This is a genomic window from Marinimicrobium sp. ARAG 43.8, from assembly GCF_050113635.1.
Lineage (GTDB): Bacteria > Pseudomonadota > Gammaproteobacteria > Pseudomonadales > Cellvibrionaceae > Marinimicrobium.
In genome coordinates this window covers 1-115,343 of record NZ_JBNJLT010000007.1, presented here as the reverse complement: position 1 = coordinate 115,343, position 115,343 = coordinate 1, and the positions used below count along the sequence as shown (strand labels likewise).

Annotated in this window: 103 protein-coding genes (1 of these 103 running past the window's edge); 29 read left to right on the top strand and 74 right to left on the bottom strand. The window is 56.7% G+C overall.

Annotated elements, in window-relative coordinates; genetic code table 11:
* On the bottom strand, nt 1-2,645 hold the 5' portion of the coding sequence (gene purL, locus ACQCLF_RS13715; protein WP_426988227.1) for a phosphoribosylformylglycinamidine synthase. It extends 1,222 nt beyond the left edge of the window; 2,645 of the gene's 3,867 nt are visible here — the first part of the coding sequence; the start codon lies at nt 2,643-2,645; the stop codon falls past the left edge of the window.
* 327 nt (nt 2,646-2,972) lie between these two features.
* Between purL and mltF the strand changes: the two genes are divergently transcribed.
* Together mltF and ACQCLF_RS13705 are read left to right on the top strand one after the other, a co-directional pair.
* Entirely contained in the window at nt 2,973-4,460 is a 1,488-nt protein-coding gene (gene mltF, locus ACQCLF_RS13710; protein WP_426988225.1) for a membrane-bound lytic murein transglycosylase MltF, read from the top strand.
* 27 nt (nt 4,461-4,487) lie between these two features.
* A complete protein-coding gene (locus ACQCLF_RS13705) occupies nt 4,488-5,120 on the top strand; it encodes an IMPACT family protein (RefSeq protein ID WP_426988223.1) in 633 nt (210 codons plus the stop codon).
* A gap of 16 nt (nt 5,121-5,136) precedes the next feature.
* Here the strand turns inward: ACQCLF_RS13705 and traF are convergent, their stop codons facing one another.
* The 3 genes from traF to ACQCLF_RS13690 form a co-directional block, all read right to left on the bottom strand.
* Nucleotides 5,137-6,579 (bottom strand): conjugal transfer protein TraF, encoded by a 1,443-nt coding sequence (gene traF, locus ACQCLF_RS13700; protein ID WP_426988221.1) that lies wholly within the window; start codon nt 6,577-6,579, stop codon nt 5,137-5,139.
* Between the two features lie 103 nt (nt 6,580-6,682).
* The gene (locus ACQCLF_RS13695) at nt 6,683-7,153 is read right to left on the bottom strand and encodes a DUF6491 family protein (RefSeq protein ID WP_426988219.1); all 471 of its coding nucleotides are present in this window, start codon (nt 7,151-7,153) and stop codon (nt 6,683-6,685) included.
* Between the two features lie 73 nt (nt 7,154-7,226).
* The gene (locus ACQCLF_RS13690) at nt 7,227-8,303 is read right to left on the bottom strand and encodes an SGNH/GDSL hydrolase family protein (protein WP_426988217.1); all 1,077 of its coding nucleotides are present in this window, start codon (nt 8,301-8,303) and stop codon (nt 7,227-7,229) included.
* A 416-nt stretch (nt 8,304-8,719) separates the two neighbouring features.
* On the opposite strand from ACQCLF_RS13690, the gene ACQCLF_RS13685 reads away from it, so the two are divergent.
* Nucleotides 8,720-10,801 carry a TonB-dependent receptor plug domain-containing protein gene (locus tag ACQCLF_RS13685; protein WP_426988215.1) on the top strand — a complete coding sequence of 694 codons (2,082 nt, stop codon included), beginning with the start codon at nt 8,720-8,722 and terminating at the stop codon, nt 10,799-10,801.
* A 270-nt stretch (nt 10,802-11,071) separates the two neighbouring features.
* On the opposite strand, the gene ACQCLF_RS13680 is transcribed toward ACQCLF_RS13685, so the two are convergent.
* From ACQCLF_RS13680 to pdxH, 10 genes are all read right to left on the bottom strand, one after another.
* The gene (locus tag ACQCLF_RS13680; RefSeq protein ID WP_426988213.1) at nt 11,072-11,431 is read right to left on the bottom strand and encodes a hypothetical protein; all 360 of its coding nucleotides are present in this window, start codon (nt 11,429-11,431) and stop codon (nt 11,072-11,074) included.
* 89 nt (nt 11,432-11,520) lie between these two features.
* A complete protein-coding gene (locus tag ACQCLF_RS13675; RefSeq protein WP_426988211.1) occupies nt 11,521-11,916 on the bottom strand; it encodes a hypothetical protein in 396 nt (131 codons plus the stop codon).
* A gap of 95 nt (nt 11,917-12,011) precedes the next feature.
* Nucleotides 12,012-12,695 carry a DUF4760 domain-containing protein gene (locus ACQCLF_RS13670; RefSeq protein WP_426988209.1) on the bottom strand — a complete coding sequence of 228 codons (684 nt, stop codon included), beginning with the start codon at nt 12,693-12,695 and terminating at the stop codon, nt 12,012-12,014.
* A gap of 90 nt (nt 12,696-12,785) precedes the next feature.
* Nucleotides 12,786-13,118, bottom strand: a complete 333-nt coding sequence (locus ACQCLF_RS13665; protein ID WP_426988207.1) for a hypothetical protein — start codon at nt 13,116-13,118, stop codon at nt 12,786-12,788.
* A gap of 86 nt (nt 13,119-13,204) precedes the next feature.
* The gene (locus ACQCLF_RS13660) at nt 13,205-13,831 is read right to left on the bottom strand and encodes an FMN-binding negative transcriptional regulator (protein ID WP_426988205.1); all 627 of its coding nucleotides are present in this window, start codon (nt 13,829-13,831) and stop codon (nt 13,205-13,207) included.
* Nucleotides 13,832-14,184: 353 nt separating this feature from the next.
* Entirely contained in the window at nt 14,185-15,375 is a 1,191-nt protein-coding gene (locus tag ACQCLF_RS13655; protein WP_426988365.1) for an NAD(P)/FAD-dependent oxidoreductase, read from the bottom strand.
* Nucleotides 15,371-15,892: a tRNA adenosine(34) deaminase TadA gene (tadA, locus tag ACQCLF_RS13650; RefSeq protein ID WP_426988203.1), complete on the bottom strand. Its 522-nt coding sequence runs from the start codon at nt 15,890-15,892 to the stop codon at nt 15,371-15,373. Before tadA ends, ACQCLF_RS13655 begins: the two co-directional genes overlap by 5 nt.
* The gene (locus ACQCLF_RS13645; RefSeq protein ID WP_426988201.1) at nt 15,889-16,158 is read right to left on the bottom strand and encodes a DUF1653 domain-containing protein; all 270 of its coding nucleotides are present in this window, start codon (nt 16,156-16,158) and stop codon (nt 15,889-15,891) included. The genes tadA and ACQCLF_RS13645 overlap by 4 nt, the downstream gene beginning before the upstream one ends.
* A gap of 73 nt (nt 16,159-16,231) precedes the next feature.
* A complete protein-coding gene (locus ACQCLF_RS13640) occupies nt 16,232-17,221 on the bottom strand; it encodes an NAD(P)H-quinone oxidoreductase (RefSeq protein WP_426988199.1) in 990 nt (329 codons plus the stop codon).
* A gap of 2 nt (nt 17,222-17,223) precedes the next feature.
* Entirely contained in the window at nt 17,224-17,862 is a 639-nt protein-coding gene (gene pdxH, locus ACQCLF_RS13635) for a pyridoxamine 5'-phosphate oxidase (RefSeq protein ID WP_426988363.1), read from the bottom strand.
* 92 nt (nt 17,863-17,954) lie between these two features.
* On the opposite strand from pdxH, the gene mobA reads away from it, so the two are divergent.
* The 3 genes from mobA (at nt 17,955) to ACQCLF_RS13620 (ending at nt 19,883) form a co-directional block, all read left to right on the top strand.
* On the top strand, nt 17,955-18,599 hold the full coding sequence (gene mobA / locus ACQCLF_RS13630; protein WP_426988197.1) for a molybdenum cofactor guanylyltransferase MobA: 645 nt from the start codon (nt 17,955-17,957) through the stop codon (nt 18,597-18,599).
* Nucleotides 18,600-18,687: 88 nt separating this feature from the next.
* On the top strand, nt 18,688-19,449 hold the full coding sequence (locus ACQCLF_RS13625; RefSeq protein WP_426988195.1) for a universal stress protein: 762 nt from the start codon (nt 18,688-18,690) through the stop codon (nt 19,447-19,449).
* A gap of 26 nt (nt 19,450-19,475) precedes the next feature.
* Nucleotides 19,476-19,883, top strand: a complete 408-nt coding sequence (locus ACQCLF_RS13620) for a VanZ family protein (RefSeq protein ID WP_426988194.1) — start codon at nt 19,476-19,478, stop codon at nt 19,881-19,883.
* Here the strand turns inward: ACQCLF_RS13620 and ACQCLF_RS13615 are convergent.
* The 6 genes from ACQCLF_RS13615 to ACQCLF_RS13590 all read right to left on the bottom strand — a co-directional run bounded on the left by ACQCLF_RS13615 (nt 19,848) and on the right by ACQCLF_RS13590 (nt 30,008).
* Nucleotides 19,848-20,780 (bottom strand): alpha/beta fold hydrolase, encoded by a 933-nt coding sequence (locus ACQCLF_RS13615; protein ID WP_426988361.1) that lies wholly within the window; start codon nt 20,778-20,780, stop codon nt 19,848-19,850. The genes ACQCLF_RS13620 and ACQCLF_RS13615 overlap by 36 nt on opposite strands.
* Before the next feature lie 145 nt (nt 20,781-20,925).
* Nucleotides 20,926-22,845, bottom strand: a complete 1,920-nt coding sequence (aceF, locus tag ACQCLF_RS13610) for a pyruvate dehydrogenase complex dihydrolipoyllysine-residue acetyltransferase (protein WP_426988192.1) — start codon at nt 22,843-22,845, stop codon at nt 20,926-20,928.
* A 68-nt stretch (nt 22,846-22,913) separates the two neighbouring features.
* Nucleotides 22,914-25,562 carry a pyruvate dehydrogenase (acetyl-transferring), homodimeric type gene (gene aceE, locus ACQCLF_RS13605; protein ID WP_426988190.1) on the bottom strand — a complete coding sequence of 883 codons (2,649 nt, stop codon included), beginning with the start codon at nt 25,560-25,562 and terminating at the stop codon, nt 22,914-22,916.
* Nucleotides 25,563-25,754: 192 nt separating this feature from the next.
* Complete coding sequence (locus ACQCLF_RS13600) at nt 25,755-28,613, bottom strand: insulinase family protein (RefSeq protein ID WP_426988188.1); 2,859 nt, start codon at nt 28,611-28,613, stop codon at nt 25,755-25,757.
* Nucleotides 28,613-29,719 (bottom strand): AI-2E family transporter, encoded by a 1,107-nt coding sequence (locus tag ACQCLF_RS13595; protein WP_426988186.1) that lies wholly within the window; start codon nt 29,717-29,719, stop codon nt 28,613-28,615. Before ACQCLF_RS13595 ends, ACQCLF_RS13600 begins: the two co-directional genes overlap by 1 nt.
* A gap of 37 nt (nt 29,720-29,756) precedes the next feature.
* Nucleotides 29,757-30,008, bottom strand: coding sequence for a sulfurtransferase TusA family protein (locus tag ACQCLF_RS13590; protein ID WP_426988184.1), 252 nt, complete (start codon nt 30,006-30,008; stop codon nt 29,757-29,759).
* Nucleotides 30,009-30,223: 215 nt separating this feature from the next.
* On the opposite strand from ACQCLF_RS13590, the gene ACQCLF_RS13585 reads away from it, so the two are divergent.
* The gene (locus ACQCLF_RS13585) at nt 30,224-31,729 is read left to right on the top strand and encodes a M48 family metalloprotease (RefSeq protein WP_426988182.1); all 1,506 of its coding nucleotides are present in this window, start codon (nt 30,224-30,226) and stop codon (nt 31,727-31,729) included.
* Between the two features lie 8 nt (nt 31,730-31,737).
* On the opposite strand, the gene ACQCLF_RS13580 is transcribed toward ACQCLF_RS13585, so the two are convergent.
* From ACQCLF_RS13580 to ACQCLF_RS13565, 4 genes are all read right to left on the bottom strand, one after another.
* Nucleotides 31,738-34,950 (bottom strand): sensor domain-containing protein, encoded by a 3,213-nt coding sequence (locus tag ACQCLF_RS13580; RefSeq protein ID WP_426988180.1) that lies wholly within the window; start codon nt 34,948-34,950, stop codon nt 31,738-31,740.
* Between the two features lie 293 nt (nt 34,951-35,243).
* A complete protein-coding gene (locus ACQCLF_RS13575) occupies nt 35,244-35,459 on the bottom strand; it encodes a SlyX family protein (protein WP_426988178.1) in 216 nt (71 codons plus the stop codon).
* Nucleotides 35,456-36,634, bottom strand: coding sequence for a serine hydrolase domain-containing protein (locus ACQCLF_RS13570; protein ID WP_426988176.1), 1,179 nt, complete (start codon nt 36,632-36,634; stop codon nt 35,456-35,458). The genes ACQCLF_RS13575 and ACQCLF_RS13570 overlap by 4 nt, the downstream gene beginning before the upstream one ends.
* Complete coding sequence (locus tag ACQCLF_RS13565; RefSeq protein ID WP_426988174.1) at nt 36,627-37,034, bottom strand: c-type cytochrome; 408 nt, start codon at nt 37,032-37,034, stop codon at nt 36,627-36,629. Before ACQCLF_RS13565 ends, ACQCLF_RS13570 begins: the two co-directional genes overlap by 8 nt.
* A 200-nt stretch (nt 37,035-37,234) precedes the next feature.
* Here ACQCLF_RS13565 and yciH point away from each other — a divergent pair, with 200 nt between their 5' ends.
* The 3 genes from yciH to ACQCLF_RS13550 all read left to right on the top strand — a co-directional run bounded on the left by yciH (nt 37,235) and on the right by ACQCLF_RS13550 (nt 39,879).
* Nucleotides 37,235-37,561 carry a stress response translation initiation inhibitor YciH gene (gene yciH / locus ACQCLF_RS13560; protein WP_426988172.1) on the top strand — a complete coding sequence of 109 codons (327 nt, stop codon included), beginning with the start codon at nt 37,235-37,237 and terminating at the stop codon, nt 37,559-37,561.
* A gap of 146 nt (nt 37,562-37,707) precedes the next feature.
* A complete protein-coding gene (locus tag ACQCLF_RS13555) occupies nt 37,708-38,247 on the top strand; it encodes an energy transducer TonB (protein ID WP_426988170.1) in 540 nt (179 codons plus the stop codon).
* A gap of 186 nt (nt 38,248-38,433) precedes the next feature.
* Nucleotides 38,434-39,879: a catalase gene (locus ACQCLF_RS13550; RefSeq protein WP_426988168.1), complete on the top strand. Its 1,446-nt coding sequence runs from the start codon at nt 38,434-38,436 to the stop codon at nt 39,877-39,879.
* Nucleotides 39,880-39,979: 100 nt separating this feature from the next.
* Here ACQCLF_RS13550 and ACQCLF_RS13545 read toward each other — a convergent pair whose 3' ends face one another.
* The 17 genes from ACQCLF_RS13545 to rpsB all read right to left on the bottom strand — a co-directional run bounded on the left by ACQCLF_RS13545 (nt 39,980) and on the right by rpsB (nt 59,561).
* Nucleotides 39,980-40,930 (bottom strand): acetyl-CoA carboxylase carboxyltransferase subunit alpha, encoded by a 951-nt coding sequence (locus ACQCLF_RS13545; RefSeq protein ID WP_426988166.1) that lies wholly within the window; start codon nt 40,928-40,930, stop codon nt 39,980-39,982.
* Nucleotides 40,931-41,080: 150 nt separating this feature from the next.
* Nucleotides 41,081-44,581, bottom strand: a complete 3,501-nt coding sequence (gene dnaE / locus ACQCLF_RS13540; protein ID WP_426988359.1) for a DNA polymerase III subunit alpha — start codon at nt 44,579-44,581, stop codon at nt 41,081-41,083.
* 50 nt (nt 44,582-44,631) lie between these two features.
* Nucleotides 44,632-45,249, bottom strand: coding sequence for a ribonuclease HII (rnhB, locus tag ACQCLF_RS13535; protein ID WP_426988164.1), 618 nt, complete (start codon nt 45,247-45,249; stop codon nt 44,632-44,634).
* The gene (gene lpxB, locus ACQCLF_RS13530) at nt 45,246-46,415 is read right to left on the bottom strand and encodes a lipid-A-disaccharide synthase (protein WP_426988162.1); all 1,170 of its coding nucleotides are present in this window, start codon (nt 46,413-46,415) and stop codon (nt 45,246-45,248) included. The genes rnhB and lpxB overlap by 4 nt, the downstream gene beginning before the upstream one ends.
* 8 nt (nt 46,416-46,423) lie before the next feature.
* Nucleotides 46,424-47,206 (bottom strand): acyl-ACP--UDP-N-acetylglucosamine O-acyltransferase, encoded by a 783-nt coding sequence (lpxA, locus tag ACQCLF_RS13525; protein WP_426988160.1) that lies wholly within the window; start codon nt 47,204-47,206, stop codon nt 46,424-46,426.
* Between the two features lie 72 nt (nt 47,207-47,278).
* Entirely contained in the window at nt 47,279-47,716 is a 438-nt protein-coding gene (gene fabZ / locus ACQCLF_RS13520; RefSeq protein ID WP_426988158.1) for a 3-hydroxyacyl-ACP dehydratase FabZ, read from the bottom strand.
* Between the two features lie 85 nt (nt 47,717-47,801).
* Nucleotides 47,802-48,821 carry a UDP-3-O-(3-hydroxymyristoyl)glucosamine N-acyltransferase gene (gene lpxD / locus ACQCLF_RS13515; RefSeq protein ID WP_426988156.1) on the bottom strand — a complete coding sequence of 340 codons (1,020 nt, stop codon included), beginning with the start codon at nt 48,819-48,821 and terminating at the stop codon, nt 47,802-47,804.
* A 13-nt stretch (nt 48,822-48,834) separates the two neighbouring features.
* Nucleotides 48,835-49,350, bottom strand: a complete 516-nt coding sequence (locus tag ACQCLF_RS13510) for an OmpH family outer membrane protein (RefSeq protein ID WP_426988154.1) — start codon at nt 49,348-49,350, stop codon at nt 48,835-48,837.
* Nucleotides 49,351-49,477: 127 nt separating this feature from the next.
* Nucleotides 49,478-52,156 carry an outer membrane protein assembly factor BamA gene (gene bamA, locus ACQCLF_RS13505; protein ID WP_426988357.1) on the bottom strand — a complete coding sequence of 893 codons (2,679 nt, stop codon included), beginning with the start codon at nt 52,154-52,156 and terminating at the stop codon, nt 49,478-49,480.
* A gap of 55 nt (nt 52,157-52,211) precedes the next feature.
* The gene (gene rseP / locus ACQCLF_RS13500; RefSeq protein ID WP_426988152.1) at nt 52,212-53,564 is read right to left on the bottom strand and encodes a sigma E protease regulator RseP; all 1,353 of its coding nucleotides are present in this window, start codon (nt 53,562-53,564) and stop codon (nt 52,212-52,214) included.
* Between the two features lie 10 nt (nt 53,565-53,574).
* Nucleotides 53,575-54,798 carry a 1-deoxy-D-xylulose-5-phosphate reductoisomerase gene (ispC, locus tag ACQCLF_RS13495; RefSeq protein ID WP_426988150.1) on the bottom strand — a complete coding sequence of 408 codons (1,224 nt, stop codon included), beginning with the start codon at nt 54,796-54,798 and terminating at the stop codon, nt 53,575-53,577.
* A 13-nt stretch (nt 54,799-54,811) separates the two neighbouring features.
* Nucleotides 54,812-55,678: a phosphatidate cytidylyltransferase gene (locus tag ACQCLF_RS13490; RefSeq protein WP_426988148.1), complete on the bottom strand. Its 867-nt coding sequence runs from the start codon at nt 55,676-55,678 to the stop codon at nt 54,812-54,814.
* Complete coding sequence (gene uppS / locus ACQCLF_RS13485; RefSeq protein ID WP_426988146.1) at nt 55,671-56,411, bottom strand: polyprenyl diphosphate synthase; 741 nt, start codon at nt 56,409-56,411, stop codon at nt 55,671-55,673. Before uppS ends, ACQCLF_RS13490 begins: the two co-directional genes overlap by 8 nt.
* Before the next feature lie 61 nt (nt 56,412-56,472).
* Nucleotides 56,473-57,030 (bottom strand): ribosome recycling factor, encoded by a 558-nt coding sequence (gene frr, locus ACQCLF_RS13480; RefSeq protein WP_426988144.1) that lies wholly within the window; start codon nt 57,028-57,030, stop codon nt 56,473-56,475.
* Nucleotides 57,020-57,763 carry a UMP kinase gene (gene pyrH / locus ACQCLF_RS13475; protein WP_426988142.1) on the bottom strand — a complete coding sequence of 248 codons (744 nt, stop codon included), beginning with the start codon at nt 57,761-57,763 and terminating at the stop codon, nt 57,020-57,022. The genes frr and pyrH overlap by 11 nt, the downstream gene beginning before the upstream one ends.
* An 87-nt stretch (nt 57,764-57,850) precedes the next feature.
* Nucleotides 57,851-58,723: a translation elongation factor Ts gene (gene tsf, locus ACQCLF_RS13470; protein ID WP_426988140.1), complete on the bottom strand. Its 873-nt coding sequence runs from the start codon at nt 58,721-58,723 to the stop codon at nt 57,851-57,853.
* 94 nt (nt 58,724-58,817) lie between these two features.
* The gene (rpsB, locus tag ACQCLF_RS13465; protein ID WP_426988138.1) at nt 58,818-59,561 is read right to left on the bottom strand and encodes a 30S ribosomal protein S2; all 744 of its coding nucleotides are present in this window, start codon (nt 59,559-59,561) and stop codon (nt 58,818-58,820) included.
* A gap of 312 nt (nt 59,562-59,873) precedes the next feature.
* On the opposite strand from rpsB, the gene map reads away from it, so the two are divergent.
* The 7 genes from map to ACQCLF_RS13430 all read left to right on the top strand — a co-directional run bounded on the left by map (nt 59,874) and on the right by ACQCLF_RS13430 (nt 69,437).
* Complete coding sequence (gene map, locus ACQCLF_RS13460) at nt 59,874-60,644, top strand: type I methionyl aminopeptidase (protein ID WP_426988136.1); 771 nt, start codon at nt 59,874-59,876, stop codon at nt 60,642-60,644.
* A 2-nt stretch (nt 60,645-60,646) separates the two neighbouring features.
* Entirely contained in the window at nt 60,647-63,355 is a 2,709-nt protein-coding gene (locus tag ACQCLF_RS13455) for a [protein-PII] uridylyltransferase (RefSeq protein ID WP_426988134.1), read from the top strand.
* Between the two features lie 62 nt (nt 63,356-63,417).
* Nucleotides 63,418-64,617, top strand: a complete 1,200-nt coding sequence (gene dapC / locus ACQCLF_RS13450) for a succinyldiaminopimelate transaminase (protein ID WP_426988132.1) — start codon at nt 63,418-63,420, stop codon at nt 64,615-64,617.
* 19 nt (nt 64,618-64,636) lie between these two features.
* Nucleotides 64,637-65,308 carry an endonuclease III gene (gene nth, locus ACQCLF_RS13445; RefSeq protein ID WP_426988130.1) on the top strand — a complete coding sequence of 224 codons (672 nt, stop codon included), beginning with the start codon at nt 64,637-64,639 and terminating at the stop codon, nt 65,306-65,308.
* Nucleotides 65,309-65,434: 126 nt separating this feature from the next.
* Nucleotides 65,435-66,493: a lysylphosphatidylglycerol synthase transmembrane domain-containing protein gene (locus tag ACQCLF_RS13440; RefSeq protein ID WP_426988128.1), complete on the top strand. Its 1,059-nt coding sequence runs from the start codon at nt 65,435-65,437 to the stop codon at nt 66,491-66,493.
* Nucleotides 66,490-68,754: a glycosyltransferase gene (locus ACQCLF_RS13435; RefSeq protein WP_426988126.1), complete on the top strand. Its 2,265-nt coding sequence runs from the start codon at nt 66,490-66,492 to the stop codon at nt 68,752-68,754. The genes ACQCLF_RS13440 and ACQCLF_RS13435 overlap by 4 nt, the downstream gene beginning before the upstream one ends.
* Before the next feature lie 161 nt (nt 68,755-68,915).
* Entirely contained in the window at nt 68,916-69,437 is a 522-nt protein-coding gene (locus ACQCLF_RS13430) for a hypothetical protein (protein WP_426988124.1), read from the top strand.
* Here the strand turns inward: ACQCLF_RS13430 and ACQCLF_RS13425 are convergent.
* From ACQCLF_RS13425 to ACQCLF_RS13395, 7 genes are all read right to left on the bottom strand, one after another.
* A complete protein-coding gene (locus ACQCLF_RS13425; RefSeq protein WP_426988122.1) occupies nt 69,427-69,783 on the bottom strand; it encodes a hypothetical protein in 357 nt (118 codons plus the stop codon). The genes ACQCLF_RS13430 and ACQCLF_RS13425 overlap by 11 nt on opposite strands.
* Nucleotides 69,784-69,819: 36 nt before the next feature.
* Entirely contained in the window at nt 69,820-70,767 is a 948-nt protein-coding gene (locus ACQCLF_RS13420; protein WP_426988120.1) for a rhodanese-related sulfurtransferase, read from the bottom strand.
* Nucleotides 70,768-70,882: 115 nt separating this feature from the next.
* Nucleotides 70,883-71,194: a BolA/IbaG family iron-sulfur metabolism protein gene (locus ACQCLF_RS13415; RefSeq protein WP_426988118.1), complete on the bottom strand. Its 312-nt coding sequence runs from the start codon at nt 71,192-71,194 to the stop codon at nt 70,883-70,885.
* A 144-nt stretch (nt 71,195-71,338) separates the two neighbouring features.
* On the bottom strand, nt 71,339-71,887 hold the full coding sequence (locus ACQCLF_RS13410) for a hypothetical protein (protein WP_426988116.1): 549 nt from the start codon (nt 71,885-71,887) through the stop codon (nt 71,339-71,341).
* Nucleotides 71,884-72,615, bottom strand: coding sequence for an OmpA family protein (locus ACQCLF_RS13405; protein ID WP_426988114.1), 732 nt, complete (start codon nt 72,613-72,615; stop codon nt 71,884-71,886). Before ACQCLF_RS13405 ends, ACQCLF_RS13410 begins: the two co-directional genes overlap by 4 nt.
* Nucleotides 72,563-73,879 carry a hypothetical protein gene (locus ACQCLF_RS13400; protein ID WP_426988112.1) on the bottom strand — a complete coding sequence of 439 codons (1,317 nt, stop codon included), beginning with the start codon at nt 73,877-73,879 and terminating at the stop codon, nt 72,563-72,565. The genes ACQCLF_RS13405 and ACQCLF_RS13400 overlap by 53 nt, the downstream gene beginning before the upstream one ends.
* Before the next feature lie 87 nt (nt 73,880-73,966).
* Complete coding sequence (locus tag ACQCLF_RS13395) at nt 73,967-74,344, bottom strand: diacylglycerol kinase (RefSeq protein WP_426988110.1); 378 nt, start codon at nt 74,342-74,344, stop codon at nt 73,967-73,969.
* Between the two features lie 150 nt (nt 74,345-74,494).
* On the opposite strand from ACQCLF_RS13395, the gene ACQCLF_RS13390 reads away from it, so the two are divergent.
* Together ACQCLF_RS13390 and ACQCLF_RS13385 are read left to right on the top strand one after the other, a co-directional pair.
* Nucleotides 74,495-75,037 (top strand): phosphatase PAP2 family protein, encoded by a 543-nt coding sequence (locus ACQCLF_RS13390; RefSeq protein WP_426988108.1) that lies wholly within the window; start codon nt 74,495-74,497, stop codon nt 75,035-75,037.
* A complete protein-coding gene (locus ACQCLF_RS13385; protein WP_426988106.1) occupies nt 75,034-76,125 on the top strand; it encodes an MJ1255/VC2487 family glycosyltransferase in 1,092 nt (363 codons plus the stop codon). Before ACQCLF_RS13390 ends, ACQCLF_RS13385 begins: the two co-directional genes overlap by 4 nt.
* An 8-nt stretch (nt 76,126-76,133) precedes the next feature.
* Here ACQCLF_RS13385 and arfB read toward each other — a convergent pair whose 3' ends face one another.
* The 5 genes from arfB to rpoE form a co-directional block, all read right to left on the bottom strand.
* Complete coding sequence (gene arfB, locus ACQCLF_RS13380; protein ID WP_426988104.1) at nt 76,134-76,547, bottom strand: alternative ribosome rescue aminoacyl-tRNA hydrolase ArfB; 414 nt, start codon at nt 76,545-76,547, stop codon at nt 76,134-76,136.
* Nucleotides 76,548-76,554: 7 nt separating this feature from the next.
* On the bottom strand, nt 76,555-77,016 hold the full coding sequence (locus ACQCLF_RS13375; protein ID WP_426988102.1) for a SoxR reducing system RseC family protein: 462 nt from the start codon (nt 77,014-77,016) through the stop codon (nt 76,555-76,557).
* Nucleotides 77,013-77,957, bottom strand: a complete 945-nt coding sequence (locus ACQCLF_RS13370) for a MucB/RseB C-terminal domain-containing protein (protein ID WP_426988100.1) — start codon at nt 77,955-77,957, stop codon at nt 77,013-77,015. The genes ACQCLF_RS13375 and ACQCLF_RS13370 overlap by 4 nt, the downstream gene beginning before the upstream one ends.
* 6 nt (nt 77,958-77,963) lie before the next feature.
* The gene (locus tag ACQCLF_RS13365; protein WP_426988098.1) at nt 77,964-78,635 is read right to left on the bottom strand and encodes a sigma-E factor negative regulatory protein; all 672 of its coding nucleotides are present in this window, start codon (nt 78,633-78,635) and stop codon (nt 77,964-77,966) included.
* A gap of 173 nt (nt 78,636-78,808) precedes the next feature.
* Nucleotides 78,809-79,399 carry an RNA polymerase sigma factor RpoE gene (gene rpoE / locus ACQCLF_RS13360; protein WP_426988096.1) on the bottom strand — a complete coding sequence of 197 codons (591 nt, stop codon included), beginning with the start codon at nt 79,397-79,399 and terminating at the stop codon, nt 78,809-78,811.
* Nucleotides 79,400-79,711: 312 nt separating this feature from the next.
* Between rpoE and nadB the strand changes: the two genes are divergently transcribed.
* Complete coding sequence (gene nadB, locus ACQCLF_RS13355; RefSeq protein ID WP_426988094.1) at nt 79,712-81,331, top strand: L-aspartate oxidase; 1,620 nt, start codon at nt 79,712-79,714, stop codon at nt 81,329-81,331.
* Between the two features lie 19 nt (nt 81,332-81,350).
* Here nadB and ACQCLF_RS13350 read toward each other — a convergent pair whose 3' ends face one another.
* Both ACQCLF_RS13350 and ACQCLF_RS13345 read right to left on the bottom strand, forming a co-directional pair.
* Nucleotides 81,351-81,833 carry a protein YgfX gene (locus tag ACQCLF_RS13350; protein ID WP_426988092.1) on the bottom strand — a complete coding sequence of 161 codons (483 nt, stop codon included), beginning with the start codon at nt 81,831-81,833 and terminating at the stop codon, nt 81,351-81,353.
* Nucleotides 81,799-82,047, bottom strand: a complete 249-nt coding sequence (locus ACQCLF_RS13345; RefSeq protein WP_426988090.1) for a succinate dehydrogenase assembly factor 2 — start codon at nt 82,045-82,047, stop codon at nt 81,799-81,801. Before ACQCLF_RS13345 ends, ACQCLF_RS13350 begins: the two co-directional genes overlap by 35 nt.
* Nucleotides 82,048-82,248: 201 nt before the next feature.
* On the opposite strand from ACQCLF_RS13345, the gene ACQCLF_RS13340 reads away from it, so the two are divergent.
* Both ACQCLF_RS13340 and ACQCLF_RS13335 read left to right on the top strand, forming a co-directional pair.
* Entirely contained in the window at nt 82,249-83,220 is a 972-nt protein-coding gene (locus ACQCLF_RS13340; protein WP_426988088.1) for a YgfZ/GcvT domain-containing protein, read from the top strand.
* A 58-nt stretch (nt 83,221-83,278) separates the two neighbouring features.
* Nucleotides 83,279-84,115: an HDOD domain-containing protein gene (locus tag ACQCLF_RS13335; protein ID WP_426988086.1), complete on the top strand. Its 837-nt coding sequence runs from the start codon at nt 83,279-83,281 to the stop codon at nt 84,113-84,115.
* Nucleotides 84,116-84,155: 40 nt separating this feature from the next.
* Here the strand turns inward: ACQCLF_RS13335 and ACQCLF_RS13330 are convergent, their stop codons facing one another.
* A complete protein-coding gene (locus tag ACQCLF_RS13330) occupies nt 84,156-85,430 on the bottom strand; it encodes a YihY family inner membrane protein (RefSeq protein WP_426988084.1) in 1,275 nt (424 codons plus the stop codon).
* A gap of 84 nt (nt 85,431-85,514) precedes the next feature.
* On the opposite strand from ACQCLF_RS13330, the gene arsC reads away from it, so the two are divergent.
* From arsC to sppA, 4 genes are read left to right on the top strand one after another with little or no spacing between them, the layout of a single operon-like run.
* The gene (arsC, locus tag ACQCLF_RS13325; protein ID WP_426988082.1) at nt 85,515-85,859 is read left to right on the top strand and encodes an arsenate reductase (glutaredoxin); all 345 of its coding nucleotides are present in this window, start codon (nt 85,515-85,517) and stop codon (nt 85,857-85,859) included.
* Nucleotides 85,860-85,882: 23 nt separating this feature from the next.
* A complete protein-coding gene (wrbA, locus tag ACQCLF_RS13320) occupies nt 85,883-86,503 on the top strand; it encodes an NAD(P)H:quinone oxidoreductase (protein ID WP_426988080.1) in 621 nt (206 codons plus the stop codon).
* Nucleotides 86,487-86,930 carry a DUF2069 domain-containing protein gene (locus ACQCLF_RS13315; RefSeq protein WP_426988078.1) on the top strand — a complete coding sequence of 148 codons (444 nt, stop codon included), beginning with the start codon at nt 86,487-86,489 and terminating at the stop codon, nt 86,928-86,930. The genes wrbA and ACQCLF_RS13315 overlap by 17 nt, the downstream gene beginning before the upstream one ends.
* Entirely contained in the window at nt 86,927-88,807 is a 1,881-nt protein-coding gene (gene sppA, locus ACQCLF_RS13310) for a signal peptide peptidase SppA (RefSeq protein ID WP_426988077.1), read from the top strand. Before ACQCLF_RS13315 ends, sppA begins: the two co-directional genes overlap by 4 nt.
* Before the next feature lie 10 nt (nt 88,808-88,817).
* On the opposite strand, the gene ACQCLF_RS13305 is transcribed toward sppA, so the two are convergent.
* The 7 genes from ACQCLF_RS13305 to ACQCLF_RS13275 form a co-directional block, all read right to left on the bottom strand.
* Entirely contained in the window at nt 88,818-89,528 is a 711-nt protein-coding gene (locus ACQCLF_RS13305; protein ID WP_426988075.1) for a UbiA family prenyltransferase, read from the bottom strand.
* Between the two features lie 23 nt (nt 89,529-89,551).
* Complete coding sequence (locus ACQCLF_RS13300) at nt 89,552-90,916, bottom strand: alkaline phosphatase family protein (protein WP_426988073.1); 1,365 nt, start codon at nt 90,914-90,916, stop codon at nt 89,552-89,554.
* Nucleotides 90,917-91,097: 181 nt separating this feature from the next.
* On the bottom strand, nt 91,098-92,231 hold the full coding sequence (eboE, locus tag ACQCLF_RS13295) for a metabolite traffic protein EboE (protein ID WP_426988071.1): 1,134 nt from the start codon (nt 92,229-92,231) through the stop codon (nt 91,098-91,100).
* Nucleotides 92,219-93,364 (bottom strand): 3-dehydroquinate synthase, encoded by a 1,146-nt coding sequence (locus ACQCLF_RS13290; RefSeq protein WP_426988069.1) that lies wholly within the window; start codon nt 93,362-93,364, stop codon nt 92,219-92,221. The genes eboE and ACQCLF_RS13290 overlap by 13 nt, the downstream gene beginning before the upstream one ends.
* A gap of 24 nt (nt 93,365-93,388) precedes the next feature.
* Nucleotides 93,389-94,285 (bottom strand): TatD family hydrolase, encoded by an 897-nt coding sequence (locus ACQCLF_RS13285; protein WP_426988067.1) that lies wholly within the window; start codon nt 94,283-94,285, stop codon nt 93,389-93,391.
* Between the two features lie 32 nt (nt 94,286-94,317).
* On the bottom strand, nt 94,318-95,211 hold the full coding sequence (locus ACQCLF_RS13280) for an EboA domain-containing protein (RefSeq protein WP_426988065.1): 894 nt from the start codon (nt 95,209-95,211) through the stop codon (nt 94,318-94,320).
* A 153-nt stretch (nt 95,212-95,364) separates the two neighbouring features.
* Nucleotides 95,365-95,910: a hypothetical protein gene (locus tag ACQCLF_RS13275; RefSeq protein ID WP_426988063.1), complete on the bottom strand. Its 546-nt coding sequence runs from the start codon at nt 95,908-95,910 to the stop codon at nt 95,365-95,367.
* Nucleotides 95,911-96,107: 197 nt separating this feature from the next.
* On the opposite strand from ACQCLF_RS13275, the gene ACQCLF_RS13270 reads away from it, so the two are divergent.
* The gene (locus ACQCLF_RS13270) at nt 96,108-96,536 is read left to right on the top strand and encodes an FKBP-type peptidyl-prolyl cis-trans isomerase (RefSeq protein WP_426988061.1); all 429 of its coding nucleotides are present in this window, start codon (nt 96,108-96,110) and stop codon (nt 96,534-96,536) included.
* Nucleotides 96,537-96,598: 62 nt separating this feature from the next.
* On the opposite strand, the gene ACQCLF_RS13265 is transcribed toward ACQCLF_RS13270, so the two are convergent.
* Nucleotides 96,599-98,041: a glycoside hydrolase family 28 protein gene (locus ACQCLF_RS13265; RefSeq protein ID WP_426988059.1), complete on the bottom strand. Its 1,443-nt coding sequence runs from the start codon at nt 98,039-98,041 to the stop codon at nt 96,599-96,601.
* Between the two features lie 259 nt (nt 98,042-98,300).
* On the opposite strand from ACQCLF_RS13265, the gene ACQCLF_RS13260 reads away from it, so the two are divergent.
* On the top strand, nt 98,301-99,215 hold the full coding sequence (locus ACQCLF_RS13260) for a pirin family protein (RefSeq protein ID WP_426988057.1): 915 nt from the start codon (nt 98,301-98,303) through the stop codon (nt 99,213-99,215).
* Nucleotides 99,216-99,277: 62 nt separating this feature from the next.
* Here the strand turns inward: ACQCLF_RS13260 and ACQCLF_RS13255 are convergent, their stop codons facing one another.
* The 10 genes from ACQCLF_RS13255 to ACQCLF_RS13210 all read right to left on the bottom strand — a co-directional run bounded on the left by ACQCLF_RS13255 (nt 99,278) and on the right by ACQCLF_RS13210 (nt 112,720).
* Nucleotides 99,278-99,886, bottom strand: a complete 609-nt coding sequence (locus ACQCLF_RS13255) for a biliverdin-producing heme oxygenase (RefSeq protein ID WP_426988055.1) — start codon at nt 99,884-99,886, stop codon at nt 99,278-99,280.
* A gap of 132 nt (nt 99,887-100,018) precedes the next feature.
* Entirely contained in the window at nt 100,019-100,879 is an 861-nt protein-coding gene (locus tag ACQCLF_RS13250) for a heme ABC transporter ATP-binding protein (protein ID WP_426988053.1), read from the bottom strand.
* A gap of 4 nt (nt 100,880-100,883) precedes the next feature.
* Nucleotides 100,884-101,954: a FecCD family ABC transporter permease gene (locus ACQCLF_RS13245; protein WP_426988051.1), complete on the bottom strand. Its 1,071-nt coding sequence runs from the start codon at nt 101,952-101,954 to the stop codon at nt 100,884-100,886.
* A complete protein-coding gene (locus ACQCLF_RS13240) occupies nt 101,944-102,810 on the bottom strand; it encodes a heme/hemin ABC transporter substrate-binding protein (protein WP_426988050.1) in 867 nt (288 codons plus the stop codon). The genes ACQCLF_RS13245 and ACQCLF_RS13240 overlap by 11 nt, the downstream gene beginning before the upstream one ends.
* Before the next feature lie 137 nt (nt 102,811-102,947).
* Entirely contained in the window at nt 102,948-104,426 is a 1,479-nt protein-coding gene (locus tag ACQCLF_RS13235; RefSeq protein ID WP_426988048.1) for a surface lipoprotein assembly modifier, read from the bottom strand.
* Nucleotides 104,427-104,546: 120 nt separating this feature from the next.
* The gene (locus tag ACQCLF_RS13230) at nt 104,547-105,329 is read right to left on the bottom strand and encodes a Slam-dependent surface lipoprotein (protein WP_426988046.1); all 783 of its coding nucleotides are present in this window, start codon (nt 105,327-105,329) and stop codon (nt 104,547-104,549) included.
* A 134-nt stretch (nt 105,330-105,463) separates the two neighbouring features.
* Nucleotides 105,464-108,013 carry a PKD domain-containing protein gene (locus ACQCLF_RS13225; protein ID WP_426988044.1) on the bottom strand — a complete coding sequence of 850 codons (2,550 nt, stop codon included), beginning with the start codon at nt 108,011-108,013 and terminating at the stop codon, nt 105,464-105,466.
* 232 nt (nt 108,014-108,245) lie between these two features.
* Nucleotides 108,246-111,029, bottom strand: coding sequence for a TonB-dependent receptor domain-containing protein (locus ACQCLF_RS13220; RefSeq protein ID WP_426988042.1), 2,784 nt, complete (start codon nt 111,027-111,029; stop codon nt 108,246-108,248).
* Between the two features lie 67 nt (nt 111,030-111,096).
* Nucleotides 111,097-112,089 carry a FecR family protein gene (locus ACQCLF_RS13215; RefSeq protein WP_426988040.1) on the bottom strand — a complete coding sequence of 331 codons (993 nt, stop codon included), beginning with the start codon at nt 112,087-112,089 and terminating at the stop codon, nt 111,097-111,099.
* 127 nt (nt 112,090-112,216) lie between these two features.
* Nucleotides 112,217-112,720, bottom strand: a complete 504-nt coding sequence (locus tag ACQCLF_RS13210; protein WP_426988038.1) for a sigma-70 family RNA polymerase sigma factor — start codon at nt 112,718-112,720, stop codon at nt 112,217-112,219.
* Nucleotides 112,721-112,964: 244 nt separating this feature from the next.
* On the opposite strand from ACQCLF_RS13210, the gene ACQCLF_RS13205 reads away from it, so the two are divergent.
* Nucleotides 112,965-115,118, top strand: a complete 2,154-nt coding sequence (locus tag ACQCLF_RS13205; RefSeq protein WP_426988036.1) for a TonB-dependent siderophore receptor — start codon at nt 112,965-112,967, stop codon at nt 115,116-115,118.
* Nucleotides 115,119-115,343 lie beyond the last annotated feature (225 nt).

Here is a 115,343-nt window from a genome sequence, read left to right as displayed (position 1 = left end):
CGGTCGTGGTAAGCCAGCAGCTGCGACTGGGCCAGCGTCGACTGAACCGCATTGAAAAACCCTTTGAGCTGCTCGGCGTTGTCCAGATCGGGAACCTTATCCCCCATCTGATTGTAGACTTGCGCCAGAATCGAGCCGCCCAGGCGGTTCTGACCATTGCCCAGGTCCAACAGGATCAGATCGTTCGCACCTTGATCCACACGCAGCTGAGGCGTCACGGTCAGCCGGACATCCTGCACCGGGGAGAACGCGGAAATCACCAGCGATAACGGCGCCGTCACCGCTTTTTCCTGCCCCTCCTCCTGCCACGCCGTGCGCATGGACATTGAGTCTTTACCCACGGGAATGGTCAGGCCCAGGGCCGGGCAAAGCTCCATACCCACGGTTTCCACCGTGCGGTACAGCTTTTCTTCTTCACCCCGGTGACCCGCCGCGCACATCCAGTTGGCGGAGAGCTTGATATCGGACAGTTTATCGATACGCGTGGCCGCGATGTTGGTGATGGCCTCGGCAATGGCCAGACGACCAGATGCCGGTGCATCCAGCAGAGCCAGCGGCGTGCGCTCGCCCATGCTCATGGCCTCACCCTTGTAGCTGTCATAGCTGACCGTGGTGACGGCACAATCGGCCACGGGCACCTGCCAGGGGCCGACCATTTGATCCCGGGCCACCATGCCGGTCACCGAGCGGTCACCAATCGTGATGAGAAAGCTCTTGCTGGCCACCGCCGGGTGTTTCAGTACGCGCTCGGCCGCATCGTTGATGTCCAGATCGGCGGTGGCAAAATCCTGTGTGGCCGCCTGATAGCGATCCGCACTGCGGTGCATTTTTGGCGGCTTGCCAAAGAGCACGGACATCGGCAGATCGACCGGCTTGGCATCGAAGTGGGTGTCATTAACCAACAAATGCTGCTCGCTGGTGGCTTCCCCCACTACCGCGTAAGGTGCCCGCTCGCGCTGACACATCGCCTCAAAACGAGCGAGATTTTCGGGCTGAATCGCCAGCACATAGCGCTCCTGGGATTCGTTACACCAAATCGCCAGAGGGCTCATTCCCGGCTCATCGTTCGGCACCTTGCGCAGATCGAAACGACCGCCGCAGCCACCGTCCTTCACCAATTCCGGGAAGGCGTTGGAGAGACCGCCAGCGCCAACGTCGTGAATAAACGCAATGGGATTGTCCGTGCCCATTTGCCAGCAGCGGTCAATGACTTCCTGACAACGCCGTTCGATCTCCGGGTTTTGCCGCTGCACCGAGGCAAAATCCAGATCTTCCGAGGAGCTTCCGGAATCCATAGAGGAGGCCGCACCGCCGCCAAGCCCGATCAACATGGCCGGGCCGCCTAATACAACCAGTTTGGCACCGGCATTGAACGGTGGCTTGTCCACATGCTCGGTTTTGATATTGCCGTACCCCCCGGCGAGCATGATCGGCTTGTGATAGCCGCGCCGCTCCCCGTCGAAGTCGTCTTCAAAGGTGCGGAAGTAGCCGCAAATGTTCGGACGACCGAATTCATTGTTGAACGCCGCGCCCCCGATCGGCCCTTCCAGCATGATATCCAGCGGGCTGGCGATCCGGCCCGGGCGACCGTAGCTTTGCTCCCACGGCTGCTCGAAATCCGGAATCTGCAGGTTCGATACTGTGAAGCCACTCAGCCCCACTTTCGGCTTGGAGCCGCGGCCCACAGCGCCCTCGTCGCGAATTTCTCCACCGGCCCCCGTGCCCGCGCCCGGAAACGGAGCGATGGCTGTCGGGTGATTGTGGGTTTCGACCTTCATCAGCAGGTTAATCGCTTCCTGATGAAAGCTGTACGTCTGGGTTTCCGCATCGGGATAGAAGCGGCCAGCCTCCGGGCCTTCCACAACCGCAGCGTTGTCCGCGTAGGCCGACAGGACCTGCTCTCCCCCCTGCTGATACGTGTTCTTGATCATTTTGAACAGCGTCATCGGCTGATCTTCACCGTCCAGCGTCCAGGAGGCGTTGAAAATCTTGTGTCGGCAATGCTCGGAGTTTGCCTGGGCAAACATCATCAGCTCCACATCTACCGGGTTGCGCCCCAACCCCTGGAAGCTTTCCACCAGGTAATCAATTTCATCGTCGGCCAACGCCAGCCCGAGATCGCGATTCGCCGCCACCAGCGCTTCGCGTCCTCCGTTCAGCAAATCCACCTCGCCTTGCGGCGCCGGCTGCTGCTTTTGAAATAATTGTTCGGCCTGCTCCGGCTCATCCAACACCGTTTCTACCATGCGGTCGTGCAACTGCTCAGCGATGGCGCGGTGATCCTTTTCGCCAATATCACCGTTTATGTAAAACGCGGTGCCACGCTCGATACGCAACACCTGTGTGAGACCGCAGTTCCGGGCGATATCCGTCGCCTTGGACGCCCAGGGCGAAATGGTGCCAGGGCGAGGCACGACCAGAAACAGACGCCCTTCATGACTGGCACGGGTTTCTGGTGTGGGGCCATAGGTGAGTAGCTGTTCAAGAGTGGCCTGTTGCTCCCCGGAGAGCGGGCTTGCCAGATCGGCGAAATGCACGTATTCGGCGCTCAGGCCAGTAACAGCGGGCACCTGGCTTTGCAGGGCCGACAGAAGTTTTTCAGAGCGAAAGAGGGAAAGTGCGGGAGCGCCGCGCAGTATCAGCATGTCGATCAGGACCTCAGCGGTTCAGAGGGGGATTCAAGAGCGCGCAATTGTACTTGAATTCATGCCCAAAGGCAGCCGTTGGCGGGCACAGTTCTCGTTAAACGCTGATCGCGACGTTAAACGCGGCTGTGCCGGGATTTTGACGCAAAAGTCGACAAATCAGCATTTTTCGATTAAACTTTGTGCAAATTTGACAGGGCTTTACCGACAGTTTCCCTACAAAGCAACCTAGCAGTTCACAGCCACAAGCTATAGAATTGCGCAAATTTTGCACGGGCCAGATAGGATCTGGCACCCAATCCGTCACCATCGGAGGAGCGACCGTCAATGGATGTCCGCAAAACACTGCGCCCCATTTGGGCCGCGACACGACATGCAGTGAACCTGGCGATCATTGGCACCTGTGGCCTGTTGGTGGGCAGCAAACTGCCCACCACGCTGGAACGGGTTTACGCCCTTGGCGAGTTGCGCGTGGTGTCCCGCAACGGCCCCACGACCTACTACGAAGGCCCCTACGGCAAAACCGGTTTTGAATACCTGCTTCTGCAACAGTTTGCCAATGATTTGGGCGTGAAGCTGGTGCTGGAGGAAGAAGAAAACATTGAGCAAATGCTCGACAAAGTTCGTCGGGGCCGTACCCACTTTGCCGCGGCCGGGCTAAGCATTACCGAGCGCCGCCGCCAAAAGGTGCGCTTCAACCGTCCTTACATGACCATTCGTCCGCAGGTACTCTATAACAGTCGACAGCCCATGCCCAGAAGCATGGCGGACCTGGAGGGGAAGGACATACTGGTCATCGCCAATTCCTCCCACGCCGAACGCCTTAAATCCATCCAGGCCCATTATCCTGGACTGCGCTGGCACGAAGAAGCCAATCTGGAAATGATCGATTTGCTGGAGAAGGTGCACAGCGGTGAGGTGGATTATGCCATTGTCGACTCCAACGCCTATGATCTGAACCGGCACACCTTCCCGCGTGCCCGTGCGGCCTTTGATCTGGGGGCACCGCGTGAGCTGGCCTGGGCCTTCCCCAAAAGCCGGGATGAAACGCTGTACCGGGCCGCCCAACGTTATCTGAATCGCGCCGATCAGGATGGCACGCTAGCGGCCATTACCGAGCGCATCTACGACCATATTGACGAGGTCACCACCGGCGGCGCCCTGCTCTTCTCCTACCGTCTGGAAAAGCGCCTGCCTCAGTGGCAGAGTTTGCTGCAAAAAGCGGCCGACGAGTTTGAACTTGATTGGCAGCTACTGGCCGCCATTAGTTATCAGGAGAGCCACTGGAATCCGGATGCCCGTTCCAGCACGGGTGTGCGCGGCCTGATGATGCTGACATTGGCCGCCGCCAGCGATATGGGCATCGATAACCGGATTGATCCTGAGCAAAGTATTTACGGCGGCGCCAAGTATTACCGCAACCTCTATGACCGTTTGCCAGAACGTATTCAGGGCGAAGACCGCACCTGGCTGGCTCTGGCCGCGTACAACGTGGGCATGGGGCACCTGGAAGACGCCCGAAAGATTACCGAATCACTAGGGGGCAATCCAGACCTCTGGGAGGACGTGCGCGAACACTTGCCCTTGTTGGCCAAGCGTTCGTATTACAAGTACACCCGCTACGGCTACGCTCGCGGCTGGGAGCCGGTCACGTATGTGCGCAATATCCGCAACTTCTACAGCATTATTGCCTGGCATCAACAAAAAGAGGAGCAGCGTCGCGTCGCCGCTCAGGCATCCGAACCTGAGAGCCACGCGCTGAATACCCGAGCCAGCCATCAACGCCTGCTGACTGTGCCCCTCTCCGTCTTGTAGCCATGCCGCTCATTCTGTAAAAGCGACATGACAAGCTCTGAAACTACAACCCCGTACCGGGTGCTCGCCACGCCCTGCCAGTTTACGCTGGAAGAAAAGCGCAGCCTGTTTCACGCCTATCTGTATCCGGTTCAAACCCGGGAAGACGCGCTGAAGCGAGTCGAGCATCTGCGATCCTCACAGCCCGGCGCGTCTCACTACTGCTGGGCTTATATACTCGGCCCTGCCGATCAGCCGCGCAACCAGGCGTTCAGTGACGATGGAGAACCTTCCGGCACCGCCGGAAAGCCCATGTTGCACGTGCTGACTCAACGCGGTGCGGGTGATTGCGTGGCGATCATCGTGCGGATATTTGGAGGCGTCAAACTCGGTGCAGGCGGTTTAGTCAGGGCCTACGGCAGCGCGGTCTCCCAGGCGCTGGATCACGCCCAGTGGCGCGAGGTCACCCCGGTTCGTGAAGTCACCTTAGGGGTGGAGTTCGCGGATGAAGAGCGGGTGCGACATTGCCTGGAACAGGTCGAGGCGGTCATCCTGGAGGTGGAGTACGGCCAGCGAGTTCAACTCAGCGTCGCAACACCGCAAAATGCTCTCGCCACATTGAAAGAGCGCGTTCAGCATCTGACTCGCGGGCGGTTTGAGTGGCAAACGAAAAAGCCCTGACACGCTCGGCAGGCACTCAGAATGCCAACCCGGCTTGCAGCCCCAGACCCCATTCATCACCATTGGTGCTCCGGGCCACCCCGAGATCAACATGACCGTGATGCCCACCAATCCCCAGGCCCACCGAGGGCAACGTTTCCCCATCCACCGCGTTATACCGCAATCCAGCCCGTAAGGCGGTGTTGCGCCATAAAAACCACTCTGTGCCCAGGCTGACGTATTGCTTGTCAGGATCAAAACCCAGTGGTTCGTTACTGGTGAGGTCCATATCAAGACTGATGCGCACCGGGTCCGTGCGAAACCCCAGGCCCAGCCGTGCCACAGGCCGCTGTTTGATTTCTTCTCCGCGGACCGTATGGAAAGTACGCGGCACCACGTTACGCACGACCACGCCCCACTGCCAGGGCCCGGTCAGATTATGCATCACACCAATGTCGGCGTTGGCCCCCTTGGTCGTGCGGCGCACGGCCGCATCGCGATACGCTTCCAGGTCAAACGCCTCAACCCTTTGTTCAAAATGAATCGTAGTAAAGTCTACCTGCTTCAACGTCACGCCAAGCTGCACCGCCCCTCCCCCATGAAGCTCGAAGCGGCGGGCCACACTGACAGCCTGCTCTTCCACATCCGCTCCCTGCGTTTCAATCGTGGAGTAAAACTCTGTGGGCAAAGGTTCGCGGAGATAGTCCTCAAAATTTCGTCCCTCCAGGTTGCCACTGAGCGCGTCATCGTAGACGGCCGAAAAATCCATATATTCATCCAACAGCAACGCACGTCCCCAGAAGCGCCTCAACTGCGCCAACCAATCACTGGGGTCCACTGATTCACGGCTATCGGCCATTTGCTCCAGCACGAATGCCTCATCCAAAAAGTCAGCAAAACTCTCTACGGTATCAACCACTCGATCAATATTCTGATTATCTCTCTCGGCAACGCGGACAACACTTCCAAGAACCAAAAAACGACGGTGATATCCGCCCAGCGCCCACCGCCCGGACGAGTACCCGAATGATAAGCCATAAGAAGCGCTGGCCCTCAGAGGCCGGTCAGACAGACTGTTAATATCCGCTTGCACCTGCCGCACCCGTTCAACGGCGGTTCTCAGATCATCGGTCGTCGTGTAATCAATGGTTTCAAGATCAAGCCCTTCAGTGATCAATGCCTCGAGGTCCACATCCTCGTAGCGATCCGCGAAATCTTCCGCCGAGTCCAGGAAATTGTCGCGGTCAAGTAACCGTGCGCCGGCATAAGCGTGAACGTGAAAACGGGAAAACCGCTCAGGACGAGCATTGGCCAGTAAAGCGGGGTTAAACAAGCTGGCGTTATGAGCCCTGGCCGTCACCACTCCAGTGCCGGCCATCGCCATGGAGCGGGCATCAAACGATAGAAAGGAAATCGCATGTACCGGCATCACTACGCCCAACAGCGTTAAGCAGGCACCGCGAAGAAACAGGCGAATCATACCACCTCCATGAAAACCACCGCCGCCATCAACCAAGTGCTGTCATTCGATTAAGAAAACGCAAACCGCTGATTGGTGCGCTGGATTGTCCGTGTTCAATGTATCAATTCTGTTCGGCCGTTTCTTCCAACCGCTCCCGGTCCTGATGATACGCTTTGAGCGCCTGTTCGTGCGCCGCAAACGCCTCTTCTCGCGAATTAAACTCAAAAATCTGCCGAATGGTGCAGTGATCGCCGCCCGTATAAAGGCGATGCTGGCCCCCGCCGCACACTTCGTTGAAACGCTGCTCAAAGAGCGCCGCCGGTGAGACACCCAGCGCGTTGCAGCCCGGCAGCACTGTGGCCAGGTAGTAATGACGACGACCGTCAATGGAAATAACATCACGATCAAGCACACCGTAGCCACGAATGTCACTGTGCCGAATGCACGCTCTACCATTCTGTTCGCTGGTTTCCTGTAAAACGCTGTAGAAAGAGGGCCCTTCCTGAGTCGCGCAGCCCGCCAACGTGACCAGTGCCGCCATCAACGCTGTGCTTCGAGCGCGGGTGACGACCGGTGTAATCAAGATTCTCATACCACCTCCAGAGTTTCACTTTGCTCATCCTTGGAGCCTAGACGGTTTACGCCTAAAGCGCCAGCCATCGCTCTCACCAGCCCAGATCCTGCTGTAACCGCCGACTGAGTTTCTCTCCCATCCGCTGATGAGTATTTGTGTTGGGGTGATAGTCACAACCATAGCCGTCCGCCGCCTCAATGCCTCCTAAATCCAGAAAGTGTGTGCGATCACCCGTCAGTGAACGCAGCACGTTCACTTGGGCAGTGCGCGCTTCCCCGGCCATCATCGGACTGGCAATGAGGTACAGCGGAACGTCCGAATAATCCTTGCGAACCCGCTCAATCAGCCGCTTCATACCGGCGCGATAACCGGGCGCCTCGCCCGTCCAATAATCATTGGTTCCGAGCGTTATCACAATCACATCCGCTGGGTACGACGCAGGATTCCAAACCGGCGTCTCATCCAGCGCAACGACACGCGGATAACGGTCCGTCAAGGTCGGCTGCTCCGGCGCTTGCTCCCCGTAAGAGCGCCAGACGCCAATACCGGACCACGCAATTGCCTGGAAATCGGCATTGAGCGACGAGGCCGCCACAGCGGCATACGTGAGCAGCGGCGAGCTGGTTTGCTGCGAATACGGACAAGCCTCTGATTCTCCCTCTACACCGTAACCCGCCGTAATGGAATCGCCCAACACCAGCAGGTGCCGGTCTTGGCCCTCAGGAGCCAGAAGCAGGCGGCCATCGGTGATCGGGTCGGACACCAGCGTCGTGCGTCCTTCAAAGGATTCGCCCAGGCGGGTCAAGCGAACACGATGCGTGGCCTTGGGCAGACCATCCGCTAACGTATAGCGTTTACGGCCCGGCTCTACCCATAGCTCCGTTCCCACCTGATCGTCCACATTTACCTGAAAACGCACGCGTTGCTCGCTACGTATGTCAAGCGCCAAACGTGTGCCGCTAAAACGCATATCGATAGCCGAAGCCGGCCAGCTGAATACCGCCTCGCCCGGTTCAGATTGGTCAAAGCGTCCGATCAGGCGCACCCGTTCGCCGGTAAATTCTGTGGTTTCGACGCTTTGCGAGGGACTGGTGTCAGAGGAAGCGACACCACACGACACCAGTAACACAGTCAGCATTGGCGCGACGATGTATTGTAGCCGAGTCATTATTGGATTCATTGAATTCACCTTGTAAAACAGCACGCTCAAAGCGACGTCCCGCCAGACGACACAGAAATAGTTTGTTTGAAGCCATTTATTTAAACACCGCTAACCGCAGCGTTTGGGCAAACCAGATTTGACAACAACTCGGTTTAAATATCAATTTTGTTATGTTATAACGTAATACTTAAGATACTAATCATCAGCGGGAAAATTATATGGCGTGTCGACGGGCGGGAAACAAAGCTGTTCTTCAAATATCGTTAACCACTATCATTTCGCTAATGGCAAGCTATGCCGCTTCACAGGAGGACGTACCACCAACCTCCGATGAGACGGAGCCATCATCAGCGTCCCACAAGGTTGAGAGCATCCTGATAACGGGCTCAGGGGCGGGCCGGGACTCCGGCTCTATCGTTCTTGTGCAGACGTTGTCGGGAGATGAACTGGCGCACCGACGCCAAGGAACGATCGGAGAGACACTGGGAGGCCTTCCCGGCATCCATATGGACAATTTTGGCGGAGGCGTTTCCAGGCCGGTGATTCGTGGACAAACCATGCCGCGAATTGAAATTCTCTCGGATGGCGCCGCACTGTTCGACGCCTCCTCAGTGTCCCCTGACCACGCGGTGACCACTGATCCACTGCTGCTCGACGCCATTGAAGTGGTGCGCGGACCCATAGCGACTATTTACGGTGGCAATGCGATGAATGGCGCCGTCAATCTCATCGACGGCAAGATACCAAAAGCCTTGCCTGACGATGGATTGAGTGGCGCCGCTGAACTTCGCTATGGCACTGGTGACCAGGAAAAGTCATTGGCGGCGAGGTCGACAGTCGGTCTTGGTCAGTTTGCTTTTCACGCAGAAGGGTCCACTCGGGATGCGGGCAATTACAACGTACCGGGCGGATTCGGAAGCGGTGAGCTGGCCGATTCGTTCTCGGAAAGTTCATCCTACAGCCTCGGTACATCCTGGATTACGGACAAGGGTTATATCGGTACGGCCTACACGCGAATGGACAGCGAATATGGGCTTCCCGGTCATAGCCACCTGAACGGCGTTTGCCACACACACGGTCTCGACCTGCATTGCGAAGCGCACGGTGGGTTCGACGACCCGTTCGGCTCGCCCGACAGCCACACCGCCTATATCAAGCTGCACAGTGATCGTTTCGATGTTCGCGGCGACTACGACGATCTGCTACCGGGCATTTCCCACCTCCGTTTACGCGGATCCTACACGGACTATGCCCATGACGAAATTGACGGCGAGCTGCTGTTCACGCGCTACACCAACGAAGTCTGGGACGGACGGCTGGAGCTGACTCACAAGCCTCTCTGGGGCTTCACCGGCACCTTCGGTGTGCACTACACCGACGGGACGTTCAACGGCATTAATGTCGACGATCTGCATGTGCCGTTTCCCGACAACGCTTATGGTTGGGATGGTGTTCCTGATTACCTGACCGAGAATATGGGCGTCTTCCTGAGCGAACGCCGCTCTTTCGGGCCGGTCGATCTTGAACTGGCCGCCCGTAAGGATTGGCGAGAAATCGACGTCACTCCACCTCCCTTCCGGATCACGCTCTCCGACGAATCGGGTGATCGTTTTTATAGCGATTTCTACGGTCCCAATTGGCGCCAGGCGCTCGAAAGCGAATACACCGACAGTTTTCTCGAGAGAAACCCCGGTGCGAAACACCACCCGTTCTCGGCATCGTTGGGAGCCACCTGGAATGTCATGGGCGGTTACGCCGCCGCGTTATCGTTCGGCTATACCGAACGTGCGCCCAACGTCCGCGAACTCTACGCTCGTGGGAATAATCTCGCGACCAATAGCTACGAACTCGGACTTGCCGCCAGCAATCCGTTTCTCGAAGAAGAAGGTCTATCAGCCGATGATGTTCTGGAAACCAAAGAGTCGATCAACCTGACGTTCCGCAAGACCGGAGGCCCACTTGAATTCGAAGTCGGCTTCTTCTACCAGGATGTCGACGATTATGTTTTCGCGCGATTGATTGAGACCGAAACCGAAACGGGTGTCCCGCACCACTTCCTGGCTTACACGGCCGCCGATGCGCGCTTCGCCGGTATTGACGGGCAGGTAAGCTACCAATTCACACCCACCTCGCGCGTGACAGTGTTCGGCGATTATATCGACACCACACTAAAAAACGAAAACGACAACTTGCCGCGCATCCCACCGGAACGTCTTGGCGTGCGCTATGAAAGGAGCTGGGGGCCGCTCTCTGCGGATCTTGAATACTACCGTACCTTTGATCAGGACCGTGTCGCCTCGTATGAAACCGAGACAGCGGGGTATAATATGGTCAATGCCACGCTTTCCTATGCCATCAAACGGACGGAAAGGCCAGATCTCGAGTTTTATGCCCGAGGAACCAATCTCACCAATGAGTTGGCCTTCGCGCATACCTCTTTTGTTAAAGACCAATCACCACTTCGCGCCCGAAACCTGGTGCTAGGTATTCGAACAGCATTCTGAGCCTCTTTGTGGTAACGGCGCTCGGCCAAGCTAAAAAGCTTGGCCAGCGCTGTCTCCAACAGGGTTGCTACCCTTCAATGATCCCCCAAAAGCCAGAAGCAATGTCCTAGCCACATCCTGTATCTTCACTTCCTATAAGTGACTCAATTCAATAGCAATGCGATCATATTACCAATGAGCTTAACGCTCGGCCACGCAAGCGCCATCAATATTATTCACCCTCGGAGCTGTACTATGCTTAGCTACTTCTGTCGCGGTTCAAAGTTGACACTAGGTTTTCTTGCTGTCTTGGTGCCGGTATTGAAGCATTTTGAAGCATAAAAGACCTACAAAAAGAAAAATCCCCCCTGAAAGAAGGGAGTAGCTCATTAAAATTGCCGAAAACCATGCAGCTGAAAACAGTGCGCCAACTATTAATAAGCTTTGCAGCTCTTTGTAGTACCCGAATAGCGCGGCTAAACAAGATCCCAAAAGCATAGGCACCGACACCGCCAATGCTATAAATGCGACATAAAACTGCCAGCTAGATACGGGGCTCAAGATAAAACCGAGAGTGAACGTTATTTCAACCCCAAGCAAGGCGGCGGAAAGATAAAAAAGCGTTTTATAAAATGGCTCAAGTTCGAACATAGATGAAGTTCCAACGCCCCCAAAAGCAGGGGCATATTTTTGCGTTTTGAACGCAGCGAAACAAAAATATGTCCCGCTGCCTTGGATTGTTAGAAAATCCCTATTATCCACTTTCCCAGCCGGTAAACATCAAAAAACAGATACGAAATAAAAGCAACTATGACGATAGATGCCACCAAAGACAGCCAGTCAATTTCCTTCACCCTCTCCAAAAGCGTTTTCTTTGGTAGCGAATCCCCGTCAGCCGCAAGCGAACACATAGGTTCGTCTTTTCTTCCGTACCTATCGATTTCTTCATAGGTTGGACGATGAATTAGGTTGTCTAATCGTTCATTCTCCAATTTTAGCTTGTGAAGCTCTAAAATTAGCTTTCGGTTCTCCAAATTCGCTTTTCTAACGTTTTTCAGCTGAAGATAAAAAGCAACCACTCCCGTAATGGGCGCGGACAATGAGACAATTATTAGCCATATAAGCTCGACGGTCATTGCTACCTTCTAACGCCCTAATTTTCCGCACAGCAAGCGTTTTGAGGCCTGTTTTTCAAAGGCCGATGCTTGCTGTGTCGGTCAACATTGGTTTGTTAGTACCCATCTACCATCCTTTCGGATTTTCTGGGGTAAGGGTTTTTTATTTCAGCGTTTTCCAGTATTCGCCTCTCAAACGCCACATACGCTCCGACACTCTCTGATATGGGAAGCCCTTTAAGATTGGAGTAGACGGTATTCATGTGTTTTGTGTATACAATAAACGGCCAGACTCTTGCCCAAAAATGAACTCCGAATTGGCTCCCAAGATGTTCATTAACGATTTTGCTCGAGAAGTAGCCATTAGCAATATTGATTGATATGATTTCGAAATACGACGCCAAAGCTGAAAGCGAACCCCTCTCGTCGTCAGACAACGACTGGATCAGCGAGTCAAGCTTTTCTATCTCTAGGCGCATATCAGTTCGACTCAATCTTTTCTTGATGATATGACTACTTCCTTCTACTAATTTCCTTTCAGCAGAGGAAATGTGCTTTAGCTTCTCCCCAGCAAGTGGGTATTCCTTCGTAACAAACTCCACCGTTCTATTTTCTTTGCTTAAGCCTTGGGCGCTTTCAATATTCATGACCGCTACCCGAATTGCAATGAGAGCTGATGTCAAGATCGCCAGCGGCCCTAAGAAATGATTGTAGGGCTCGCCGCACCTCCAGGTTGCCCCAACAGCAGCTACCAGCAATAAACCTGTAACGAAAAGCCCTATATTAATAATCAACTTCATCAGCTGAATCACTCGAGAGTACTAACTACTAGCACAGCGGCGCGCGTTAGCGCGTACAGGGAGCCGAAGGCTGCGTAGTGCTGCGCCTAGTTATGAGTGGAAGGGGAGATCACCGAAGCCCCAGATCAATGTTCCGAGGATAATGGTAATGTGAGCAAAGCTCCTCCACCATTTCTTTTGCTTTGTTAAAAGTGTAGCGCTCCCGACTTCTATCAAGCCTACGGGGCCACCTTCTTCGTAATCGGTGTCTTTCTGACCTTTGGTTGAAATATTATATTCGAGCGCAGCGGCGCAAAGGGTGAGAACAGCGCCTGCCCTACCGAACAAAGCAATGTTATCGGTAAAACCCAGGAAGTCAGTAACCAGTGCCCCAATAGCAGCAACCCAAGCGGCGATAACAATATAGAACGACGTTTTCAACATTTCCTTCTCTCTTCATAACGCTGGGCTTTGCGACGGTTTTGGAGGAGGTCTCAGCGACGGAAAAACCGTCCGACAACAGAGCCTGGTTAGCTGATGAACTTAGCCATGGCACGGTTGTTTTCTCCTTCTCCAGCCTCAAGACCGACTTTGACACCGGCTCGATTTTTTTCTGGTTGGTTCTGACTAACCTTCAGCTTACCGGCCAAAGTTTCAATTTTTATCTCTACACCAACGATAGCCTTCACCAAACGTTCAGTGAACTCCATTGGCGCGTCATCCACAGACCAAGGATTGCTCATACTCGACTCATGTTGGTCTGTTAGTCGATGGAGATGATGTTTCAGCCAGGTCGAATCCTCGATAATCCGAGCACTCCCTTCTACATGGACAGCCAAGTAATTCCATGTTGGAACAACCCGGCCAGTTTCTGCCTTGGTTTCATACCACGAAGGTGAAACGTAGGCATCTGGCCCCTTAAAAACCGCCAGAACCCGAGCCCCATGCTGCAAACGCTGCCAGACCGGATTGCTTCGAGCCAGATGGCACTGAAGCTGCCCAAGAGTCCCGTCTTCCTCGAAACTCAGATGAAAGGGGACATGGTTCGCTTCAATTCCACCATCATCCGCCACTATTAGCAGACCAAAGCCGTAGTCACGAATATATTGCTGAAGCTTGCCTATGTCGTCTTCCTTGAAGTGGCTCGGCACGTACATTCTGTGGAACTCCTTAGTAGAGGGCTCGCCCAGCTAACAGCTGTATATCGAGCAGGCACGCTTTTTCGCCGAGGGAAAAGATTGGATAACGGAGTTAAGGTATTGAAATTCAAACATTTTTCGACGACTCTCCATTTCACCCTGAGTGTAAAAGCGTGCGCTACCTTGAGTTAAAGTGTGCCCTATTTTTTCCGGGATTTAAATATATGATATGGACTGGCTATTTTTTGACCAAAACGACGGAAGCGCTCCAAGGCACTTCCACAAAACGAAAATTAAAATTCCATTTAAAAACAATGGCATAGAGAACCTAAAGAAGCAGATTGTTTTCTGTTTTAATTATTTCGGTTCAGCTACACATACTGTCCGGCACAATGACCACTCGCCCAGGCCCACTGGAAGTTATATCCGCCCAGCCACCCGGTCACATCCAGCACTTCACCGATAAAATATAAACCGGAAACCGTTTTGGCCTCAAAGGTTTTGGAGGAAATGGCATCGGTGTCTACACCGCCCCGCGTCACTTCGGCGGTGCGATAACCCTCGGTTCCCGGCGGCACCAGTTGCCAGCGATGAAAGCCCTCACACAAGGCCTGAAAATCGCTACGGCTCAGTTCCGGTAGGCTTTTTTGTCGTACGGCTTCCGGGAACAGGGGCAACTGCAGCCAGGCTTCTACAAACCGTTTGGGCAGGTGGTTCGCGAGTCGGTTCTTCAACGACGTCTTTTGGCCATCGTTCCGCCACTGTTCAAGCCACTCATCCAGCGCGTGTCCCGGCAAGAAATCAATACTGACCGCGCCGCCTTTTTGCCAGTAGTTGGAAATTTGCAAAATGGCCGGGCCACTAAGCCCACGGTGCGTAAACAGTAGGGACTCGGCAAAGGTTTGCTGGTCGACGGATACACTGACCGGCAACGAAACCCCGGACAGGGCTTTGGCCAGCTCCAGCCATTGCCCACGCAAGGTAAACGGCACCAATGCGGCGTCACGTTCGGTGATGGAAAGTCCGAACTGCTCAGCCACTTCGTAGCCAAAGCCTGTCGCACCCATGGTAGGAATCGACAAGCCACCCGTGGCAATGACCAGCGATTCGCATTGAAAACCGCCGTCGGTGGTGTGCACGTCAAAACCCGAGTCTGACTTTTCAATACGCTCAATGGAACAGCGCGTACGAATGTCCACCTGAGCCTGCCGACACTCGGATAAGAGGATATCCAGAATATCCCGGGATTTATGATCGCAAAACAATTGCCCCAGTGTTTTCTCGTGATACTCGAGTTGATGACGATGCACCAGCTCCAGAAAATCGTAGGGTGTGTAGCGACGTAGCGCCGAGATGCAAAAGTGCGGGTTCCGGGAGATGAAGTTTTCGGGACCGACAAAATAGTTGGTGAAGTTACAACGCCCACCACCGGACATCAGAATTTTTTTGCCTACCTTGTTCGCATGATCCAGCACGCAAACACGGCGTCCGCGCTGGCCAGCGGTGGCGGCGCACATTAGCCCGGCGGCGCCGCCACCGATGACCACACAATCCGTCTCAATCATCCAGCACTCCAGCCTGCTTGCGCGCTTTGGCCTGTGCACGACGCTCCCGAAAAAAGGTGGTCAGTTGTCGCTGGCATTCATCCGCCAACACGCCACCCTCCCAGGCCAGCGTGTGGTTGTAATACGGCGTCTGCGCCAGCTGATTCTGACTTTCCACCACCCCGGCTTTGGGCTCAGTGGTACCGTAAACCAGACGCTCCACGCGGGCGTGAATCATCGCACCCACGCACATGGTGCAAGGTTCAAGCGTCACGTACAACGTGGTACCCGGCAAGCGATAGTTCGCTCCGGAACGAGCGGCATTGCGCAGCGCTACAACTTCGGCATGGGCCGTGGGGTCGTGGGAGGAAATAGGCTGGTTAAACCCTTCTCCCAGCACCACACCGTCACGAACCAGCACAGCGCCCACGGGCACTTCACCCAGCAGCGTGGCCTCTTCGGCGAGCGTCAACGCGCGGCGCATCCATGTTTCATCGTCCGGGGAGACAGCCTGATCATTCTGAATACGATTCACTGCCCCGCCCACAGATTATCCTTCTCCATCGGCTCGATGTAGGCAAACCGGGCCACCGTTTCCCCCGCGACACTCACCGTGCTGGTAAACATGGCCATCGGTCGCACCCATAAGCTGAAGTCACCATAGAGACAACGGTACACCACCATGCGCTCTCCGGTTTCACTGTGCGTGGCCACGCCGAGGACTTGATAATCCTTACCTTTGTAATGGCGATAACGGCCGGGTTTGAGTGCATCCGTTGCACCGTCTGATGCGGGTTTCATAGGTGAATCTCCAGCGCGGGGCGAAAATGGGGTTGGGTCGTGAGAAGGCACCGCGGCAACTCACGAACGGGCCTCAGGGCAACAGCAGTATTTTACCAATCAACTGGTTGGATTCCATTAATTCGTGGGCCTGTGGTGCCTCCACTAAGGAAAACCGGTGATTAATCAGCGGGCGGATTCGTCCCAGTGCAATAAGCGGCCAGACCCGCTGCTCGAGTTCACGCGCTATCGCGGCCTTTGTGTCGGCACTCTGCGCCCGCAGCGTCGAACCTGTCAGGGTTAAACGCTTGAGCAGCAAAGGGGTAAAATCCACCTTCGCTTCGCTGCTTTGCAGATACGCGATATTGACAATGCGCCCCTCCGGGGCTGCCGCTTTTAGATTGCGCTGAATATAATCTCCACCCACCATATCCAGAATAACGTCCGCTCCGCGGCCGTCCGTAAACGCCTTGACCTCTTCAACAAACTCTTCATCGCGATAATGAATGGCTCTATCGGCGCCAAGCTTACGGCACGCGTCGCACTTTTCCCGACTGCCGGCAGTCACTATCACCGTGTGATCCAGTGCTTTGGCCAGTTGAATAGCGGTGGTACCAATACCGCTGGCACCACCGTGAACCAGCAGGGTTTCCCCGGGCTGCAGGCGCGCCCGTTGCCACAGGTTATGCCATACGGTGAACAGCGTCTCAGGCAACGCCGCCGCATCCACCAGGTCCATACCTTTTGGCACGGGCAGGCACTGCCGCGCGGGGGCGACGACATGATCGGCGTAACCGCCGCCGTTGACGAGCGCACAGATCTCATCCCCCTGTCGCCACCGTTCGACGTTCTCCCCGACATGTACCACCGTGCCTGACACCTCGAGGCCCAGCACGGGTGAAGCATCGTCCGGCGGCGGGTAGAGCCCACGGCGCTGTAACACATCCGGCCGATTGACACCGCAGGCCGCCACCCGTATCAGGACCTCATCAGGCCCCGGAGCGGGTTTAGCGGCTTCACATAACATCATCACTTTCGGACCGCCCGGTCCCTCGCAATGAATAAAACGCATGTTGGAATCCATCGTCACGGCTCCAATCGGTCGATGGACCAATTGCCATCGTTTAGCCGGTTGTATTCAAAACGGTCGTGCAGCCGATGCGCCCCGCCCTGCCAAAACTCAACCTGATGCGGCTCGATGCGATAGCCACCCCAGAACGCCGGGAGTGGAATGTCCTCGCCGCTAAAACGTTGTTCTACCTCCCGGTATTGCGCCATTAGCGCATCGCGCGACTCAATGGGTCGGCTCTGATGAGAGGCCCAGGCCGCCAGTTGACTCTCTCTGGGACGACGATGGAAATAATGGGCGGATTCCTCGTCCGTCAAGCGCTTCACCGTGCCACAGACATCCACTTGACGTTCAAGCACGTGCCACGGAAAGTGCAGGCTGACGCGGGCGTTAGTGGCCAGCTCCCGCGCCTTGCGACTGCCGTAGTTGGTGTAAAACACAAACCCTTTCTCATCCATCCCTTTCAACAACACGATACGTTGCGACGGCTGGCCGTCGGGCGTCGCTGTAGCGAGTACCATGGCGGTGGGATCGGGGATTTGCGCTTCAACTGCCTGCGCCATCCAGACTTCAAACTGTTCGATCGGGGTGGCACTGAGATCTTCCAGGTTCAAACCTCCGCGCAGATACTCTCGGCGCAGACTTTGCAAATCCAGAGACATGATAAAACTCCCACGTTATCGGCGCTTACCGCGTACAGTAATGATACGTATACTACTGGTAAAAGTGCATGGCGTTAACCTTAAACATGACAGACTCCCCTACCATTATTGGTTTGGTACTTGCCGGTGGCCGGGCACGACGCCTCGACGGGATCGACAAATGCCTGATAACGTTTGGCGGTGCATCCCTGTTGGAGCACATCCATCGATGTGCCCTGCCCCAGGTCGAGACGTTATGGCTGAACGCCAATGGCGACCCGGAGCGCTTCGCACATTTCGCACATACAGGTCTGGCAGGTCTGGAAATCGTTCCCGATCAGTTTCCGAACTACCCAGGTCCATTGGCCGGCGTGCACGCCGGACTGCAGCACATGGCCCAGACACGGCCCGAGGCGCAATGGCTCGCCAGCTTTGCCGGCGATACCCCCTGGTTTCCCGACACACTGGTGGCGACATTGTACGCCGCTGTACGCGAGACCAAAGCGCCGGTGGCCTTTGCGTGTGACGCAGAGGGCGGCCACCCGACATTCGCGCTTTGGCACCGCTCCCTGGCATCTCGCATTGAGAAGACATTGGCCAGCGCACAGCACCCCAGACTGAGCGACTGGATCGTGCAGCACGGAGGGCTGGGTATTCCCGTCGCCGCCAGCCCGGGGGATTTCTTCAACATTAACTCGCCGGACGATCTTCAGCGTGCGAAAGAATTGATGACTCATCCAGACGAGGGTTAATCCGACATCGCCAAGGCTGTGTTTCAAAGCGACAGCATACCGGGTTACCATACGCCATTGGTCGACACCGCTTCCCGGAGAGCCCCCCATGCATGACAAGGTTATTGCCTGCGTTGACGAGTCCCCGTACGCCGACGCTGTGTGCGATTATGCGAGCTGGGCCGCCAAGAGGCTGGGCGCTCCCATCAGCGTATTACACAGCGACGCTCACTCAGGCAGCGAAGCGACCGACCACACCCGGCAACAAAGCGTTCAGGACGCTCAACAGCGTTTGGAAAGCCAGGGGTTTCAGGCCGACGTCATTCCCCACGAAGGTGAACTGGAAACCGCTGTGGCTGCACTGGAAACCGACATCCGATTGCTGGTGATGGGCAAACGCGGTTCGGCCTCCGCCAGTGAGCACGGTCACACGGGTAAGCATCTGGAAAAGACGATCCGCGCTGTGCATCGACCGGTTCTCGTGACCACACAGCAATTTACCGCCCCCAGTGCCGTTATGATCGCTTTCGATGGGGGCCTCTCCGCGTGCAAAGCAGTGGATTTGATCGCCCGCAGTCCGTTGCTTCAGGGGCTGCCCATTCACGTGGTCACGGTCGACGCCGATGTCGATGGAACGCGGACCCCGCTTGCCCAGGCCCGGGATCAGTTATGTGAGGCCGGTTTTGAAACCTATTCCACTATTCTGGCCGGGGAACCGGAGGACGTGCTGGATAGCTATCGGCTCACCCATAACATCGACTTAATGGTAATGGGCGCTTTCGGTCAGTCTCCGTTGCGGCACAGCCTGCTGGGCAGCACGACCTCCGCGGTATTACGCAACACCCATATCTCCACTCTGGTTTTTCGATAACGGTTCGATAACGGAAGTTTTTACGTATGACGCCGACATTCACTCTATGGTGGCGCCATCTGTGCCGCTGGCAGTTCGTTGTGTTGTTGTTGATTTACACGTATTTAGGCCTCACCACCAGCAGCGGCCCTCACATCCCGCAGTACAATGACAAGGTGATGCATTTCATCGGCTACGCCGTGGCCGGGCTGTCCATCACGTTCGCGCTGCCTTCCCAACACGGGTGGCAGCGCCTGATGTGGCTCGTGGTATTTTCCACGGCCATTGAGGTGGGCCAGCACTTTAACCCTCCCCGGATGTTCAGCCTCGGCGACATAGCGGCCAACCTGGCCGGGGCGCTGCTGGGATTAGCCCTGATGGGGGCGCTGCGTCGCTGGCTGCCTCACTTGAGCCACTGTTTAATCAACGGCTCGGCGCCCGAACGTACTGAGTAAAAAATCGGCGACCGCATCCGCTGCGGGTTGCAACCAGGGGTCAAACAACCAAAACGTATGCGGCGTGTGATCAAATCGTTGTACGTCATAGGGGATGCCCAGCGGTTTCATTCGGGCAATCATTTCATCCCGCCCCACACTGAAACGCTCTCTTGCACTGTTCAGAAAGAAGATCGGCGGCATCCCTTCATGCACATAAAAAATGGGAGATCCCTTATGCCAGCGCTCACGCTGCTCCGCATAGCGACCACCAAACCAGGCACCCGCCGAGGAAGGGTTTTTACGGGGGGCGTCCTCGTATTTTCGTGCCTCTTCTGAGGTAAAATCCGACAGCCCGTCGATATTGACGATTGCCTGAACATCGCTGGATATCTCACTATTCGTCTGTTGTGGATCAAAATACGCCTGACCCGCTGTAACGCCCGTCAGGCTGGCTATCTGCCCTCCTGCTGAGGCGCCACCCACCGCAATCTGCTCCGGGTCCACGCCGTAATGGGCGGCATTTTTTCTTAACCAGCGAATGGCTGCTTTGGTGTCGTGGATGGCGGCGGGAAATGGTGCTTCTGGAGCAAGACGGTAGCTGATCGTCGCGGCGACGACGCCCCGCTCCGCCAGCGCTATCGCCAGCGGTGTCAGGTTCTCCCGGTAGCCCGCGCGCCAGCCTCCACCATGCACCAGCACAATCGCAGGGTGCAAACCGTTATCGCGGACCGGACGGTACAAATCCAGTTGCAGAGCTCTGCGGCCATACTGCACGTACTTGAGATTGCGTTCGGCCAACACACCTTCCGGCACGGCGCGGCTGGCTATTTCGATGAAGGGGAATTCTTGGACTTCTTTGCGGTAGGTATTTTCCGCTGTGTAGGTATTTTCATACGCAACCGGGGGCTCCGTCATCAAAGGCTGAGAACACCCCGCTACGGCCAAACAAATAATTAATATCCCGTTACGCATAGACTCTCTCATATAATTTTAAGCAGCAACAAAAAGACCGGCAAATGCCGGTCTTTTTGTGGAACACGAGATTACGCCGAAAACCTTATCAGAGCAGTAGACGACGCACATCGGCAAGCACACCGGCCAGATAGGTAAAGAAGCGGCCTGCATCCGCACCGTTAATGGCACGATGATCGTAGGACAGTGAAATCGGCAGCATATTACGCGGCACGAATTCACTACCATTCCACACCGGCTTCATCTGAGCGCGAGACACACCGAGAATACCTACTTCAGGTGAGTTCACAATCGGAGTGAAGCCGCTACCACCCATGGCACCAAGGCTGGAAATCGTAAAGCAACCGCCCTGCATTTCCGCCGCGGTCAACTTGCCGTCGCGCGCTTTTTTGGCAATGGCTGTCACTTCGTCCGCCAGTTCCCACAAACCCTTCTGGTCCACGTCACGGATAACAGGAACTACCAGGCCGTTCGGAGTATCCACTGCCATACCGATATGGAAGTATTTTTTCTGAACGATCTGTTCACCATCGTGATGCAGAGACACATTAAAGCTGGGCTCCGCCTGCAGCGCCGCAGCAGCGGCTTTAATCAGGAAGGGCAGCGGCGTCAACTTGGTGCCACGTTTTTCCGCCTCGACTTTCAGGCCTTTGCGGAACGCTTCCAGCTCGGTGATATCAATATCGTCCCACTGGGTTACATGGGGCACATTCAGCCAGTTGCGGGTCATGTTGTCCGCAGTCAGCTTTTTGATTTTGCTCATTTTGACGGTTTCAATCTCGCCAAACTTGCTGAAATCAATCGGCGGTACGCGGGGAATAGCTCCGCCACCCGCTACAGCTCCACCGGACGACTGAGCGGTCGTCACAATATTTTTCACATAGCTGCGCACATCGTCTTTGGTAAGGCGACCTCGAGGCCCCGAACCCTTGACCTTGGCCAGATCCACACCGAGTTGACGACCCAGCTTACGTACCGCAGGACCGGCGTACACATCACCGCTGTTGATCACTTGCTCGTTAGCAGCCGTTGCTGTGGCCGGAGAACCTGAAGCCGTCTGAGGTGCGGCGGATTCTGTTTTGGCAGGCGCTGCGGCACTGGCTGATTCAGACTTGGACTCCGACGCAGCGGGTGCCCCTGCAGTTTCCATGACGCCAATTTTGTCGCCCTGCGAAACTTTATCGCCTTCTTTCACCGCAATGCTGACCACCTTGCCCGACACCGGAGCCGGAATTTCCATGGACGCCTTGTCAGTTTCCAGCACGATCAGAGTATCACCTTCGTTGATCTCATCACCGGCTTTGACGCTCACTTCGATCACTTCCACACCTTCGGCACCACCGATATCCGGCACCGGAATATCCTGCTCACCACCGCCTTGCGAGGCAGGGGCTTGCTGGGGCTGGGTGCTGGATTCCGATGGGCTCGGGGCGCTTTCATCATCACTGGTTTGCATTTTGCCGATCAGGTCACCTTCAGACACTTTATCGCCTTCTTTTAACGCGATATTGCTGATGGTGCCGCTAAACGGTGACGGAATTTCCATGGACGCCTTGTCGGTTTCAAGCACAATCAACGTATCGCCTTCGCTCACTTCATCGCCAGCTTTGACGTTGATTTCGATCACTTCCACGCCTTCTGAACCGCCGATATCCGGTACCGGGATATCGCGTTCGGCGCTGCCTTGACTCGTGGTCTTGGCGGCGCTGTCCTGCGCTGGCGACGCTTGCTTGGGCGCGTCCTCCTTAGGGCTCTCGGAACTGGCTTCACCGTCGAGTTCCAGTTCCACAATCGCGGAACCTTCGGACACCTTATCGCCTTCCTTCACCAGGATGGAAGCAATCTTGCCCGCTTTCGGGCAGGGAATGTCCATGGACGCCTTATCGGTTTCCAGGACCAGCAGGGTATCTTCAGCCGAGACGGTGTCCCCCACCGACACACTGATTTCAATGACTTCAACATCTTCGGAGCCGCCGATATCGGGGACTTTGATGGTTTCTGTGGCCACAGTAACTCCTCACTCAGATTCTTGGTGTTCGACCCAGGGCTCCAGGGATCACCCGGAGCCCGAGCGCGTTAAACGGTCTGGGGGTCGGCCTTGTCCGGGTCAATGCCAAACTGTTTGATGGCTTTGCTGACCACATCGGCTTTCACTTTGCCCTGGTCCGCCAGGGACTTGAGCGCGGCAATCACCACAAAGTGGCGGTCCACCTCGAAGAAATGGCGCAGCTTTTGACGGCTGTCACTGCGACCAAACCCGTCTGTACCCAGCACGGTGTAATCAGCCGGAATGTACGGACGCAGTTGTTCAGCGTAGTTTTTCATATAGTCGGTAGCAATAATGACCGGACCGTCCTGGCCTTCCAACTGTTCGGTAACATACGCTTTACGCGGTGTCTCGGTCGGGTGCAGCAAATTCCAGCGAGCGGCGCTCTGACCGTCGCGGGTCAGTTCGTTGACGCTGGGCACACTCCACACATCGGCTTCGACACTGAAGTCCTTACGCAGGATTTCGGCCGCGGCACGCACTTCATTCAGGATGGTGCCAGAGCCCAGCAACTGCACGCGGTTTTTCTTCTTGCTGGTGCCTTTTTCCAGCAGGTAGATCCCTTTGATGATGCCCTCTTCGGCCCCTTTCGGCATGTCCGGGTGCTCGTAGTTTTCATTCATCAGGGTGATATAGTAGTAGCAGTTTTCCTTGTCCTGATACATGCGCTTCAGGCCATGCTGCACGACCACCGCCACTTCATAGGAGAAGGTCGGGTCGTAAGTGCGGCAGTTCGGGATGGTATTGGCCAGAATATGGCTGTGACCGTCCTGGTGCTGCAGACCTTCGCCGTTCAGCGTGGTGCGACCGGCGGTACCACCGAGCAGGAAGCCGCGCGCCTGGGCATCGCCTGCCAGCCAGGCCAGATCGCCAATACGCTGGAAGCCGAACATCGAGTAGTAGATGTAGAACGGCAACAGCGGTTGCTGGTGATTGCTGTACGAAGTAGCGGCGGCGATCCACGAGGACATGGAGCCAGCTTCGTTAATCCCTTCTTCGAGGATCTGACCTTTTTGATCCTCTTTGTAATACATGATCTGGCCAGCGTCTTGCGGCGTGTATTTCTGCCCTTCTGCCGAGTAGATACCGATCTGGCGGAACATGCCTTCCATACCGAACGTACGCGCTTCATCAGGCACGATGGGCACGACTTTATCGCCCACTTTTTTGTCCTTGATCAGCGTGTTCAACACCCGGACAAACGCCATGGTAGTGGAGATTTCGCGACCATTGGTGCCTTCCAATTGCTTGGCGAAGGCGTCCAGCGCTGGAATTTCCAACGCTTCGAAATCGGACTTGCGCGACGGCAGGTAACCGTTCAGTTCCTTGCGACGCTCCTGGAGATACTGCATCTCGGGGCTGTCGTCGGCGGGACGGTAGTAGGGGATTTTTTCGAGATCTTTGTCTTCAATGGGAATATTGAAGCGGTCGCGGAAGGTCTTGAGGGCTTCGATATCGAGTTTCTTCACTTGGTGCGCGTTGTTCACTGCCTCACCCGTGGGGCCCATGCCATAACCTTTCACGGTTTGTGCCAGAATCACGGTGGGCTGCCCTTTGGTATTCACGGCATTGTGATAGGCGTTGTACACCTTGTGCGAATCATGCCCGCCGCGAGCCAGGTGCAGAATTTCATCGTCGGTCATGTCTTTGACCAGCTCGAGCAATTCCGGATATTTGCCGAAGAAATGCTCGCGCGTGTAAGCGCCGCCGTTGGCTTTGAAGTTTTGCATTTCGCCATCGAGCACTTCGTCCATGCGCTTCTGCAACAAACCGGTGGTGTCTTTCTCCAGCAGTTTGTCCCACTGACCGCCCCAGAGGACTTTGAGGACGTTCCAGCCGGCGCCGCGGAATACACCTTCAAGCTCTTGTACGATTTTGCCATTACCCCGCACTGGGCCATCCAGGCGCTGCAGGTTACAGTTAATGACGAAAATCAGGTTGTCGAGCTTCTCCCGACCCGCGAGGGAAATCGCCCCCAGGCTTTCCGGCTCATCACACTCACCGTCGCCCAGGAACGCCCAGATTTTGCGATCACCTTTCTCGATCAGCTCGCGCTGATCCAGGTAGCGCATTACGTGCGCCTGATAGATGGCACCAATCGGGCCAAGACCCATAGACACGGTGGGGAACTGCCAATAGTCCGGCATCAACCAGGGGTGTGGGTAGGAAGACAACCCTTTGCCGTCCACTTCACGGCGGAAATTGTTGAGTTGATCTTCCGTCAAGCGCCCTTCTACAAAAGAGCGCGCGTACATACCCGGCGAACTGTGACCCTGGAAGTACACCAGATCGCCAGGACCGTTTTCGTTGCCGCGGAAAAAGTGATTAAACCCGACTTCATACAGCGTAGCGGCTGAGGAGAAGGAGGCAATATGGCCACCGAGCTCATCGGCGTTTTTGTTCGCACGAACCACCATGGCAATGGCGTTCCAGCGGATAATCGAACGGATATTGCGCTCGATCTTGGCATCGCCAGGGCTCGGCACTTCCTTGGCAACCGGAATTGTGTTGCGGTAAGGGGTGGTGATCGCCGAGGGCTGATCAATACCGTGGTCAACCGCATTCTCTGACAGTTGCTTCAGAAGGAATGCAGCGCGCTCTCTGCCAGCGTGACGAACAACTGACTCAAGGGCATCCAGCCATTCTCTGGTTTCGAGGGCATCGATATCTTCTTGCATTAAATTCTCCTCAGCCGTGCACGCATTGGCACATCTAATCGTTGCATTCAATCAATAGGAAATTGAAAACAGGTGTCTCTGCACCGCCATAGAGCCCTTGTGTGGGATGTTATATAGGGTTATGGCCAGTATCGGTAGAGCCGAAAAATCAGCGAATTCTTACATATTCACGCCTTTTTTGCCAGCCCGGGCTCAAGGGTAAACCAGGAGCTCCAACGCTTTGTGGTAGGAGGAAATATCCTCCGCACGTCGCGCCTCCGGGGCGTCTTCGCCCCGATCAGTGACCAGCCATAGCCTGCGAGAGGTGTCGCCGAATACCTTTTGATAATAGGCGAGCACCGACGCTTCCGTGACTTGCTCCACAGCTTGAGCCAGCCGTTCGCGCCGATCAAAACTCAGATCATCCATTACCAGGCTCTCCCAGTAACGGGCTGACTGCTGATACAGCGTCTTGGCGGGCTCTCTCAATTCCCTGATTAACGCCTCTTTCTGGGAGGCCAGTCCATCCTTAAGGTGTTGATCGCCCTCATCCAGGAACGCTGACATCTCACGCCACAAGCGGTCGCTGTCCGCCGATGGGGATTGTACCACCAGGGCCGTCCCCTCTTGATCCTTCAGCGGCAGCGCAAACAGAGTGGCTATATACCCCAACTGCTTACGAGTGCGCAACTCGTGAAAGAAAGCTGGGCTCAGCAGACGACGCACCACCTGCATGTGCGCCACATCCTCCAGCTGGCCCGTCAGGCCCTGAACATAGAGCATGGTCACGCTGTCCTGATGGTCGAGCGGGCGTTCGTAAACCCAGGGTTTGCCGTCCTCGTGTTTCAGGCGATACACCTGTGCCGGAGGCATTTTCTGACGGGTAATGTCACCCAGGAGCTGATGTTCAAGGTAAGCCGACAAGCGCACCGCTTCCTGTCGATAGAGATTGCCGTAAAGCAGCACATCCAGCTGCGCATCCTTCAGCAGACCGTCGGCAAATTCGTGCAGCGCCTTGAGATCGGTCCCTTCCAGGGCCGACAACTTATCCCGGCCCAGCCAGTAGGGGGAAAAGTGCAGACGCGGAATATTACGGGCAATGACGCCGTATGGCGTATCCAACTCTTCGTTGCGCCACTGACGTTCCAGCGTGCGCTTGAGATCATCGAACCGGTCCTGCTCGAACCGGCCTTTGCGCAGGACTTCCACGATGCGGGTTAACAGTAGATTCTGGCGACTGCTGTACCCGAAAATTTCAATATCCAGACCACGGGTATTGGGCTGCAACGAGAAGTCCAGGCCAGCGATCTGAGCCGGATAGGCAAACTCATTGAGCTGATCCCGCACCAGCGCCGACAACAGCTCCGCCCGCGCCGCTCCCGCCGCACTGGCCGCTACCGCAGGCAGTTTGAGCCGCAGGCGCATACTGGTTTTGGGCACGTTAAACTGGCGATCCCACTGGAACCAGACGTGAATACGCTCTTTGTTGATAACGGCTTCCGGTCGCTCGCCGCCATGATCCCGACGACTCCCTGGTCCCGGCAACAGCGGGGCTTCTTTCACCGCGAGGCGAGTGGGGATGAAATCGTTGGGCTTGGGGAGCACGAGTCGTCTCTGGATGCGCGGCTTGATATCGGGCACGGCGGCGGGCTGCTCAACCACTTTATAGGGAGCGTTATAATACGGAGAAAGCTGGTCGCCCTCGACATTGGGCGCCACCAGGCTGACCAGCACGTTATCGGAGCTCAGATAACCGAGGTAACGCTTGATGCGCCGCGCTTCATAGCCCTTATACAGGAAGTCACCGCGCAGCACGTCCTGCGGGGCGTAGAGGTGCATCCGGTGGGACAGGCCACGGACGGTATCAATGGGCGAACGCACCTCCTGAAAGCGAAAATCAATGCTGCCCATCTGCTGCAATTCATTATAACGCCATTCATCCAGCCCACGGGTTTCGATATTCCGGAGCATATAGAACACCAACGCCACAATCTGGTCGGCCGCGCGAACACCGAGCTCTGTCAGATCAATGGAGGCCTGAAAAATTTCCCCGTGACGGTCACGGTGGCGCGCGCCCGCGCTGAGCCCCTCGGCCCACCCCAGCTCTTTAAGCAAAGACAGGAGGCTCCCCTCCCCCTCATGGCCCAACAAATGACCGATGTAGGAAAGGGGCTTGCGGCTGTAGTCCTCCGGGTCTCTCGGCAGGGGGAACAGCAGAGACAGGCGGCGCAGCTCTTTCTCGGGCTTGATATTCACCCGCATCGGCAGCCGCCCTTTGCCAAACAGAGGCGCGTAGCTTTTAGGCAGAGAGACCTCCCTTTTGGGCACCGCTTTAAAGCGCTCGGTCACCATCTTCTGCAATTCATCCAGCGACTCTCGTCCTACCACCGCCAGCGCCATCAGGTGGGCCGAATAATAGCGGTTATAGAAGGCCAGCAGGTCCTCCCGCAAGGGCTGCTCTTCACTGTCCGTCAATGTGGCCAGGTTGCCCACCGCGAACCGCCCGGCCGGGTGAGCCGGGTTCATCAGCACCTGATAGACATCCTGTACACGGCGCGCATCGTCCTGCAACCGTGCCTTGAACTCGGATTCAACCGCGAAACGCTCGCGCTCGACGTATTCAGGATTGAACAGCGGTGCGATAAAAAACTGGGAGAACCGGTCCAGCGCCGGCTCCAGATAATCGGGGTCAATATCAAAAAAATAATTGGTATTTTCCGGCGCAGTGAAGGCATTGTGCTGCCCGCCGTGCTGACTGATAAAGGCCGGGTATTCGCCCGCTTCGGGGTACTTTTCAGTGCCCAAAAACAGCATATGTTCCAGGAAATGAGCCAGCCCCGGACGATCCAGCGGATTTTGGTGACTGCCAATATTCACATCGAGGGACGCGGCGGCCTTCTCGGCCTGCGGATCAGAGATCAGCAGCACCTCCAGACCGTTTTCCAGCGTCAAATACCGGTAATCCCGGTGGTCGATTTCCCCTTTCTCGGGAGCCAGTGCCCACGCGCCACTGGCCATCAATAGACAGCCGAGCACCAGCCACCAGCGCATATGCCTTACATCTAACCGCATTATGCCTCGCTTTGCTCGTTACCTTGGGGTGACGACTCATGGTGTCCGTGTGCTTCCTGAACACCGATTGGCCAAGCGTAAAGAATCGCCTTCACCAGCGTCGCCAGAGGAATGGCGAAAAATACGCCCCAAAAGCCCCAAAGTCCACCAAAAACCAATACCGCCAGAATAATCGCCACCGGATGCAGGTTCACGGCTTCAGAAAACAACAACGGCACCAGCACGTTGCCATCCAGCGCCTGGAGTACACCGTAGGCCAGCAGCAGGTACACGAATTCTGGCCCCCAACCCCACTGAAACAGCCCCACCAACGCCACGGGAATAGTCGCCACTGCCGCCCCTATGTAGGGCACCAGCACCGATAAACCGACGGCTATCGCCAGCAAGGCACTGTAGTTGAGGCCGAACAGGACAAAGACTACGTAGGCAGAACTCCCCACGATCACGATTTCAATCACCTTGCCACGCACGTAGTTGGCAATTTGCTGGTTCATTTCCTGCCAGATTTTGGTCATCAGGGTCCGTTTTTCCGGAAGAAACCCGCCAAACCAGCTCAAAATGGCCTTACTGTCCAGCAAAAAGAAGAACACCAGAATCGGAACCAGAACGAAATAAACCAGCACCGTGGCCAATATCGGCAGGTTGGACACCGAAAAGCTGACGATGTACTGCCCGACATAACTCAGCTCCGTGCTGGTAATCGACATCATCTGCTCCACCTGGGTTTCGCTGATCAGGCTGGGGTAGCGTTCGGGCAGCAGCAACATTAATTCCTGCCACTCCCGTAACATGCGGGGCAGCTCGGTAAAAAACCGCGTGGATTGCTGCCAGATAACCGGCAGCAATCCCAGTAAAATGGCCAGCATACCCGCCAGAAGCACCGAGAAGGTGACGCCCACGGCGAACCAGTGGGGCATTCCCCAGTGCTTGAGGCGAGTCACCATGCCCTGCATCAAAAAGGCGATGATGACACTGGCGATCATAGGCGCCAGGACAGAGCCCAGCGTCAGGATCACCACCAGGCCGGCAGCCAGTAACACCAATAGCAGTACGGCCTCTTCATCGGAGAGGTAGCGATCGGACCAGCGACGAATAATTTTCAGCATAAATGTCCGTTTAATCGGCTTGAAAGCGACACTTCGGTCAGGATTTTAGCAAAATATACTCATAAACACCGCCCGAATCCTCGTTGCGGGCCAACGCCAGCCCGGCGAGTTCGGCGTAGCTTTGGAAATCGCGCACAGAGCCGCGGTCGGTGGCCAGTATTCGCACGGCTTCTCCCGGGGCCGACTCTCGCAGCGCCTGCTTGGCTTTTAACAGCGGCATGGGGCAACGCAACTCCCGGGCGTCCACTTCACGAACGACAAAGCGCTCCAAATCTGACAGCCTTTTCATCGCACTGCCTGACGGCCTGGCTGAACCGTCGCCCCCGCAAACGGTCTGACACAGTGAATCGGCTTCCTGGCCGGGATAATCGATTCGCCAGCTGGCGCCGAGACCATTCTGGACGCTACACTATCGCTTGCGACGACATGAACACCGGAGTGCATACTAACGTGAAACATGCGGTTACTCTCGTTTTGAAGCCGGGCATTTTGAGGTCGGGCGCCTTGAAACTGGGCGCTTTACGTCTGGGCGTTTTCAGCCTGTGGCTACTGGCCACCAGTGGTGTCGCAGCCAACAGCAGCAACCGGGAGCTGCAATTACCTGTACTGGGCGACACCAGCTCAGCTATCAGCTCTCCGTATCAGGAACAACAACTAGGTCGTGAAGCCCTGCGATTCTACCGCAGCCAGATGCCTACGTCCTCCGATTATCAGGTGGTTCAGTATCTGGAAAATCTGATGGGCCAGCTGGCTCCCCACAGCGACCTGGCCGACCCTGCCGCACTGCAAATGGTGGTGATCGAAAACCCGACTATCAATGCGTTTGCCGCGCCCGGCGGCATTATCGGCGTGAACACCGGCCTGCTCAACTACGCCGAGAACGAGGACCAGCTCGCCTCGGTGTTGGCCCACGAACTGGCCCACCTTAGCCAGCGTCACTATGCCCGACGTCAACAACAGCAGCAACAGATGAGCGTCCCCTATTACGCGGCGCTACTGGGCAGTCTGATTTTGGCCGCCACTTCCGGCTCCGATGCGGGAATGGCAGCCATTATGAGTACGCAGGCGGCAGCTCTGGACGCCCAATTGCGCTTCAGTCGGCAGTTTGAGCAAGAGGCGGACCGGCTGGGCATGCAGACACTGGCCCGAGCCGGTATGGACCCCAACGCCGCCGGCGACATTTTCGAGATCATGTTGCGCGCCACGCGCTACACGGAACGCCCACCAGAATTCCTGCTCACCCACCCTGTTACCGAGCGTCGAATCGCCGATACCCGCAACCGGGCCATGAACCTCCCGTCACCGGCGCATGCCGGTAACCTCGAGTACCACTTGATGCGCGCACGCATCAAAGTGGACCACGAACGCTCACCCCAAGTGGCTGTACAACGATTTCGAGATCAGCTGGCAGCGTCGGAAGGTCGCGCCACGGAAAGCACCCCGAAAAGTGCCAGTGAAAGCGCCAATCGCTACGGGTTGGCATTGGCACAGGTACGTTCCGGTCAGTTCGATGAGGCCGAGACCACTCTGGAGCCGCTGCTGGATGCAGAACCCGAGCGCGTCACCTATCAGTTGCTGGCGGCGGAGCTGGACACCGAGCGCGGTCACCATGAAGCGGCACTCTCGCGGCTGAATCGCTTATACGAAGACGAGCCCGACAATTACGCCATTACCATGCGTTATGCGCTGGCCTTGATGAAAGCCAATCGTTTTGAACAAAGTACGCGCTTGCTAAGCCGTTTTTCCCGCCAGCGCCAGAGTGATCCAGAGGTATGGTATTGGCTGGCAGAGGTCAGCGGTCTCGCGGGGGATATTCAGCAGGTCCATGAAGCTCGAGCCGAATATTTTATTCAGGTGGGCGCTTATCGCCAGGCACTTCAACAGCTACAAAACGCTCTCAAACGGACTGACGATGACAGTACTCACGCGCGCATTCTGATCCGGGAACGGATCAAGCAAGTTGAGGAAATGCAACGCACAGCAGCGCGGCTGGGGCTGTCATCACGCTAAAAGCAGCACTAATGACTCACTGGTGCCGCACGAGCCCGCTCAACCCAGGGGGACTCGGCCAACCAGTGGTTTAAGGCGTCGGCGGGAATGGGGCGGGCGATATGGTAACCCTGCGCCAAATCGCACCCCATTTGCTTTAAACGCTGTAGCAGCGCTTCCGACTCCACGCCTTCCGCCACTACATTCAGCCCCAGGTTGTGCGCCAGGTGAATGGTGGAGTTGACGATGATCTCATCCTGCTCATCATCCAGCATTTGCCGAACAAAAGAGAAATCGATTTTCAACGTTTGCACAGGTAAACGCTTGAGGTAAGCCAGGGAAGAATAGCCCGTACCAAAGTCGTCAATGGAAAGGCAAACGCCCAGCGAATGCAACCGTTCAAGGTTGGTCATCGCCCGACGCGGATCTGTCATAATGGAGCTTTCCGTAATTTCCAGCTCCAGCGCCCAGTGCGGCAACCCATACTCTCTCAAGAGGATTTCCACTTTTCTGGGCAACGTGTCATCCAGCAGGCTTCGAGCCGAGAGATTAACCGCGACGCTTAACGGATAACCGGCTTCATGCCAGTCGCAGCAGGCCCGCACACTCTCCTCCAAGACCCAAGCCGTGAGCGGATGAATCAGATTGGTATTTTCAGCAATTGGGATAAATTCAGCCGGAGAAATATTGCCCTCTATCGGATGCTCCCAGCGAAGCAAGGCCTCCAGACCATAACACCGTCGGTGAGTCAGCTCTATTTTTGGCTGAAAGTGCAGGCGCAGCTGTTGCTCACGAATACTTCGCCCCAATTCGTTCATCAACGACAGTCTTTTGGGCGAGTGAGGGTCTTTCTCGCCATTGTAGAGCGCTACGCCGGTCATATCACTTTTGGCACAGTACATGGCGACGTCGGCGTAACGCATTAACGTACTGATATCGCGAGCCTGAGTCGGCGCGATGACAATGCCAATACTGGCGCTGATTTCAGTCGCATAACCGCCGACGATAAACTCATTACGCAACGCATCCAGAACGCGGTGGCCGAACACCAGTGCCTGGCGCTGGTGGCGAATGGTCGGCAGAAAAATGGCAAACTCATCGCCACCGAGTCGAGCCACCACTCCCGAGAACTCCGACATCTCACTGTTCAAACGGGGGCCAATTTGTCGCAGCAGTTGATCGCCCACCTGATGCCCCAAGGTGTCGTTAATTTCCTTGAACCGATCAAGGTCGATCAACAACAGGGCGGCGGTTCGCCCTTCGGGCTTGCGCAGCCAGGCGTCCATTTCACGGTACAGCAGCGTGCGATTGGGCAAATGGGTCAACGCATCGTGCGTGGCCTGGTACTCCAGGCGCTCTTCGTAACGTTTGCGTGCCGTGATGTCCTTGCTGGTACCCCACACGCGGCACAGGCAGCCGTCTTCCACTTCACCCACGCAGGATATCTGAAAATGAATATCCCGGCCTCGCGGATCTCGTCGTATTAATTCGTAATCCACCAACTGATAATCGTTGGCGACGAACTGATGCACATCAAAATGATAAACGTGTGAACCCGTATCGCTCAGGCCCGACCCCAGCAATGCTTCAAGCGATGAAGCTCCAAACGTCTGAGCCAGCCGCCTATTACCCTCCCGCAAGCGGGCTCTCTCCACAATCGCGGCCTGTTGCTGTTCCGGCGGCAACTCAACCGGCACGGGCGGTTCCATGTCATAACGCCAGATGGCTTCAGCACTGTTGGCGATGAAGGCCCGGTAGCGAGCCTCGCTTTGTGCCAGCGCCTGCTCCCGAATCACGTTCTCGGTAATGTCATTCATGACCAGTAGCACACCACTGACCTCGCCAAGATTGTTCTTGGTAGGAATCTTGTCGACTGAAAACCAGTGGCGTGCACCCTGCAATTGAGCAGACTCCACCGAGTGCAGCTGCGACTCGCCGGAGCGCACCACCTGCATCAATTCGCGCTGTCGCTCTGCCGGGTCATCCCACTCGGGTGATATCTCCAAAAAACTGCACCCGCGGCCAAGGGCGGTGCCAAGATATTCTTTAGCCAGCGCATTAAAGTCCTTGACGACGCCCCAGCGGTCAAAATAGCAGATAGCCGCCCGCATTGAATTGAGCAACAGGCGCAGCTCTTGCCTTTGGTCATGAAAATGGCGCTCACTGGTTTTCTGCCGGGTGATATCCGTCATAATCTGACCGATACCTTGGATGCTGTCATCCTGTGCTTTCACCGGGAAGCGTACACAAAGAAAGGTATGCTCTCGCCCTTCCGGGCTTGGCAGGCATTCCTCACTTTCCGAAACACACTGCTCTCGCAGCACTTTCAGCTCCCCGGCGCGAAAGCGTTCCGCCAGCGGTTTCGGAAACAGTTGCACATCGGTGCAACCACACACCTCTTCGGCATCCCGACCCAGCCATCGCGCCAGGCCATCATTGACCAAAAGGTAGCGACCCTCCACCGATTTGACCGACACCAGGTTCTGAGTGTTATTGATCAGGCTATAAAGCATCTGATCGCGATGCTGCAATGCTTCAGGCGCTGGCTGTTCGCCACTGCAATCCTGACATTGTGCGAGCACGCGGGTGACGTCTCCGCGTCGATCGCGCAGCGGTAAAAAGCTCAATTTGATGGGCAGAAACTGCTCACCCTGAAGGCGGTTGCGGTGCAGGTGGGACAGCGGATACTGGAATTCGAAACTATGAATCTCACCCAGTTCAAAAACACGCCGGGCTCTCTTTGCGGCCTCCGGACGGTTTTTCCAAATGGGATCTTTCAATACGTGATAGCGGCCTATGCCCTTAGTAAGCCGACGAGGTGTGAGGCGCACCATCTGTTCCAGCGCCTCGTTATACTCCAGCAACACACCATCGGAATCTGTGACAAAACAGGGAATGGGGCTTTCGGAGAACAATCGGGACAGCAGGCTCTGGAGTGCTTCAGGACCAGGGTTTGCCAGCCAGTGTTTTGCTTGCACCACAGCGCCGACAAACTGCTGCGCATCATCTTCCACCACGAGACGCCCGATAAAACGCAGTCGCGGCTGGCTGGCCAGACCCGCCAGGCAGACCTCACAGGAGGCAGGCTCACTGGAGGTACGATCAAACGCAAAGGTTTTCTGGAACAGGTATTGATCGGCAGGTGGCATGAGTGCCAGTAATTGCGCTTCTTCGGCGATGGTGCCCAGCTCAGGCAGCCACTCGTAGAGGGGCTCTGACAGCGTCACTTGTCGCGTGCGCACCTTCAATTTCCACAGCGCAATCCCGGACGCATCGAGAGCTTCCCCAACCAGATCGGGGTCAGAAAAGAGGTGAGAACAGCTGAACCGCCTCAGTTGGTTTGAGTCTCCCTGCCTCATGATTAGATGGGGCCAATCCTGTCGTTGTAGTATGGGATGACCCAAGTTTAGCCGATAAATCTGAAAAAACTGTAAAAAAGAGTAAATTTTGACGCCAATATTCCGTCACTCAACACGTCCCTTCACTTCCGCTGCTCCCGCTATATACTCTGGTGCTTGCGTTACTACGAGTGTTATCAGTAATGCGGCGGCTTCTCTGACGCCGGTGCCGCTGGCGGCGAGTCCATTTCATTCCGCAAATCCCGATAAGTACCCGCCAGAGCCCGGATCTGCTGTTCCAGCCGGTCAATGTGCAGCGCCTGGCTCGCCACCACGGCATTCAATTCCATTAACGTCTGCTCCTGAAACGCCAGGCGCGACTGCAGATCTTCAATCGCATGATCGTTCGTCATAAGGTATCTCCCAGCACTGTATAAAGCGCATCTATTAATCGTTGAGGCCTGGAATCAATCAGCAGGCTCGGGCCCATACGACCGGTCACATAGCCAAAACCAATGCCGTAATCGGGGTCGGCAAAGCCCAGACAACCTCCAGCGCCGGGGTGTCCGAAGGCACCTCGTCCGCGCCCAAAGCGACAATCATCACGCTTTTGGGACAACATGAAGCCGTGACCAAATCGAAGCGGTAAACCCAGGACACGATCATCCTCGAAGGTTAGCTCCTGAGCGCACAGTGCAATCATGTCCTCGGACAGCAACCGAGCATTCGCCGCCTGCCCACCGTTAGCCAGTGCGCCATAAATGGCCGCCAGGTCCGTCGCACTGGCATAACCATTGGCAGCGGGAATCTCGGCGGCGCGCCAGGCCTCGCTGTTGCTGGCCGTCAGCAGCGACACCGGATTGCTGAACGCCTGATTGGTCACACCACGAGGATCCGCTTTCATGATTTTGCCCAGCGACTGACTGTCGGCGCCGTTACTGGGTAGCCCCAGCCCACGTTTTAATGGTCGAGAGTCCGCCACGGGCGCGTCTCCCGCAGCACCAAAAGTAAGGCCCAGACCCAATGGCCTGGCGATACTCGTCTCAACCCAGTCTGAAAATCGCTCCACGCCAGCGGCCCGTCGCACCACTTCACCCAGCGCCCAGCCAAACAGAAAAGGCGAGTAGCCCTGGGCTGAATCCGGAGTCCACCAGGGCCGTGCGGCTTCGACACGAGCCGTCATGTCATTCCAGTCAAAAATGGCCGCTTCCGGCGCACGCTCTTGCAACGCGGACAGTCCGGAACGGTGACTAAGTAGCATGCGCACCGTAATGTCCTGCTTGCCGGCCTGAGCGAATGCCGGCCATAGATCGGACACGGGCTGATCCAGAGACAGATGACCGGCCTCCACCAGCTGCAATACCGCCAGGGCCACGACGCCCTTGCTGGCAGAAAACAGATTGACGCGGGTATTCTCCTGCCAGGGTGTACCGGGCGTCGACTCCCCGGCCCACAGGCGGATCACAGGCTTGCCAGCGCGATACACCGTCAGCGCCGCCGCCTCTTCTCCCGCTTCTCGTATGTTCTGTCGGAACGACTCGACGACGGGCTCCCAACGAGCTTTCCAATGGCCCTTTACTTCACTCATTGCCGGCCTCACGAGTCGCAAAGTAAGCACTGAGAACGGCAATCGCCTCGTCATCAAGGTTTCGCGCAATAGAGGACATCATGGGGTTATCCCGTTCGCCACTGCGAAACGCGTGCAGTTGCTCGGCAAGGTATGAACGATCCAGCCCGGCGAGCGACGGATAGGACTCTACTCGTGAGCGCCCCTCCGGCCCGTGGCACCCAATGCACATACGAGCCTGCTGGCGGCCCTGTTCAATACGCCGCTCTTCAGGCGAGGCGGCGATTTGCTGTTCCTCACCGGCCTGGCGGGCACTCTCACCACAGCCTGCCAGCAGCAGGGGCATCCCTAACGGAATGAGTGTGAGCGCAAATCGCCGGTAAAACGTATCGTCTCTGAATTCCCTCAAGGCTTGTTTCACAGCAGCATCATCTCCTCAGGGCTGATTTTTGAACCGTCAGCATCGCGGCGCTATTCAATCTTGCGACGCTATGCGCAATTCACCTTCTGATCAATGCAGCGGATTCTATCACCAAGGCTTGGTATCATGCCGACTTTGACGCATTGCCTGTCGATCATCTCCGGCCAGACAACACCGGGGGAAAGGAGGAGCAAACCGCCATGAGCAAAAACAGTCGCCTGGTTTATTCAACAGAGACCGGTCGCATCAAACCTCAAGAACCCGCCTCCACGCCGCGTCCATCAGGAGATGGCATCGTCCGCCTACACCGTGAGACCAAGGGCCGGGGCGGCAAGGCGGTAACGCTGATAACAGGTGTACCGCTCGAGGATGACGCCCTTAAATCACTGGCCAAAACGTTAAAGCAGTTATGTGGCGTAGGGGGAGCCCTGAAAGACGGCGTCATCACCATCCAGGGCGACCAGCGCGACAAACTTAAGCCCGAGCTGGAGAAGCGAGGGTTCATTGTAAAAATCGCTGGCGGTTAACCACCGATCCTGACGCGGAATGGAGACGACGGTGGCGCCCGTCTCTCGGATAACCCAGGTCATGCAAATGGCTCAACTCTTGCAAGAGCAGGCGTTAAGGGCGAGCACTGGCCCGCCAACGTCAAGTTTACGTCATTGAGGAACCCATGTTGGATACCGGCATTTACATCGAGCTGCTGGACACCGCTCTCAAGGTCGCTCTAGGCGCCTGTATCGCCTGGGTCGCCGGGTGGTGGGTGATGCGCCGCAACGCGGTAGTCGGCAGCCGCTCGCCCCGTGAAAACCGCAAATTAACTCACCTCGAAGCTATTTCCAGCCAGGTGGGCCAAGTGACGCACACGTTCGCCAAATATTCGTCACTGGCTTCCGAGTCCGTTCAATTTGGCGAGCGCTGGCCCGCCGAACGAAAAAATGAGCTGGACACGATCAGTGCCGATTTAGTCAACGAATTTAAAGGGCTCGCCGACGCCGAAGCCAAACTATTAATGCTGGGGGAAAAAAATCTGGAACGGAGTCTGCGCCTATATGGCAGCCACATCGCCCTCTTTCGCAAACAGGTGTATGTGGGTCGCGCGGATATCAGTCTGGAGCAAATCGCCGCCCTGAAAAAGGACATTGCCCGCGCCAGAGAAAAGTTTTATGACCTGCTCAGCACCAAGTATGATCGACTGTTAAGCAATCGCTGATCATCACGCGCCAGGGACCTGGCATTCATAGCCAGCACTTATTAAGACCGTGTAAACCTATAAAAACGATAAAAAGTCCCAATTGGCCACTTTGCCCCCACCCGTCTAGTCTTATCAAGGTAATCCTTAGTGACGCATACAACGTAGACTTCGCTCAAGCAACCAGATAAGCAAAGGGAGAACACCATGACCGACAAAAAGAAGCCCGTATTGACGACCTCGGCAGGCGCACCCGTTGGCGACAACCAAAACAGTCTGACCGCTGGGCCAAAAGGGCCACTTTTGGTTCAAGATTATCAGCTCATTGAGAAGCTGGCGCACCAAAACCGCGAACGTATTCCGGAACGCACGGTACACGCCAAAGGCTGGGGTGCCTACGGTACTCTCACCATTACCAACGATATTTCCAAGTACACCAAAGCGAAACTGTTTGGCGAAGTCGGCAAGCAGACGCCGATGCTGGCTCGTTTTTCCACCGTCGCCGGTGAGCAGGGTGCAGCGGATGCCGAACGTGATGTTCGCGGCTTCGCGCTCAAGTTCTATACCGAAGAAGGTAACTGGGATCTGGTGGGCAACAACACCCCGGTATTTTTTGTGCGTGATCCCTACAAGTTTCCCGACTTCATCCACACTCAAAAGCGCCACCCGAAAACCAATCTGCGCTCTCCCACTGCCATGTGGGACTTCTGGTCACTGTCTCCCGAGTCCATACACCAGGTCACCATATTGATGTCCGATCGCGGTTTACCCACCGATGTTCGACACATGAATGGCTACGGCAGTCACACCTTCAGTTTTATCAATAGCGACAATGAGCGCTTCTGGGTCAAATTCCACTTCAAAACCGTGCAGGGCCATCGACACTGGACCAACGAGGAAGCGGAAAAAGTCGTGGGACAAACCCGGGAGTCGACGCAAGAGGATCTGTTCGGTGCTCTGGAGAAAGGCGAGTACCCGAAATGGCGCATGTGTGTGCAGATAATGCCCGAGAAAGACGCCGAGAAGACCGCCTACAACCCGTTCGATTTAACCAAGGTGTGGCCGCACGGCGACTACCCGTTGATCGACGTCGGCGTTCTGGAGCTGAACCGCAACCCCGACAATTACTTCGCTGAGATTGAGCAGGCGGCTTTCTCACCGTCCAACATCGTGCCAGGCATCGGTTTCTCACCGGACAAAATGTTACAGGCCCGGATATTTTCCTACGCCGATGCTCACCGCCACCGGTTGGGCACGCATTATGAGGCCCTGCCGGTCAATACCCCCAAGTGTCCGGTTCACACCTATCACAAAGATGGGCAAATGAACTTCATGCCCAACCATCCCAATCCGGATGCGTATTACGAACCAAACTCGTTCAATGGGCCGGTGGAAAAACCCGATGTTCTGGAGCCGCCCCTGAAGATCAGCGGCGACGCTGACCGTTACAATCATCGCGAAGGCAATGATGACTACAGCCAGCCACGCGCCCTGTTCGAGCTGTTTGACGAAGGGCAACGGCAGCGGTTGTTCAACAACATCGCCGGTGCCATGCAGGGCGTACCGGACTTTATCATCGAACGCCAGCTTGGACATTTCGAGCAAGTACACCCCGAGTACGCCGCCGGGGTGCGGGCCGCCCTGAAACAGTAAGCCGGACCATCGTGCGGATGAGCCCATGGATGGGGCCCATAAAAAAACCCCGCTCGTTTGGAAGCGGGGTTTTTTTATGGAGCCATTGACGCGTCAGCGATCAGGGATTGCCATAGCTCATCAAACGCTCGTAACGACGCTCGAGCAATGTATCGATGGGCTCCCCCTCAAGGCGGTCCAATTGCGCCGCCAGACGCTCTTTAAGCTTGCTCGCCATACCGTCCATATCGCGGTGAGCACCACCCAGTGGCTCGGGAATCGTTTCGTCCACAATACCCAGCTCTTCCAGTACGGTGGAGGTAACCCCCATGGCTTCCGCGGCCTGTGGTGCCTTGGCCACGGTTTTCCAGATAATATTGGCGCAACCTTCCGGGGAAATCACGAAATAGGTGGAATACTGCAGCATATTCAGCTGATCCCCTACCCCGATGGCCAGAGCACCGCCGGACGAGCCCTCGCCAATGACGGTGCAGATAATGGGAGTGCGCAACCGCGACATCACCGCCAGATTCTGGGCAATGGATTCACTGATGCCGCGCTCCTCGGAATCGATGCCGGGATAGGCTCCGGGGGTATCAATCAGTGTCAGTACCGGTAGCTTGAAGCGCTCGGCCATTTCCATCAGGCGCAGGGCCTTGCGGTAACCCTCAGGGCGCGGCATGCCAAAATTGCGATACACTTTGTCATTGACGCTCCGACCTTTCTCCTCGCCGATCACCATCACCGGCTTGTCGCCCAGGCGGGCCACACCACCGATAATGGCGTGGTCATCGCCAAAGTGGCGGTCGCCGTGCAGTTCATCCCAGTCGGTAAAAAGACGTTTGATATAGTCCGAGGTGTAGGGACGGTGCGGGTGACGCGCTACCTGCACCACCTGCCAGGGTGTGAGCTGCGCATAGATACTTTCGGTCAGCTTAGTGCTTTTTTCCCGAAGTTTGGCGATTTCCTCGGCAATATTGAGGTCGTTATCACTACCCACCAGCTGAAGTTCCTCGATTTTTCCTTCGAGTTCGGCGATGGGCTGTTCAAATTCCAGATAGTTCAGGTTCATAGTCGGCTTTTCAGGCTCAGTGTCGTTTTACTGACAGTAAACACGTATTGAAGGGCGCCTAAGATACGCGAAAGCGCCCCATTAGTCGACCTCTAGGGTCACATAGTCATCTGATGGGCCGACGTGAACCCGGCACAAGGGCGACGTTGTTCAAGAATAAACCAGGCGGACACTGTCGACACCGTAGGTGTCACGCAGGCGCTGGAGCAGGTCATCTTCAGGGCGCACCTGCCAGGACTGACCCAGGCGAACCTGACCGCAGGCGTCGGGTCGTCGATACTCGATCACAATCGGGCAACGCCCTTCGCGGTAGGGATCCAGCAACTCCCCCAATTGTCGGGAAAAGTGGGCCGACAGCTCATCCGACGCCACGGACAGACACAGTTCCCGGGCACGATCCTGCCGCACATCCGAGAGCAACCGCAGATTATCCGCTCGCATTTTCAGCATACCGCTGTAATCGTCGTGGCTGACCTGTCCGGTTATGACCAGCAGGCTGTCTTTCAGCAGCAGGTCACGCGCTTCGGCGAAGGCATCGCTGAACACGGCCACCTCAATCCGACCGGTGCGATCATCCAGCGTGACAAACGCCATGCTGTCGCCTCGCTTGGTCTTCATCACCCGCATCGCCACCACCAGCCCCGCCACGGTCTGGGACTCTTTCTGCGGTTTAAGATCGGCAATTCGCGAGCTGACCAGATGATTCAGTTCATGCTCATACTCATCAATCGGGTGGCCCGTCAGGTAGAGGCCCAGTGTTTCTTTTTCAGCGTGCAGACGCTCTTTCATACTCCAGCTGCGCACTTTGTGGAACTCACCGTAAGAGTCACCTTCGGGATCACCCCCGGGGATTACGTCGCCAAACAGATCCACCATGCCGGCGCTTTGGTTCGCGGCTTTTTGCTCGGCGGTCTTGACGGCTTCGTTAATCGCGGCAAACATTACGGCACGGTCGTAATCAATGTCTACCCCCGGGCCCAGCCGATCCGCAGCACCTGAACGTATCAGAGCTTCCAGAGCGCGCTTGTTCACTTTGCGTGGATCGACACGGGCGCAAAAATCGAATAGATCCTTGAACGGCCCCTCTTTGCGGGCCTCGATAATGCTCTCTACCGGGCCTTCGCCTAGTCCCTTGATCGCTCCCAACCCGTAAATGATGTTGTTATCGCCGTCCACACTGAACTGAAACTCACCCGTATTCACATCCGGTGGCAACAGTTGCAACTTCATCTGGCGACACTCTTCGATGAATGTCACGACTTTATCGGTTTTATCCATGTCCGACGACATGGTGGCCGCCATAAAGTGCGCCGGATAGTGTGCCTTCAGCCAGGCGGTCTGGTATGACACCAACGCATAGGCCGCGGAGTGCGACTTGTTGAAACCATAACCGGCAAACTTTTCCACCAGGTCAAAGATTTTCATTGCCAGATCGGGATCAATGCCCTGCTCTTTGGCCCCGGATTCAAAAACTTCCCGCTGTTTGGCCATTTCCTCGGGTTTTTTCTTACCCATGGCGCGGCGCAAGAGATCGGCGCCACCGAGACTGTAACCGGCCAGCTCCTGGGCAATCTGCATGACCTGTTCCTGGTACACAATCACGCCATAGGTGGGCTTTAGAATTGGCTCCAACCGCTCGTGCTGATATTGCGCATCCGGGTACGCCACCTTGGCGCGGCCGTGCTTACGGTTGATAAAGTCATCCACCATGCCCGAGTCCAAAGGGCCGGGGCGAAACAGCGCTACCAGCGCGATCAACTCTTCCAGGCTCTCGGGCACCATGCGTTTAATCAGGTCTTTCATCCCGCGGGATTCGAGCTGGAACACCGCCGTCGTTTCCGCACGTTTGAGCATATCGAACGTCGGTTTATCATCCAGCGGAATGGCAGTAATATCCAGTGGCGGCTCGCCGGTTTTCTGCCGCTGCTGATCGATCATTGCCTTGGCCCAGTCGATGATGGTCAACGTCCTCAGCCCGAGGAAGTCGAACTTCACCAGACCGGCGTCTTCCACATCATTTTTATCGTACTGGGTAACCAGCCCACCCCCGGTCTCGTCGCAATACAGCGGCGCGAAGTCCGTCAGTTTGGTCGGGGCAATCACAACCCCCCCGGCGTGTTTGCCGACGTTCCGGGCAAGGCCTTCGAGCTGACGGGCCATTTCCCAGATTTCCTGCGCTTCTTCATCGACTTCCAGAAATTCACGCAGCACTTCCTCTTGCTCCAGTGCCACTTCCAGTGTCATGCCCGGCGTGGGAGGAATCATCTTGGAAAGCTTGTCTGCCAGCCCGTAGGACTTGCCCTGTACCCTCGCCACATCCCGCACCACCGCTTTGGCGGCCATGGTGCCGAAGGTGATAATCTGGCTCACCGCATCGCGACCGTAGTTTTCCGCCACATAGCTGATAACCTGATCGCGATTATCCATGCAGAAGTCGACATCAAAGTCGGGCATAGACACCCGTTCCGGGTTCAGGAACCGCTCGAACAGCAAATCGTACTGCAGTGGGTCAAGATCGGTAATTTGCAGTGAATACGCCACCAGTGAGCCGGCACCGGAACCCCGGCCCGGTCCCACCGGAATATCGTGATCCTTGGCCCACTGAATAAAGTCCATAACAATCAGGAAGTAGCCGGGAAACCCCATCTGAATGATGATGTCCAGCTCAAATTGCAGGCGCTCTTCATAGCGTTTCTTATGCGCTTCGTAATCCGGCGCCTCGGCGTCCAGAATTTTTGCCAGGCGTTTGTACAACCCTTCATAGGAAATTTTGGCGAAAAATTCGTTCTCCGTCATACCATCAGGAATCGGGTATTCCGGGAGATAATATTTACCCAGTTCGATTTCCAAATTGCAGCGCTTGGCAATCTCCACCGAGTTCTGTAACGCCTCGGGAATATCATTGAACAGTTCGGCCATCTCGGCGGGCGAGCGCAGGTATTGTTGATCGCTGTAGCGACGTTCGCGACGGGGATCGTCCAACGTGCGGCCTTCACCAATACACACCCGTGCCTCGTGGGCTTCGAATTCATCCTGCGTCAGAAAGCGCACATCATTGGTGGCCACCACCGGGCACTGCGCGGCGGAGGCCAGATCAACCGCCGCATGCAGATAGTCTTCGTCATTTTCCCGGCCGGTGCGCTGCAATTCCAAATAGAAGCGATTGGGGAAATCCGCCATCCAGCCATCGAGCAGTTCACGTGCCAGTGCATTCCGGCCCGCCACCAGTGCCACACCAACATCACCGAATTTACCGCCAGAGAGCGCAATGATGCCCTCGCTCAGTTCACTCACCCACTCACGCTGCAGATACGCCACTCCCTGTTGCTGGCCTTGGCGCCAGGCGCGAGAAATCAGTTCAATAATATTTTTATAGCCCTTGTTGTTCATCGCCAACAGGGTCAGTAACGTGGGCTTGCCCTCGGGGTCGCTGTTCGCCACCAGAAAATCACTGCCCGCGATGGGCTTGAGTCCGGCACCCTGGGCGGCTTTGTAGTATTTGATTAGCCCATAGAAATTGGTTTGGTCAGTGACGGCAACGGCGGGCATGCCCAGCTCGACCGTTCTCTTGACCAGAGGCTTGATTCGAACAAGACTGTCCGAGAGAGAGTATTCCGTGTGGACGCGCAGGTGAACGAATTGTGTGCTCATAGTCATTGCGGTTGTCCGGTCAGTTTTGAAGGTAAAGCCCGTGTACGGCTTTAAAACAGCTCGACTTGAGCCAGGCGCTCGCGTACTGGCGAGAAGGAGGTGCGGTGGATGGGCGTCACACCTAATTGCGCCAGCGCTTCCAAATGCGTTTTTGTAGGGTAGCCTTTATGGCCCGCGAACCCGTAGCCCGGATACTCGCTGTCCAGCGCGACCATCTCACGATCCCGCGCCACTTTGGCCAAAATAGAAGCCGCACTAATGGCCGGGTGACGACTATCGCCCTTGATCACCGCCTCGGCTGAAAAGTCCCACTCCGGCAGCCGGTTGCCATCCACCAGCACATGCTCCGGCGTTTGCGGTAACCCTTGCACCGCGCGGGTCATTGCCAGCAGGCTTGCCTGCAGAATATTCAGCGCATCGATTTCTGCAACCGACGCTCGCGCTATACACCAGGCGGTGGCTTTTTCCTGAATGTCGTCAAACAAGCGTTCACGGCGACGCTCGGTCAGTTTTTTGGAGTCGTTCAATCCTTCAATCGGCGCCTCCGGGTTCAAAATAACGGCGGCCGCCACCACGTCGCCCGCCAGCGGACCCCGCCCGACTTCATCCACACCGGCTAACAACAACCCGCGATAAGCAGGTTCAAACGGCGACAACAGCGAACTCATGCGTGCTCCCGGATCAGGTCAGCAAGCGCGTCAGCCGCGCGATCACTGGCATTACAGGCCAACTCGCGATGCAGATCCGCAAAAGTCTCCCGCAACGACTCCGTCTGTGACGGGTGGTCAAAATAGTTCAGGACTTCGGTGCTCAGCGCCTCTGGGGTGGCTGCTTTTTGCAGCAACTCAGGGACCAGTCGTCGCCCCGCCAGCAGATTGGGTAACGAAACGTATTTCGTTTTCACCATGCGGGAAATAATCGAATAAGACACTGAACCCATTTTGTAAGCCACTACCATCGGCGTTTTCAGCAGCATACACTCCAGAGCCGTCGTCCCGGAGGCGATCAACGCCACATCGGCCGCGGCCATGGCTTCCCGGGAACGGCCCTGGACCAGGTGAACATTCAGATCCACGAACTCCGATAATTGATGGTGGATTTGTCGGTACCGCTCGGGACTCGCCGCAGGAATAACAAACTGTATTCCAGACCGCTTTTCCCGGCAAAGGCGCGCTGCTTTCAAAAACAGCGTTCCCAGCTGTTCCACTTCACCACTGCGACTGCCCGGTAGCAGCGCCACCAGAGGCCCATCCTCGCGAATTCTCAGGGCTGAGCGAGCCGCTTTACGATCGACATCCATGGGGATTTCATCGGCCAGGTGGTGCCCCACAAACTCCACGGGCACTTTGTGCTCACGGTAAAAATCAGCTTCAAACGGCAACAGTGTCAGCATCAGATCGACGCTCCGCTTAATGCCTTTGATCCGTCCCTGCCGCCACGCCCAAACCGAGGGGCTCACGTAATGCGCGGTCGGTATGCCCGCCTCGCGAAGGTGGCGTTCAATATTCAAGGTGAAGTCCGGGGAGTCCACACCAATAAACACTGAGGGCGGCTGTTCAGTGAAGTGGCGCTTGATAAACTTACGAATTTTCAGCAGCTCAGGCAAGCGTTTGAGCGGGTCAATCAATCCCATTACCGAGAGACGGTCCATCGGAAAAAAGGAGTGAAAACCCTGCTCTAACATTCGCGGCCCGCCGATACCGCTGAACTCGCAGTCAGGAAAGTGCTGACGCAGGGCCCGCATCAGCGCCGCCCCAAGAATATCGCCTGAAGACTCGCCCACTACCATGCCAATCTGCAAACGGCTGGATGTGCGGCTAATGTGCTCGGTCATGGCAACCTCTACCGAACAATACCGCGGGATGAATTCTGGATGGATTCGACCATCACCTGCAAAGCCTCGCAATCTCCGGCCATATCATTTAGCGATTCCATCGCTTCGCTCATGGTATAGCCGCGGCGGTACAACACTTTGAAAGCGCGTTGAATCGACGCAATATCGTCTTTGCTGAAACCGCGGCGGCGCAAGCCTTCGGCATTAATACTTTTGGCCGCCGCTGGGTTGCCGCTGGCCATGACATAGGCGGGCAGATCTTTACCAAGCGCGGTGCCCATTCCTGTAAAGCTGTGGGCACCGATATGGCAATATTGGTGTACCAGTGTGAAACCGCTGAGAATTGCCCAGTCACCGATGTGAACGTGACCGGCCAGCGCGGTATTGTTCACCAGAATACAATGGTTACCCAGCACACTGTCGTGACCGACGTGTACGTAGGCCATTAGCAGGTTGTGATCCCCGATGGTGGTCTCACTGCGGTCCTGCACCGTGCCCCGGTGAATGGTGACGCCCTCACGAATGGTGTTGTGGTTGCCAATCACCAAACGGGTGGGTTCACCATCGTATTTCAGATCCGGCGTGTCTTCACCGATGGTGGAAAAGGGATAGAAACGGTTGTGCTCACCGATACGGGTCGGCCCCTTAATCACCACGTGGGAGTCAATCACCGTGCCTGCACCAACCTCTACATCTGCGCCAATCAGGGTCCAAGGCCCTACTGTAACATCGGGTGCCAACCGAGCGTCGGGGTGAACAATCGCTGAGGGGTGAATCAAGGCTTGCCTCACTCTTCTCTGGAACCTGAAAATGGGCCGTCTCTCTATTTGGCCACTTTGACCACTATCGAGATCGAGCCGGGATCAAACCTGGCGGTCTGCACACATAATGGTGGCGGAGGCCGCCAATGCGCCGTCCACACTCGCCTTGCATTCGAATTTCCAGATTCCGCGCTTGACTGACACCACCCGTGATTCCAGCGTCAATCGATCTCCCGGAATCACCTGGCGCTTGAAGCGCACATTGTCCACGCCGGCGAACAGATAGATAGAGCCATCTTCCGGCGTTTTGTTAACGCTTTTAAAGCCCAGAATACCAGAGGCCTGGGCCAGCGCTTCCAGAATGAGCACACCGGGGAAAATCGGGCTTTGGGGAAAGTGGCCGTTGAATACCTCTTCGTTCACCGAAATATTCTTGTATGCGACAATTGATTCGTGCTCCACCAGCTCTACCACCCGATCCACCAGCAAAAACGGGTAACGGTGGGGCAGGTATTCACGAATTTCTCTAACATCCATCATAGTCAACGACCCTTGATATACATAATCGCCGGGCGACAGCGGCCGGCTCTATTAATCCGCAACGCCATAACAGGCGTCGCCTCGGTTATTCGGTCTGTTGATCGAGCTTTTTCAGGCGCAGCGCCAGCTCGTTCAATTGTCTGAAACGCACCGCGTTACGGCGCCACTCACGGGTGGTCGAGAACGGCGTCCCGGCGGAGTATGAACCAGGCTCGTCAATAGAGTGAGTTACCATGGTCATCCCCGTAACATGGACGCCATCTGTGATATCAATATGGCCAACAACGCCAACGCCACCGGCAAAAGTACAATTCTCTCCTACCGTCGTACTACCGGCAATACCCGCCTGACCAGCAATGGCGGTATTTTTACCAATGCGTACATTGTGAGCAATTTGCACCTGATTATCGATTTTTACGCCATCATCAATCCAGGTGTCATCCAGAGCGCCGCGATCAATTGTGGTCCCGGCCCCGACTTCAACACCATCCCCCAGGTAAACCCCTCCGAGCTGGTGGATTTTTAGCCACCCTTCACCAGAGGGAGCAAAACCGAAACCATCGGCGCCAATCACCGCTCCGCTGTGAATTACGCAATGACGCCCTACTCGAATGTTGTGATACAGCACTGCGCGCGGAGCAATTCGAGTGCCCTCTCCTATCGAGCAGCCATCTCCGACGACCACACCCGCACTCAACTCGACACCGGGACCCACCCGAACGTTATTACCCAGAACGACGTGGGGACCAATGGACGCCGTGTCGTCGATCTCACAGTCTTCGCCGATCACTGCGGTCGGATGCTGCCCCGGCAGGCCGGGGCGGCGGTCATCAAAGCGCTCCGTGAGGCGTGCGTAAGCCTCATAGGGCGAGTCGGTAAGCAGCTTGTTTCCCTCGAAGTCCGACGCCATATCCGGTTTTACGATCACAGCGGAAGCACGGGTTTCAGAGAGATACTTGCGGTATTTAGGGTTGGCAATAAAGCTCAGTTGCCCCGGTTGGGCATTCTGAAGCGTGGCCAGCCCCGTCAGAGAGCATTCCCCATCGCCTTCGAAGTCTGCTCCCAACCAGGCGGCTAACTCTGCCAAAGAATAGGCTTGTGCCACATCAAGCCCTCAATCAATTGCTCTTATTCAGCATTTCGGTCAGTTTGGCGGTGATATCGTAATCTTCAGAGGCGTGAAATGCACTTTGGCTGTTCAGGACCAAGTCGATTTTTTCAGCCTCAATCAATTGAGCCAGAGCTTCCTGGGTTCGGCCACCCATTTCCTGCATAATCGCCTGCATGACCTGCTGACGTTCGCCCTGCAGCGCCTGAACAGTGCGTTCGTACTGCTCGCGCATGCCACGCATCTCTTCCTGCTTCTGCTGCTTTTGCTCGTCTGACCAGGTCATGCCGTTCTTTTGGGCATCTTCCTGAAAAGCCTGCAGATCGGAGGTCAAGCTTTGATAGCGAGTGCGCAACGCCGCGTAATCTTCATCCTTTTCCAGGGTTTCCAGGCGCGTTTGTGCAGCGTCAGTGCTCAACACAGCCGCCTGAAGGTCCAGAATCACCACCTTACCCTCTGCCAGGGCCAAGGGGGCGCCCAATATCAGGGTGATAGCCAGCGCGAAGTGTTTTACTTTTGCCATCATGACGAAAAATTCCTCTGTATTATCAGTGACTTAGGAAACGAAACGGCCCTGATACCAGGGCCGAAAGAAGCCATTGGGGGACCCGGTGTTCCACGCGGGGATCCGAAAAGGAGCCAATCATACCGCGTTAGAAGGATCCACCCAACGAAAATTGGAAAAATTCCGCTTTGTCTTCTTCATTCTCGTTGATCGGGCGAGCCACTGCAAAGGTCAATGGTCCAAAGCCTGTGATCCAGGTCAGCCCCAGGCCGGCCGAGGCGCTGAGGTGATTCAGGTCCGGCTCGTAGCAGTTGCGCTGCAATTCGCTGCAGTTAGTGCTGAAAACATTACCCGCTTCGACAAAGAAGCTCGATTGCAGCATGCGCTGATCCTTGATGAAGGGCAATGGGAACAGGATCTCAGCGCCAAACTCAGTGAGAATGTTGCCGCCAAAGGCGTCATAACGACTGTTGCGACTCCCTAGCTGATTTTGGGCAACACTGTACTGAGTGACCAATTCACCCGGGCGACATTTAAAGCTGTTGGAATTAAAGGCGGTGCCAGTGCCGGTGGGAACACCCGCGAGATCATCCGGGTTTTCACACAGCAGATACGCATTGGAGAGTTCCCCAGAGGTGGGCACGCCATCACCATTGGCGTCATCCCAGGCGTAGGGCACGGTCACAGAACTTTCATAAGGCGTTGAGCGCGGCCCCAGGCTGTTGCGCTCAAAGCCGCGCACGGAACCAAAACCACCCGCGTAGAAATGCTCGAAGAACGGTAACTCTGTGTCACCATAACTGTCTACATACCCCAGACGAGTGCGCAGTTTAAGCGTCAGCGCACGCGTCAACGGTTTATAGGTTTCCGCCTGATACTGCAGTTTATAGTACTCAAGGTCCCCACCGGGCACAGAGGCCTCCAGAGAAAAACGCTGGGAGCTGCCTCGGGTCGCCATCATGCCTCGGTTCAAGGTAGAGCGAACGTAATTGAAGCCAACCAGCGCATCCTGAAACTCTCCGCCGTACAGGTCGATGTAGCCCGGCTCGCCCAGCATTTCTTCCGTGACGGTATTGCCGGTGAAGTTATTGGGGAAGTCTCGTCCCGTTGCGAGATTATCCAGCACCTCGCTGTACTGATCCTGGGTGATATAACGGGACCCTACCGGGATCATCGGCGAACGAACGATCTCGCGCGCGGAGTAGCGGCTCGCTTTCACCGTGAGATCACGTCCCTCAATACTAAAGCCGATCCGCTCAATCTCGGAAATCGGGTAGCCAAAGCTCATTTTTGCGCCATATACATCGGTGCTGTAACCGGAGACGTTGTAGTTCGCATAGTCGCTTTGGGTGTAGTAGAGGTTAAACCCGCGACTCACACCGTCCTTTGTAAAATAGGGGTCGTTGTAGCTGAAGTTGTAAGCGGTCTGGAAGCGGCTATTACTCAGTGAGAAGCCCACCTGCTTACCCGTACCAAACCAGTTATTCTGCTGGATACTGGCGGACAGCAAGAGGCCGGTGTACTGCGCATAGCCCACTTGCAGCCCCATGCTGCCCGACGGTGATTCTTCGACCGTATACTCGACGTCCACCTGGTCGCTGGTGCCTGGGACTTCATTGGTTTCCACATTCACTTCTTTAAAGAAACCCAGACGATCAAGACGAACTTTGGAGTGCTCAATTTGGGAATTGGACGCCGCACCGCCTTCCATCTGACGCATTTCACGGCGCAATACTTCGTCAATGGTTTTGGTGTTGCCCTTGAAGTTGATACGGCGAACATACGCTCGCTGGCCCGGGTCAACGAAGAAGGTCAGTTTAACGGTTTTGTCTTCATCGTTTTTTTCCGGGATCCCCTCCACTTCGGCAAACGTATAGCCTTCATTGCCCAGCCGCTGCGTTATGTACTCGGAGGAGTTGGTCATCAGAATCTGGGAGAAGGTATCGCCCTCGCGCAGCATGATCATGCGGCGCACCAATTCTTCAGGCAGTTTGAGATCGCCCGCCAGTTCAACATCACTGACCGTATAGATCTCGCCTTCGGAGACATTGAGGGTAATGTAAATTTTGGATTTATCCGGGCTGAGTGCTACCTGCGTGGAGTCGATGCGAAAGCTCAGGTAACCGCGGTCCAGGTAATAGGATTCCAGGGTTTCAATATCGCCAGTCAGTTTTTCGCGCGAGTATTTATCATCACCGGAGATCCAGGAAAACCACCCTGAAGACTTCAGTTCGAAGTTATCCAGCAAATCTTCGTTACTGAAAACCTCATTGCCGACAATATTAATACCCTTGATTCGCGCCGGTTTGCCTTCGTTGACGTTTACCGTCACTTTTACCTGGTTACGCGGCAGGTCTTCCACATCAATATCAACGGAGGCACCGTAACGCCCCTGCCCGATATATTCACGCTCCAGCGCCTGACTGATGCCCTCCAGGGTCGCGCGCTGAAAGATCTGCCCTTCGAACAAATCATTTTCACGCAAGCTGCCCATAAGGTCTTCGGTTTTAATAACCTTGTTGCCCTCAATGGTAATTTCGTTGATCGCCGGACGCTCTTCCAACCGCACGACCAACACATCGCCATCGCGCCCCATGGCCACGTCACTAAAATACCCTACCTGGAACAGTGAACGGGTGGCGGCACGAATATCTTCTGAGGTCACCTGGTCGCCAACCCTCAGCGGCAGTGCGCTAAAGACTGTACCGGCGGACACCCGCTGCAGCCCTTCCAACCGAATATCGTTGATCTGAAAACTCTGGGCCTGTACTGCCGCCGAGAGCAGCATGGCCAGCATCAACCCCGTCAATCGCATCCAAACTCGCATCATAGAAACGTCTTTATCAGTTAAGATCACACGCCGCCCGGCGCTTTGCCCAGGCCTAAAGCCGCATAATGTCGTTGTAAAAAGCCAGCACCATGAGCCCGACCACCATAACCAGCCCCATTTGATAACCCACTTGCTGGACCCGCTCGGATACCGGACTGCCCTTGATGACCTCAATGAAGTAATACAGCAGGTGTCCGCCATCAAGCACGGGAATGGGCAGCAGGTTGAACACACCTAAAAATATGCTCAGTAACGCCACAAACCCGACAAAACTTTTCCACCCTCCCTCGGCAGAATCGCCCGCCACCTTAGCAATGGTGATGGGGCCGCTCAAGTTCTTTGTAGATATCTCCCCCACCACCAGCTTTTTAACGGACAGCAGGACAAACCCAGCGGTTTCCCAGGTACGGTCCACCCCGGCCACAAAAGACTCAACGGGTCCGTACCGGTACTCCCGGATACGCTCTTCCGGCCAGGGCTGCCACTGCAGGGCAACGCCGACGCGGCCAAACCGTTCCCCGTCCTGATTCACGGTATCGGGCGTCACCACTAGACTCTCTTGCCCCCCTTCGCGTTCCACAATGACCTGAATTTCTTCGCCGGGCCGCTCGCGAACGTAGTTCACCCAGTGCATCCAGTCCGGAACAGGCTGGCCATCGGCGCTTAACACGCGGTCTCCCACCTGCAGCCCCGCCTGAGCAGCCGGGCTGTCAGCCACTACCTCTCCGATGATAGGCCGGGTATTGGGCCGGTCCAGCGTCAACCCCAGGCCGGCCACTGGGTCGGGCTCGTCCACCCCTCGCAGCCAGTTCTCCAGACTCGCCTGAGAAACATACTGCAGCTCGGAGTCCGGGTACTTCACGCGGAAACTGATGGTGCCACTCTCCCCCAGACGGCGCAGCAACTGCTGATGCAGCGCCTGCCATGTGGGCGTAGGCTGGCCATCAACGGACAGTATTTCCTGGCCCGGCTCCAAACCGGCGCTCGCCGCCACGGATCCCGGAGCGACCTCCCCGATCACCGGAATCGGCTCCTGCGTACCGGGAATCATCAACAGCCAAAACAGCAGCACCGCCAGAATAAAGTTGGCCAGCGGTCCTGCAGCCACGATGGCGATACGCTTCCAGACATTCTGCCGGTTGAAGGCCCTCTCCAGCTCTTCCTCGGGCACCTCCCCTTCGCGCTCGTCCAGCATTTTGACGTAACCGCCCATGGGGATACTCGCCAGGGCATACTCTGTTCCGTGGCGATCATAGCGACGCCAAATAACTTTCCCAAAACCGATCGAAAAGCGAAGCACCTTCACGCCACAACGCCGCGCCACGTAAAAATGGCCAAATTCATGCACCGCCACAAGCACGATCAGTGCGACCAAAAACCAGAGGATTGTCTGAATCAGTGCCACGGCTTACCTCTCATCGTGCATCAATCAGATGGCGCGCAAGTTCACGTGCCTGCCGATCGGCGGTTTGGACCATTTCCAGGTCGTGGGGTTCAGTAGTGGATAAACGCTCCATAACTGTGCCAATCACCACTGGAATCTCGGTAAATCCCAGTCGCCTTTCCAGAAAAGCCGCCACCGCGATTTCATTGGCAGCGTTCAAAAGCGTGGGGGCTGTGCCGCCCTGCCTAGCCGCCTCGGCAGCCAGCTTCAAACAGGGGAAGCGAGCTGTATCCGGTGCTTCAAAATCCAGTCGAGCCGTGGCGATCACATCCAGGCTGGCCACTCCCGATTCAATGCGGTCGGGCCAGGCCAGAGCATGCGCAATGGGAGTGCGCATATCGGGGTTACCCATCTGCGCGAGCACCGAACCGTCCACGTACTCCACCATGGAGTGGATCACACTTTGCGGGTGCACCACTATTTCAATCTGATCGGGACGCGTGTGAAACAGCCAGCAGGCCTCAATCAGCTCCAGCCCCTTGTTCATCAGCGTGGCCGAATCCACGGAAATCTTCTGACCCATACTCCAATTCGGGTGGGCACAGGCCTGCTCCGGCGTCACATCAAGCAGTTCCCGGGCGGAAAGCGCCCGGAACGGGCCACCGGAAGCGGTCAGCAAAATACGCCGGACCCCGCTCTGACGCAAGCCCTCTCCGGCCAGGCAGTCATCGGGATGACGGGGGAGACACTGAAAGATTGCATTGTGTTCGCTATCAATCGGGAGCAGCGTGGCACCGTGCTGGGCCACCGCACGGGTAAAAAGTCCGCCAGCCATAACCAGTGCCTCTTTATTGGCCAGCAGGACCTTCTTGCCGGCCTCGACAGCGGCCAGCGTTGGCACCAGACCCGCTGCCCCGACAATAGCGGCCATTACGGTATCCACTTCGGGGGCGGAAGCCACCTCGGATAATGCGTCTTCACCACACAGCACCCGCGTATCGCTGCCGTGTGTTTTCAGCCAGGCACTGAGTGCCTCGGCCCCCGCAGCCTCTACCACCACCGCGTAGCGAGGCCGGTGGCGTAAACAGGACTCGCCCAGCTTCCGCCACTGACGGTGTGCGGTGAGCGCATAGAGACGGTATCGGTCCGGGTGCCGCGCCAGTACATCAAGTGTACTAGCACCAATTGAGCCAGAGGCGCCGAGCAACGTCACTTGCTGTACAGACGCCTGATTCCTTACCTGATCGGTAGTCATTGGAAGTGTCACCTCAGGCCAGCGGCCAGCCGCCGGCCAACAGGGCGAGCGCAAATACGGGCGCGGCGGCAGTGAGGCTGTCCACCCGGTCCAGCACACCGCCATGGCCTGGCAGCAGCGCACTGCTGTCCTTGATGCCACGATAGCGCTTGACCATACTTTCCAGTAAATCGCCCAGCACCGACACCAGGCTGGTGGGAATAATAATGGCTATCCAGAATAGCAGCCCCCCTTCAAACAGGGAGCCGATCAGGAGCGCGAGCAACAAATTGGCGACCACACCACCGGCAAAGCCCTCCCACGTTTTACCGGGACTGACATTAATCGCCAGCTTGCGGCGGCCCCAGCGTCGTCCGGCAAAGTATCCACCGATATCAGCGCAGGCTACGATCATCACCAGCAGGAGCAGCAGCCAGAGCCCGCCATCCTGCACGCGCAAATAGGAAAGCGCCGCCCAGGCCGGTATCAGCACGAAAAAGCCCATGCCGGCACGCATCCAGCGACTTCGCCACAGCAGAGCACTGCTCGGATACCCTTGCACCCAAAGCAACGCCAGAGCCCACCAGCCACAGCCCACCATCAGAATATTGCGGAAGGACAGGCGCTGCGCCTCCGCTAAAGCACTGTCTTCCAGCGCGGCTTCCGGTAGCGTATGCACATTCAGGTACATCGCCCCCCCCGCCAGAATGACACCCATAACTGTCACGTAGGCGGCACGCTGCCAATAGCGGGCAAAACCTGACAGGTTCGCCCATTCCCAGGCTGCAATCAGTGTGATGGTGGCGGCAAAGGCTGAAAATAGCGGCCCCGGCAAATAAACCAGCGCCAGTGCAAATACCGCCGCGAGAACGAGTCCGGTAATCACCCGCTGCTTAAGCATGTCGGGCCTCGACAGAGCCAGAAACCTGATCTGAGGTCAGTCCAAATCGCCGCTGCCTCTGGTAGAAATCCTGTGCGGCCTTTTTTAACTCGTCGCCGCCAAATGCAGGCCAGAGTACCGGACTGAAATACAGCTCGGCGTAGGCGCACTGCCACAGCAGGAAATTACTGATCCGCACTTCACCGCCCGTGCGAATCAGCAGGTCAGGCTCGGGAAATTCAGCGAGACTGGTGTAATCGTGAAGGGAGTGTTCGTCAATATCATCCGGGGAGAGATCACCCTCGGCCACCTTCTCTGCCATGCGGCGGGCAGCCTGGGCGATATCCCAACGCCCACCGTAATCAGCCGCTATCACCAGAGTGGTTTGCCCCTCCTGGGTAACGCGCTCGGCCTCGTCGATCGCTTTGCGCAACGCGGGAGAAAAATTGTCGCGATTGCCAATGACTTTCAGGCGGACGTTTTTACGACGCAGCTCGCGGGTCTCGTGCTTGAGGTACCACTGGAACAAACCCATCAGAGCTTCGACTTCCTTGCGAGGCCGCTTCCAGTTCTCGCTGCTGAAGGCGAAGAGCGTCAAGACTTCAGTCTCAAGCTCCTGGCAGGCGGTCATAATATCGCGGATACGTTCGGCACCCTCTTTATGCCCCGCCACACCGTTCATACCTCGCTGCTTGGCCCAGCGGTTGTTGCCATCCATAATAATCGCGATATGGCGCAAGGAATTGCTGCTCACAAAAAACTCCCGGATCAGTTGCCAGTGAGGTCATTAGGGGCCATCGTTCGCCCCTGACGACTCAGATCTCCATCAGATCCTCTTCTTTGGCACTGAGCGCTTTGTCGATTTGGGCGATGTATTTATCAGTAATTTTTTGAATATCGTCCTGAGCGCGATGATCCTCGTCTTCAGTGATTTCCTTGTCTTTCAATAAGGCTTTAACATCGGACAACGCGTCCCGGCGCACGTTGCGCACCGAAACCCGGGCATTCTCGGCTTCGGTGCGAGCCTGCTTGATGTAATTTTTGCGGGTTTCTTCCGTCAGCGCGGGCATTGGGAGACGGATCAGGCCGCCATTGGTCGACGGGTTAAGACCGAGATCGGACTTCATAATCGCTTTTTCGATCTCTGGCACCAGATTTTTTTCCCAGGGGCTGATGCTCAACGTACGGGCATCTTCCACACCGATATTCGCCAACTGGTTCAACGGCGTATCCGCTCCGTAGTAATTAACGTGTATGCCATCCAGGATGCTCGGATGCGCACGTCCGGTGCGAATTTTGTTGAAGTTGTTGCCCAGCGCGTCCAGCGCTTTGGCCATACGGCTTTCCGTTTCTTTTTTAAGGTCATTCAGCATCGTTTCTGCCCTCTTCGATCAGGGTGCCTTCATTACTGCCCACGACAATATTGAGCAGCGCTCCGGCTTTGTTCATGCGGAATACCCGCACCGGCATGTAGTGCTCCCGGCACAGACAAATCGCGGTGAGATCCATCACACCCAACTTACGCTCCAGCACTTCGTCATAGGTCAGGCGATCGTATTTGGTCGCACTCGGATCCTGCATGGGGTCGGCGGTGTAAACGCCATCCACCTTTGTCGCCTTGAGCACGATATCGGCTTCCACTTCAATGGCACGCAGGCATGCCGCAGAATCCGTGGTAAAGAACGGGTTGCCTGTACCGGCCGAGAAGATGACTACTTCGCCAGCGGACAAGGCGCGGTTGGCTTGACGGCTGTCATAGTGCTCCACGATACCACTCATGGGAATGGCAGACATCACGCGGGAGGATATGTTCGAGCGCTCCAGTGCATCGCGCATGGCGAGCGCGTTCATAACGGTCGCCAACATACCCATGTGGTCGCCCGTCACGCGATTCAGGCCGGCACTGCTCAGAGCCGCACCACGGAACAGGTTGCCACCACCAATCACTAAGCCGACTTGAACGCCAATACCGACCAGCTGGCCGATTTCAAGCGCCATTTTATCGAGAACTTTGGGGTCAATCCCAAAACCTTCAGATCCCATCAGCTCTTCGCCGCTAAGCTTGAGCAGGATTCGTTTGTACTTCTTGTCGCGTGCGCTCGGCATATCGGGTTCTCCGCTGGGGGCTTGTGGTAGTGTCGGTGAACCGCCGGGCGGGCGCAAGTCCTGCCCGGCGGAGAGACCAGCCGTTACTTACCCCTTGGAGGACGCTTTTACCTGTGCGGCAACCTCTTCAGCGAAATCGACGGTTTCTTTCTCGATACCGTCACCCACCTCGAAACGCACAAAGCTTTGGATAGAGGCACCAGCGTCTTTCGCCAGCTTGCCCACTTTCACTTCCGGGTTCTTCACGAAGGGCTGCTCAACCAGGCTGCCTTCTTTGAGGAACTTGTTGATACGACCCACCATCATTTTCTCGACGATCTCGTCCGGTTTGCCTTCCATATCCGGCTGGGCCTTGATGATTTCCTTCTCTTTTTCCACCAGCTCTGCGGGCATATCGTCCGGGTTGATCACTTGCGGGTTAACCGCGGCAACGTGCATGGCCACGTCACGAGCCAGCTCGGCATCGCCGCCTTCCAGCTGGGTCAGCACCGCGATACGGTTGTTGGAGTGAACATAACCGTCAATCACGCCGCCTTCCAGAATCGCCACTCGACGAACACTGATGTTTTCGCCGATCTTCTGAACCAGCGCCTCGCGCTCGCCTTCGAGTTCACCATCCATCAGAGCCGCCACATCGGTCTGCTTGGCATCGAACGCTTTTTGAACCACTTTTTCAACAAACGCCAGGAAGCCCTGGTCACGAGCCACAAAGTCGGTCTCGCTGTTAACTTCAACAGCAACGCCATAGGCATTATCGTCAGCCACTTTCACACTGACCACGCCGTCCGCAGCGGTGCGGCCAGCCTTTTTGGCGGCTTTCAGGCCGCTGGCCTTACGCAGGTTCTCAATCGCCAGCTCGACGTCGCCATCGGCTTCATTCAGGGCTTTTTTACACTCCATCATGCCGAGCCCGGTACGGTCACGCAGTTCCTTAACCATTGACGCAGAAATCGCAGCCATGTCGCTTTCCTCTTGAATTAGGTCTGTATCAGTATTCGAAAAAAGGGGGCCGCCGTTTGGCCTGCCCCCTTTGCCTGGCCGTGAGACGCAGAGCTTACTCGGCGGCCGCTTCACCTTCGGCAGCCACGTACTCGTCTTTGTTAGGCACGGCCTGGGCTTCTTTCCCACCTTCCAGGCAGGCGTCAGCCATGGCACTTACGTAAAGCTTGATAGCGCGGATAGCGTCATCGTTACCCGGGATGATGTAGTCGATATCGTCCGGGTTGCTGTTGGTATCCACGATGCCAATAATCGGAATGCCCAGCTTCTTGGCTTCCTGGATCGCAATACGCTCGTGGTCAACATCCACCACGAACAAAGCGTCCGGCAGGCCGCTCATGTCTTTGATACCACCAATGGAGCGCTCCAGCTTTTCCATATCACGGGTGCGCATCAGGGCTTCTTTCTTGGTCAGCTTTTCAAAGGTTCCGTCCTGGCTCTGGGCTTCCAGCTCGCGATAGCGACGGATAGAGGCACGGATGGTTTTGTAGTTGGTCAGCATCCCGCCCAACCAGCGATGGCTGACGAACGGCATGCCAGCACGCTCGGCCTGCTCTTTGATGGTTTTCTGAGCAGCACGCTTGGTACCGACGAACAGCACCTTTTTCTTCTGGGCGGCCATCTTCTTGACCACTTCCATCGCCTCAGCAAAGGCGGGAACGGTTTTTTCCAGATTGATGATGTGAATCTTGTTGCGGGCACCAAAGATAAAGCGGTTCATCTTCGGGTTCCAATAGCGGGTCTGGTGGCCAAAGTGGGCACCAGCCTGCAGCATATCGCGCATGCTTACTGAAGGCATTTTGTCATTCCTATATATCGGGTTAGGCCTCCACACACCCGGTCAACCAACCCGCTTGCGGGCACCCAGGCTGAACGTAACGGTGCGTGTGTGACGTTAAGGTTTCAATACTATGCCGCTTCCCGGAGGAGTCCGGCGCCCCGCTCGCCGAGACAGCTCGGGTTGCAGAGCCGCGCTTTATACCATAATTCCCTTCCCAGGGAAACCCAAAATGCCCTTTCCCGGCGGCCTTGACCTTCCCCCAGCGGGCTGTCGGAGACCGCCCGGATCGTTTAGAATGAGGACTTTTCCCTGCAATTTTGGCGAGAAAGCATGTCTGTCAGTATCAAAACCCCCGAAGAGATCGAAAAAATGCGCGTCGCCGGTCGAATGGCCGCCGAAGTGCTGGAAATGATTGAGCCACACGTCCAACCCGGCGTCACCACCGCCGAGCTGGACCGGTTGTGCCATGAGCACATCGTCAACGTGCAAAACGCCATCCCTGCCTGCCTCAACTACCGAGGCTTCCCGAAGTCTATTTGCACCTCGGTGAATCAAGTGATCTGTCACGGTATCCCGTCAGAGAAAAAGACATTGAAGAACGGCGATATCATCAATATCGACGTCACGGTCATCTATGATGGTTACCACGGCGACACCAGCAAAATGTATTTTGTCGGCAAACGCCTCCCGCACGCCGAGCGGTTGGTAGCGGTCACCCAGGAATGCCTCTACAAAGGCATTGAGATGGTCAGGCCGGGCGTTCGTCTCGGAGATATTGGCCACATCATCCAGCAGCACGCTGAGAGCAACCACTATTCCGTCGTGCGCGAATACTGCGGCCACGGCATTGGCGCCGTATTCCACGAAGACCCCCAGATATTGCACTACGGCCGCCCCGATACGGGGATGGAGCTTAAAGAAGGCATGACCTTCACCATTGAACCCATGGTCAACGCCGGTAAACGACACACCAAAACCAAGCCGGATGGCTGGACGGTGGAAACACGCGATGGCCGACTTTCCGCGCAATGGGAACATACGTTGGCGGTAACCAGCGATGGTGTGGAAGTGCTGACGGCCCGCCGGGAGGAATCCTTCTAAGCATGGAGATCCAGTCAATCCCCTACTTTGAACGCCCTCTGTTCTTTTTTGATCAGGCCCGTTTTCGTCGTGCGCTGCTCGAAAAACCCGTTATTACCGTCTTCAAAGATGCAATCGCGGCGGCCAACCGGCAGTTCGACGCCCGCTTTCGGGAAGGGGAAGACATCCGTGCACTGATCCACGACCGTGCACTGTTTGTAGATTGCATGCTCCATTATGTCTGGCACCGCCACGCCTGGCCGCTGGGCATCAGCATGGAAGCCGTGGGCGGCTATGGCCGCTGTGAGCTGCATCCGCACTCGGATATCGATCTGCTGATTCTCGCGGGCAATAAAAGCACGCTGGAGCGCTGCCAAAGCCAAATCGAGCAATTACTGACATTTCTGTGGGACATTGGCCTGGAAATTGGCCACAGCGTGCGGACTCTGGAAGAGTGTGTCGGCTACGCCCGCGACGACATTACCGTCGCGACCAACCTGATGGAGTCCCGCACCCTGGTGGGCGACTCCTCTTTACGCATCCAGTTGATGCAGGAAACGGCACCAGACCAGCTGTGGCCCGCGGATGCGTTCTTCAAAGCCAAGTGGCAAGAGCAATTGGATCGGCACCAGAAGTACAACGACACCGAATACAATCTCGAACCCAATATCAAGAATGCCCCCGGCGGATTGCGCGACATTCAAATGATCAGCTGGGTCGCAAAACGTTTTTTCCAGGTTCGTACCCTCAAGCAGCTTGAAGGCAAAGGCTTCTTCACGGAAGAAGAGTTCTCACTGATGCAAAGCGGCGAGGAATTCCTGTGGCGGGTACGCTACGGACTGCACATGATCGCCGGTCGAGCCGAGGACCGGTTGCTATTCGATCACCAGCGCGAACTGGCCGCTCTGTTTGGCTACCGGGACAATGCCGAAAGCCTGGCGGTCGAACAGTTTATGCACCGCTACTATCGGCTGGCCATGTCACTGCGGGAACTCAACGATGTCCTGCTTCAGTTTTTACATGAAGTCATTCTGCAAAAAGGCGCCTGCAAAAACGTTACGGCACTGAGTGAGCGGTTCCAGTTACGCGACCACTACATCGAAGCCACCCACATTTATGTGTTCGAGGAAACGCCGTCGGCATTGCTGGAAATTTTTGTGTTGATGGCAAAACACCCCGACATCCAGGGCGTGCGTGCCTCGACGATTCGGCTGCTGCGCGAAAGCCGTTACCAGATCGACGACGCCTATCGTTGCGCGCCCGAGAATACCCGCCTGTTCCTCGAACTTTTCCAGTATCCGCAAGGGCTGGTCGAACAGCTCAAGCGTATGTCCCGCTATGGCATTCTGGGCCTGTACCTGCCGGAATTTGGCCTTGTGACCGGCCAGATGCAGCACGACCTTTTCCACATTTACACCGTGGACGCACACACGCTGAAAGTCATGCAGAATATGTGCGATTTCTGGAAGCCGGATGCCAAGGACGAGTTCCCTATCGCGGCTCACCTGATAAGGCGGTTGCCCAAACCAGAGTTGCTTTATATCGCCGGGCTGTACCATGACATTGCCAAGGGGCGAGGCGGCGATCACTCAACCCTGGGGGCAGTGGATGCCGAGGCGTTTTGCCAGCGTCACGGCCTGTCACCACGGGACACCCGCCTGGTGTGCTGGCTGGTAGAACAACATTTGTTAATGTCATCGGTCGCGCAAAAGCAGGATATTTCCGACCCCGATGTCATCCACGATTTTGCGTTGCGTATTGGCGACCAACAGCGCCTGGATTACCTCTACAGTTTGACGGTAGCGGACATTAACGGCACCAACAAAGAGCTGTGGAATACCTGGCGCGCCAGCCTGATGCGCCAGCTTTACCTGGAAACCAAGCGTGCCTTACGTCGTGGGCTGGAAAACAATATCGACAAACACGAGTTAATTGAAGAGACGCAGCAATCCGCGCTACGCAAACTTGAGCGCAAACACATTGAGGAAGAAACGGTTTGGACGCTCTGGAAAGATATGAGCGAAGAGTATTTCATGCGTGAAACCGCGCTGGATATTGCCTGGCATACCGAAGCCATGGCCCATCACGATAGCGAAGCGCCATTGATTTTAATCAAGCGTACCAGCAGCCGTGAGCTCGAAGGTGCCACGCAGATTTTTGTCCGCCATAAAGGGCACAACAATATTTTTGCCGCTGTTGCCACGGCGTTGGATCAGCTAAACCTCAGCATTCAGGACGCGCGTATCTACAACTCCGGCAGTGGTTATACCGCCGATACATTTTTTGTACTGAATCAAAATGGTGAGCCGTTGGGCGATGACCCTAAAGTGCTCAAACGGATTCACGATGCCCTGCTGGAGGAATTGCGCCTGGTGGATGATTACTCTGAAGTGATCAGCCGCCGCACCCCCCGGCGTTTGAAGCATTTCACGATGCCAACTCGTACCCGCCTGAGTAACGATATGATCAGTGGTTACACGGTGCTGGAGGTTATCAGTCCGGATCGCCCAGGCTTGCTGGCGTGTATTGGGCGTATTTTTCTTCAGTTTGGTATTGAGCTACAGAACGCGAAGATTGCGACGCTGGGCGAGCGCGTGGAGGATGTGTTTTTTATTACCGATGGTGAGGGTAATCCGCTGAGTGATCCGGCGCTCTGTGAGTCTTTGCAGCGGGAGATTTGTGAGCAGTTGGACAAGCGAGCGACCAAGACATCGTCGGTGGTGAATCTTTAGAGAGGCCAGCTTCGGCAACCCCGGTTAGAAGCAGGAATCAATTTGCCAACAAGATTGACCTTATGAACCCAGATCTGAATCAACTCCACCCCTATCCGTTTGAAAAGCTGGCCAGTCTCAAGGCGGGCATTCAGCCACCCGAAGGGTTGGCCCATATCGCGCTGTCCATTGGTGAGCCCAAACACGCGCCACCTCAGTTCGTGCTTGATACGCTCAGCAACCATCTCGACCGCGTGGCCAACTACCCGGCCACCAAGGGCCTTCCCGAACTGCGCCAGGCTATCGCGGCCTGGGCCGAGCGGCGTTTCAAACTCTCTGCCGATATGCTTGACCCGGAAACCCAGGTGCTGCCCGTTAACGGTACGCGGGAGGCGTTGTTTGCGTTTGCCCAGGCGGTGGTGGATCGCACACAAACCAATCCGTTGGTAGTGAGTCCGAATCCGTTTTACCAGATTTACGAAGGGGCCGCTCTGCTGGCGGGTGCCAACACGGCGTTTTTGAATTGCACCGCCGACAACCGTTATATCCCGGACTTTTCAGCGGTTTCTCCCGATACTTGGCGCGACTGCCAATTGCTCTACTTGTGCTCACCGGGCAACCCGACTGGCGCGGTGCTCACGCTGGAGCATTGGCGCACTCTGTTGGCACTGGCCGACCAATACGACTTTGTCATTGCTTCGGATGAATGCTATTCGGAGCTGTATTTCGACGAGGGGGCTCCCCCCATGGGTTTGTTGCAAGCCTGTTGCGAGCTGGGGCGCACTGATTTCAACCGTTGCGTGGTGTTTCACAGTTTGTCCAAGCGCTCGAACCTGCCCGGCCTGCGTTCCGGGTTTGCAGCCGGGGATGCGTCGATCCTGGCGGAGTTTCTGCGTTACCGCACTTACCATGGTTGTGCGATGCCCGTTCCCTCGCAACTGGCGAGTATCGCTGCCTGGGAAGACGAAGACCACGTAATGGCCAATCGAGCCTTGTATCGGCAGAAGTTTGAAGCGGTGCTGGATATTCTGGATGGCTGCCTGGCGGTGTCGCGGCCGGAGGCCGGCTTTTATCTCTGGCCGCGCACCCCGGTGGACAGCGAAACGTTTGCTCGCGAGCTGTTTGCCCAGCAAAATATTACCGTGTTGCCCGGCAATTATCTCGCGCGATCCACCGGGAACGGTAACCCCGGAGACCAGTACGTGCGCATGGCGCTGGTGGCATCTGCTGAAGAGTGCGTCGAAGCGGCGCGCCGTCTAAAAGCGTTTATGGCTCAGTTTTAGCGTTGGCGAAGAGATGGCAATGACCGAACTGAAAAACCTGAAAAAAGCCGACCGGGTGGCGCTCATTCTGGAACGACTCCAGGTATTGTACCCGGCTCCTCCCATCCCTTTGGATCATAAAGACCCCTACACGCTTTTGGTCGCGGTGCTTCTGTCGGCTCAATGCACCGATGAACGCGTTAACCAGGTCACCCCCCATCTGTGGAAACTGGCCGACAATCCCTACGATATGGCCAAAGTGCCGGTAGAGGATATCAAGGCCGTTATTCGCCCCTGCGGCCTCTCTCCGCAAAAGTCCAAAGCCATTTCTCGCTTGTCGCACATTCTGGTGGAGGATTACGGCGGCAAGGTACCCCAGGATATCGATGCACTGGAGACGCTGCCCGGCGTGGGCCATAAAACCGCCAGCGTTGTGATGAGTCAGGCGTTTGGCGAACCCGCCTTCCCGGTGGACACCCATATTCATCGGCTGGCCCAGCGGTGGGGCCTCACCACGGGAAAGAGCGTGACACAGACCGAGAAAGATCTTAAGCGCCTGTTCCCCAAGGACCGATGGAACGATCTGCACCTGCAAATCATCTATTATGGACGTGAGCACTGTTCCGCACGGCGCTGCGATGGTACCGTATGCGACATTTGCCGAACTTGCTATCCGGCACGGAAGCATCCGAAACGGGTGCACAAAGCCTGACGACTCTACCCGGACGCCTTTATCATGATCGCCGCAGTCAAGCACCTGCCTATCACGTTCGTCGCCATCAGCAAACAGCCGCTGGCCTTCCTGGCAATTTTACCGATTTAAACAGGACGCAGCGCTTTGCCTCAACAAACCCCCAACTCATGGCGACGGCTAACACTCTTCGGCGCGATTTTCATAGCGCTGACCGCCGCAGGGCTTTATTCGGTTTATCAACAATTCGCCGGACGGGAACTGACCTTCGATACCCGGCTGATTCAGCCCGTACCTGTGCTGGCGGCTATGATGCTGCTGGCCACTTACTATGTGTCCGATGCGCTGCGCCTGGGCTATACGCTGAAAGCGCTCGGGCATCATATGCCGCTGCCGCGGCTGTTAAAGCTGGTGTTTATCAACCTGTTCTTCTCTAACATTACACCGATGGCGACAGGTGGCGGTTTTGCCCAGATCTGGTACCTACAGCGCTCCGGCGTTCCTATCGGGCACGCGACCGCCGCCACAACGATCCGGACGCTGCTCGCGGTCGCCTTCATTTTTTCACTCACCCCTGTGTGCCTGTTGGCGTTGAATATTTTTGATAAAGAAAGCATTGGCGCCGATGTGGGCACGGCGCTGGTGGTATTTGTGTTTATCTATCTCGGATTCTTCTCTCTCGTACTGTTCCGCACCCGGTGGTTAATCGGCCCCATTAGCGCCACTCTGACACGCCTGCATCGCTGGCGCTGGATCAGCGATCATCGCCATCAGCGCTGGCAATACAAAGCGCGGCGGGAAATGCTTCGTTTTGCCAGAGCTTTCGGCGAGTATTGGGCCGGTGATCGGTGGGCCGTTACGCTTTCCATTTTTTTCACTGCCGTATTTCTATTGACGCTGTTCAGCTTCCCTTCGTTACTGATTTGGGCGCTGGGCTACTCAGCAGACTATTTAACCGCGCTCGGCCTGCTCAACATCACCACCTTCATTATGTATTTTTCGCCCACGCCTGGCGCGTCGGGCATTTCCGAGGGGGTATTTGGCCATTTTTTCCGCGCCTTGATCGGCGGCCAGCATTTGATACTGGTCATCATCACCTGGCGGCTGCTCACCATTTACGTGGGCATGGTGATCGGATTGTGGTTGTTCAAACGCACGCTCGCCAATGAACTGGTTAGCCCCCGGAAGAATCCCTTAACACCATGAAACACATCCGGCTGTTAAAATGGCTGTTTTACCTCAACCTGGTTATTGTCGGGTTCCTGATCGGCTATAAGGTTTACCTGAATCTGGAGCGGCCCGAGTTCAGCAGCGTCCACACTGAGCAACTACAAGACATCAAGAACCGTATTCAGGACCCCGAGCAGTTTCAGTTTGCCGTGCTTGGCAACATCAACAACTCTGTCGGTGTTTTTGAAAAGCGTTTCATTCCGGCATTGAATCAATCCGGCCTGGACTTCATGATTTCCGCAGGCAATGCCGTTAGCGGAGGCGGCGAAGATAAGTACCGGGCACTGCACGGCACACTCAGCCACCTCACCATCCCCTACCTGTTAACCTTTGGGGAAAATGAATATCAGGACTTTGGCAGCTTTCGGTTTTATGAGCACTTCGGCCCGTACTTCTACAACTTCAAGCTGGGTCGCAGTCAGTTTATTTTTCTGGACAGCACTGGAAAAACGCCCTGGCGCTGGCAAATCGAATGGCTCAAAGGGTTGCTTCAAGAACAGAACTATGGCCCTGTGTTTTTGTTTATTGGCCACCCCCTTCTGCCGATTCAGCATGACCTGTTTTTCAAACGCGAAGATCAGTACTTGCAAGACACACTGTTTCGGGAAGCTCTGCTCGGACTGATTTCACAGCACCATGTGACGGCGGTGTTCTCAGCCAACCTTCCTCTGTTTTCCGAACAAACTCACGGCGGGACGGAGTTTATTACGACGGGCGGTGCCGGCGGACTCGTGTTAAACGATGATGAGAGTTTTTACCACTATGTAGCGGTCGAGGTGAACGGCGACGAGGTGTCGCTGCAAATGCAGCGTCTGGAAATTGGTCAGCACCCACTGCTGAAAAGACTTGAAGGCTTCTGGTTTTTTGTCTATTCACTATTTTATGTAGGTTATATCAACTTCTTTCTATTGATAAGCGCGTTTATGGTGGTCGGCATCAAGCTGTATCAGCGCGTCTTTATCGGTCGCGACTACTACCCCAACTTCGATCTGGACCCCACCCCCTGGCTAGAACGTCCATTGCGGGTGGCTATGTTTACCAATAACTACCTGCCCTTCATCGGCGGTGTACCGCTCTCTATCGAACGGCTTCGGCGCGGCCTGCAAGCGCTCGGCCATGCCGTTCTTGTGGTCGCACCGCAATACCGAAACAAGTCCGTGAACGACTCCAGTGAGAAACCAGCCGCTCCGGAAAACGACACTCACGTAATACGCGCGCCCTCGCTGTTGGGTTTTGGTATCAGCGGGGAGTTTCGTCTAGCCAATATCTTTACCCGGCGTCTACGACAAGCCATACGTAATTTTCACCCCGAGATCATTCACGTTCATCACCCTATCTGGATGGGATCATTAGGCGTCTGGATGGCGCGGCGGCTAAACGTGCCGGTGGTATACACCTACCACACACGACTGGAGCATTACGCACATTTCGTGCCCTTGCCCGGCGCCCTGTTCCGTAACTTGATTTCGCACGCACTGATCAAACGGTTTGCCAATCGTTGCAACGGCGTCATTGTGCCTACCAACTCCGCAGAAGAATACCTGCGGATGATCGGCGTCAAGACGTCCATATTCGTCCAGCCGACTGGCATTGATTATGATCGTTTTCAATCCGTCAGCGATACATCACTCGTACCGTTGCGTCAACGTTTTGCTTTGCAGGGAAAACGGGTACTGATCAGTGTTTCACGGCTATCTACGGAAAAGAATATCGATTTCCTGCTCGATGCGGTGAATCATTTGCAAGGCACGACCCGAACACCCTTCCATTTGTTAATCATTGGTGACGGCCACGAGCGCCACCGCCTGCAAGAGCGCATCGATAGCGAAGGTCTCGCGGACCATGTCACGCTGGTGGGCGCTGTGCCGCCGGATGAGATGCCACTGTACTACCGCCTCGGCGATCTGTTTGTGTTCGCGTCTAAATCTGAGACGCAGGGAATGGTCATCCTTGAAGCGATGGCAGCGGCTATGCCAGTGGTGGCGGTGCGCTCCAGCGGTATCGATGATGTGGTGCGCGACGATGAAAATGGTTTTAAAACCCCCGACAATCTCAAGCTGTGGTGCATGAAAGCGACAGAACTGATTGATAATGACACGTTACGGGCGCGTCTGTCTCATCAGGCACAATCGTTTGCACAACAATATTCGACAGACGCCTTCTCCAACAGCGTGCAACGTATTTACGCCTGGCTGTTGGCCGCCCACGCCCAGAGTGACGAGGAAAACGACTGGTAGGTTTTTACTGGTTTTTACTACCAAAGCGTCTAACAGCTCACCTTCTAGACTGAATTCTAATAACGCCCCTGATTTGCGGCGCAACAATTGACCCTTGCGCCCAAATCTTTTATATAAACGCTGAAGCGGTACAACATCCATAACAACCGACTGGCGTGACTATGAAAAAATACATGATTCTACTTGGGGTTTTCTTCTGTCACTCCGCTCTCGCCTGTGACGAAACCTGTAAGCGCGAAGCGGCAATGACCGACCATAACATCACCTTTCCAGGCTATTTGACGGCCAACTATTGCCAGGACACCAGTGTGGCTTTTCTTTTGCGCGGCCGAGACAGCCTGCAGAATTACCGGGACGGCAAGCTCCAAACCGGCCACAAAGGGGGCATGCGCAATATCAGCCAGTTTCTGAAACAACGGAAGCAGTGGCTGGAGGAGTGTGACCAATATTTGGCATTAACCGGACAGGGCCGGGTCTTCCGAGACGAACCGACCACACAGGCCATTATGGCGGCCATCGACGCCACTACCTCAGAGTTGGACCGTTTGGTCGCGAGCGGAGGCGGAGTGCATGTTTCCGCCGGCCAGGCAGAAATAGCGGGAACCCGAATGGACCAGCTATTCGGTCAGTTGGACAACCACCGCACTGACCTGCAGCTTCGCGGCCAGCTGGTCATTCGTTAGCGGGCGATCTTTTTAGAGACAGTTTGGCGCGCGCCGGACGATCCTTGCTTTGCTCAGCAAACATCCGGGCTTTTTGCCCGGCCTGCTGAGCTTTTGGGTTAATGGATGGTTGGCGCCCCCGAGGTGTCGCCACGGCGCCTCCGCCTCCCGCAGAAGCCAGCGCCTGCATGCCTGAGCGCAACAATCTCGCCTGCTCAGCGTAACTTAGCCCGTCGGGATATCCGGAGGGAAACACACCGGAGGGATCACTTACGCTGCCCTCCACTTCAAGCTGAAAGCCACACGCATGCACCGCGCGGCCTGCCGTTACATCCACATCCCAGTTATCGTAATCCAGAGGTTCCACAGCCAGTCCTCCCGAATAAAGGGGTAATCAAAACGGTCAGGAGCCACCCGCCGCACGTTTCTGTCGAGCGGGAGGCTCGGCTCCCAAATGTACTTCGTTGCGTCGACGCGCCAATTCGATCTGCTTCTGGCGTTCAGCGAAGCGTGTCTTCTGATCGTCGGTCAACCGGCCATAGCAGCGAGGGCAACTCACCCCTTTCATATAGTGCGGTGACGATTTGTCTTCCTCGGTAATGGGATGCCGACAGCCATGACACTGATCGTAAGATCCGGGCTCCAGGTTGTGATCCACTGCCACCCGGTTATCAAATACAAAACATTCTCCACGCCACAGGCTTTCTTCGGCCGGCACTTCTTCCAGATACTTCAAGATGCCACCTTCCAGGTGGTACACCTCGTCAAACCCTTGCTCTTTCATATACGCAGTGGCTTTCTCACACCGAATGCCGCCGGTACAGAACATCGCCACTTTTTTGTGACGGGCCGGGTCCAGATTGTCCTTCACGTACTGCGGAAATTCCCGAAAGGTCTCGGTATTGGGGTCAAGCGCACGCTCAAAGCTGCCAATCGCGTACTCATAGTGGTTTCGAGTATCCACTACGAGTACTTCTGGGTCACTGATCAGGCGGTTCCATTCTTTGGGTGCGACATAAGTGCCAACAATGTGGCGAGGGTCAATGCCCTCCACGCCCATGGTGACAATCTCTTTCTTGAGTTTGATCTTCATCCGGTAAAAGGGCTGTCCATCCGCGGGCGATTCCTTGTGCGCCAGATCGGCCAGGCGTTCATCGGCGCGAAGGTAAGCCAGCAGCCCATCAATGCCCTCTCGGGACCCCGCCACCGTGCCATTCATACCCTCTTCGGCCAACAATAAAGTGCCTTTCAAGCCCAGCTCATTGCAGCGATCGCGAAGCGGTTCGCTCAATTCACGATAATCGGGTAACGCCACAAACTTATACAGTGCGGCGACAACAACAGAACTCATAGCTCGAAACTCTTCAATCGGAGGTCATCAGTGGTTCAAGACAGCCTTTTGGGAGTGCTCCATCAGGCGGGGCTCATTATAAACGCTTAATTTTTGTACAGCCAGTGCGCACACCCTATTCCCGACCGCCTCCCAGGCAGTTGGGAGAGGCCGGTACTTGAGCATCGCCCCACTCCTCGGGAGCGAAGGTGTGCAACGCCAGGGCATGAACCGGCCCACGCAACTCCTCGCCCAGCACACCATAAATCGCCTGATGGCGTTGAACCTGGCGTTTACCCACAAACGCTTGACTCACCAGGACCACCTTGAAGTGACTCTCTGATCCTGGCGGCACATTGTGCTGATGGCTTTCGTTGATCACTTCCATATGGCCGGGGGAGAAGGCGTCACTCAACTTGGCAATAATCGCCGTTTCAACAGGCTTCATGAATCTCTCTTACCCCATGCCCGACTCGCGGGCTCATTTCAGTTCTCAAGCAGGTTTAAGGTCGGTATTGTACCGATCAACCCACTCCAAGTGTTGACCCAGAGCAAAACACGTACAAAAAGTAAAATAAACCCCTCTCAGCGCTCACTCTACGGCATCCAATGCCCGCAAAATCGCAGAAGTCAGCGGGTAAGCAGGGTATTGCCGAAAAAAATCAGACAGCTGGAACGTTTCCAGAACACGCTCACTATAGTCACGATGACGCCCGCGCGCCGCATCGAAGCCCCGAAACTCAAGCTGTTGCAGACAGCGCGGGCACACGCGCCAGGGCCAGGGATCCGGGGCTGGCAATTGCGTGCCAATATGAACGCGCTGATCAGGCTCCTGGCGCCTCAGCATTTGCAGGCCCCGGCAGTAGGCCAGGTGATAGCAGGGCACCGAAGAGTCCGTGGTGCGCCCCGGCACATCCTCAAACCAGAGAAGTATCCGGCTGTTCTTGTAAGCCAGCGTGTAATCGTGCATACAGCGCAGCTGGGACCAGCCTACCGTCAACCCATCGGCCAGCTCAGACCGTTCCGCTGCGGTCAGGTGCAAGCGCGGATCAAAGAACTCAAAAGCTCCCAGTTGCTCAGCGCCCATGCGCTCCCGGAGTGTATTAAAGGGCTCGAAGCCCAGAAAGTCCGGCAGTTTCAAGAGCGATCCTCAGTCACCAGCCCCTCGATACGGGACTCCGCATCGGTGCGCAACCGGAACTCCACCCTCCGGGATCGTACCTCGTCTTCCTCACCATTTACGATCACCGGCTTGGAGGACGATAACCCGTTGGCGGTCAGGTGGGACTTGATCCAGGGCTTATCATCTGCCACTTCCGGCAATCCCAGCAAAAAGGCCAGCGTGGTCCGGGTGCGCGACTGCGACAGCGCCATATTGCGAATGTACGCCTCCTCTTCGGGCATTTCTCCCCAGTCACTGGAGGTATGCCCCTCGATACGCACTTCCAGAATATCGTCGCGGTAGGTGGGCGAGCTGATAATCGCCAGATAGCGCGGGAAAAAGTCAGCCAGAATGTCCTGGAACGCCGGGCGCAGCGTGTCCTGCCCCTGGGGGAAGAGAACATCCGTATTGTAAAAGCGCAGGCTCAAGTCCCGATTCAGTTCGGCCCCCCAGCGCGGCAAGTCTTCGCCAAACTCGTCCTGCAGGTCGTTGTATAACTGCGTGCGCAAGCGGTCATACAGTACGGCGACATCGCGAACCTTTCGGGTCTCGATTTCAAGCTGCACCATATACACCACGGCGATCAACAGGAAGACCATCATCAGGCCACCCATCAGGTCACTGACGGATACCCAATGCTCCTCGTGTTCTACATCATGATTGGGCCGGGGCGCGAGCGGATTGTGCTTTCCGGGGCGCGGACTCATGGGCATCTTCCGGGGTTGTCGACACAGAAGCGTTACTGGCCTGCACCAGCGCACGCAACTTATCAGTAAGCGGGGCGTAGTCGTTGACAAACTTTTCAGACAGCGACGTCAACTGGTAGCCAAAGGTTGTGAGCGCTTTGGTCAGCTCCTTCTCGAGGGCCTGGTCCAGTTGCTCCAGTTGCTCTCCGGTGCGCTGCACCATCGCCGACACTTGATCGTGCAGGCCGGTTTGAGAGTGTGACAGGCTATCCGCCAGGTTGCGGTGTACTTCGGCGGAGGTATCGCGCAGCGCCCGTGAAGCTTCATCGAGCACCTGGCTAAGCTGCTGCTGGTTGCGTGTCACACTCTCAGCCAGTTGGTCTGTCAGCGCGTCCACCCGCCCTTCGAGCGATGGCAGGCCCGCTGCGGCTTTCTCAGCCACCGTCGCCAGCTGGGAGAGGTATTGGTCCAGCCCCCGCGATTGCTCTTGCAGTGCCTCCATCAGCCCGCCCAGGGACTCAGACACCTGATTGAACACCTCTGAGTGGGTCACGACTTTTTCGTAGGCCTGGCTAGCCTTGTCCAGCAACTCACCATTGGACTTTTGTGTGACCAGCAGCTCCTGCAGCTCCGTTTTGTAATTCTGCTGCCACAGCAACATATTCCCGACGGCTTCGTTGAGCTTTTTGAAATTCTCGCCGTACTGAACATCGATTTGGGCGTTAAAGTCCCTCAGTACGGTTTCCAGCGCCTGAATCAGTGCGTTGGTGTTAGCCTCGGTCATATCGGCCTGATACTGTTCCAGCGAGCGCTTGAGGCTGGCCATCTCACGCGTTTGCTGCTGTTGCAGCCCTTGAATCGCCGCGTTCAGTCCCCCTGCTTCCGGGTCCGAGAGAGAGCGGTGGATATCGGCGAGAAGATTGGCGAGATCATCCACCGAGGCCGCTTCATAACTGTCCTGTCGGTGGTGCAGGCGCAACGTGGAAGCCAGGTGACGGAACTTCACCACCAGCGCGCCAAACAATCCGGCGATGGAGGTCCAGAACGCGGTTTTCAGTCCCTCGATAAGGTCGGGAACACTCGACTGGATATTGTCGGCATCGAACGCCAACAGCCCCATCGCCACACCGAGAAAGGTGCCGAAGATACCCGTACTGGTCAGAATCGTGGGAGCGTGCGCCGCGCTCTGAGCGGAATAGCCAGGGCCAGCGAAATACAGTGTTAACAGCGTAATCAGCGCCATTAACACCAGCGAAAGCGTGGAAAAGTCGTGCAAGAAATCCATAGGGCCAGAGCCTGAAAGCCGCAGAGGCGTTAGCATCGGCCCGAGTGTAGCGTATTACCGCCCTGTGACACCACCGCCAATCACGCCTCAGTGGCCGACAAACCGTTGATAACCCAGCGTAAACCAGACAATGGCGAGCAGAACCAGGCTGACCAGTACCAAGGAGGACCCCAGATCCTTGGCTCGACCGGATAGCACATGCAGCTCCTCGCCGGCCCGATCCACAACCGCCTCTATGGCGGAATTGGCCAGCTCGGCCATAATGACCCAGAATACGCTGGCGACTAACAGCAGACGTTCCACCACCGTTTCGCCCACCCAAAAGGCCGCTGGCAGCAACACAACGGCCAGAAATACCTCCTGACGAAACGCGGCTTCAAAGCGCCACGCCGCCGCAAACCCGTTCATCGAATAACCGAACGCATCAATAATACGACGCAGACCTTTCTTACCGGGCTTGGGCATCCCGTCTCTCCTCCCCAAAAGGCGCTAACGGTAACGGATTACCGGCCGCATGAAAATGGCTCGCCTATACTGTCACATAAGATTCACAAAGCGCTGCTAATAATACCCTCGTCACGGCTCAGAGCCCATGCAAACAATGGCGGTGCTGCTATGAACAATCTCTTTGAACGCGTCCACCAGCTCGACACCCTCGCCTTTCTCTGGCTACACGTCACCAAACGATTCCCCTATCGCAAATCGGTTCGCTGGGTCTCCCGCACCGGCGATGGTCATCTCTATGCCTTGATCTGTCTGGCCCTGGCCTTCTGGGAGCCGGAACACGGCTCCGCCATGGCACTGGCCGCCACACTGGCTTACTGCCTGGATATCAGCGCATACCTCGTCCTGAAAAACGTGATTCGCCGGGACCGACCCGCAATGAAAATTGACTTTTACGAGGCCTGGATCACCCCCTCGGATCAGTTCAGCTTCCCCTCGGGGCACACAGCGGCCGCTTTTCTATTCGCGGCGCTGGTGGCCAGTTTTTACCCGGTGATGGCGGTGCCCTGCTACCTCTGGGCCAGCCTGATCGGGGCCAGCCGGGTACTGCTCGGCGTGCACTACCCCAGCGACATCGCCGCCGGCGCCTTGCTCGGATCGGGCGCCGCGTTTTTCGGACTCTATCTAGCCCCGATCATCTGGGGAGGTTTATGAAGATACTGTATGGCATTCAGGGCACGGGCAACGGTCACACCACTCGCGCTCGAATCATGGCCAGCGCCCTGGCCGCTGAGGGAGCGGATGTGGACTGGGTATTCTCCGGGCGAGCGCCGGGAGACTATTTTGACATGGAAGTGTTCGGAGATTACCAGTGTTTTCGGGGGCTGACTTTTGTCACCCGTCACGGCCGGGTGCTCTACCCTCAGACCTTTCTCCAAAGCCACCTGAGTCGCCTTTACCGGGACATTCGCTCACTGGACGTGAGCGGGTATGACCTGTTGCTCAACGATTTTGAGCCTATAACGGCCTGGGCCGCAAAGAGAGCGGGGCTGCGAAGCATCGGCTTATCGCACCAGGCAGCCTTCCAGCACGCAATTCCCAAGCGCGGGGAGAACACCTTCGTTCGTTGGTTTATGCGATATTTCGCTCCGGTGGATCAGGCCATCGGCTTGCACTGGCATCACTTCAACCAGTCGATTCTGCCGCCGCTGGTGGAACCTTCACACTACCCCAACGAATGTCAAAAAGGAGAGTGCCTGGTTTACCTTCCCTTCGCTCATCTGGACGACTTCCTGCCGCAGCTGAAAGCCTTTCCGGATACCCGATTCTATGTTTACCAGCAGGTGCCGGAACCGAGGAACGAGGGCCATATTCATATTCGCCCCTTTTCCCGCGAAGGCTTCCAGGCCGATCTGCACCGGTGTGAGGGTGTCATTTGCAGCGCGGGGTTCGAGTTGCCCAGCGAGGCCATTCAGCTCGGCAAGAAACTCCTGGTTCAGCCCGTCATTGGCCAAATGGAGCAGCAGTCCAATGCCCTCGCGTTGAGCCAGTTGGGCTACGGCGCCGTCGCTCAGGTGTTGAGTGAAAAAGCGATTGGTGACTGGTTGGCCATGCCACGGCAACGACCCGTTGCCTACCCGAACGTGGCACAGGCCCTGGCGCGGTGGATTGTCCAGGAAAACGCTCAGGCATCGGGTTTCGAGGCGTTACGCAATGAATTATGGCAGGCTGTGCCGGAGCCGGAAGTGAATCGGTATGACACATCGACACGACCGAATCCAACACCGGGTGCCGCCTCTTAAAACAACGCTTACAGTTTGACGGGCCCACGATTACGCTTGATGGACCCCCGGTGCGTTTTACGGTCCATGCGTTTTTGGCGTGCCGAGCGGGTCGGCCGGGTCGGCCGCCGATGCTTGGGGCGAATACTGGCTTTGGCGATCACCTCTGCCAGCCGCTCCAGGGCATCCGTTCGATTCTTTTCCCAGCTTCGAAACTGCTGAGCCTTGATAACCAGCACGCCATCGCTCGTCAAACGCTGATCACGCTGGTTCAACAGACGCTCCTTGATCTCGTCGGGCAGGGAGGAAGCGGCTACATCAAAGCGCAGATGCACCGCACTGTTGACCTTGTTCACGTTCTGACCGCCCGCGCCCTGGGCACGAATGGCGGTCAACTCAATTTCATCTTCGGGAATAGAGACGGAAGGTGTGATGGTCAGCACGGCGACCTCAGGAGGGAATGAGGGTCACTGGCTGGCGGTCATCCAGCAGCACCGGCTGAAGCCTGCGATCATAGCGCGTTTGATAGGCTCGCCAGCGCACGAGCGCACCACCGGCCACCAGGCCCAACACAGCGCCGATCGCACTTAATCCGTCCGAGCCCCATAAGTGCTGGGCCAGACCGGAACCGGCGACCATGGCGAGCAAAGGCACCAGATACACGAACAACGAGCCGCGCACCACAACGGTTTCCGGTACGCCGATACTCACTTCCTCGCCAATGCGATAATCTGATGCGTCGCGGCCTTCCAGCACTACCCACAAATACGACGAGTGCCCGAGCAGCTTCGACATCAGGCTTTGGCCGCACCCCTTTTCAGCCGCGCAGCTGCCGCACGTGGAGCGTTGAATCGTCTCCACCCACAAGCCTTCATTTTCCACCGCCACGATACGACCGGTTTCGCTGATCATTGTCTTGCCTGCTCTTGAAGTTCGTCAGGTGCCTCCACCCCAACCTGAAGGCTGCGAGCCAGGCGCTCGGCCACAATACCGGGCACCTCACCCACCACCGTCACGCGGTAAGGCTGCTCATTTACCAGCAGCTGGCCCATGTAGGCCGAGATCGCACCACGCTGGGCACGTCCTTCCACGCTAGGGCCAGCGTCCAGGGGCTCAAGAAAGACGGAGAAACTGGCCAGCCCGTCGGTATACATTAACATATCCAGACCGGGCTTGAGATGCGTTTGGCCCGAGAACTCGAAGCCCGGGGGAAGCCATTCCAACTGCCAGTGGCTGGGTTGAGCACCCTCTTCGGCGAGGCACTCGACCTTATCGCCCGAGCGCGCCTGCGCCCTCAGGGTGCTCACATCGGGGTCAAAACTAAGTTCAACAAACTGAAAGCGTTCCAACAAGCGCTGGTGTTCGTCAATTAGCAGGGATTTGAGCAAGAGACCGGTTTCTTTATCCAGCGCCAGCAAATAACCGTAGCGCAATTCATCGCGAGGCCGAACTTCCAACATCTGCACATTTCGCCCCGCCACACGGGAAGCGCCGCGGAGTTTGAGCTGGTAAAAACGTTCGATACGTCCGACTTGCTCGGGAGAAGAGGTACTCAGAAGACGATAACCCACCGTGTGACAGCCACTGGGGTCGGTTAGTGATCGGGCGGCATCCTCAGGGCCGTCAAGCGCTTCCAAATGCTCGTGAACCTGCCCGTCTTCCACCCAATGAAACACCCGGAAGCTTTCCATAACATTCCGGTGCTCATAGGTAAACGCGCCACGGTAATCCACCGTTTGACGCGCTTCTGCCATCTTTTTCAGCCACTGGGCAGGCTCGTGGTCAGGTGCCTCAGCATGAGCCTTGCAACCCATTGCGAGCAGCACTGCCAGCGTAAGCAGCCGTCCCAGCACTTCAACTTACTCCTCTTCGCCGGACACCCGTGCGTAGGGTAGAACCCCCTGATTACTGTTGCGGGCGGCGTGGCCGGTATGCACTTGCATCAGATGATTCAAATACGCCCGGATCTCTTCGGCCGGGATTTCTCCGGATTCAGCCCGGACAGGCACAAAAATCACTTCACGAGAGGGCCTTTGCAGCGGCTCATAGCCACTCTCAGCGCTCGCCGTGCGGGCTGAAGGCATATTGGGCAGTTGATAACCCGCCGGCAATGACACCGGCTGAGAACGTCCAACATCATTGGTCTCAGCAGCCGGTGTCGTGTCCGCTACCACTTCCGTGGCGGTCGGAGCGCCGCCGGGAAATTGCTGGACACCAATCAGCACCGCGCCAGCGACTGAGGCGGCCACAGCCGCCTGGCCAGCCCGCTGCCACCAGTGCCGCCGATGACCGGCAGGCGCTGCCTCGTCCTCCAAAGCGGCACTGATCCGGTCAGCAAACCCGGCCGGAGCCATGCTGCCCAATTCACGCTTCATCACCGCCGCTGTCAGTTGATAGCGGGACCACTGCGCCCGTAGCGCCGGGTCCTCAGCCCCGGCCTTCAACAGCCGACGCACCTCCAGCGGCGACGCCTCTCCGTCGACCAGTGCCGACAGCGATTCGTTCAAGGCGTGGTTACTCTGCTCAGTCATCGCGCATCTACCTTCACAATAAAACGGCTTTCGATGGGGCTGGCCAATACAGTCAGCCGGACCTGGGTTGTGCGACCCGCCGATATTCATCGCCGGGTTTCGCAATCCTCAGCCCATGAGACTGACCTTCTCCACAAAGGTTCAGCCAATTTGCAAAAAATCTTAACAAAGATTTACGAGTCTGCCATGAGCGGTTGAATACACCGATCAATGGCCTCACGAGCCCGGAATATGCGGGATCGGACGGTCCCCACGGGACAATCCATAATGGTGGCAATGTCCTCGTAGCTAAGCCCTTCCATCTCTCTCAGCGTCACGGCGGTACGCAGGTCTTCCGGCAAATCCCGAATGGCCTGATCCACCACGGCCTGCAACTCATCGCGCAACAGGCTGTGCTCCGGTGTGTCGATATCCTTCAATGCCTCGCTGCCAGTGTAGAACTCGGCGTCTTCCACTTCCACATCCGAGGCCGGGGGACGACGGTTACGCGCCACCAGATGGTTCTTGGCGGTGTTAATGGCGATACGATACAGCCAAGTATAAAACGCGCTGTCCCCCCGGAATTTCGCCAACGCCCGGTACGCTTTGATGAACGCTTCCTGCGCCACATCCTGCACTTCTGCCTGATCGCGAATATAACGCCCGATAATGGCGTAAATCTTGTGCTGGTATTTGATCACCAACAGGTCGAAGGCACGCTTATCGCCTTTTTGCACGCGCTCAACCAATTGCTGATCGGTGTCCTGCGCAGACTGCGCTGTCATCCCGTAACCCCCAAGTGATCCGCTGCGCACCCCTCGTGAGCAGCGATCCAAATCGTCTGTTGTTGTGTCATAAGGCCAACCGCCCACGCACTTGCACTGGCAGCGCCCGGTCACCGGCATCTCTTAAGACGCCGATTTCAAAGGTATTCAAAGCTGCCCTGAAAGACTCAGAGCCCAACCAAAAGTTCATAAGCACTTGTATTGCTATTACTCCGCGTTCTCTAACACAGAAATCACGAGCCCTGCTATTATACGATCTTATGCCATGCACTTCCTAATCGGCACGCGATTGTTCCACAGGTACCACTTCGCATGAACCACCGTTTCCACAGCGACATACTGGTTATCGGCTCCGGCGCCGCCGGACTCACCCTCGCCCTGCAACTGGCTCGCGAGGGAACCGTCAACGTTCTGAGTAAAAATGCCGTTAACGAGGGCTCAACCTGGTTTGCCCAGGGCGGCATCGCCGCTGTACTCGATGACGAGGACACGATTGAGGCCCACGTCGCCGATACCCTGAACGCCGGTGCCGGTCTCTGCCATGAGGACGCGGTTCGCTTCACCGTGGAGCGCAGCCGCGAGGCGATCCGCTGGCTGATTGATCAAGGGGTGAACTTCACCCGTGAGCACGGGGGAGATTACCACCTCACGCAGGAGGGCGGCCACAGCCACCGCCGTATTATTCACAGCGCCGACGCCACTGGCGAGGCGGTGCACAGCACCCTGATTGACCGGGTCCGTGCGGAGCCCAACATCCGCCTGTACGAAAACCACGTCGCCCTCAACCTGATCTCGCAAGCCGACAAAGGCTCGGCAAAGCTGCGCTGCACCGGCGCCTATGCCCTAAACCGCGACGACGATCATGTGCACGTCTTTCAGGCCAGAGTGGTCGTACTCGCCACGGGCGGCGCCAGCAAAGTGTACTTGTACACCAGCAACCCGGACAGTGCCAGCGGCGACGGCATTGCCATGGCCTGGCGCGCCGGATGCCGGGTAGCCAACATGGAGTTCAATCAATTCCATCCCACCTGCCTGTACCACCCCCGCGCAAAAACCTTTCTGATTACCGAAGCACTGCGAGGAGAGGGCGCCTACCTGCGGCTGCCTAACGGCGAGCGCTTCATGCACCGATTCGACGAACGCGGCGAGCTGGCCCCTCGGGACATTGTCGCCCGCGCCATCGACCACGAAATGAAACGGTTGGGCTGTGACTGCCTGTACCTCGATATCAGCCACAAGCCACCGGAATTTATCGCCGAGCACTTCCCGACTGTCAAAGCCCGGTGCGAAGAATTTGGTATCGACATCACCAAAGAGCCCATCCCGGTGGTGCCCGCCGCTCATTACACCTGCGGAGGCGTGGTGGTCGACCACCACGGCCAGACAGACCTTTTGAACCTCTACGCTATCGGCGAGACCTCATTCACCGGTCTGCACGGGGCCAACCGGATGGCCAGCAATTCCTTACTGGAGTGCATTGTCTACGCACGTTCGGCCGCACAGCATATTGGAGAGCACTTGCCCACAATCCCGGCGCCGGAAGAATCTCCGGCCTGGGATGAATCCAGGGTAACCAACTCCGATGAGGACGTCATCATTTCCCACAACTGGGACGAATTGCGTCGCTTTATGTGGGACTACGTGGGCATCGTGCGGACCCATAAGCGGCTTGAACGAGCCACTCACCGTATAAAACTGTTGCAGCGGGAAATTGCCGAGTACTACAGCAACTACAAAGTCAGTAGCGATCTGATTGAATTGCGCAATCTCACTATGGTGGCCGAGCTGATTATCCGCTCGGCAATCGCGCGCAAAGAGAGCCGGGGGCTGCATTTTTCGCTGGACTTTCCCGACCGCTCCCCCATCGCGCGGGACACAATGCTGGTGCCCATGAATTTCGCGGGGCAAAACATCATCGTCAATAAGGAATAACACCCTCACCCGCCGCTCGCTATGAGGGCAGGCGCCAACGCCCCATATTGAGCCACACACGCAGCCGACGCCGATCATCAGATGAAGCGCTATCGGGGAGGCAAATCAACCGCCAGCGACGGTCAGTGCTCTCATCTCGAAACTGCAATATCTGTAACCAGGACCAAAGAAGCCACTCTCCGATGGCCACCACTGGGCGGCGCTCAGTTTGCCAGTGCAAACACCAGCCACCGCTGTCAAAGCTCAGTGCCGTGGGCTCGTTCTGCCCACGGCGGCGCTGGTTCCAAAAGGAAGCGGCGAGGATTACCCACCACACTGGCAACCAGAGCGCGGCAGGAAGCGCCTCGACATCGGACAATAAAAACGCCAGCAACGGCAGCAGTGCCAGCAAAAGCACCACCCCGGAGTAGAGTCGCTGAAGGCTCGGAGAGGAACGCAGCTTTACCGGTGCGAGGCCGGGTGCGCGTCTATTTGGCGGTGGGGCCGGTGTTGGCGCGGACAATATCAACGATCCTTTTCAAGTCCGGATCCTCTGGCACTTCACGATGTAAAAACCAGGCGAACATATCCTGATCCTCGGCCTCCAGAAGCTTCCAGTAGCGTTCCTTGTCATCCTGTTCAAGCGTGGGATAGACATTGTCCAGGAAAGGTAGCAGGATCAGATCCAGCTCCAACATACCACGCCGGCTTCCCCAGAAAAGACGATTCAACTCCACGTCGGACCCCCACAATCAAAAACAGCACGCAGTATAGCACCGCTCGGACAGCGCGTCTTTTCGTGAGCGCGCGATTATTCAGCGTGAACGGCCACGACAAGGCTTGGAGAGGCCGCCGGAACGTTCTATCATGCGCACCTGTCACTATCGCTTTCCGCCCCCGCTGAGCTACTGTTCTGCGGCCAATGGAGCTGTCTCCTGATGCATACCGCCAGCGCCCCCACTCTCTACGCTCTGACCGATCGCACGCTCTTAACGTTGAGCGGCCCCCAGGCGCACTCTTTTTTGCAGGGTCAGGTCACTTGTGATGTCCGCGAGCTGAGCGACAGCAACAGCCGACTGGGTGCGCATTGCAACCCAAAGGGTCGCATGCAATTCAGCTTTCGCGTTATTGCACTGTCGGATGAACAGCTTTTGTTACAAGTGCCCACCCCGATGGTGGATGTCGTCACCCAATCGCTCGGCAAATACATCGTCTTTTCCAAAGCCGAACTCGCGCCGGCGCCAGAGCTGTTCCGGTTTTTCGGGCTGGGCGGCGCAACCCCGGCCAACACTGCCCCTGACATCCTCTCGCGCCACTGGCTGACTCCAGCCGTCGCTCCAGGAGACCGAGTATCCGACGAATGGGGAACCATCATTACACTGCCGGACGAACGTTACGAACTTTGGATAAAACCTGAATTCGTCGACGCCTTGCTCGACAGGCTAGCCGAGGACGTCGCACCCCCGACCGAGGGTAACCAGCCGTGGCGAAGTTTTGACATCCAGGCCGGGCTCGGCACTGTGCTGCCGGAAACCAGCGGCGTTTTCACACCACAAGCCTTGAATTTCCCTGCACTGGGCGCGGTCAGTTTCCGCAAAGGCTGTTATACCGGCCAGGAAATTGTGGCGCGCCTGCATTACAAAGGAAAGTTAAAGCAACACTTACACGCGCTGATCCTTCCTGACCCAACCGGCGATACGCCAGCGCCCGGCACTCCCGTGTGTGTCGTAAATGACGATGGCACTGAGAGCAAAAATGTCGGCCACGTCGTTATGGCCGCCCGGGCGCTCGATCACCACGATGTATTGGTTGTTCTTGATGACAGCGCTCTCGAACAAACGCTGTCCATCGCACAGCAACGTGCCGTTTTGATTTCTCCTGCCGACAGAAAAACAGGCGCTGAGTCATAATTTTTTAGTAAGGCAGACCACCATCTGTCTATTAACGCCATTGTATGAGCCCGATGTCATGAGCCAAATTGCCGACCGCGTCCGCGACGATATTATTGACGCCTTGCAGAAAGATGAGCTGACCCTCCCTACGCTCCCCGAAGTGGCGTTACGGGTGCGCGAAGTCGCCGATGATCCCGACGCGAGCCTGTCTGATCTGGCCCGTGTGATAGGCAACGATGCCGCCCTGAGTGCACGGATTATTCGCGTCACCAACAACCCCGCTATGCGTGGCAATCGCCATATCGAGGACTTGAAAACGGCTCTGGGTCGGCTGGGAATGGATTACACCTGTAGCCTCGCGACGGGCCTGGCCATGGAGCAAATGTTCCAGGCGACATCTGACCTGATTGATCGACGCTTACGCGAGGTGTGGAGTCGTTCCACCGAAGTCAGCGGCATATGCTACGTACTGAGCAAGCACTACACGAATCTTCGGCCCGACCAGGCCACACTGGCCGGCCTGGTACACAAAATTGGTGTGCTTCCCATTTTAAGCTACGCCGAAAATCACCCGGCATTGCTCGCCGACGGCCTGACACTGGATCGCGTGATTGGTGAGCTGCAAGGGCCTCTGGGCGATCACATCCTGAAAGCGTGGGCCTTCCCTGAAGAGTTGCAGAACGTGCCCAGTGAACACCTGAAATTTAACCGCCAGACACCGAAGGCAGACTACGCGGACATCGTCACTGTGGCGTTATTACAAAGCCACCTTGGGGACGGTTCTAATCTGGGAACTCTCGATTGCCGGACGGTGACCGCCTTTGAGCGCCTCGGTATGGACCCGGACATTCAGTCCGCCGAAGCTCGGGATTTAGGAGAAGCGCTGGCAGACGCCCGGCACCTGCTACAGTAGACCGAATGCCGTCAGCATGTCTCTTACACTGGAATATCCCTTATAACGCGTGTGGCTGAGCGGTCATGGTCTGCTCCGACTCACGCTCGAAAAGCTCAGTGAAGGTCAGCCCCAACTGTTCTTCCGAAAACGCATCCACCCCACGCAGTCGGCGGTATAACTCTGGATACCAGGGCAGCTTTTCCAGACCCAGCGCCGGGTCGGGTAGAACCTTCGGTGTATTCAACAACGGCACCAGCTCACGGATACGCTGGTGATGCAGGTCGCGGCACAGCACGAAATCCCCCTGATTGGTCACCGCGATCCAGTGGTGGGCTTGCAGGGCCTCACGAATTCTCTGCCATTGATCCGAGGCGAGCCCCAGCTCTAGCAACTCACCATCTTCCAGGCCACGCCCTTGCAGACTGCGCTGGTAAAAATACCAAAGCACCAGTATGGCGGCGACCAGGTCGGGATACCCGCGGTCCCGCAGGGCGATTTGATAGATGCCCAGTGTATGCACAAACACCGCGCCGCCGAGAATCACCAGCCAGGTCAAATTCACCCACAGTAAAAACAATGGCACAATCGCAAACGCCCCGTAAATGGAGGACAGGGCAGAGTTGGCCACAATCAAACCAAATACCGCTTTCAATACTTCGAATGACACACCCGTCAATATCCCGCCGAGCAGGGCATGCCGAATTGGCACCGAGCAGTTGGGTACGGCGGCAAACAGGAGGGTAAATGTCGCCGACGTCAAAAGCACGGGCGCAAAACCAAACACCCAGGTCACCAGGCCCAGCGCTTCGTAACCGTCCATAAACAATTCAAGAGAAGCGAGATAGGTACTCATGGCCAGGCCCACACCCAACAACAGAGGGCCGAGGCTCAATACCGCCCAGTACAACAAAAATTTGGAAATGCCCCTTCGCCCTTTGACAATCCCCCACACCACATTGAAGTTTTTCTCGATGTTCGCGAGCATGAAGTACGCGGAGGCCACCAGGAAAACGGCCCCTACGATGGTCAGCCGACGCGCCTGGCGTGAAAAATTCTGCAAATGACCCAGCAGCTCCTGGCCACTTTCAGGTACCATATTGGCAAAAATCAGGCTCTGTAATTGGTCTCCCACGCCCTGAAAGGCGGGAATAGTGGAGAACATGGAGTAGGTCACCGTCATCAGCGGGACCAGAGCGAAAAGCGTCACGTACGTCAACTGCGCCGCGCTTTTCTGGCAGTCGGTGTCATACAGGCGCTGCCACATCATTTGAACGAATTGGGTGCTCTGGCGCACGTAGCGCCGACGATTGTCCGAAGTAAACCAGTCCCGCATAAGCGTTCATCCCGTGCTGATACCCGAAGCAGCCGGGTCGCAATATACAACCATCATGAGCTGTGAGCATCAAAGAGGCCATCAATGATTACACTGTACCACAACCCACGCTGCTCCAAGTCCCGCCAGGCACTGGCCCTGCTGGAAGAAAAGGGACAGACGATTGAGATAGTACGCTACCTGGAAACACCGCCGGACGCCGATACTCTCGAAGCGTTACTCACCACACTGGGGGTCTCCGCTCGCGACCTGCTGCGCAAAGGCGAGGCGGAATACAAAGAACTTGGGCTGGCAGACACCGAGCTGAGTGACCGGCAATTGGTTGATGCGATGGTTCGTCACCCAAAACTGATCGAACGCCCGATTGCCATCAAAGGCAATCGGGCGGTCATTGGGCGTCCTCCAGAAGCGGTGCTGACACTGCTTTAACCTTAGTCAAAAAGAGAGAAATCATGCCCTACATACTGATCCTCTACTACAGCCGCACAGGTGCCACCGAGGCTCTGGCAAAACAACTCGCACGCGGCGTTCATCGTGTGGCTGGCATGGAAGCGCGTCTGCGCACCGTTCCCCCCGTCTCTCCGGATACCGGCAGCCTGCCCGAGATCCCCGACGCAGGCGCTCCTTACGCAACCCTGGATGATCTGCGAGAGTGCTCCGGTCTGTTGCTCGGCAGCCCCACCCGCTTTGGGAACATGGCAGCGCCGCTAAAGTATTTTCTCGACGGCACCAGTGGATTGTGGGCCAACGGCGACCTGATCGATAAACCCGCAGCGGTTTTCACATCCACAGCAAGCCTCCACGGCGGCCAGGAAAGCACCCTGCTTTCCATGATGCTGCCCCTGATGCACCATGGCATGATATTAATCGGTCAACCCTACAGTGAACCCGCACTGACCCGGACCCGCACCGGCGGCACTCCCTACGGCGTATCGCACTGGGCTGGAGAAGACGCGGGAGCCACATTGAGCGATGACGAAACCACACTCTGCCACCGCCTGGGCGAACGCCTCGCCCGCCTGGCACTCACCCTGAGCCATTCTGGAGATACCGCCCATGGCACTGGCGCCTAAACCACCGGAGACCACCGAGCAAGCCCACGCTATACGCCGACGACTGATCGCGGCGCGAACACTGGTACTGGTGTGCTACGCCGGGCTGTTGTTGCTGTTTACTGCCCTAACCCTCTTTCATCACGACCCGAACTGGGCTCTGTGGATAGCGCAGGTCGTCCCGCTGCTGATTTTTGCCGTTGGTCTGGTTCGCGGCCACCACCGTACCTACAGCTGGCTGTGCTTTGTGGTGCTATTGTATTTCACCTGGTCGGTTACAAATGTGATGTCGCCGTTTGCCTACTGGCGGGATTATCTGGTGCTGCTTATCACGGTGATATTGTTTATCAGCGCCATGATGGCCAGCCGCTGGCGGCAACAGTGGTGGGTGTGGAGCCAAATGGGCCACAAACCGATATATCGCAAACAAAAAGGAACCGCATTGTGAGCTACAACTCTTCAGAATACTCTCGTCCTGCCCGTCGCCGAGGGCCGGTGCGTCGATTTTTCCACGCCATCGGTCGAGCCCTCAACTGGCTGAGAGTCATTCTGGCCAACGTCATTTTTGTGGCCGTGCTTTTATTCATTGTCATCGCCCTGCTGCCAAAAGAACCTGTGCCCCTGCCCGAGCAGTTCGCGCTGACGATCGCCCCGACGGGTTTTCTGGTAGACGAAGCAAGTTACGTCGACCCGGTAAACCTGCTTCTCGGCAGCGGCAACCAACCCATGGAAACACCGGTACAACCGTTGATTGATGCCCTGGATGCGGCGCGAACGAATGAGCGGGTAACCGGCGTAGTACTGGAGCTGGATGGGCTGCTCGGGGGCGGCATCAGCAAACTGGAGGAAATCGGCGCAGCTGTACAGCGCTTTAAACAGAGCGACAAGCCTGTGGTCGCCGTCGGCAGCCTGTTCACTCAGGACCAGTATTACCTCGCCAGCTACGCCGATGAAATCTATATGGATCCCATGGGCTCAGTGGTGCTGACCGGTTACGCCAACTACCGGGTCTATTTCAAGGACGCACTCGATAAGCTTGCCGTCAATTTCCATATTTTCCGCTCCGGCAAGTACAAGGATTTTGTGGAACCTTTCACGCGTAACGATATGTCCGCCGCATCACGCGAACACAACCAGTCCTGGCTCAATCAGCTATGGGGCGTGTACACCAGCCGGGTTGAAGCGCAGCGGCAGCTACCCAGCGGCGCTATCGACGATTACATCAGCGCCATGGATGAGCATCTTGCCGCCGTCGGTGGTGACGGGGCTCAGCTTGCCCTGCAAATGCAACTGGTAGACGGTATTCTGAACGTTCAGGAGCGCGAGCAAATGCTGGTACAGCGCTTCGGCTTCAGCGACTATTATGGGCAAGGTTATAATGGGCTCGACCCGCACACCTTTCTGGCGGATATGGGTCGTCACCCTTCCGACTCACAGGGCAATGTCGCGGTCATTGCCGCCACCGGTACGATTACCACCGGCGAGCAGCCGGAGGGCAGCATTGGTAGCGACACCTTCCGTCAGCACCTGCAGCAAGTGCGCGATGACGCCTCCATCAAAGCGCTGGTGGTGCGTATCGACAGTGGCGGTGGCAGCGCCTATGCCTCCGAAGTCATCCGCACCGAACTCGCTTCACTGCGGGCCGAAGGCATGCCGGTCCTGATTTCGATGGGCAGTATGGCCGCCTCCGGTGGCTACTGGATAGCCATGGGCGCCGACGAGATCTGGGCGACGCCAACCACTCTGACCGGCTCCATTGGCGTGTTCGGTGCCCTGCCCACGTTCGAGGACAGTCTGGAAAAACTCGGCGTTCATGTAGACGGAGTGGCCACCACACCACTGGCGGGGTCTATGCGCCTGGATCGTACGTTAACGCCCCAGGCCGAGCGCGTCATGCAGCAAACGGTGGACCATATTTACCAGCAGTTTCTCGACACCGTTGCTCAAGCCCGGGGTCTGACAGCAGAACAAGTGGATCAGTTGGGGCAGGGTCGCGTCTGGACGGGAGCCACCGCCCGGGAGCTGGGTCTGGTAGATCATCTCGGCGGACTGGAAGACACTATCGCCGCCGCAGCGAGCCACGCCGGGCTTGAAGACTACGAAGTACAGGTGATCACTCGCCCGCCAACCCCCTATGAACAACTGGCCGCTCTGCTCTCCCAAGGCGGCGTGTCCGCCGCGCTTCCCGAGCCAGCAGCCAGCACGTGGGTCACCCCGGAAATGAAACGCCAACTGGCCCCTTTGCTGGCACCGCTGCGGGCACTGGCGGAACTAGATGATCCGCGCATGGTGTATGCCCGCTGTATGGAATGTCTGTCGCCCTGAAGCGCGGCGCCTAGTCTCCTCTCACATAGCGCTGGCTCATTCGGGTCAGCGCGGTAACCGCAACCCCTACCAGCAGCCACACCGGGTGCACCAACACCGCAAGAAACAATCCATCAACAATGCCCATGCCGGCCAACATCCAGGGAATCAGCGGAAAGCCGAAGTCGCTTGAACGGCTGTTTTCCCAGCGTGCCACAACCGTCACCAAAAGGGTGTAAAGGGTCTGAATGCCGCCCGCCAGCCAAACCAGTGTCGGCACCTCTCCCACCAGGGCCACGGCCGTTACCGCATACACACCGAGGCGGGTGAGCGCCATGATAAACACAGTGCTCCAGTGTTTTTTGTGCAGGGCGTCATACAACGCAATCAGCAGCAGCAATACAAGACCGGCCAGCGGCGCGCGGTCATCCGGGGCGAAAAACAAACAGACGAAACCCGCTGCAAACAACCCAAGAGCAATGCTCAACACCTGCCTGGCGGTGACTCGTCCAGAAGGAATAGGCCGGTAAGGCTGACGTTGCATATCCCAATCGCGATCACAATAATCATTCAGCGCCATGCCCCCGGCGTAAAAACAGGACAGCGCCAGCAACACCAAGCCAATGGTGTAACTTCCGCCCGCCACCGCACTGACAATCACGGTGGCGGTAAGCACATTCATCCAAACCGTGGGGAGATTACTGACGCGACACAGGGTCAATAGCGTTTTAACAGAAGGCATAGCGAACTCTTATTCAGTGAATATCAATCAAACAGGTGTTTCAGCATCAGATCACACACATCAGTGGCCGGCACCCGCCCCTGAGGAATTAGACTCGGCTCGGTGCTCATCAGCAACGGTAACGATTCGGGGGAGCCGTCACTGACACCGTGCGATCCTTTCACCAGTTCCGGGGCCACGGCAATCACATCCATCACGTAACGCAAGCCGAGCTTCTTCTGTGCGACCCGCTGGGCCGCTTTCAGTTTAGGAAAGCGCAACTCGGGGTCGAAAAACAGCTCGCAGGGGTCGAAACCGGGCTTGCGATGAATCTCCACCTGGTGTGCGTAATCTGGCTGACGGCTGTCATCCAGCCAGAAATAATAGGTGAACCAGCTATCGGGTTTGGCCAGCAATACCAATTCTCCACTGCGCTCGTGATCCAGCCCCAAGGCCTGCTGTTCGGTTTTATCGAGCACCTGTTCAATACCGTCGACGCCTTCAAAGACCTGGCGCACCGCCGGAATATCGGCCGCATCGTGTACGTACACATGGGCAATCTGGTGGTCCGCCACGGCAAAGGCTTTGCAACTGAAATAATCCAGATACTCCCTACCCTGATCCACCTTCAGCGACAACATGCCCGCCTCGCGCAACAGCCGATTGGGGTGTATAGCGCGGGACACTTTCTGGATACCGTATTCGGACAACACCATCACGCGGCACTGACGCTCGGCAAAAAAGTCCAGTAAATCCCCCACCAGTGTGTCGATCTCCCGCAGGTCTTTGCCGATATCGCCGTCCGGTCCTTCTTTTTGCAGCACGTAGTCCAAGTGCGGCAGGTACACCAATTGCAAACTGGGCTGATGTTCCTCTTCAATATATTTGGCCGCATCGGCGATCCATTGGCTGGACTTAATGCTGGTCATCGGTCCCCAGAAGTTGAACAAGGGAAAGTTACCCAACTTTTCGCTCAACACTTCCCGCAATTCCAGTGGATTGGTATAGCAGTCCGGTTCCTTGCGGCCATCGGCCAGGTACAGTGGGCGCGGTGTCAGGGTGTAGTCAGCATCGGTGGCCATGGCGTACCACCAAAAGGTGTTGCTGCAAGTAAACGAGGGATCGTGCTCTTTGGCCAGGTGCCACACTTTGGGCCCCTGCACCAGTTTATTGCTCTGCCGCCAGAGCCAGACTTCGTTCATGTCCCGGAAATACCAGCCATTGGCCACGATGCCGTGGTCTTTCGGGGGGTTCCCGGTGATGTAGGTGGCCTGAGCGGAACAGGTGACAGCGGGAATGACCGGTTCAATATCGGTCGCTTGATCCGCCAGCCGATTTAAGTTGGGCGTGTGTTCGCCCAACAGTGCACGGGTCAGGCCGACAACATTTAAGACAACGGTTCTGTGCATAACGACGGGCCTTTTCTATTCATTGAGGTGTGACAGGGCTGGAAGACTTCCTCTTGAGCGCGAGCCGCTGGTCAGGCATAGGGGTTCAAGACACGCCGTAAATCCGTCCCTGGAGGCTTCACTTCGGCATCCATGCCTCAGAGAGTCTTGAACCCCTATGCCTGACCAACGGCAGCAACCTTCAGCGGGTCTCAAATAAGCTCTGAACCCATTTCAATTCTCTGGCAATACTTTGTCCAACGGTATCGGTTTTCAGGTGTGCCGGGAGGGCCGCGAAGCTGTAGGTTTCGACTTCCAGCGGGATATCCTTGGGCAACAATGGGAGCAGTTCGGTGAGAAATTTTTGGGTGGTGCCGCAGTCGCCGAGGTGTTCCAGAAAAATGGGGATATGGAAATGGACTCGACAGGTCTCGGGTGCCAGGCCATTATCGAGCGCCGCCTGGAAATCCGGCAGGTCGGTGAAGGCGCTGAGGGAGCCATCGGATGTTTTAGCCAGGGTCTGGTGTAAGTACACGGGTTCATCGAACGCGAGTACGCGTTGTATTTCTTCTGGGTTGTTCGCTTGTAGCGCGCTGGATACCTGCACTTTGGCAATGGGAATTTCCGCTTCGGCCAGTTGTTGCAGGCACGCCTGGGGCGATTCGAATTCCACGGCCTGATGGCAACAATCAAAGCACAGGCCGAGGTGGGCGTTTTCTTCCAGAGTCAGTTGTGAGCGAATGCGGCGGAAGAAATCGAGTAGCTCGTCGGTGGTTTCCAGTACACACGCCGGCTCGGCTTCGATGGCGAGCATGACTTTAACGCCGGTGTTCTGGTGCAGATTGACGAAGTGTGCAAGCACTGTCTGGATGTGATCGAGCACCACGGGCCAATCGTGTTCGGCGAATCCGGGCTTGAATGCCACCGGCACGGTGGAGATCGAGATCATGTCCGCATCTGGCTGCAAACGCACGGCAATGTCACCCAGTTGACAGGTGTAACGCGCACGTTCGGCCTCTCGCCAGTCGGGCAGGTAGACGTTTTCTTTGACGCGCGCGTTGTGGAACGCGCCGTAGGGAAAGCCGTTGATGGTCAGCAGGTAGCTATTATGAGCCCGGCACCACTCGCGAAACTCGGCCACGGCCGCGTCATCCACTTCGGAGGCCGCTTGCCCGGCAATACGCAGCCCGAGGGGAAAGGGGCGCTGGGCTTTATCGCCCAGGCGCTGCATCACATCCAGGCCATGGCTGTTAAGGTTATGCATCACGTCCGCCCAGCCTTCACCGGGGTGGATATTGCTGCAATAGGTTAGCGGCGCACTTTTCAGGCCGGCCATACCGCCTCCACGAGGTTTTGACGGCAGCGGTGCATCACGTCCAGATCAATCTCGCCAACTTCTTCGGCCTGCCCTGCGGCGGTCAATAACGTGATGCACAACTCGCCACCGAGGTGTTCCCGGAAGCCCTGAAGAGCGGCATCTATATCGAGTTGCTCCAGCGCCTTGTGACGCAAAGTAAAGCCCACGCCTTCGAGGGTATCGCGAATGGCAAGTAACGTCTCGGTATTGATGGTGCCCATGGCATGGGAATACAGCGAATCCAGCGCAATGCCAATGGCCACGGCTTCTCCGTGACGCAATTCCGAATCAGAGAGTTCTTCCATCCGGTGCGCGCCCCAGTGCCCGAAATCCAGTGGCCGGGCACTGCCCTGCTCGAACGGATCGCCACTGGTGCGAATGTGGTTCAGATGCAGTTCGGCGCAGCGGGAGATCATGTATTCCATCGCCTCAGGCTCGAATGCGGCCAGACGATGCCGGGCTTCGTGCAGCCACCGGAAAAATTCGCCGTCGCGAATCAGCGCAACCTTGACCGCTTCCGCCATGCCGCAAATGCGATCGCGCGCGGAAAGACTGCTCAAGAAGTCGTAATCGTTAATGACCGCGAACGGAGCCGCAAACGTGCCGAGATAGTTCTTCCGGCCCTTGTAGTTAATCGCGTTCTTGACCCCGATGCCTGCGTCGTTCTGCGCCAGCACGGTAGTCGGCATACGAATCAGACGAATGCCCCGATGCGCCGTGGCGGCGGCATACCCCATGGCATCAACCACCGCGCCCCCGCCGATCACCAACGCAAAGCTGTGTCGGTCAATGCGGTCGGTCTGGGTGCGTTGATAGAACTCGTCGACTTCCTGCGGATCGGATTTGCAGATTTCACCCCCACGCACCATCAGCGGCGGCTCAATGAGTTCTATCTCATCGGCATGAGCGGCGGCATAAGCGCGCATCCGTTCCAGCAGGTCCGGGTGGCCCGCCAGCACCTGATCGTCGATCACAGGCAAGACCCGATGACGGGCTTTGCCTGCGCGGCCAAGGATATCCACCAGCAGGCGGTTGTCGGGTGAGAAGGTGCCCCGGTCAAAGCAGACCGGGAACTCGTGCGCCATGGTGAACGCCTGAAGAATTTGCCACATTGAATTGCTACCGCTCGTCTGCAATCAGTTGGGAACCGGCTCGTCAACGCGCGGTTGCTGGCCGCGCAGCACGGAGTTGTCGTTATAAGATTGTCGCTGGTCGATCACCGCGGGCTGGGAGATTTCCTCCACATCAATCTGTCCGGACTGGGCGTAGGCGTCGAGGGCATTCCGCCAGCAGGTCAGCTCAATGGCTTTCTCGTCGATACCGCGCTCGCGCATCAGGTTCGCGGTTTTAGGCACCGACAGTGGATCGCTCACACCCCAGTCAGCCGAACTGTCCACGATAATGCGTTCCGGACCGTATTTACGCACCACTTCCACCATCCGCTCGGAGCCCATCTTGGTGTTGGGATAGATGGTGAACGCCGCCCAGGCACCCGCGTCGAGTACATCGTCCACGGTTTCTTCGTTGTTGTGGTCAATCACCAGCTTGTGCATGGGCACGCCGATTTCCCGGGCCACATCAATGGAGCGGATAACGCCGTTTTTCTTGTCGCGGTGCGGTGTGTGGACCATCACCACCATATCGTGCTCGACCGCGAATTCGAGCTGGCGCTGATAGACATACTCTTCAGCCGGGGTAATCTCGTCGTAGCCGATTTCACCGATGGCCACCACCCCCTCTTTCAGCGCAAAGTTAGGCAACAGCTCCAGAGCCTCGCGGGCCAGTCCTTCGTTATTGGCTTCCTTGGAATTAATGCCGATGGTGCAATAGTGAGCGATCCCGAACTGCGACGCCCGAAAGCGCTCCCAGCCAACCAGCGTCGCAAAGTAATCGATAAAACTGCCCACGTTGGTACGGGGCTGGCCCATCCAGAAGGCGGGCTCGATCACCGCCCGAATGCCAGCGGCGGCCATGTTCTGGTAGTCGTCGGTGGTGCGACTGACCATATGAATGTGAGGATCAAAGTACTGCATAAGAACGCCTCTGAGTTATTCGAGTCGAAGGGTTACGGCGTAGACGACGCGTCGGCAAACAAGGGCGCGAAACGATGTTGATCGCATTGCCCCTGGCTGGCCATTTGCCAGTAGGGTAACACTTCCGCGTCCTCCGGTTGTATGCCAAAGAGCCATTCCATCTGTTCGGCACGGGCCGCGGCCAGTGCCATGGCACAGCGCTCAGTCCGGGACGCTTCCGGCCAGTGCGCCTGTAGCAGGGCCAGCACACGCTGTGGGTCATGGGGCCCCAGGCATAACCACAAGCCGAGATGATAGGTGCGACCGGCACTGTGCCGTTCTTCGGCCCAATCCAGTGCCATACGGGTCAACTCCGGCGTCAGGCGGCTGTCCAATCCGGCAATACGATGGAGCGGTAAGTCCAGAAACAGCGCCTTGATGACCAGTTGATGCCAGGCCGTCTCACCAAAATGGCTGACCGGATAGGGAGAATCCAGCGCAACGGACTCAAACACCGTCATCATATTGGTCCGGCAGGCCTCTGCAGCCCGCCAGACAAACCGTTGACCATCGGGCAAAAACGGTAGACTGCGATAGAGGGCGCAGGTTTCGCCTTCGTCGGCAAATTGAAACAGGGATTCGAAGTCGGCGACGAAAGCGTCGCTTTCCAAGTCCGGCCGCGCCAGAATCAGATTGACACGCAGCAGTTCCAGACGGTTCCAGGCACGGGGACTCCAGCCCGGCAGGGCGCCCTCGGCGGCCGCCAGCTCCGCCTCGGTCAGGCTCAGCGCCTGTCGTTTGGCGTGGCGACTGCCCAGCGCCAAGCGCTGGGCAAAGCCCTGACCACTCAGGCCAGCGGCAATATCCGCCCGGGCTTTTTCCCAGAAGGCACGCCCGCTCTCATTCAGCCGTGCCACCAATAACTCTTCCAGTAACTCGCGAACCACTGCCTTTACCTATTAATCATATAATTGTGGCGACAAATTATACGCAAAGCGGCAAGGGTAATCGAGTCGATTGCAAAACGTAACCCCGGAACGCTCTGTCGAGCCCGTTTTACGCCAAAACGGACCCTGCGGAGACCGTTTCCCCGACAAGGCTCACTCCTCACGCCAATAGGGCTCCTGTCGGCCCTCCAGGCATGCCTGAACCTCGTTATCGAGCTGATTGCCGGGCTTGATGCACTCCTCCAGAGAGCGACGATGGGGAGCCAGAGAGGCAGTGGGCCGCTGGGTCCGGCGCTCCGCTTCGTGCAATGCCCGGCAGGCGGTGTCCCGGTACGAACGGCGGGTGTCGGTGGGCTGGCGATTGTATTCCGCCACCCAGTAGTTACAGGTCTTCAGTAAGCGCTGTGTTTTGGCATCCCGGCTCTTGGACGTGCGGGGTTTTTGATAATCCGGCTTATTGTGACGGTCTTCTCCCCGGCCGCTTGCCGTCCGGACCTCAGGTGCAGATTCCCGTCCCTTGCGGCATTCGCGGTGGCGTTCGAGATACTTGCGGCGCTCTTCCTTCCAGCGGCGCACCTGGCTTGAAGTGCCGCCCTCCTGCAACTGTCTGGCGTAGCGTTCCGCCCATTTCCAATGATTGTCACAGCGGTCCGCACTGGCCGTTAACGGCAGCCAGGCAAAGCCTAGCAGACAGGCCACAGCCAAAATCCTTCGACAATAACGCATATCCTTTGCTCCTGATGTTTATGTATAGAGAATTTGCGGACGACACTCTATGCTATCCAACGCCAATCCATATGCTATAGCGCCAATCCCCCTCTGGCAAACGCGCTTGCACCGATACCCATTTTACGGGAGACTTCGCGGCTCTCCAGACCAGCACAGCGCCAACGCACATGACCAAAAAATCCCAAAACAAAGGCTCCCAAGGGCAAAACCGCAAATCCGGTGACCGCTTTCTAGAGAAGTTTCGGCAGAAACCCGGTGTGGTGGAAACCGACAGTGGCCTGCTGTACCGGGAAATCGAACCGGGCAACAACCTGAAACCCACTGAGAGCGACACCGTGGTGGTCAACCAGCGCATTCAACTGGTGAACGGCAAGGTCATTGCGGATACCTACCAGGAAGGCATGCCGGACACCTTTACCATGAAGGAAGCCATTCCCGGCATTCGGGAAGGGTTACAACATGTGGGCGAAGGCGGGCGATACGAATTCGTGGTGCCCCCGGAACTGGCGTGGGGACGCAAAGGCGTGGGCCGTAAAATTGGCCCCAACGCCGTGCTGGTTTTTGATATTCGGCTGGTGGAAGTGCGCTTTGGGTAAGAGGTGCGCTTCGGGTAAATGACCACGTCCCTGTGGCCACGCCGTATAACAGATGCACCGCGCTACAGCGATAACGGCTCCCCGTTCAGAAAAACGCCTTTGATCTCAATGGATGAGACATTTTCCAGGGTCCCCAGCTCCTTCGCGTGCTTGATATTGACATTGTGCAGCGTCACCCCACTGATCGGTGCCCGTTCAAAACCCCGCAAATGGAACACCCGCTCGGCGTTATCCACCACCATGTTACTGATGTGCAAGTCGCGCACTTCCGGCAGGTAATCGCCCTTGTCCCCTTCCTCATAATAGAAGTTGATCACGAATACATCCTTCACCTGCCCGATCACAATATCGCGCACATTGATGTTCTCGATCAGGCCGCCGCGTACCGAGTTGGTCTTGATTCGCACACCGCGATCCAGTACCGGGCTGCTCATGTGACAGCGGCGAGCAAAAATATTACGTGCCCCCCCGGAGATCTCACTGCCAATCACGACTCCGCCGTGGCCTGCGCGCATCTGGCAATCCTGGATCACCACATTCTGAATAGGCGTGTTCAAACGTCGGCCATCGTTATTCCGACCGGACTTCAAGGCAATGCAATCATCGCCAGTGTCGAACAAGCACTTCTCGATCAACACCCGATTACAGGACTCGGGGTCGCAACCGTCCGAATTCGGGCCGTGGCTGACACACTGCACACCACGCACGACCACATCCTCACACAGCACCGGATTCACCAGCCAAAACGGCGAGTTGCGGATGGTCACCCCTTCAATCAACACCCGCTTACAGCGGTAGGGTTGGAAGAACGGCGGGCGCAGGAAATTCTTCTCGAAACGGCGTTCGGAAACCGGCACCCCCTCTTCGGCCATCTGAAACAACGGATTGCGGGTATTGGACTGATCGGTCTCCGGGTCCAGCTCCCAGGCGGTATTCTTCCACTTGCCCTTCCAGGGCCACCACTCGGAATTCGAGCCATTGCCCTCCAGGATACCCTCACCGGTGACCGCGATATTCTCCTGCTCCAACGCATAAATCAGCGGGGAATAGCCCATTAACTCCACGCCCTCCCAGCGGGTCAATACCGCTGGCAGATAACGCTCCGGGTCTGTGTAGAAGGACAACACCGCCCTTTTTTCCAGGTGCAGATTCACATTCGACTTCAAGTGCACCGGGCCGGTATTAAACCGCCCCGCCGGAATTACCACCCGGCCACCACCGGCGTCGGCACAAGCGGTAATCGCCCGGGCAACGGCATCGGTATTATCCGTCTTACCGTCACCCTTGCCACCAAACTCCGTTACCGGAAAATCCCGGTTCGGGAAATCCGTTCGAGCGATACCGGCAATAATGTCATCGGCCTGTTGCCATCGAGCCTGATCAGCCTTGACATAACCGGCAGTGGCGGCAGGAGAGGTTTGACAGCCTGCGGCAGACAGCAGGCCAAGAGCACAGGTCGACAGGCCCAAGGTTCTCAGGCTATCGCGCTTCTTTATATCGATCATTTTTAATATCCCGTTGGTTGATTCACTATCTCTCACTTCGTTGTTATCGGCCCTTCCCTGACCGCTGACCCGACAACTTTGGCCGGACCACTGAGGGGAATAATAAAGAAACCGGGGGGAGATTCAAGAAAAGCGTACTTTGCTGGCGTATGGCGGCTTCTTGGGCAATCGGACCGCCTCGGCTGTGGACCTGAACGCCAATATTGTCGGGTAATAACCACTATACTGATCGTATCCCGAACGAAAACCGGAGCAAGCTATGAGTGTTGAGGCCAAGACTGTCGAGCAGAATTGCGGGTATAAGGAAATCTGTGGTGCTATAGACCTGATCATACAGCCGCGCGACAAAGATTTGGGAGGATTCTCCGTACGCCGCGTACTGCCAACGATCAAGCGCAAGATGGTCGGCCCCTGGATTTTTTTCGATCACATGGGTCCGGCGGAGTTCGCCCCAGGCAAGGGCATTGATGTCAGACCGCATCCTCATGTGAATCTGGCCACCGTTACCTACCTGTTTGAAGGCGAAATCCTGCACCGGGACTCTGTCGGCAGCCTGCAACCCATTCGCCCCGGCGATATTAATCTGATGGTGGCCGGACACGGTATCGTACACTCGGAACGCGAGCTCCCCGAAGCCATGGAGAAAAGCCGCACACTGCACGGCCTGCAACTGTGGCTGGCCTTACCGGAAGCCGACGAAGAAACCGACCCCGCTTTTTACCACTACCCCTCGGCAGAAATTCCCGCAGCAACCGTCGATGGTGTGCCAGTTCGGGTCATGATGGGCAGCGCCTATGGCGTGACATCTCCCGTCAAGACCTATGCCGAGACATTGTATGTCGAGGCCCATCTACAGCCCGGGCAGACCCTGCAACTGCCAGAGGCCGAAGAGCGGGCTCTCTATGTCGCCAGCGGCCGTCTGAAAGCCCGGGAGACGGAAATTCCCGAACACGCCATGGCCATCTTTTCCGCTGAGCAAGGAGTAGTACTGGAGGCGGTCTCCGAGGCACGCATCGCCATTATCGGCGGAGAAACCATGTCCCACCGTTTTATCGACTGGAATTTTGTGTCCAGCCGGAAAGAACGTATAGAGCAGGCCAAAGCAGACTGGCAGGCACAACGCTTCCCGAAAGTGCCGGGAGACGACATCGAATTTATTCCATTACCTGGCTGAGGGAGCCACCAATCACCCAGGCTCAGCCCCACGTAAACAGGAACCCACCTTACGACCAAAGCTCAGCCTGCCCGCTGTGCCACCAGTGCAAATTCTTCTTCCAGCAATTTTCCAAAATGAATAAACGCGGTGCAGGCACCGTCCTGCAACTGGGTTTCCTCGGCATCGTTGAAAGGGAGTTCATTCAGGGCAGAAATAAACGCTTTCCAGTGGCGCCCTCGCCCTTCAGGCGCCGGTGCCAGATGGCGGGCACCGAAGGTTTCGGTCATACCCAGTTGCGAGGCGCGTTTGAGCAGTATCGCGGCACCCAGGGTAGAGCCCTCTGAGACAAACAGCCAGCCCAGGGCTTTCGGCAAAGTATTAGCTGTGGGATCAGCTTCGACCGCATCGGGCAACGGCTGGCGGAGGTCGGTCAGATCCTGTTCAACGTGCTTGAGTCGGCCTCGCTCCGGCAGCGCAAACTGGCTGTCGCTGGCAACCCATTGGTACAAGGGCGCAATGCGGGATTGAAAGCGGTATTGCACCTTGAGCCACTGAATGTAGCGGTCTTTCTGGCTGAAAGGGGCGGCAGCAGCCACCAGAGTGTGCAGGTGTTCATGCAGCTGATCAGTGACTTCGGCCAGGCGCTCGCTGCGCGAGGCGGCTTGGGTTTGGGCTAAGGTTGAGTTCATACCGGGGCTCCATGACAACGGACAATCGGATTAACAAGATTCGCTTTTTCTGTTTAACAAGCTGTTAAACCTTAACGAGTGGAACCACCGGTTTTTTCATGCCCGGTAGGAAGTGGTGCAAGCTCAGTCCGGTCACTCCAGCGCCCGGGTGGCCATCATCAAGGTGTGTTCAGCTTGTATTCGTTCGCTGTCAACGTTGAAGCACTCCTGAATAGTGGTTCTCTCGAGCACCTGGCGGGGCGCGCCCTCTTTAACAATGCGCCCCTCCTGCAAGAGAAGGATGCGGTCGGCGTATTGCGCGGCTAGATTCATATCGTGCATGGTAATCACCACGGCGCTGCCACTTTGCGCCGCGAAATCCCGCACTATCTGGCAAACGTGGTGTTGGAAACGCGGGTCCAGGCTGGCACAGGGTTCATCGAGTAATAATAATCGTGGAGGCTGGGGCATCAGCGCCTCTGCCTGAGATTGATCACCGAAGTCGGCAATGTTGTCTGGCCACAGTTGCGCAAATACACGAGCCAGATGCACTCGTGCCTGTTCACCCCCCGAGAGCGACAGCACACTGCGCTGAGCGAGATGGGACACGCCGGTCATGGCCATGGCATTCGCCACCAGCGTTTCCCGCCAGGCACGGGTGCCCGAGCGGGACTGGCATCCCAGTGCCACGACTTCGTTCGCGGAAAAATCGAGGTTTAAGCGAGTCTGTTGACGCAGTACAGCGCGATGCCGGGCCAGCGCACCCAGCGGCCAGTGCGTCAGCAACCGGCCCGCAAAATACATTTGCCCGCTGTGCACCGGCAGGTCTCCCGCCAGGGTTTCCAGCAATGTGGTTTTGCCCGCGCCATTGGGTCCAATCAGCATCACGACTTCCCCCGCGTGCAGCTTCAGGCGGATATCGCTTAATACGGTGCGACGCAGCAGCCTGCGGCCCCGGATCACTTTGAGTGAGTGGGCATCAAGCAAAGCGGGCTCTTCTGTGGATACGGTCATTCTTTCACCCCACCAAACGGTCCCGGGCCCGCAACAGCAGGAAGAGGAAAAAAGGCGCTCCGAGCAGCGCGGTCAAGACCCCGATGGGAATCTCCGCCGGAGCCGCCAACGTGCGGGCGGCGACATCGGCCACCACCAGCAGCAATGCACCCAGCAACGCACCGCCGGGCAACACGATTCGCGCATCCGGCCCGGCCAGCAAGCGAACGCAGTGCGGCGCTACCAGTCCGACAAAGCTGATGATGCCGCAGAACGCCACGCTGGCTCCGACGGCCAAAGCGGCCGCCAGTATGGCGAGCTTTTTCACCCGTTCGACACGTACCCCCAAATAGCGCGCCTCGGCTTCGCCGAGTGCCATCAGGTTCAGGCTGGGGCTCAGCAACAGCATCAGCACCAGTGCAGGAAGCACACCAGCGGTGACCAGACCGACCACCTTCCAGCTCCCCGCCGAAAGGCTGCCCAGGCTCCAGAAAGTGAGTGTGCGTAACTGTTCATCCGTGGCGAGATAACTGGCCAGCCCGATTAACGCCAGCGCCAGTGAATTCACGGCAATGCCGGCCAACAACATGGCAGCCACTGAGACACCATTGCGGGTGCAGCCAATGCGATACACCAGCCACGCTGCCAGCAAAGCACCAAGAAACGCCACGACGGGAAGTAAGGCCTGGGTGCTGCTGGCGGCGGACCATACCAGGTTACCGAACACAATGGTGACAGCCACGGCCGTGGCGGCGCCACTGGACACCCCCACCAACGCCGGGTCGGCCAGCGCATTGCGGAATAGTGCCTGTAATGTCGCTCCCGCCAGCCCCAACGCGGCACCGACCAGAAGTGCCAGCAGCACACGCGGTACACGCAGACTCCACAAGACTGCACCGTCCACAGAAGCTGTGGACTCGCCAAAGGCATTAAGCAAGAGCGCAATCACCCGGCTCGGCTCAATGGTATAGGCGCCCTGCCCGACGGCGAAGACCGCTGCGAGCAGCAACAGAAAAAGCAATAACATCAACACGCCATTGCGCGAAAGGCGCAGTCGTTCCACTTTCTTCTCTTTCAACGATACGTCAATGCTCACTCTGCAAGCCCAGCGCCTTATGCAATTCCGCTACCGCCTCGGGCAGACGGGGACCAAAGCCGAGAAACCTGACAATATCCACGGGGATGACACGGCGATTTTTGCCGGCGGGTGCCAATGACAACCCCGGCACATCCTCAATAACACGGTCGATATCAAATGCGCTGCTATCAATGCGGGTGACCACAATTGCATCCGGTGCCGCACTGACCATGGCTTCGGCGGAAAAGGGCTTGTATCCCTGAAACTGCTCCGCGAACGCATTGCGCACTCCCGCCATACTCAGCATGGTGTCAGCGCCACTGTGCTCACCAGCCGCCATGGGTGTACCCGCATGAGACATCAATACGACCACCCGCAGAGCGCCGCCATCCTCTGCCTGCAGTGACTGGTTTTTCACGGTCGTCTGCACCGCCTGCCACTCCGATTGCAGCTGCTCGGCCAATGCTTTCCCTTGTGTCTCCCGACCAATGGCCTCCGCCACCGTCTCCACGCGATTAAGCAGCCCAGCGAAGCTGTAATCACCTTCTACTCGCACAACATCCACTCCGGCATCCGCCAGTTGTGTGAGCACATGGGGCGGGCCGGCTTCGTGGCTGGCCAGTAACACCTGGGGCCTCAGGGACAAGACTCCCTCTGCGGACAAAGTCCGTTGATAACCCACCTGCGGAAGCTCAGTGGCGGCCTCTGGCCAGGTGCTGCTGGTGTCGACCCCCAGCAACTGGTCCTCTGCACCCAGCGCGTACACGATTTCGGTGACGCCACCGCCGACCGACACCAGCGTCGGACGATCCGCCGCGTAAGCCGACGTCACGGTCATCAATACCATCAAAAAGCCAATTCGCAACCAATGCATGTCAACTCCTGACTGTGTGTTTTTACTCAAGCCGCGTTAACAACCTAAACGGTTCTTAACGACTCAAATTGATTCTGACGAAGCAAACTGTGTTAACGAATAGTCCGGCACCGATTTTCACTACGCGATGACGGATTCTAGAACCGGTGCTCCAGCTTGAGGCTAACGGAATTCCGGCTGTATGAATAAAGCCAGTCCACATTACTGCTGACACGGCTGTGACTCAGCGTCAGTGTTGGTGTAAATCCGGCAAAGGCCAGGCGGGGCGCTTCGAGAATCAGCGTATGATTTTGCTCCTTGTCGCGCCGACGCGCTTCAAGCAGCGCACTGAACTCATCGTGCTCCCGCAAGCGGAAGGCGCTGAACAGCACCGCACTGAAGCCACTCTGAAACCGACGGGAAACCCCTACCCGAGCACCCACCTGCTCATAGGCATACACCGCCTCTTTACTATGACGATCCACAAGGTCCACCCCCCCAAATACTGACCACTGGGTATTCACCGCATGCCAGGCCGTGGCAAACAGCGAACTCATGGTACCGTCGTAATGGGCAAACTCAGGCCGATAGTCCAGTTCCTTAAAATCCCCCTCCAGCCGCAGTGCCGTTTTGCGGGAGACATACCGCATCCACTCCGCGCGTGCACCCCAGGCCTGGTAAAGCGCCCGGTTGCCGTAGTAACGCTGCTCGAACTGCGGCGCGATGGACATCATGTGCCTGGCCGAGCGATACCGGTAGCCACCGCTGGCGGTCAGGCTGCTTTCGTTGTACTCATGGTAATCCTGATAGCTGTCACCAAAGGCAAGGCCGCGAACAAAGAGGTTGTGATGACCCGCCAGGGAGATATTTTTTTCCAGCGTGGCTTCGTAGTTCAGGCCCGGTGCGCTGATGGCATCCGGCACTTTGCGGTCAAAAAAACAGCCCCCACCCTGCGCGGGAATCAGGCAGGTATAGCTTTCAGAGGAGCGGTTGAGATTGTCATCATAGGAAGGACCAAATGCTATTTTCCCCTGCCAGCTGTCACGCTCATCCAGTGCCTGCAAGAAGGTATCCACCGTATTGCGAACACCGCTGGTACGCTCCCGTTCCGGACTCAAGCCCTGGTGGATATGATCAAACAGCGATTGCGCTTCCACATTCTTGTGGTCTTCGAACAACACCCGGGCCAGCTCCAGTTGGCCGGGCAAAAAATCCTGCTTGAGGTCCAGCAGCTGCCGATAGTGCGCTTCGGCTTCGGCGAGGTTACCCTGCACTCGACTCACGCCCCCTTCAGCGTAGGCCACCAGCATGGCGTCCGCACCGGGGAGCGCCTTGTAGGCATTTAACAATGACAACACCGCCGGCCATTGTTTTTGCTGCACCGCCGTGTACAGCGCCCGCCCCATGGCGTTGACATCGCCTTCCACGGTATATTCCCGGCCATTGACCACCAGGGTGGGTAAGGACGTGTTGCCCTGCTCGTTTTTCAGTAACTCGCTTTCCCGCTCCACAGAGCGTTGTTCAATACTTTGGTTCAGCCGCAGGCTCGTATCCTCTTCGGCGCTTGCCATATTGATCAGCAGCGGCACTAAACCTAGAGCCCAAAACAGCGGAAACCCGCAACGGTTTGAACGCATAACACTGGTCGCCTTCAGGTGGTACAGGATCAGGACGTACAGAAAAAAGAACAAGCACCCGCCGAGCGGATGCTTGTTCTCCGATTGAATGCAATCACGCCAGGCGTGACAACACTGCAATCACTTGGCACCACCGAAGGCAGTGTTGTACTGGCTGTCAGCACCACTGAAGGTCGCCATCCCGGCCAGTGCTGCCGCCCCGCTGCCGTAGAACTCGCCCTGACTGGCGCCAGTGGCCAGAGTGCTTTCTGTGTCGACGTTGTAGGCTTCAGCATTGCCGGAGAAACTGGAACCACTTATGGCCGCATCGATAGAAATGCCCAATGTGTCGTTTTCCAGTTCACCCGATACGCTGCCCGGACCGCCGCCATAATAGACATCAATGTAACCCGCCAGAGTATTGGGAGAAGAGGCACTTTCATTAAACTGGCTGATTCCCTGAACGGTGTAAGTGGCTGAACCGGTCGTTGGCATGGTGGAATCGACATTGCCTTTGTCACCGACGTAGTACACGGCACGGTCAGTAAAGCCTCCAGCATTGCCATCATTGGACCATTCGCCATACCACACATCGGAAACGCCGACCTCAGCAAAGGTGAAAACACCCATGCCGCCGTGGTCGGTAGGCCCGCCGTTAAATAGATAGACGTCGTGATGGTCGGTATCAAAATTATTATCCGAGTAGAGCAGAATACCACTGAAATCAATCTTATCCGCTGTGCTCAGGGTTCCATTGTCAATGCCAATACCAGCCTGGCCAGAAGAGTGCGGACCACCATCAACGGTGGACTCACCCACTTCAATATCAGCGCTGCTGCTCTGCCCACCCAGGTAATCGGCATGGGCGACCGCACTCAATGCCAGACTCATCAGCGCTGCCGAGGCAAATGTGAATGTTTTCATAACTCAACTCCTTAATCATCATTGATTGAACATTGGTTGACCCATGCAAGATGGGTATTTTGAGTTACCTCTCCTATCACGACTACGGCGCAGCGAAACACTGCGATTTACCTTCCCTGGCCCGGCTTCCTGTGTTATCGACTTGAAAAGACTGTAGTAATCTCTACCGACCAGCCCGGCTTTTCCGCCACGTCAAAACGGCCACCGGTGATATTGGCAGCGTTCATACGCTCCGCGAGTTCACTGGCCAGCGCCCGATCACCATTGGGCAGCTCATCCGCTGGAATCTCCACCTGGAACACGATCTCAATCGATTCTCCCTGGGGAATGGAATAGCCCTCGGTAACCGGCTGGTTGTGGGTGAGGTCCCAGAAGCGGGTCGGGTAACGGGCATCATCCGAAGGCGTATCGACGTTGATCAAGGTGTAGTCACCCCCGATGGCGCTCAACCTGATCCGGCTTTCTTCAAGGCTCACGGGGCTTTCCGAAACCCTTCTCAAGGAGAAGCCTCTTGAAATATCCCAGGGAAACGCACTTTGTCTCCAACTGTCTCTATGATGGTGCTGGATTTCCAACAATAGCGATGGATAGTCGTCCCGTTCTACGGCATGCACGGTTTTCGAGTAAGGACCCGCGAATTCAGAGCCGTCGTACACTTGGTACTCAAAGACATACAGGCCAGCTTCGGTGGGAGCTATATCCACATTCTCACAGGTCCATTCCCGGTAGGACGTTATGCGTTCCCTATAGTCTTCCCACGGCTCTTCGCTGGCTTCATACCGGGGCTGTCCGTTGTCGCAAAGCCCTCCCCCTAGGGTGATAATTTCCATGCGATTGTCGGCCGGCTCACTGACCAGCGTCCAAAGGTGGCTGAGCACATCGCCGTCCGGGTCCTGAGACTCGGCCATCAACACAAAACTATCCTGCCGAAACGTGACCGTGCGCCCATAACGCTCATTGGTCTCAGTGACGTAATCACGCTTAATGGCAAATGGCTGCTCAGAGTCCAGGGCCATGCTTTGCAACCGCTGAGCGGGAACGCTTGCATCCAGACGACTGAAAGGCGGGTTGTTAAATCCCTTGGCCATTACCAGCACTTCGTGATCGCGGAAGCCCGGCTCGTACTCGCTGAGCCAGCCGTGTTCGTCGGTCACCTGTAGAGCGACAATGTAGGGCCCCGGCGCATCGGTGGTGAGCGTGGGGAAGGCGGTGTTGGCTTGCTGTAATTCCGCCTCGCTGTTATCCGGGCGATCCACCAGCCACCACTCATAGGTCAGACGGTTATCGTCGGGGTCGGAGCTGCCCTCGCCATCGAAAGTAATGGACTCCCCCGCCATGACGGTCGGATTTCCTGTCGCGGTGGCCGCGAGCGCCAACGGTGCACGGTTTGCCCCGAGGCGTGCGGTGTAGGTCTGGGTAACCGAGTGGTTTGCCTGCCCATCCGAGGCGGTCAGCCGGACGACATACTCGCCTTCCACCGTCGGGGTGAAACCGGACGACCAGCCAGCGTCCAGATTGGCGCTGGCATCTGGATCAAAGCCATCCGGGTAGCTGACAAAACTCCACTGCTCGCTGACCGCATCATCATCTATATCGTAGGAGTCTGAGCCCAGGCGGGCGAAGGCACCGAGTTCGGCTTCAAACGTCGCCTGGTTGAAATCGTCCGGGGAGATGACCGCTACCGGCGGCGTATTCGCCGCACCGTCAGGCAGTTCAATATCCGTTGGGCGAATAATAATATTCGTGCAGCGACGCGCAATCCCATCGTAGACACACAGCTCTACCGCCTGCAGTGCCTTAACATCCACGACATAGCTCGCGGTGTCGGTGGTAGCGCCACTCAATTGCGCCTGAGACCCGTCGGGCCGGTTCAAAAAACGCCACCGATACTGCAACGGATCGCCATTGGCATCCTGACTGCCGGAGCCATCCAGGGTCACGGTTTGTCCCCGCACAATCGTGCCGCTCAGTTCCGCGATGGCGGGCATGGGCGGCGAGTTGGCTTCCACAATGTTAATGGTGGTGGTGGCCGGTCGACTGACACGGTCATCGTAATGCACTATCAGTTCAGCCCGGTAAGTCCCGACCACATCGGCGGTAAAGCGCGGGTAAATCAGGCTGCCCTGGTCCAGCTCGGCCTCACTGCCATCGGGTTTTTCCGTGAGTGTCCATTCATAAATCAGCCGCTCCCGGTCGCCACCATCGGGGGCCTGGCTGCGGGAGCCGTCAAGCTGCACGGTGCCCAGAATCCAGTTGATTTCATCGGACACCACCGCCAATGGGTTGGGGTTCACCGCCAGGACGGTCGCCCGGGCCTCCTGGGTATCTTCGCTGCGACCTTCCGCGTCACTGACGGTGAGCAGTACCACGTACTCGCCGGGCAGGTCTGGGGTGAACATCGCCTGGCCCTGGTCGGCTCCTTCAATGTCAGCAATGTCAGCCTCGCTGCCGGCCGGCTGGCTGATGAAGCGCCACTCCCATCCGGTAATGCTGCCATTGGGCGAATGGCTCTCGCTGCCATCAAGCGCTACGCTCTGCTCTCCCGCATTCACCTGCTCGACATCGACAGTGGCTATTGCCACCGGGCGCTGGGCATTACCACCATCATCACCCCCTCCACTGCTGCCGCCACAGGCGGCCAAAAACAGCATGACTACACTCAGTGTTACTAAACGAATACTCACGACCTCTATTCCTCCACATGGGTTCAGGCCTTTCCTTGCCCGGCGCATAAACAACGCGGGCAAGTTCAGTTATTGCAAATGATTTTATGTCTCATTTTCAATAACGGATGCCAAGCCGGAATTTTTCACCGGGCCGGTCATTTTTTTACCGGCAGGAATACCAAGGGGAAAACAGACAAACGGGAATAGGGAATAAAACGGGGAAGACCCGGACGAGCCGGGCTTATGATGATCAGAAATGCAGCGTGGCACTCAGGGTTGCGGTTCGCCCCGGTGCGGGAACCATACCCAGGCTTAACGCATCCAGATAGTATTGGTCCGTGACATTATCTACCGCAAAATCAAGGCTGAAAGTATCGCTCGGCTCCCAGGTGGCATACACATCTACCAAGGTGTAGCGATGCCAGGGAATGGGCGTAGCGAACCCCAGGCCGGTTTCCGTCTGGTTGTTGTACTCCGGCACTTGGTTGCGTTCGCCCATCCACTGCGCTTTCACCCCCAGTTCCAGTGTTCGGGAGAATAACCGGGTGCCCAGGGTCGCGCTGGCCTCGCTGTTGGGCGGCAGCATGTTATTGACGTAGCTGGTGGCAATACCGTAATCGGTGCAGTAGTCGCGGCGGTAACTTCCGGCATGGCACAACTCGATATCAAAATAACGGGTGCCGGACAGTTCGGCGAAAAGCCAGCCAATATCGTATTCCAATGATAACTCCGCCCCCTGAAACGCCACACTGTCGATGTTGCGCATGCGGAACATGGCGGCATTTTGCCCGGCGCTGGTGTCTTCCCAGGCATTGGGTATGGTTCGGGTCAGGTAGTCTTCCGTGCGGTTGTGAAAGTAGGCCGCTTTGAAACGCAAGGCATCATCTTCCGATAGCACGCCGTTTTTCATCAGGTTAAACCCGACTTCGCGGTTTTTCGCGTGTTCCGGTTTCAGGGTGACACCCGGTGAAGCCGCCACCGAAAAGCCCGCCGTTGTTTCAAACAGGCTGGGCATGCGCAACGCTTCCACGTACTGCGCATAAAACTGAATGCCCTGCCAGGGCTCCCACAAGATACTGGCCATGGGCGCACTACCGGAGTTGCTGCTGCTCAGGAACAGATCCGCGCAATCGCCCTGCTCCGCACTCTGGCAGTATGGGCTGTCCTGCCTTAATTGCACCGGCTTGCGATCATCGGAATCGTACCGGGTATAGCGAATGCCCGTCTCCAGTGTCAGTGCCGATACCGGTTTCCACTTGAGCGCAGTGAAAGCGCTCCACTCCTCTCGCTCGCCATCACGCACAGGCGAGCTGGCGGTGGTTTCATCGTTCTCGGGCTTAACGTCCTCGAACTGCCACGCCAAGCCGTAACGCCATTCCAACTCGCCCCAGGGCTCGAATTGCATGGTGTTGCTGAGATCCCCTCCGTGACGCTGGTAGTGTTCCGCACCCGGTCGTTGCGCCAGCAGCTCGGCCTGGTTTTCCGAGTAGCTGTTATTCAGGCTCTCGGTATCGGTCAGCCACAGGCGCAATTCCAGATCGAGCCAGTCGCGCTCCGACTCCCATTGATAGCGCCCGGTGTAGGTATCCACGCTGACAGTGGAGTTTTCCGTTTGTCGAATGCGGCCCAGCCAGATCAGCTGCGATGGCATCAGCTCGCCGTAATCGCTGTCGTACTGCAGGTAACTGAACTCCAGGGTTTGCTCATCCGCTGGATAGAAAGTGGTTTTAAGCAGCAGGGAATCACTGGTGTAGTTGCTGTTAACGATGCGCTCTTCGGCACGAAAACGCGACGCGCCCTCAACCCGGGGACGTACTTCGGTGTAAAAACCCCGGTTATACCGCTCCGACAAATCCAGGCTCGGCGTGGGCCCGTCCTTGCCCGCATAGTAGTTACCCTGTTCCCGCGAAGCGTAAGCCGCAATCAAGTCCACCCACGGGAGACGCCAGATGCCGGCCACACTGTAGGCGTGGCCTTTGAGGTCCAGCAAGTCGGGCCGGTCCAGGGTTTCATCCGTGCCATAGACGTTGGCAATATCGTGTTCGCCCGAGCACAGAGAGCTGCCCGCCCGACAATCCACGCGGTAACTGTTCTGCCCGCCCAGCGAGATTCCCGACCTGGCCCGTGCGACGGCATAGCCCGCAGAGGTACCGGGCTCTGCGGGCGTACCGCTGTTGTTACCGACCAGGGCACCGCGCACCCTAAGGCCCCAGGTGTTTCCCGGCTTGGCAATGTCATCGGCATTCAGCGTTTTCATGCTGACCAGGCCGCCAGTGGCCCCGGTGCCCTGGGGGTCCATGGTGGGCCCCTTATCGATGCTGACCCCACCGATTAAGTCCGGGTCCACATAACTGCGACTGGTGGCACCGGCGTAACCACGATTCACCGTGGTTTCCTGGCGGGCACCATCCACCAGGACCGGCACACGGCCCTGCCCTTGCATGCCCCGGATATTGATATTCAGCCCACCGCTATTGCGATTTTCAGCCACCAGAACGCCAGTGGTACCCCGGAACATATCGCCCACGGACAACCCGCGATTGCGCTCTATATCGGACTGGCTCAGGTAGTTGGAAGAACCGGCACCGGAATAGGCCGCCTCACGGGGAGACGTTTCCGTGGCCGCCTTGACCTGCACTTTGGGCAGCATGGCCGAGCCATTGCGTTCGGCCTGTTGCAGCACCACCGTCGCATCACCCAGGAAATACCAGCGCAACCCGGTGCCCTGCAACAGGACTTCGAGTGCCTGGCCCGGTGTGTAACGGCCGGAGACACTGGATGATTGTTGCTCCGCTACGAGGTCGGCTCCCGCCGATACCTGCATGCCGGTTTGGCGGGCAAATTCATCGAGCGCCAAATGCAGGGGCTGCGAGGCAATATCAAACGATAAGGGTGTGCCGCCTGCGCGCTCTTGGGCCGGGACGGCAACGGATATCAGGCCCAGCAGCAAGACACAGGCCGCGCGCAAGAAGCACCATTCGATAGAACGGGAAAAGCGGGCGATATAACGGGAAAAACACGGGAAATCCAACATGCTCCAGCCTTTAAATAGTAATCATTCTCGAAATACGACGCTATAACGAGTGACTGGGATGTTTTTTTCAGGAGTCCCGCAATACCCTGAGCAACGGCGTGATCTCCAGCACCCTGCCGTCGAAAGGACGAAGCAGCCCCTTGAGGGCGATATCAGGGTTGTCCAGATTGTAGCTGCCGGTCACGCGCTGCTCGCCGAGTGATGCCGCTCCCACAAGGATCCGGCCACCGTAGTAGCGGTCCAGTGTTTCCACCACATCGTAGAGTGTGCGGTCATGGACAAACAGGCGGCCTTCTCTCCACGCCGCCACGTTCGACGGCGAAATTTGGGCAACCCGGCTGGCCCCACTCGAGCGTTCAATCATTAATTGCTGGCCCGGCGAAAGTTGTTGCTCATCACCTTCACGCGGCTGAACGGCCACCGATCCACTTTGCACACTGACCGCGGCAACGCGTGATCCAAGTTGTACATCAAAAGCCGTTCCCAAGACGGTGACATTCACATCACCAGCGTTCACGATAAACGGACGTTCGGCGTTGGCCATGACATCAAAAAACGCCTGCCCGGACAGCAGGTCGACATGACGCTCTCCGGAGGAAAATCGAGTACGGATAGCGCTGGCCGCCCCCAGATAAACGGTGCTGCCATCCTCCAGGGTAATTTGCTGCGTCTCTCCGGTGCCGGTGATATGATCCGCTCGCAGGTGGAGGTAGATGCCCGGCCAGGCCGCAAGCATCAGGCACGCCACGGCGGCCAGCGTCGCCACACGCCGCAGCCCCCGTGAGCGGCGAGGCGAATGAATCCTCGGTAGCCGCCCGCTCACTTCCCCATTCCCGTCTGAAACTGGATCGGGCCAGCGCTTGCGATCAGGCTGCCACTCCCCCATGCTCTCCCACACTCGGCGAGCCCTGAGCCACGCGGCCTCGTTGGCCTGGTCAGCAGACCGCCAATTTTGCAGTGCCTGTCGCAGCTGGGGATTATCCGGCTCAGACTCGGTCCGAATCATCCAGTCTATTGCTTGCTCCAACAACGCATCGGACTCTGGTGGGTTTGCAGTCATTTCTCAAGGTTCCACACGGCTGAGCCGAATCAGGCCACTGCCCTGTCGGCAAGTATCGATATAGGGTATACGAGTGATTCGGAATCGTTTTTCAGGCAATGGGGCTCTACGGCCTTCACAGAACGAATTAATCCAGCTCTTTTGCAACTTTCAGCATGGCGTTGCGCACCATGCGGTGAGCCGTAGCAATGGAAACCTCCAGCCGCCTGGCGATATCCGCCAAAGTATAATCACCAAAGCGGTGCATTTCGACGGCCAGCCGTTCCTTTTCCGGAAGAGCCTCAAGCACAGCGGCCACCCGACCGACTTGATCGCGGTATTCTGACACCTCCTCTGGCCCCGCCTCTCCTGCAGGCTCCAGCCAGGTGACGGTATCCGCGTCCGTATAACGGGACTCCATGGCCGAGCGGCGAACCATGTCAATAGAAAGGTTACGAACAATACGGTACAGATAGGAAACTCCGGCTCTCAACGGGTCCTCATGGCCGTCGGCGGTCGGCACATAGCGCAGAAAGGCGTCTTGCACCACATCTTCAGCTTTAGAACGACAACCGGTGATGGGGGTTGCGTAATCTACTAGCGCCGAGCGGTGCGACATAAACACTTCCAGCTTATCGTCAGCGTACTTCACGGCGTGGTTAACCTGCTTGTTGGGGATGAAGGCACAGCAAGAAGAAAATGAGAATCGTTATCAATATACAAAACCCTCCCCCTCAAATCAAGAGACTCGCTTAAGACGGTTAGGCAAGCCGTTTTTTCAAAGGCAAACGCTTAGTAACAACGATAAATATTTTTCAGAACATATAATGATAATAGTTATTATTTGTGTTAAATTAGCGCGAAATTATCTCATCCCCCTGATTTGGAGCATTTTCGTGAAATTTAAGCTTCTCCCCCTATCGGCTGCCGTTGCATTTGGCATCTACCCGGCATTGGGTCTGGCGCAAGGAAGTAATGAGCAGAATACCGTCCAGGAAATCATGGTGACCGGCAAGTACAGCGTGGCCCAGACGCTCGATACCGCAACCGGTCTCGGGCTGACCATCCAGGAAACACCGCAATCGGTGTCCATTCTGACCCAGGAACGCATGAAGGATCAGAACATCGACACCATTCTGGAAGTGGTCAACAACACCGTCGGAGTGTCTTCTGCCGAAGTGGATAACGTGCGCAACGACTTCTACTCCCGGGGCTTCCAAATCGACAGCTACCAGATTGACGGTGTGCCGACCTCATGGAGCCTGGGAGGAGATTCGGGTGAAACCGTTGCGGATACTGTAATTTATGAGCGCATTGAAGTCGTACGCGGGGCCACAGGTCTGCTGACCGGTGTCGGCGATCCGTCCGCCTCTATCAATCTGGTTCGCAAGCACGCCGACAGCACCGAACTCAGCGGCTATGTGGATGTATCGGCTGGGCGCTGGGACCAGAAAAGCATTACCACGGATATTTCCTCCGGCCTGAACGAGAGCGGAAGCTTGCGCGGCCGTTTCGTAGGCAAACACTCCAGTGGCGATTCCCACGAGAATTACTACGAAGACGACTCCAATGTGCTGTATGGCGTATTGGAGGCCGATCTGAGCGCCGACACGCTGCTGCGCGTCGGCGCCAGCTACCAACATAACGACCCCAAGGGAGCCACCTGGGGTATTTTGCCGACTTTTTACTCTGACGGCACCATTGCAGACTGGGATGTGTCGACCAACACCGCCATGCCCTGGACCCGGTGGGAAACCACTAATACAAACTACTTTGCCAGTATCAATCACACGTTTAACAACGGCTGGCAACTGATAGCCAATTACAACAGGCTAAACTACGAAACCGATAACCGTTTACTGTACGTTTCCGGCACAGTGGACAGAGAGACCGGTGGAGGCTTATCGGCACAGCGCTATCGCAGTGACGGAAAGTCCACGCAAGACAGCTTTGATCTTCAATTGAAAGGCGACTTTAACCTGTTCAACCAGACCCACGAGTTCGTGCTCGGCGCACTGCACAGTGACCAGTCAACGGATACCTTTAATCAAACTCCCGCAGATCAAAATCCTCCTCCCCCTGAATACGACTCTGTGCCGGTGGAGAACTTCTTCGAGTCAAGCGGTATTCAGGAGCCCGAATGGGATCCAGAGCGCGTACATAACCAGGACGTCTCCACGAAACAGCGCGGCTACTATGCGGCGACCCGCTTGTCCGCCACAGACAAACTCAAATTCATTCTCGGTGGTCGAGTTGCTACTTGGTTACGCGACGGTTCTCAATGGGGAACAGACTACGACTACGGCAATCGGAACGAGTTTATTCCCTATGCAGGAGCGCTTTACGATATCACGGATACCCATCGGGTATACGCCAGCTACACGGAAATTTTCGACTCACAAAACTCCCGGGATGCCGACGGTGAGCTACTCGACCCGCTGCAAGGCAAGAGTTTTGAAGTGGGTTTGAAAAGTCGCTTTTTGAATGACCGGTTGCACACCACCATTGCTGTGTTCGATATCGAGCAGGACAACCTTGCCCAAGTAGACACCAGCTTCGAGGGCACACCGGAACAAACGACGGCTTACTACCCCGCACAGGGAACGGAAAGCATTGGTTTCGAACTGGAGGTGGTGGGGCAGCCCATTGATGGCTGGAATATCACCGCAGGTTACTCTCAATACACTGCAGAGGACGCACAGGGTAATGATGTGAACACCGCCCAGCCCACCAAGCAGTTCAAGCTGTTCACCACTTATCAGTTCCTGGATTCTCTGCCTGGGCTAACCATTGGTGGCGGTGTAAATTGGCAAGATGAAACCTACTCCGTGGGCACCAACCCCATCGGGCAGCCTGGTCGACTCACTCAAGAAGCGTACTCACTGGTGAACCTGATGGCGCGATACGAGTTTAACGACGCCCTCAGCGTCCAATTCAATGCCGCCAATGTGACCGACGAGAAATACTACTCACAGATCTCGTATTTCAGTTCCTACCGTTACGGTAAACCCAGGGACTACACACTGAGCCTGAACTACCGTTTTGACTAAATCCCTCCGATAGTTTTACCCTGTCAATGAGAAAGGCCGCGATATTTATCGCGGCCTTTCTCATATACTCAGCGTCTCAGTATAGAAGCATCACACCGCTTTCGGTTTAGCGTCAGGTTAGTTGATCTCCTCCACCACAAACTTCTTGAGGTCGATATGCTCGTCCTCTTGATTTCTTACCCGAATTGCGGTTTCTGACCGGGGGATACCGGGGGCGATATCGAG

Excerpts from the sequence above, each read along its gene's own strand:
- mltF (WP_426988225.1), top strand. The coding sequence starts at position 2,973 with ATGGATGTCCGCAAAACACTGCGCCCCATTTGGGCCGCGACACGACAT.
- ACQCLF_RS13705 (WP_426988223.1), top strand. The coding sequence starts at position 4,488 with ATGACAAGCTCTGAAACTACAACCCCGTACCGGGTGCTCGCCACGCCC.
- traF (WP_426988221.1), bottom strand. The coding sequence starts at position 6,579 with ATGATTCGCCTGTTTCTTCGCGGTGCCTGCTTAACGCTGTTGGGCGTA.
- ACQCLF_RS13695 (WP_426988219.1), bottom strand. The coding sequence starts at position 7,153 with ATGAGAATCTTGATTACACCGGTCGTCACCCGCGCTCGAAGCACAGCG.
- ACQCLF_RS13690 (WP_426988217.1), bottom strand. The coding sequence starts at position 8,303 with ATGACTCGGCTACAATACATCGTCGCGCCAATGCTGACTGTGTTACTG.
- ACQCLF_RS13680 (WP_426988213.1), bottom strand. The coding sequence starts at position 11,431 with ATGTTCGAACTTGAGCCATTTTATAAAACGCTTTTTTATCTTTCCGCC.
- ACQCLF_RS13675 (WP_426988211.1), bottom strand. The coding sequence starts at position 11,916 with ATGACCGTCGAGCTTATATGGCTAATAATTGTCTCATTGTCCGCGCCC.
- ACQCLF_RS13670 (WP_426988209.1), bottom strand. The coding sequence starts at position 12,695 with ATGAAGTTGATTATTAATATAGGGCTTTTCGTTACAGGTTTATTGCTG.
- ACQCLF_RS13665 (WP_426988207.1), bottom strand. The coding sequence starts at position 13,118 with ATGTTGAAAACGTCGTTCTATATTGTTATCGCCGCTTGGGTTGCTGCT.
- ACQCLF_RS13660 (WP_426988205.1), bottom strand. The coding sequence starts at position 13,831 with ATGTACGTGCCGAGCCACTTCAAGGAAGACGACATAGGCAAGCTTCAG.
- ACQCLF_RS13645 (WP_426988201.1), bottom strand. The coding sequence starts at position 16,158 with ATGAAACCCGCATCAGACGGTGCAACGGATGCACTCAAACCCGGCCGT.
- ACQCLF_RS13640 (WP_426988199.1), bottom strand. The coding sequence starts at position 17,221 with ATGGATTCCAACATGCGTTTTATTCATTGCGAGGGACCGGGCGGTCCG.
- mobA (WP_426988197.1), top strand. The coding sequence starts at position 17,955 with ATGACAGACTCCCCTACCATTATTGGTTTGGTACTTGCCGGTGGCCGG.
- ACQCLF_RS13625 (WP_426988195.1), top strand. The coding sequence starts at position 18,688 with ATGCATGACAAGGTTATTGCCTGCGTTGACGAGTCCCCGTACGCCGAC.
- ACQCLF_RS13620 (WP_426988194.1), top strand. The coding sequence starts at position 19,476 with ATGACGCCGACATTCACTCTATGGTGGCGCCATCTGTGCCGCTGGCAG.
- ACQCLF_RS13615 (WP_426988361.1), bottom strand. The coding sequence starts at position 20,780 with ATGACGGAGCCCCCGGTTGCGTATGAAAATACCTACACAGCGGAAAAT.
- aceE (WP_426988190.1), bottom strand. The coding sequence starts at position 25,562 with ATGCAAGAAGATATCGATGCCCTCGAAACCAGAGAATGGCTGGATGCC.
- ACQCLF_RS13600 (WP_426988188.1), bottom strand. The coding sequence starts at position 28,613 with ATGCGGTTAGATGTAAGGCATATGCGCTGGTGGCTGGTGCTCGGCTGT.
- ACQCLF_RS13595 (WP_426988186.1), bottom strand. The coding sequence starts at position 29,719 with ATGCTGAAAATTATTCGTCGCTGGTCCGATCGCTACCTCTCCGATGAA.
- ACQCLF_RS13590 (WP_426988184.1), bottom strand. The coding sequence starts at position 30,008 with ATGAAAAGGCTGTCAGATTTGGAGCGCTTTGTCGTTCGTGAAGTGGAC.
- ACQCLF_RS13575 (WP_426988178.1), bottom strand. The coding sequence starts at position 35,459 with ATGACGAACGATCATGCGATTGAAGATCTGCAGTCGCGCCTGGCGTTT.
- ACQCLF_RS13570 (WP_426988176.1), bottom strand. The coding sequence starts at position 36,634 with ATGAGTGAAGTAAAGGGCCATTGGAAAGCTCGTTGGGAGCCCGTCGTC.
- yciH (WP_426988172.1), top strand. The coding sequence starts at position 37,235 with ATGAGCAAAAACAGTCGCCTGGTTTATTCAACAGAGACCGGTCGCATC.
- ACQCLF_RS13555 (WP_426988170.1), top strand. The coding sequence starts at position 37,708 with ATGTTGGATACCGGCATTTACATCGAGCTGCTGGACACCGCTCTCAAG.
- ACQCLF_RS13550 (WP_426988168.1), top strand. The coding sequence starts at position 38,434 with ATGACCGACAAAAAGAAGCCCGTATTGACGACCTCGGCAGGCGCACCC.
- ACQCLF_RS13545 (WP_426988166.1), bottom strand. The coding sequence starts at position 40,930 with ATGAACCTGAACTATCTGGAATTTGAACAGCCCATCGCCGAACTCGAA.
- dnaE (WP_426988359.1), bottom strand. The coding sequence starts at position 44,581 with ATGAGCACACAATTCGTTCACCTGCGCGTCCACACGGAATACTCTCTC.
- rnhB (WP_426988164.1), bottom strand. The coding sequence starts at position 45,249 with ATGAGTTCGCTGTTGTCGCCGTTTGAACCTGCTTATCGCGGGTTGTTG.
- lpxB (WP_426988162.1), bottom strand. The coding sequence starts at position 46,415 with ATGACCGAGCACATTAGCCGCACATCCAGCCGTTTGCAGATTGGCATG.
- fabZ (WP_426988158.1), bottom strand. The coding sequence starts at position 47,716 with ATGATGGATGTTAGAGAAATTCGTGAATACCTGCCCCACCGTTACCCG.
- ACQCLF_RS13510 (WP_426988154.1), bottom strand. The coding sequence starts at position 49,350 with ATGATGGCAAAAGTAAAACACTTCGCGCTGGCTATCACCCTGATATTG.
- bamA (WP_426988357.1), bottom strand. The coding sequence starts at position 52,156 with ATGCGAGTTTGGATGCGATTGACGGGGTTGATGCTGGCCATGCTGCTC.
- ispC (WP_426988150.1), bottom strand. The coding sequence starts at position 54,798 with ATGACTACCGATCAGGTAAGGAATCAGGCGTCTGTACAGCAAGTGACG.
- ACQCLF_RS13490 (WP_426988148.1), bottom strand. The coding sequence starts at position 55,678 with ATGCTTAAGCAGCGGGTGATTACCGGACTCGTTCTCGCGGCGGTATTT.
- frr (WP_426988144.1), bottom strand. The coding sequence starts at position 57,030 with ATGCTGAATGACCTTAAAAAAGAAACGGAAAGCCGTATGGCCAAAGCG.
- pyrH (WP_426988142.1), bottom strand. The coding sequence starts at position 57,763 with ATGCCGAGCGCACGCGACAAGAAGTACAAACGAATCCTGCTCAAGCTT.
- tsf (WP_426988140.1), bottom strand. The coding sequence starts at position 58,723 with ATGGCTGCGATTTCTGCGTCAATGGTTAAGGAACTGCGTGACCGTACC.
- rpsB (WP_426988138.1), bottom strand. The coding sequence starts at position 59,561 with ATGCCTTCAGTAAGCATGCGCGATATGCTGCAGGCTGGTGCCCACTTT.
- map (WP_426988136.1), top strand. The coding sequence starts at position 59,874 with ATGTCTGTCAGTATCAAAACCCCCGAAGAGATCGAAAAAATGCGCGTC.
- ACQCLF_RS13455 (WP_426988134.1), top strand. The coding sequence starts at position 60,647 with ATGGAGATCCAGTCAATCCCCTACTTTGAACGCCCTCTGTTCTTTTTT.
- dapC (WP_426988132.1), top strand. The coding sequence starts at position 63,418 with ATGAACCCAGATCTGAATCAACTCCACCCCTATCCGTTTGAAAAGCTG.
- nth (WP_426988130.1), top strand. The coding sequence starts at position 64,637 with ATGACCGAACTGAAAAACCTGAAAAAAGCCGACCGGGTGGCGCTCATT.
- ACQCLF_RS13435 (WP_426988126.1), top strand. The coding sequence starts at position 66,490 with ATGAAACACATCCGGCTGTTAAAATGGCTGTTTTACCTCAACCTGGTT.
- ACQCLF_RS13430 (WP_426988124.1), top strand. The coding sequence starts at position 68,916 with ATGAAAAAATACATGATTCTACTTGGGGTTTTCTTCTGTCACTCCGCT.
- ACQCLF_RS13420 (WP_426988120.1), bottom strand. The coding sequence starts at position 70,767 with ATGAGTTCTGTTGTTGTCGCCGCACTGTATAAGTTTGTGGCGTTACCC.
- ACQCLF_RS13415 (WP_426988118.1), bottom strand. The coding sequence starts at position 71,194 with ATGAAGCCTGTTGAAACGGCGATTATTGCCAAGTTGAGTGACGCCTTC.
- ACQCLF_RS13405 (WP_426988114.1), bottom strand. The coding sequence starts at position 72,615 with ATGAGTCCGCGCCCCGGAAAGCACAATCCGCTCGCGCCCCGGCCCAAT.
- ACQCLF_RS13400 (WP_426988112.1), bottom strand. The coding sequence starts at position 73,879 with ATGGATTTCTTGCACGACTTTTCCACGCTTTCGCTGGTGTTAATGGCG.
- ACQCLF_RS13395 (WP_426988110.1), bottom strand. The coding sequence starts at position 74,344 with ATGCCCAAGCCCGGTAAGAAAGGTCTGCGTCGTATTATTGATGCGTTC.
- ACQCLF_RS13390 (WP_426988108.1), top strand. The coding sequence starts at position 74,495 with ATGAACAATCTCTTTGAACGCGTCCACCAGCTCGACACCCTCGCCTTT.
- ACQCLF_RS13385 (WP_426988106.1), top strand. The coding sequence starts at position 75,034 with ATGAAGATACTGTATGGCATTCAGGGCACGGGCAACGGTCACACCACT.
- ACQCLF_RS13375 (WP_426988102.1), bottom strand. The coding sequence starts at position 77,016 with ATGATCAGCGAAACCGGTCGTATCGTGGCGGTGGAAAATGAAGGCTTG.
- ACQCLF_RS13365 (WP_426988098.1), bottom strand. The coding sequence starts at position 78,635 with ATGACTGAGCAGAGTAACCACGCCTTGAACGAATCGCTGTCGGCACTG.
- rpoE (WP_426988096.1), bottom strand. The coding sequence starts at position 79,399 with ATGACAGCGCAGTCTGCGCAGGACACCGATCAGCAATTGGTTGAGCGC.
- nadB (WP_426988094.1), top strand. The coding sequence starts at position 79,712 with ATGAACCACCGTTTCCACAGCGACATACTGGTTATCGGCTCCGGCGCC.
- ACQCLF_RS13340 (WP_426988088.1), top strand. The coding sequence starts at position 82,249 with ATGCATACCGCCAGCGCCCCCACTCTCTACGCTCTGACCGATCGCACG.
- ACQCLF_RS13335 (WP_426988086.1), top strand. The coding sequence starts at position 83,279 with ATGAGCCAAATTGCCGACCGCGTCCGCGACGATATTATTGACGCCTTG.
- ACQCLF_RS13330 (WP_426988084.1), bottom strand. The coding sequence starts at position 85,430 with ATGCGGGACTGGTTTACTTCGGACAATCGTCGGCGCTACGTGCGCCAG.
- arsC (WP_426988082.1), top strand. The coding sequence starts at position 85,515 with ATGATTACACTGTACCACAACCCACGCTGCTCCAAGTCCCGCCAGGCA.
- wrbA (WP_426988080.1), top strand. The coding sequence starts at position 85,883 with ATGCCCTACATACTGATCCTCTACTACAGCCGCACAGGTGCCACCGAG.
- ACQCLF_RS13315 (WP_426988078.1), top strand. The coding sequence starts at position 86,487 with ATGGCACTGGCGCCTAAACCACCGGAGACCACCGAGCAAGCCCACGCT.
- ACQCLF_RS13305 (WP_426988075.1), bottom strand. The coding sequence starts at position 89,528 with ATGCCTTCTGTTAAAACGCTATTGACCCTGTGTCGCGTCAGTAATCTC.
- ACQCLF_RS13300 (WP_426988073.1), bottom strand. The coding sequence starts at position 90,916 with ATGCACAGAACCGTTGTCTTAAATGTTGTCGGCCTGACCCGTGCACTG.
- eboE (WP_426988071.1), bottom strand. The coding sequence starts at position 92,231 with ATGGCCGGCCTGAAAAGTGCGCCGCTAACCTATTGCAGCAATATCCAC.
- ACQCLF_RS13290 (WP_426988069.1), bottom strand. The coding sequence starts at position 93,364 with ATGTGGCAAATTCTTCAGGCGTTCACCATGGCGCACGAGTTCCCGGTC.
- ACQCLF_RS13285 (WP_426988067.1), bottom strand. The coding sequence starts at position 94,285 with ATGCAGTACTTTGATCCTCACATTCATATGGTCAGTCGCACCACCGAC.
- ACQCLF_RS13270 (WP_426988061.1), top strand. The coding sequence starts at position 96,108 with ATGACCAAAAAATCCCAAAACAAAGGCTCCCAAGGGCAAAACCGCAAA.
- ACQCLF_RS13265 (WP_426988059.1), bottom strand. The coding sequence starts at position 98,041 with ATGATCGATATAAAGAAGCGCGATAGCCTGAGAACCTTGGGCCTGTCG.
- ACQCLF_RS13260 (WP_426988057.1), top strand. The coding sequence starts at position 98,301 with ATGAGTGTTGAGGCCAAGACTGTCGAGCAGAATTGCGGGTATAAGGAA.
- ACQCLF_RS13255 (WP_426988055.1), bottom strand. The coding sequence starts at position 99,886 with ATGAACTCAACCTTAGCCCAAACCCAAGCCGCCTCGCGCAGCGAGCGC.
- ACQCLF_RS13250 (WP_426988053.1), bottom strand. The coding sequence starts at position 100,879 with ATGACCGTATCCACAGAAGAGCCCGCTTTGCTTGATGCCCACTCACTC.
- ACQCLF_RS13240 (WP_426988050.1), bottom strand. The coding sequence starts at position 102,810 with ATGCATTGGTTGCGAATTGGCTTTTTGATGGTATTGATGACCGTGACG.
- ACQCLF_RS13235 (WP_426988048.1), bottom strand. The coding sequence starts at position 104,426 with ATGCGTTCAAACCGTTGCGGGTTTCCGCTGTTTTGGGCTCTAGGTTTA.
- ACQCLF_RS13230 (WP_426988046.1), bottom strand. The coding sequence starts at position 105,329 with ATGAAAACATTCACATTTGCCTCGGCAGCGCTGATGAGTCTGGCATTG.
- ACQCLF_RS13220 (WP_426988042.1), bottom strand. The coding sequence starts at position 111,029 with ATGTTGGATTTCCCGTGTTTTTCCCGTTATATCGCCCGCTTTTCCCGT.
- ACQCLF_RS13215 (WP_426988040.1), bottom strand. The coding sequence starts at position 112,089 with ATGACTGCAAACCCACCAGAGTCCGATGCGTTGTTGGAGCAAGCAATA.